Below are 113,780 nucleotides of genomic sequence, written 5' to 3' on the forward strand. Positions count from 1 at the left end.
CCGTCCGGCCGACGAGGAGACAGACCGATGCACCAGTCGGGCACGAGAACACCGCTCCGGATGGCGGCGGTCCTGATGTCGGCGGGAGCGCTCCTGCTCGGTGGCGCGGTCCAGCCCGCCGCCGCCGTGGACTCCATCCGTGCTGAGCAGTGGTACCTCGATGCGATGAAGGCCCCCGAGATGTGGAAGATCTCGACAGGCCGCGGAATCACGGTCGCCGTCATCGACTCCGGCTTCAAGACGGACCATCCGGATCTGGGCCCGAACATCCTTCCCGGTAAGGATTTCTCCGGGCTGCCTGGCGGTGTCTCCACCGACTCCGAAGGCCACGGCACAGGGATGGCCCAGATCATCGCCGGTAGCGGTAAGGGCCTCGGCGGCAAGGGAGCGTACGGACTGGCCCCGGGCGCCATGATCCTGCCGATCCGCGTGAACCTCGTGGACACCTCTCATAGTGAGAAGAATGCGGAGATCCTCGGACAGCTCAGCCGGGCCATCCGTTACGCCGCCGACAGCGATGCCAAGGTCATCAACATGTCGCTCGGTCTCCGCTCGAAAAGCGCAGCACTGCAAGCGGCAGTGGACTACGCACGCTCCAGGGGCAAACTCCTCGTTGCGTCAGCCGGGAACAGCGGCGACAGCGGCAATGCGGTGGAGTACCCGAGTTCCCTTCCCGGTGTGGTCGCGGTCTCCGCGGTCGGCCGTGACGGCGAGGTGACTGCCGAGTCGGAGCACGGCCCCCAGGTCGCCCTCGCCGCACCGGGCGAGGACATCTACCGGGCCTGCACCCGCCCCTCCGGATACTGCAAGGCCCACGGCACCAGTGACGCCGCCGCCCTCGTCTCCGCCTCGGCCGCGCTCGTGTGGTCCGAGCACCCGGACTGGACGGCGAACCAGGTCCTGCGGGTGCTGATCAACACGGCGGGCAAGGACGGCGAGGGCCGCAGCGACTACCTCGGGTACGGCGTCGTGCGGCCGCGGGTCGCGCTGACCGACCCCGGGGACCCGGGCCCGGCCGACGTGTACCCGCTGGCCGCCGCCGCGCCGTCCGCCGGGGCCTCCGCGCCCGCCGGGTCGCCGTCGGCCGGCGGGGCGTCGCAGCCCCCCGGGGACGCGGCGTCCCCCGCGCCGTCGTCCGCCGCCCCGGCGGCGGAGTCCGGCGGCGGCAGCGGCGCGGGGCTGTGGATCGGCGTGGGCGCGGCCGTCCTGGCGGTCGCGGCCGTGGTCGTGCTCCTGCTCGTCCGGCGCGGCCGGGGCGGCGGCTCCGGCCCGTCGTCCGGCGGGCCGGGAGGGCCCGGCGGCGGGTACGGGCAGCCGTACCCGGGGCCGCAGGCCCCGCCGTACCCCGCGCCGTCGTCACCGACCGCGCCGCCGCACCCGGGCCCGTACCCGAACCGGTACCAGGCGCCGCCCGCGGGCGGCTTCGGGCCGCCGCAGGGCGGCCCGTACGGGGGCGGGACGACGCCCCCGCAGTAGGGACGGCCGGGCGCCGGCCCCGCACGCACCGGCGTGCGGGGCCGCGCCGTCCTCCGCCCGGCCGGGTCCGCGGCGCCGATTTCGTGTTCCCGGCGATGACCATGTAATGTCTTCCTCGCTCGCCCCAATAGCTCAGTCGGCAGAGCGTCTCCATGGTAAGGAGAAGGTCTACGGTTCGATTCCGTATTGGGGCTCCACCAGGTCGAAGGCCCCCGCCACCGCGGCGGGGGCCTTCGGCGTTCCCGGGCGCCCGGCACGGCCGCGCCGGGCGGCGTGCCCCGGACTCCCGGCGCGGTCAGCCGAGCGGCGGGGCCAGCACGGTGCGGTCGCAGCGGGAGCGGGCGGCCTTGACCTGCTCGCCGTTGGGGCGGTCGTTGCCGGAGACGCGGGCCGCGGCGCGCTCGGGGGAGGAGCCGTTGCCCCGGTGGCGGGCGCGCAGGCGCTCCTCCCGCAGCCCGTCGGGCGCGTCGACGTACCAGAGGGCGTGCAGCAGGGCGCGGGCGTCGCGCCATCCCGGCCCGTCGAGGGCGAGGTAGTTCCCCTCGGTGACGACGAGGCGGCAGTGGGGCTCGACGGTGTGCCGGGCGGCGACGGGCTCGTGGAGGGCGCGGTCGTAGTCGGGCACGTGGACGGTGTGCGGGGGAGCGCCGGCGATCCGCCGCAGCAGGGCGGCGTAGCCGTGGGCGTCGAAGCTGGGCGGGGACCCCTTGCGGTCCGTGAGGCCCAGCTGTTCCAGCCGGCTGGTGGAGAGGTGGAAGCCGTCCAGGGGCACGTAGGCGGCGGCGCCGTCGCCGAGCCGTTCGCAGGCGGCGGCGACGAGGGCGCGGGCGAGGACGGACTTGCCCGCGCCGGGCGGTCCGGCGAGGCCGAGGAGGGTGCGGGGGCCGGGGAGGGCGAGGGCGTCGTCGAGCAGGCCGGCGAGGGTGTCGGCGGTCTCCCGCGCGGGGGCGGCGTCCGGGCGGCCCTGCCCGGCCCTCCCGTTCCGGCCGTCCCGGCCGTCCTGCTCGGGGCGCTCGTGCCGCAGCCGGGGAGCGGCATGGTCGGGTCGTCGCTGCATGGGACCAGCATGGCCCCTGCGGGAGCCCGCTCCGCCCGCGGTGGCGTTTCGTGTTGCTTCTCGCCGCCGACCGCCCGTCGGCCGCCTCTCCAGGGCGGGAAAGGGGACGCGGCCGCCGCGTCCACCGCAACTTCACCCGCTTCCGCTGTTGACTGGTGGTGCCTTGTGTTTGATTATGTTTGCAGTCGGGGGTGCTGGGAGAGGCGGAGGCCGTGAAGAAGACAACGACCAAACTCGCGGACGGCCGCGAGCTGATCTACTACGACGCCGACGACTCCGCCGTGCGCGACGCCGCCGACACCCTGGACCCCAGACCCCTGGAGCACGTCGCCAGCCTCTCCGAGATCCGCCACGACCCCGTCCTCGACGAGTGGGTCGCCGTCGCCTCCCACCGGCAGGGCCGCATCTACCACCCGCCGGTCGACGAGTGCCCGCTGTGCCCGTCCCGCGACGGCCGGCACACCGAGATCCCCGCGGCCGACTACCAGGTGGCGGTCTTCGAGAACCGCTTCCCGTCCCTGGCCGCCGACGCCGCCGCCCACTACGAGGGCGACACCGGCCCCGGCACCGCCCGCACCACCGGCCCCCTGCCGTACCTGGGCCGCCCCGGCACCGGCCGCTGCGAGGTGGTCTGCTTCACCCAGGAGCACGACCTCTCCTTCGCGGACCTCACCCCCGCCCAGGCCCGCCTGGTCCTCGACGCCTGGACCGACCGCACCGCCGAGCTGTCCGCGATGCCCGGCGTCGAGCAGGTCTTCTGCTTCGAGAACCGCGGCGCCGAGATCGGCGTCACCCTCGGCCACCCCCACGGCCAGATCTACGCCTACCCCTTCACCACCCCCCGCACCGAGCGGATGCTCGCCTCGGCCGCCGCCCACCGCCGCCGCACCGGCCGCAACCTCTTCGAGGACCTCCTCGCCGCCGAGCGCGCCGCCCCCGAACGGGTCGTCGTCGCCGGCGAGCACTGGACGGCGTTCGTCCCCTACGCGGCCCACTGGCCCTACGAGGTGCACCTCTACCCCAACCGCCGGGTCTCCGACCTGACCGCCCTCGACGAGGACCAGCGGGCCGAGTTCCCCGGCATCTACCTCGACCTCCTGCGGCGCTTCGACCGCCTCTTCGTCGAGGACGGGCAGACCGCGCAGGCCTCGCCCACCCCGTACATCGCGGCCTGGCACCAGGCCCCCGTCCGGCAGTCCGCGGCCGCCGGGCGCCCGCCCGCGGCGACCGAGCTGGCCCTGCACCTGGAGCTGTTCACGATCCGGCGTACGGTGGGCAAGCTCAAGTTCCTCGCCGGCAGCGAGTCCGGCATGGACGTGTTCGTCAACGACGTGTCGCCCGAGCGGGCGGCGCAGCGCCTGCGGGAGGTCGCACCATGAGCCAGACGACGCGGAAGTACCTGGTCACCGGCGGGGCGGGATACGTCGGCGGGGTCGTCGCCGCCCACCTGCTGGAGGCCGGACACGCCGTCACCGTGCTGGACGACCTGTCCACCGGCTTCGCCGAGGGCGTCCCTGCGGGCGCCGACTTCGTGCGCGGCCGCATCCAGGACGCCGCCGACGTCCTCGACCCCTCCTACGACGGCGTGCTGCACTTCGCCGCCTCCTCCCAGGTCGGCGAGTCCGTCGCCGACCCCGAGAAGTACTGGCGCAACAACGTCGCCGGGTCGCTGGAACTGATCGCCGCCATGCGCAAGGCGGACGTGCGCACCCTCGTCTTCAGCTCCACCGCCGCCACCTACGGCGAGCCGGAGCAGGTCCCCATCGAGGAGACCGCCCGCACCGCCCCCACCAACCCCTACGGCGCCACCAAGCTCGCCGTCGACCACATGATCACCGGCGAGTGCGCCGCGCACGGCCTGGCCGCCGTCTCCCTGCGCTACTTCAACGTCGCCGGTGCCCACGGCCCGCACGGCGAGCGCCACGACCCCGAGTCGCACCTCATCCCGCTGGTCCTCCAGGTCGCCCTCGGCCGCCGCCCCCACATCTCCGTGTACGGCGACGACTACCCCACCCCCGACGGCACCTGCGTCCGCGACTACATCCACGTCGCCGACCTCGCCGAGGCCCACCTCCTCGCCCTCGACGCCGCCCGCCCGGGCGAGCACCTCATCTGCAACCTCGGCAACGGCAACGGCTTCTCCGTCCGCGAGGTCGTCGAGGCCGTCCGCCGCGTCACCGGCCGCGACATCCCCGCCGTCACCGCCGAGCGCCGCCCTGGCGACCCCGCCGTCCTCGTCGCCTCCGCCGAGCGCGCCAAGGCCGTCCTCGGCTGGCGGCCCAGCCGCACCGACCTCGACGGCATCGTCGCCGACGCCTGGGCCTTCGCCCGCTCCCTGGAGGAGAACCGACCGTGACCGCAGCCACCGACACCACTCCCGCGGCCGCCCACCAGGCGGCGGCCGCGGCCGCCGCGGGCTTCGCCGCCGTCCACGGCGGCGCGCCCGACGGCGTCTGGGCCGCCCCCGGGCGCGTCAACCTCATCGGCGAGCACACCGACTACAACGCCGGCTTCGTGCTGCCCCTCGCCCTCCCGCACACCACGCGGGCGGCCGTGCGGCGCCGCACCGACGGCCTGCTGCGCCTGCACAGCGCCCAGGCCCCCGGCGCCGTCGTCGAACTCCCCGTCGACGCCCTCGCCCCCGGCGCCGCCGAGGGCTGGGCCGCCTACCCCGCGGGCGTGGTGTGGGCGCTGCGCGAGGCCGGGTACGCCGTCGGCGGCGCCGACGTCCACGTCGACAGCGACGTGCCGGCCGGAGCCGGCCTGTCCTCCTCCGCCGCCCTGGAGTGCGCGGTCGCGGCGGCCTTCGCCGACCTCCACGACCTCGGCCCGGAACCCGCCGAGCTGGCCCTGCTCGCCCAGCGCGCCGAGAACGACTTCGTCGGCGTGCCCTGCGGCGTCATGGACCAGACCGCTTCCACCTGCTGCATCGCGGGCCACGCCCTCTTCCTGGACACCCGGGACCTGGCCCGCCGCCACGTCCCGCTCGACCTCGCCGCCGCCGGCCTGCGGCTGCTCGTCGTCGACACCCGCGTCAAGCACGACCTCGCCGACGGCGCCTACGCCGAGCGGCGCGCCGGCTGCGAGCGCGCCGCAGCCCTCCTCGGCGTCCCCGCCCTGCGGGACGTGCCCCTCGACGGGCTGGAGGAGGCCCTGGACCGGCTCACCGAGCCCGCCCTGCGGCCCCTGGTCCGGCACGTCGTCACCGAGGACGCCCGCGTGGAGCGGGTCGTCGCCCTCCTCGATGCGGGCGACCTGCGGGCGGTGGGGCCCGTCCTCACCGCCGGCCACGCCTCGCTGCGGGACGACTTCCGCGTCTCCTGCTTCGAGACCGACCTCGCGGTGGAGGCCGCCGTCACCGCCGGGGCCCTCGGCGCCCGCATGACCGGCGGCGGCTTCGGCGGCTCGGTCATCGCCCTGGTCGAGGAGGACGCCGTCGACCGCGTCGCCGCCGCCGTCGCCGACGCGTTCGCCGCCGCCGGCCGCACCGCCCCCCGCGCCTTCACCGCCGTACCGGCGCAGGGCGCCCGCCGCCTCGCCTGACCCGCGCCGGACCCCTCCCTGACCCCTCCCCGCCCGTGCCGCACACCGCCGCCCGCCCGCCCCGGCACCCGCCGGGACGGGCGGGCGTGTTCACGAAATCCCCACCACCGCCACACCCCGGCCCGTACCCTGAGGGGCGGTGCCGGTGGGGGCCGGCACCGGGGGGCGGTCCCGCCGCGCACGCGCTCTTCCGGCGGCGGCCGAGCCCCGAGTCAGGGGGGTTGGTGATGGGGCGCATCCGTGTCCTGGTGGCCGACGGCCACCGCGTCTTCGCAGAAGCAGTCGCCGCGGCGCTCGCCGCCGAACCGGACATCGACGTCGCGGCGGCGGACAGCACCAGGGCGGCCGAGCAGGCCCTGCGCCGGGCCGCCACCGACGGACGCGCCGTCCACGTCCTGCTCGTCGACGCGGACCTCGGCGCCACCCCGCCCGCCGCCCGCCCGCCGCCCGCACGCCCGCCGCCCGCACGCCGGGCGGCGCCGGACCCCGCGCCCGCACCCCGGCCGCCGACGGGCTCGCCCTCGCCGCCCGCAGCCGCACCGACCACCCCGGCCTCAGGGTCGTGGTCCTCGCGGCCGCCGACGACCCGCGGCGGGCCGTCCGGGCCCTCCAGGCCGGGGCCGGCGCCTGGCTCCCCAGGGACTGCCCCCGCGACCGCCTCACCGCCGTCGTCCGCGGCGTCCTCAGGGACGAGACCCACCTGCCCCCGGCGCTCCTCACCGGAGTCGTCCGCGAACTCGTCGCCACCCGCACCGACCGCGCCGAGAACCGCCGCCTCCTCGACACGCTCACCCCCCGGGAGCGGCAGGTCCTGCGCTGCATGGTCGACGGACTCGGCCGGCAGGCCGCCGCCGAACGCCTCCACCTCTCCCCCCACACCGTGCGCACCCACGTGCAGAACGTCCTGGGCAAGCTCGGCGTGCACTCCGCACTGGCAGCGGTCGCCCTGGCGCGCCGCGCCGGCATGAGCCCCGCGGAGACCGCCGCCGCCGGCGGCTGACCCAAGCCGCACACTCCGTCAGGTCAGGCAACCGGAGGACACATGTCGTCATCCACCAGCGGCCCCGCCGACCGGCACGCCGCCCCCGCCCCACCCGTCACCCCCGCCCCACCCGTCACCCCCGCCCCATCCGCCACCCCCGCCCCATCCGCCACCACCGCCCCATCCGCCACCACCGCCCCCCGCGGCGGCGCCGGCCCGCACCCGGTCCCCGCGCAGGCCGGGACGGGACAGGGCCTGCGCACCCTCGTCGTCGGCGCCGGCTCCGCGGGCTCCGCACTCGTCCGCGACCTCGTCCGCACCCCCGAGTTCGGCCTGCGCCCCGTCGGCGTCCTCGACGACGACCCCGCCAAGATCGGCACCGCCCTGCCCGCCGAGAACCACGCCGTCCCCGTCCTCGGCCCCCTCCGGGACCTCACCGACCTCGCCCTCGCCCACCGCGCCCAGGTCGTCGCCCTCGCCATCCCCGGACTGCCCCACCGCACCGTCCGCCGCCTCGCCACCGCCGCCGCGGCCGCCGGCGCCTCCGTCCGCTACCTGCCGTCCTTCCTCGCCGCCCTGCGCCGCGAGGTCGTCGGCTCCGACATGCGCACCCTGGACGTCAACAAGCTCATCGGCCGCCACGAGGTCCACGTCGCCTCACCCGACGTCCGGTCCGTCATCGCCGGCCGCCGCGTCCTGGTCACCGGCGCCGGCGGCTCCATCGGCGGCGAACTGTGCCGCCAGGTCCACGCCTTCGGCCCCAGCGCCCTCTACATGCTCGACCACGACGAGTCCAACCTCCACCGCCTCCAGCTGGAGATCTGGGGCGAGGCCCTCCTCACCGACGACTCCCTCGTCATCGCCGACATCCGCGACCGCCCCCGCATCCAGCAGATCTTCCGCGACCTGCGGCCCGAGGTCGTCTTCCACGCCGCCGCCCACAAGCACCTGCCGCTGCTGGAGCGCCACCCCTCCGAGGCCGTCAAGTCCAACGTGCTCGGCACCGACCGCCTTGTCGAGGCCGCCCTCGCCACCGGCGTCGAGCGGTTCGTCCTCATCTCCACCGACAAGGCCGCCGACCCCACCTCCGTCCTCGGCGCCAGCAAGCGCCTCGCCGAGCTCATCGTCCAGGCCAACGCCCGCGACGCCCGCAACCTCGGCACCGGCGTCTTCTCCGCCGTCCGCTTCGGCAACGTCCTCGGCTCCCGCGGCTCGCTGCTCTCCGTCCTCGCCGAGCAGATGCGCAGCGGCGGCCCCGTCACCGTCACCCACCCCGACGTCACCCGGTTCTTCATGACCATCGAGGAGGCCGTCGGCCTCGTCCTGGAGGCCGGCCGCATGGCCCGCGGCGGCGAGGTCTTCGTCCTCGACATGGGCGAGCCCGTCCGCATCGTCGACCTCGTCCGCAACTTCGCCCGCCAGGTCAGCCTCGACGTCGACGACGTCGAGATCCGCTTCACCGGCCTGCGCGCCGGCGAGAAGCTCAACGAGGCCCTCTTCTCCGAGGGCGAGGAGCGCCTGCCCACCGACCACCCGCGCATCTTCGCCACCGCCGCCGCCCGGGGCACCGGCCCCGACGACCTCGCCGGCGGCCTCACGGCCCTCTACCGGGCCGCCGACGGCAACGACGACGAGGAGGTCCGCCGCCGCCTCACCACCCTCCTCCCGGGCTACCGCACCCCCGAACCCGCCGTCCCGGCCCTCGCCGCCCCCTACCCCGACGGGTTCTGAACGCCCCGCGGGGCGGGGCCTGCCCGGCCCCCGTCCCGCGGAGCGCGCGGGGCCGCGGACCACCCGGCCCGCGGCCCCGCCCCCAGCGCTGTCAGCGCCCCCCGTGGTGCCGGTGCAGCGCCGCCGCGAACGCGTCCGCGATCACCTGGTGCCCCAGCGGGTTGGCGTGGATGTCCCGGTACGGCGTGCACTCCCAGGTCCACTGGCAGATGCGCGCCACGTTCAGCGGCACCCCGCCCGCACCCGGCAGCTGCACCGTCGTGGCGAAGTCGCCGCTGGAGAACGCCTGGTCCACCGCCGCCACCGCGAAGCCCGTCCCCCGGTACTCCGACGTCAGCAGCGAGGTGAGCCGGTCCTGCAGCGGGCCCGACTGCCGTGCCGTCGCCTGCCCGGCCGCACCGGTCAGCCACAGCGCCAGGTACGGGTTGTAGTACGACATGCCCGCGTAGCGCGGCGCGCCGCCGCCCGCCGCACGCAGCCCCAGCGTGATCCGCGGCAGGTTGCGGGCGACGGTGTCCAGGCCGCCGGAGACGCAGGCGGTGTCGATGGCGCCGCCCGCCAGGCAGCCGCCGATGTCGTTGGCGCCGATGTCCACCGTCAGGAAGCGGACACGCCCCCGGTGCTCGCCCAGGAACCGCGTGGCGGCGTCCAGCTGCGAGGACGCCCCCGGGTAGGAGCACCTCCCGCCGACGATCATCGACGTGGTCGTCTCCCCGCTGCAGCCCAGGCGGACGTGGACCAGCCGCGGGTCGTCCTTCTTCAGCCGCTCGTACAGCCGGTCGGTGTACGAGACGTCGGTGTCCCGGTGCACGTCCGGCTGGTAGCCGGCCGCCAGCGAGTCGCCCAGCGAGACGTAGTAGGTGGCGCGGTCGCCGCCGTGGCCTCCGTGGCGGCCCCCGTCGTGGGCGGACGCGGGCGCCGTCGCCCCCGCGGTGAGCACGACGGCACTGGCCGCCGCGGCCAGCAGCCGCACGGCGGACCGCCACGGGCTGCGGAGTGTTGCGGACACGGATGTGCCCCCCTTCTGCCCGCGCCAGGAGTGCCGGAGGTGGTCGGGCGTCGGCGGCGGGCAGACGGAGTATGCCTACTACCGACGGGTAGCGGGCAAGACCCGTGCACGGACCGGCCCGCGCCGGCGAGGGCCCCGGCGGGCGTCCCGGTTCAGTCCGGCACGTTGTCGAACGGCGCGACCAGCTCCCGCAGCAGCCCTGCCAGCTCCCGGCGCCGCCCCGGCGCCAGCTCCGCCAGCAGCGCCCGCTCGTGCCCCAGCAGCCCCGCCAGCGCCTCGTCCGCCCGGTCCCGCCCCGACGCCGTCAGCCGCACCAGCACCCCGCGCCGGTCGCCCGGGTCCGGCAGCCGCCGCACCAGGCCCTTCTCCGCCAGCCGGTCGATGCGGTTGGTCATGGTCCCCGAGGTCACCAGCGTCTGCGTCAGCAGCTGCCCGGGGGAGAGCTGGTACGGCTCACCCGCCCGCCGCAGCGCCGTCAGCACGTCGAACTCCCACGGCTCCAGGCCGTGCTCCGCGAAGGCCGCGCGGCGGGCCCGGTCCAGGTGGCGCGCCAGCCTGCTGACGCGGCTCAGCACCTCGAGCGGTTCCACGTCGAGGTCCGGGCGCTCACGGCGCCACGCTGCCACCAGGCGGTCGACCTCGTCCTCCATGGCGATCAGTGTAGTGGGCGGTGTGTCGATGTGAAGTCTCTTGACATCGAGACAGGTCGCGTGCACGCTGCATGTGTCTTGACGTCGAGATACTTTGCGGAGCGGACATGACCCGGTGGGACCCCGACCAGTACCTCCGCTACGACAACCACCGCACCCGCCCCCTCCACGACCTCCTCCACCGCATCCCCGCCGACACCCGCCCCCACCGCATCCTCGACCTCGGCTGCGGACCCGGGAACTCCACCGCACCCCTCCGCACCCGCTGGCCCGACGCCCGCATCACCGGCGTCGACACCTCCCCCGAGATGCTCGCCGCCGCCCGCACCCGCCCCACCGGCCCCGACCCCGGCGGCACCGGCACCACCGACTACGTCCTGGCCGACGCCGCCACCTGGGACCCCGCCCCCCACCACCCCGACCTCATCGTCACCAACGCCCTCCTCCAGTGGATCCCCGACCACCTCCCCCTCCTCGACCGCTGGACCCGCGCCCTCACCCCCGGCGGCACCCTCGCCCTCCAGCTCCCCGGCAACTTCGACGCCCCCAGCCACACCCTCCTCGCCGCCCTCCGCACCAGCCCCCGCTGGAAGGACCGCCTCGCCGACGGCGCCCGCCGCGACGCCGCCGCCCACGACCCCGCCGCCTACCTCGACCGCCTCACCGCCGCCCACTGCACCGCCGACGTCTGGGAGACCACCTACCACCAGCTCCTCCCCGGCCCCGACCCCGTCCTCGAATGGGCCAAGGGCACCGCCCTGCGCCCCGTCCTCACCCGCCTCGACCCGCCCGACCGGGCCGCCTTCCTCGACGAGTACGCCGCCCTCCTCCGCCAGGCGTACCCGCCCGGCCCCCACGGCACCGCCTTCCCCTTCCGCCGCATCTTCGCCGTCGCCCGGAGGAACCCGTGAGCGCAGAGGAACCCGTGAGCGCAGAGGAACCCGTGAGCGCAGAGGAACCGATGAGCGCGGACGAACCCGCGACCGCGGAGGAACCCGCGACCACGGAGCAGGGCGTGATCACCGCCCTCGACCACGTCCAGCTCGCCGCCCCGCCCGGCACCGAGGACGCCCTCCGCGCCTACTACACCGGCGCCCTCGGCATGACCGAGATCCCCAAGCCCCCCGCCCTCGCCGCCCGCGGCGGCTGCTGGTTCCAGGCCGGAACCGCCCAGCTCCACCTCGGCGCCGAAGAGGGCTTCACCCCCTCCCGCAAGGCCCACCCCGCCCTCCGCGTCACCGGCATCCACGCCTACGCGCAGCGGCTCACCGAACGCGGCGCCCCCGTCACCTGGGACCACGACCTCCCCGGCCACCACCGCTTCTACTCCCGCGACCCCGCCGGCAACCGCATCGAGTTCCTCGAACCCCACACCCCCGGCACCCCCTGAACCCCGCCCGCCCCGCCCCCCGGCGGAGCAGCCCTCCGCCGCCTCTTCCCCGACGCCCCGCCCGGCGACCCCGCCCAGGCACTCCTGCGGTGCACCGGCCGCACCGCACCCCCCGACCGCCCCCGCCGCACCGCCTGGACCTGGCAGGCCGCCCTCCCCGAACCACCCGCCCCCCGGTGACCCCGCCCCCCGGTGATGGAGACCCTCAGTCCTTCCGCTCCCCCATCAACCGCGGATGCCGCTCCATCCCCTCCAGGCCGTGCCACGCCAGGTTCACCAGGTGCGCCGCCACCTCCGCCTTCGCCGGACGCCGCACCTCCAGCCACCACTGCCCCGTCAGCGCCACCATCCCCACCAGCATCTGCGAGTACATCGGCGCCAGCCGCGGATCGAACCCACGCGACTTGAACTCCAACCCCAGGATGTCCTCCACCTGGGTGGCGATGTCGCTGATCAACGACGCGAACGTCCCCGTCGACTGCGCCACCGGCGAATCCCGCACCAGGATCCTGAACCCGTCCGTCGACGTCTCGATGTAGTCCAGCAGCGCGAACGCCGCCTCCTCCAGCAGCACCCGCGGATGCCCGCCCGTCAACGCCCCCGTCACCATGTCCAGCAGCAGCTGCATCTCCCGGTCCACCACGACCGCGTACAGCCCCTCCTTGCCCCCGAAGTGCTCGTACACCACCGGCTTCGACACCCCGGCCTTCGCCGCGATCTCCTCCACCGACGTCCCGTCGAACCCCCGCTCCGCGAACAGCGTCCGGCCGATCTCCAACAGCTGCTCCCGCCGCTGCTTCCCCGTCATCCGCACCCGGCTCCCCCGCCGGGCCGGCCGCCGCTCCCGACCCGCCGGGGCCGCCCCGGCCGGGGCCGCCCCCGCCGAAACCGCCTCCGACCGGCCGGCCGTACCACCGTCCGCGCTCCTGCCGCTGCTCCCGTTCACCCCCCCATTCTGGAGCAACCCCCCCGGCAGGCGGGCCGTCATTCCGCCCGGCGGGACTCCACCCGCTCCCGGCTCGGCCACCGCACGTCCCGCGCCCACCCCGCCAGCTCGAACCACCGGATCAGCCGCGCCGACGAGTCCACCTGCCCCCGCAGCACCCCGTGCCGCGCCGACGTCGGGTCCGCGTGGTGCAGGTTGTGCCACGACTCGCCGCACGACAGCACCGCCAGCCACCACACGTTCCCCGACCGGTCCCGCGACCGGAACGGACGCCGCCCCACCGCGTGGCAGATCGAGTTGATCGACCACGTCACGTGGTGCAGCAGCGCCACCCGCACCAGCGACCCCCAGAAGAACGCCGTCGCCGCACCCTGCCACGACCACGACAGCAGACCGCCCGCCAGCGGCGGCAGCAGCAGCGACACCGCCGTCCACAGCGGGAACTGCCGCGAGATCCGCCGCACGTCCCGGTCCTGCACCAGGTCCGGCGCGTACTTCCGCTGGTCCGTCTGCTCCTCGTTGAACATCCAGCCCAGGTGCGCCCAGAACAGGCCCTTCAGCAGCGCCGGGACCGTCTCCCCGTACCGCCACGGCGAGTGCGGGTCGCCGTCCTTGTCCGAGTACCGGTGGTGCTTGCGGTGGTCCGCCACCCAGCGCACCACCGGACCCTCCACCGCCATGCTCCCCGCGATCGCCAGCGCGATCCGCAGCCCCCGGTTCGCCTTGAACGAGCCGTGCGTGAAGTAGCGGTGGAAGCCCACCGTGATCCCGTGGCAGGTCGCGAAGTACATCACCGCCGCGATCACCAGGTCACGCACCCCCACCCCCCGGCCCCAGGCGACGGGCACCGCCGCCACCAGCGCCAGGAACGGCACCACGATGAACACGGCGAGCGTCACCCGCTCCACCGTGCCCTGCGTGTCGCCGCCGAGCGTCGCGCTCGGCAGCAGGTCGGGAGCGGCGGCCGTGGGCCGTACCTCGGTGGACTGGGCTGTCATGGGCGTCCCCTTGCTGGGTGTCGGTGGTGCGTGCCGGATGTCGGTGCCGGAGGCCGGCTCTGGACGCCGCCGTCGCGTGCCGGGCGCGGGGTGCCGGATCGGCGGTCCTCGGGTGCCGGACGTCGGCGGACGGGGGCGGAGGCGGCGGCGGGAGCGGAATGACGGGCTCGGGCCTTCGGGAAGGGCCACCTACGGATGCGTAACTTACGCCATCGTAGGTTGGTGCACCCCTCCAGGGGAAGCCCACAGGGCCGAAAGAACGACTTGAGCAGAATCACTCGAACGTGTGATCTATTCGGATATCCCGGACAGGCGCCCGCCCGACGCCCGACGCTGGATCCGTGACCAGCGACAACGCGCCCCACGGCGCCACCCCGACCATCCCCGCCCAGGCCGCACCCGCCGACCCCGTCCTCACCGGATCCACACCTCCGCCACCCGGTCCCGTTCCTGTCCCCGCCCCCCAGGCGGGCCCCGCCGAGACCGACCGCGCCGAGACCGACCTCCGCGAACGGGCCAGGGCCCTCCGCCGCGCCGGCCACAGCCGCCGCAGCATCCGCGAACAGCTCGGCATCCGCAGCGAGGACCGGCTCGGCCGCCTCCTCCAGGGCGAGCCCCCGCCCGAGTGGACCCGCCGCCCCCGCGCCAAGGACCACCTCCGCGCCCGCGCCCGCGAACTGCGCCTCGAAGGGAGGACCTACGACGAGATCAGCGCCGAGCTGGACGTCTCCAAGAGCTCCGTCTCCCTCTGGGTCCGCGACCTGCCGAGACCGGCCCCGCGCATGACGCCGGAGGAGAAGGCGCGCCACATGAACGAAGTGCGATGGGAACCGCTGCGGCGTGAGCGCGATGCGGAGCGGCGGGCGGTGAAGGCTGCGGCCCACGCCGAGATCGGACAGCTCTCCGAGCGGGAGCTCTTTATGATCGGTGTGGCCCTGTACTGGGCCGAGGGTGCCAAGGACAAGGCGTACGACCGCCGCGAGGCCGTCGGCTTCATCAACAGCGATCCTGGCGTCGTCCACGTCTACCTCGCCTGGCTGAGGCTCCTCGGCGTGGAGGAGTCCCGGTGGCGGCTGCGGGTCCACATCCATGAGACGGCGGACATCGAAGCGGCGGAGCGCTACTGGGCGGAACTGGCAGGATTCGACCCCGCGGCGCTGCAGCGGACGACAGTCAAGAGGCACAACCCTGCGACGAACCGCAGGAACACCGGCAGTGCCTACCGCGGATGCCTCTTCGTGAAGGTGCTGGACGCGGCTGACCTTTACCGTCGCATCGAGGGCTGGTGGTGCGGCATAGTGTCTGCTGTCGAAGGTCAGGACCTCGGTCCTGCCGAGTGACGAGCTTTCCGCCGTGGTGTAAGGGCAGCACAGGGTCTTTTGGTGGCCTTAGTCTGGGTTCGAATCCTAGCGGCGGAGCTCCTTTTCTGATCGTTTCCGATCGCTTGCGGGTGGCCGTTCCCCGCACCCCCGTTATTCTCAAGGCGTCCGGGTACGCCTGTGCGGATGTGCGTCCCGGCCCGTCCCCGCCCCCAGCAATGCCGAGGAGCCTCCCGCGTGAGTGCCAACTCCCCCGCCGCCGTCATCGTTCTCGCCGCGGGTGAGGGCACCCGCATGAAGTCGCCGTCGCTGCCGAAGGTGCTGCACCCCATGGCCGGGCGCACCCTGGTCGGGCACGCGGTGGCCGCGGGCCGTGAGCTGGAGCCGGAGCACCTGGTGGTCGTGGTGGGCCACATGCGGGAGAAGGTCGTGGCGCACCTGGCCGAGGTGGACCCGGGGGTCCGGACGGCGGTGCAGGAGGAGCAGAACGGCACCGGGCACGCGGTGCGGGTGGCGCTGGAGTCGCTGGCCGCGGACGGCGTGGCGGTGGACGGCACGGTGGTGGTGACGACGGGGGACGCCCCGCTGCTGACGGGGGAGACGCTGCGGGCGCTGGCGGAGGAGCACGCGTCGCGGGGGAACGGGGTGACGGTGCTCACGGCGGTGGTGCCGGACGCGTCGGGCTACGGGCGGATCCTGCGGGACGCGGACGGCGCGGTGTCGGCGATCGTGGAGCACAAGGACGCGTCGGAGGAGCAGCTGGCGGTGTCGGAGGTGAACTCGGGGGTGTTCGCGTTCGACGGGAAGCTGCTGGTGGAGGCGCTGGGGCAGCTGCGGACGGACAACAGTCAGGGGGAGGAGTACCTGACCGACGTGCTGGGGATCCTGCGGGAGGCGGGTCACCGGGTGGGTGCGGTGGTGGCGGGGGACTTCCGGGACATCCTGGGGATCAACGACCGGGTGCAGCTGGCGGAGGCGCGCCGGATCCTGAACGGTCGGCTGCTGGAGCGGGCGATGCGGGCGGGTGTGACGGTGGTGGATCCGGCGTCGGTGTGGATGGACGTGTCGGTGTCGTTCGAGCCGGACGCGGTGGTGCTGCCGAATGTGCAGCTGTACGGGGAGACGCATCTGGGGGCGGGTTCGGAGGTGGGTCCGAACTGTTCGCTGACGGACACGGTGGTGGGTGCGGGGGCGCGTGTGAGCAACGCCACTGCGGACCGTGCGGAGGTGGGTCCGGGGGCGTCGGTGGGGCCGTACGCGTACCTGCGTCCGGGGGCGCGGCTGGCTCGGGGGGCGAAGGTGGGGACGTACGTGGAGGTGAAGAACTCGTCGTTGGGTGAGGGGGCGAAGGTTCCGCACCTGTCGTACATCGGGGACGCGGAGATCGGTGAGGGGTCGAACATCGGGGCGGCGTCGGTGACGGTGAACTACGACGGCGTCAACAAGCACCGGACGGTGGTGGGTGCGCACTGCCGGACCGGTTCGGACACGATGTTCATCGCGCCGGTGACGGTGGGGGACGGGGCGTACACGGCGGCGGGTTCGGTGATCACGAAGGATGTGCCGGCGGGTGCGCTGGCGGTGGCGCGGGGGCAGCAGCGGAACATCGAGGGCTGGGTGGAGCGTCGTCGGGAGGGGTCGGCTGCGGCGCTTGCTGCTGCTGCGTCGCGGGGGGCGGGCGGGGTTGCGTCGGGGGAGGTTGCGGCTGCTCCCGGGGCGGACGGTTCGGTCGGGGGCGCGTAACCTGGTGGACATGCGTGCGCTGCGGGTCCGATGCCCGGCCTGTGGTGGCGTTTCCCTTTTTGAACGGCCAGTCGCCCGGTTCCGGAGCGCGGACCTGTGTGCGGCAGCAACCGAGGAGACGGTGCAGTGACCGGCATCACCACGTCCGGTGAGAAGAATCTTCGACTCTTCTCCGGCCGGGCCCACCCGGAGCTGGCGAAGGAGGTCGCCGAGCAGCTGGGGACCGAGCTGGTTCCGACCAAGGCGTTCGACTTCGCCAACGGCGAGATCTATGTGCGGTTCCTGGAGTCGGCGCGTGGTGCGGACTGCTTCGTCATGCAGAGCCACACGGCGCCGATCAACCAGTGGGTCATGGAGCAGTTGATCATGATCGATGCTCTGAAGCGGGCCTCCGCGCGGAGCATCACGGCGATCCTGCCGTTCTACGGGTACGCGCGTCAGGACAAGAAGCACCTGGGCCGTGAGCCGATCTCGGCGCGGCTGGTCGCGGACCTGCTGCGGACGGCGGGTGCGGACCGGCTGATGGCGGTGGACCTGCACACGGCGCAGATCCAGGGTTTCTTCGACGGGCCGGTGGACCACCTGTTCGCGCTGCCGATGCTGGCGGACTACGTGGCGACGCGGGTGGCGGCGGACCGGCTGACGGTGGTGTCGCCGGACGCGGGCCGGGTGCGGGTGGCGGACCAGTGGTCGGACCGGCTGGCTGCGCCGCTGGCGATCATCCACAAGCGGCGTGACCCGAACGTGGCGAACAAGGTGATGTCGGCCGAGGTGGTCGGTGATGTGCGCGGCCGGGTGTGCGTGCTGGTCGACGACATGATCGACACGGCGGGCACGATCTGTGCGGCCGCGGACGCGCTGTTCGAGAACGGTGCGGCGGACGTGATCGTGGCGGCGACGCACGGTGTGCTGTCGGGTCCGGCGGCGGACCGGCTGAAGAACTCGCGGGTGAGCGAGTTCGTCTTCACGAACACGCTGCCGACGCCTGCGTCGCTGGGGATGGACAAGGTGACGACGCTGTCGATCGCGCCGTCGATCGCGGCGGCGATCCGTGAGGTGTTCGAGGACGGTTCGGTGACGAGTCTGTTCGAGGGCGTGCACTGACGGTTCCGCCGTCCGTGTGATCGGCCCGCCGCCGGATTCGTCCGGCGGCGGGCCGATTTCGTTCCTGTGCGGGGGAGCGGGTAGGATCGGGGGGTTGCTCGGCGAGGGAGGCCGTACGGCTCGCGAGGGCTCGGCTTCCGTGATCGACGCGCTGCTGCGAGTTCCGTGCGTGCTGCCGCCGAGTGATCTGCCCCGAATTTCCGAGGGTGTGGTCCCGGCGGCTTTCTGTTGTTCCGTCCGCACCCCGCGTATGCCACGAGGAGTGCTGTCGTGTCCGAGGTCCGTCTTGCCGCTGAGCCCCGTACCGAGTTCGGCAAGGGCGCTGCCCGCCGTGCCCGCCGTGCCGGTCTGGTCCCGGGTGTGGTCTACGGCCACGGCCAGGAGCCGGTCCACCTGAACCTGCCCGGCCACGACCTGATGATGGCCCTGAAGACCCCGAACGTGCTGATCTCCCTGCCGATCGGCGGCAAGGACGAGTTCGTGCTGCCGAAGGCCGTGCAGCGGGACCCGATCAAGGGCTTCCTGGAGCACGTCGACCTGCTGCTGGTGAAGCGCGGCGAGAAGGTCACCGTCGAGATCCCGGTGCTGACCGAGGGCGAGCTGGCCCCGGGCGGCAACCTGCTGGAGCACGTCCTGAACGCGCTGCCGGTCGAGGCCGAGGCCACCCACCTGCCCGAGAACGTCACCGTGTCGGTGGAGGGCCTGGAGGCCGGCGCCTCGATCCACGCCAAGGACATCGAGCTGCCGAAGGGCACCACCCTGGCCGTCGAGGAGGACGCCGTGGTGCTGCACGTCGTCGCCGCGCAGGTCGAGCAGGCCCCGGCCGAGGAGGGCGCCGAGGCCGCCGAGGCCGCTCCGGCCGCCGAGGGCTCCGAGGCCTGATCCGGTCGCGGATCCGTTCGTCGCCGCTGCCCCGGCCCGCTCCGGCGGGTCGGGGCAGCGGTGCGTCCGGACCCGGCGGTCGGGGCGGGCGGCCGTGCGGGGTGGGGGTGTGCGGCGATGATGGTGGCCGCCGGCGGCGCGGGCCGGGCGGCCGCGGTGGTGTCGTGGTGGTGCCGTGGTGGTGCCGTGGTGGTGTGTGGTGTCGAGTTCGGGAGTGGAGCGGGCGATGAGCAGCGGTGACGGCGGTTACACGGGTCCGTGGCTGGTGGTGGGCCTGGGCAATCCGGGGGAGCAGTACGCGCGCAACCGGCACAACGTGGGCTGGATGGTGGCGGACCTGCTGGCGGAGCGGATGGGTGCGCGGTTCAAGGCGCACAAGAGCCGCAACCAGGTGGCGGACGGCCGGCTGTCGGGGCAGCGGGTGGTGCTGGCGAAGCCGATGTCGTACATGAACCTGTCGGGCGGTCCGGTGACGGCGCTGCGGGACTTCTACAAGGCCCCGGCGTCGGCGCTGGTGGTGGTCCACGACGAGCTGGACATCGACTTCGGGGTGCTGCGGCTGAAGCTGGGCGGGGGCGACAACGGCCACAACGGGCTGAAGTCGATCACGAAGTCGCTGGGGCCGGACTACCACCGGGTGCGGTTCGGGGTGGGGCGGCCGCCGGGGCGGATGCAGGTGGCGGACTTCGTGCTGAAGGACTTCTCCGCGGCGGAGCGCAAGGAGCTGGACTGGTTCGTGGACCGGGCGGCGGACGCGGTGGAGGCGCTGGTGTCGGAGGGGCTGGAGCGGGCGCAGCAGTCGTACAACACGTAGCGGCGCGGACCGGGTGGCCTGCCGTCTGCCGCCCAGTCGCCTGCCGAAGTGAGGCGGCGGGTCCGGTCGGCCCGTGTCCCGCTGGGCCGCCGGGAGGCCTGCGCCGGGGTGCCCGTGCTGCCGTTTGCGGGCGGGTGCGGAGACGGGTGCGCGGCCCCGGGTGCGGCGGTGCCCTGCGGGGTCCCGCGGAGTCCCCGGGCGTGGTCCGGCGGGCCGCCTTCCGTGCGGCCGGGTGCGGGGCTGCGGTCGGCCTGCCGCCGGTCGGCGCTGGTGCGGGGCGGGTCGCGGGGGGTAGCGTGCGGCGCCGACGGGCCGGAGGCGGGGGCGGTGGAAGGCCGGACCCCGTGTGTCGAGTCCCGGGAGTGCGTGGTGGCGGTGGCGAGGACGGCGGAGCGGAGGGCCGGGGCAGCCGGGTCCGCGGAGCGGACGGCGGCGGGGTCCGGGGCGCGGCGGCCGGAGGCGGCGCCGCGGTTCAAGGGGCGGCGCAGCCGGATACGCCGGGCCGGTGAGCGGGCGGTGGGGATGGCGCTGCTGCTGCGGCTGCTGGCGGTGTGGGCGGTGGTGCTGGTGCTGCTGGGGGCGGCGGCCTGGTCGAGCTGGCAGGGGTGCCGGGACGCGGTGCTGGGGGGCCGGGAGCGGGGGGTGCTGACGGTGCGGTCGTGCGATCCGGGGGTGTGCCGGGGGTCGTTCGTGCCGGACGGTGCGGACGGGTCGTCGCGGCTGGTGTCGGTGGCGCGGTCGGAGGTGCCGGCGGGGGGCCGTCCGGTGGCGGGGGGCCGTTCGGGGGTGCTGCACGCGTGGATCCCGTTCGGCGGTGCGCTGCTGCTGGGCGCGGCGCTGGTGGGGGCGGTGCTGCGGTGGCGGCGCACGGCGTGGGCGGGTGCGGTGCTGGGGGCGGCGGTGCTGGGCGGGGCGTTCGCGGTGTCGTCGTCCTGATCCGGGCGGCCGGCGCTGCGGTGGCGGGGTGCGGGGGTGCCGGGGTGCGGGTCGTGGCAGGTCGGTGCGGACCGTCGCAGGTCGGCGCAGGTCGGCGTGGGTCGGCGCTGGTCCGTGCGGACCGTCGCAGGTCGGCGCTGGTCCGTGCGGGCCGTCGCGGGTCGGCGGGGGTCGGCGGGGGTGTCCCGGTGGGGGCCCGGGTGCGGCCGGGTGCTCGGGTCTCCGCGGTCCTCCGGGGCCGCCCTTCCTGACGGTTGCTCAGTTCACCTCCTGGTGCCGGTGCTTGGAGGTGCAGGGCTTGTGAGGATGCGTGGCCGAAGTGTTACCCGCCGACCGGGGGGTGGGTTGTGTCCCGTTTCGGCGGGGTTCGTGGGTGGCGGGGTGTCCGATCCGGACAGTTTTGACGTGTATGCGGCGAATTGATTTCACCCCCGTGGCGGATGACGATGGGTGGTGTTCCTGGGCCCGGCGTGCTCAGTGCCTCCCCTCCTCCGGCCTCCTTGCTGCCGGACGCCGCCTGACCATCCCGTCCGGGCCCCGTGCGACCAGACCTAAGGGGTACGTGTGTCCTTCTCGCGACGCACCCGCGCGGCCCGGTTCCTCGGCGCCGCGGCACTGACGACCACCGCGGTGATGGGCGGCGCCGGCGCGGCGCACGCCGAGTCGGCCGGGGCCGCCGCCTCGCCGGGTCCGCGGGTGGCGCCCGCGTCAGCGCCGGTGGCGCCGCTGCTCGCGGACACCGGCAGTGAGGACACGGGCCTGCTGGTGGTGTACGCGGGGCTGCTGGTGGCGGCGGGCGGCGGCGCGCTGTGGGCGCTGCGCCGCCGTGAGGAGCCGGCCGTGCACTGACCGTGCACTGAGCCGCGGGCTCCGGCCGCGGGGGTGTCCCCGGCGCTTCGGACACGACGGAGGGCCCGTCCGCACCGCTTCGAGCGGGTGCGGGCGGGCCCTCCGTCGTGGCGCGGCCCTGCGGCCGGTCCGGGGCCCGGGCCCCGGACCGGCCGGTCCGGTCAGCCGGTGTTGCGCAGGCCGGCGGCGATGCCGTTGACGGTGAGCAGCAGGGCGCGGGAGACCAGCGGGTCCTCCTCGGCGCCGCGGGCGGCGTCCTCGCGCTGGCGGCGAAGCAGGGCGACCTGCAGGTAGGAGATGGGGTCGAGGTAGGCGTCGCGGACGGTGAAGGTCTGCTTGAGGACGGGGTTGTGCTCCAGCAGCTCGTTCTCGCCGGTGAGGCGCAGCACCTCCTTGAGGGTGAGGTGGTGTTCGGCCTCGATGGTCGCGAAGACGTGCTTGAGCTCGTCGGGGACGAGCTGCTCGACGTAGTGGCGGGCGATCCGCAGGTCGGTCTTGGCGAGGGTCATGGCGACGTTGGAGAGGAAGTTGCGGAAGAAGTGCCACTCGCCGTGCATCTCGTCGAGGACGTCGCCGAGGCCGGCGTCGCGGGCGGCGGCGAGGCCGGAGCCGACGCCGTACCAGCCGGGGACGATCTGCCGGGACTGGGTCCAGCCGAAGACCCAGGGGATGGCGCGCAGGCCGTCGAGTCCGGCGCCGGAGTCGGGGCGGCGGGAGGGGCGGGAGCCGAGGTGCAGGGAGGCGAGCTGGTCGACGGGGGTGGAGGCGAAGAAGTACTTGGGGAGGTCGGGGTCCTCGACGAGCCTGCGGTAGGCGGTGTGGGAGGCCTCGGAGACGGTGTCCATGCAGGCGTCCCAGCGGGCCAGGGCCTCGGCGGACTGGCGGGGGGATGTGTGGAGGGCGGAGGCCTGGAGGGTGGCGGAGACGGTGAGCTCCAGGTTCTCCCGGGCGAGGGAGGGGATGAGGTACTTGTCGGAGATCACCTCGCCCTGTTCGGTGACCTTCATCTCGCCGTCGAGGGTGCCCCAGGGCTGGGCGAGGATCGCCTCGTGGGAGGGGCCGCCGCCGCGGCCGACGGTGCCGCCGCGGCCGTGGAAGAGGCGCAGGCGGATGCCGTAGCGGCGGGCGACGTCGCGCAGGCGGCGCTGGGCGCGGTGGATCTCCCACTGGGAGGTGGTGATGCCGCCGAACTTGGAGGAGTCGGAGTAGCCGAGCATGACCTCCTGGACGTCGCCGCGCAGGGAGACGAGGAGGCGGTAGGAGGGGTCGGCGAGCATGTCGTCGAGGATGCGGTCGGCCTGCTGGAGTTCGTCGGTGGTCTCCAGCAGCGGCACGATGCCGATGCGGGCGACGCCGGCGTGGAGGTCGATGAGGCCGGCCTCGCGGGCGAGGACGGCGGCGGCGAAGACGTCGTCGGCGCCCTGGCACATGGAGATGATGTAGCTCTCGACGATCTCGTCGCCGAAGCGCTCGAAGCCCTCGCGGACGGTCTGGAAGACGCCGAGGGTCTTGGCCCCGGCGGCGTCGAGGGGGGCGGGGGTGGGGGCGAGGGGGCGGCGGGAGCGCAGTTCGCGGGCGAGGAGCTTCTGCCGGTACTCGCGGGGCATGTCCTCGTAGCGCCAGGCCTCCTCGCCGAGGCGGTCGAAGAGCTGGCCGAGGGCGTGGTGGTGGGCGTCGGCGTGCTCGCGGACGTCCATGGTGGCGAGCTGGAGGCCGAAGGCCTCGACGGTGCGGATGGCGCGGGCGAGGCGGCCGTCGGCGATGAGGCCGCCGCGGTGGGCGCGCAGGGAGTCCTGGATGAGCCTGAGGTCGGCGACGAGCTCGCGGGTGCCGCGGTAGTCGCGGCCGGGCTGGTGGGCGGTGCCGGCGGCGAGGCGGTCGCGGGTGTTGACGAGCTTCTCGCGGACGCAGGTGGCCTTGAGCCGGTAGGGCTCCTCGGCGTTCATGCGCTTGTAGCGGGGGCTCAGCTCGGGGAGGGCCTCGAGGTCGGCGGCGAGGGAGTCGAGGAGCTCCTGGGAGGCGCCGGCGAGGCGGACGGAGGTGGAGAGGGTGGCGCGCAGGTCGTCGACGGTCTCCAGGGCGTCCTTGATGCCGTACTCGTGCTGGAGGATGAGGACGTCGCGGGTGACGGCGGGGGTGACGTTGGGGTTGCCGTCGCGGTCGCCGCCGATCCAGGTGCCGAAGGTGAGGGGGCGGACGCCCTCGGGGAGGGCGAGGCCGACGCGGGCGAGCTCCTCGTGGAGCTCCTCCAGGACCTCGGGGACGGCCCCGCGGTACAGCTCGTCGAGGTAGTAGACGGCGTTGCGGGCCTCGTCGGTGGGCTCGGGACGGGCGATGCGCAGTTCGTCGGTCTGCCACAGCAGGTCGATGACCTCGGCGAGGCGCCGGTCGGCCTGGCGGCGGGCGGAGCTGTGGCGGTCGGGGTCGGCCTCGGCGAGTCCGGAGACGGTGTGCTCGCGGTGGGTCCGGTCGAGGAGTTCGGCGATGCGGCGCAGCTTGTTGAGGACGCTGCGGCGGGCGGCCTCGGTGGGGTGGGCGGTGAAGACGGGCCGCACGGCGAGGTGGGTGAGGGTGTCGGCGAGGTGCCGGGGGTCGGCGTCGGCGAGCCGGTCGGCGGTGCGGGCGATGGTGGAGCCCTCGCGGGCGCGCTGCACGGACAGTTCGCGGCCGCGGTGGACCTGCTCGGTGACGTTGGCGAGCTGGAAGTAGGTGGAGAAGGCACGGACCAGCTTGGCGGCCGTGTCGAGGTCGGTCTGCTCCAGCAGGCGGGCGGCAGCGGCGCCGTCGCTGCGGGTGAGGTGGCGGACCTCCTCGACGAGGTCGAGCAGCTCCTGGCCCTCCTGGCGGACGAGGGTCTCGCCGAGGAGGTCGCCCAGGCGGCGGATGTCGGCGCGCAGCGCGGCGTTGGCGGCGAGGGCGTCCGGGGCGGCGGTGTCGTGCTCTGCCGCGGGGCGGTCGGCCGGTGTGGGGACCGGTGCGGTCACGGCTGGCTCCCTTTGCTCACGGATACGGCTACGGGACGGTGGGGGGCTCGGCCGCCGTCCCGCGCGGAGGGCGGCGGGGCCGGCCCGGTGGGGGCGGCGCCCGCCCGGCGCGGGTTGTCCTCGGCGGTGCCCGGGGGGTGCGGGCTGGGCGGGAGCGGTGCTCCGCCGCAGCCGGTGCGGACCGCGCTGTCCGACGTGTCCCAGCATAGGTGTCCGAGTACCGGCGCAGGTCGAGGCGGCCGTATGGCGGACACGGCGTGCCGGGGCGGGGCATCGCGGCTGGTGCCCCGGCGGGGTGCCCCGGCGGGGTGCCCCGGCGGGGTGCCCGGGCGGGTGGGGCCGGGCGGGGGCGGCGGGCCCGGGTCCGCTTGCGGAAGGGGGGAGGGGCGGGCCGGGGGCGGCGCCTAGTCTGGTGCCCATGAGCATGGCGACGGGGGACGGGATACCGGGCGGCGGGGTGGCGGCGGGGGCGGCCGGTGCACCGCCGGGCGGGCGGCGGGCCGCGGGCGGCCCGTGGTGGTGGGCGCGGCCGCGCGGGCTGGTGCTGGACGTGCTGCTGGCCGTGGTGGCGGCGCTGGAGTGCGGGTGGGGGGCGGCGGGCTTCGCCGGGGACCGGCTGCACTGGCACGCCCCGGTGCCGGCGGTGGCGTTCGTGCTGGGGGCGCTGGCGGGGGCGTCGTTGGTGGTGCGGCGGCGGTGGCCGGTGGTGCCGGTGGCCGCGGCGCTGGTGTTCGTCCCCGGCATGGTGGGGGTGGTGCTGCTGGTGGTGTCGCTGTACACGCTGGCGGCGTGCCGGGACTGGCGGGCGCGCCGGTGGACGGTGGCGGCGCTGTCGGCGCTGGCGTTCGCGGAGACGCTGGGCATGGTGCTGGTGGCGTTCCTCTCCGACCCGCAGGCGCGGGGGGTGCCGCCGCGGTGGCTGCTGGTGGTGCTGGCGGTGCTGGTGTCGGTGGGGCTGACGGTGCCGCCGATGGTGCTGGGGCTGTACGTGGGGGCGCGGCGGCGGCTGGTGGAGTCGCTGCGGGACCGGGCGGAGGGCCTGGAGGCGGAGCTCGGGCTGCTGGCGGAGCAGGCGCGCGAGCGGGCGCGGCGGGCGCGGATGGAGGAGCGGACCCGGATCGCGCGGGAGATGCACGACGTGGTGGCGCACCGGGTGAGCCTGATGGTGGTGCACGCGGGGGCGCTGGAGCGGGTGGTGCCGCGGGATCCGCAGCGGGCGGCGGAGAGTGCCCGGCTGATGGGGGAGGTGGGCCGTCAGGCGCTGGACGAGCTGCGGCAGATCCTGGGAGTGCTGCGGATGGCCGAGGGCGAGGCGGCCGGGGCCGGGGCCGGGGCGCCGCCCGCGGCGGTCCGGGCCGGGGCGGCTGCGGGGGACGGCCCGGACGGCCCGGACGCCGGGGGCCGGGGCGGTGCGGACGCCTCCGGCGCGGGCGGTGCGGGTGCGGACGGTTCCGGTGGGTGCGGGTCCGGTGCGGACGGCGGTCCGGGGCTGGCGGACGTGCCGCGGCTGGTGGAGCAGTCCCGGGCGGCGGGGCTGCCGGCCCGGCTGGAGGTCGGCGGGGCCCGGCGGGCGTTCACGGCGGAGGCCGAGCGCACGGCGTACCGGGTGGTGCAGGAGGCGCTGACCAACGCGCACAAGCACGCCCGCGGGGCGGAGGCGCTCGTCACGGTGGCGTACGTGCCGAACGGGGTGCGGGTCGTGGTGGTGAACACCGCGCCCTGCGAGCAGGACGCGGCGGACGGCGGGCGTCCGCTGCCGAGCGGCGGCAACGGGCTGGTGGGGATGCGGGAGCGGGTCGCGGCGCTGGGCGGCAGCTTCGCGGCGGGGCCGGTGGACGGGGGCGGCTTCCGGGTCGAGGCGGTGCTGCCGTCGCGGCTCGCGGTGAGCGCGGTGCCCCTGCGGCGGGAGTCCGCCGGGCCGCCGCCCTAGGGCCGAGGGATCCGTCCGCGGGCCGGCGGCGGGGGAGCGGCCCGCGCGTACCGGACCGCCGCGGCCTGCGGGATCCGCGCGGGCGGCGGCGGGACGGGTGAGGGGTCCGTCCCGTCCCCCGCCGCCCGCGTGCGCGCCGTCAGGCGCTGGTGATGGTGCCGCCGACGGTCTGCTGCAGCGTCTGCAGGGTGGTGCCGTCGGCGCCGACCGCCCAGCGGTCGCCGACCAGGAAGCTGCCGCCGCCGAGGGTGGCCTGCAGCCACTGCTGCTGGTCGGACCGGTTGGCGAAGGAGGTGACCGCGAAGCGGGCGCCCTGCTTGTCGGTGCAGGTGGTCTGCTTGAGCTGCTGCCCGGCGTCGGGCGGGGTGAGGGAGCAGCCGGTGGCCGCGGCGAACGCGTTCAGCGCCATCGGGGGCCTGCCCGGCTGGGGCTGGGTGGCGGCCTGCTGCTGCCCGGCGGGCGCGCCGGGGGCGCCGGGGGCGCCGGCCATGGTCTGCATCCCGGCGGGGAACTGCTGGGCGGGCTCGGCCTGGGCGGCGCCCGGGTCGGCCTGGCTGGGGCTGCCCACGTGGTTGCTGGCGCTGCAGGCGACGGCGGAGCTGAGCAGGACGGCGACGGCGGCGACTGCACCGGCTGCGGCCCGCGGGTGGAGGGCGGGCGTGCGGCGCGAGGCGGTCGGATCGGTCATGGGGGTTCCCTCCCGGGGCGGTGTGCTGCGGGGCCGGTGCTGTCCGCCGGTCTGTACGCCGGGGCGCGCGGGGCGGTTCAGCGGCCCTGCCCGCCGGGCGCCCGCCGGACGCGGGGGCCGGGGACGGGGCCGCGGGCCGTGCGAGCCGGGGAGGGCAGGCCGGGGAGGGGCCCCGGGGACGGGGACGGGGACGGGGACGGGGCTGGGGCTGCGGGCCGTGCGGGCGGGGGAGGGCGGGCGCGGCTCAGAGCAGCTGGACGGCGGTCCGCAGCCGTTCGGGGAGGGCGCCGGTGACCAGGGTCGTCACCGCCCGGTCGACGGTGTCCCCCAGGTACCACTCGCCGGTGTGGTCGAGGCTGTAGACGCGCCCGGCTGCGTCGACGGCGAGGAGGCCGAGGCCGCCGTTCTCCTCGCCGAGGGGGGCGAGGGGGGTGTCCAGGGCCCGGCCGAGGTCGGCGAGGGTACGCGGCTGGTGGAGGCCGCGCAGCGGGTCGATCAGGAAGGGGGTGCGGGCGATCTGCTCGCCGGCGCCGGCCAGGTCGACGCCGATGCCGCCGAACTCCGCCCAGGCCTCCACGGCGGCGGGGAAGACGCTGTGGCGGTGGCCGTCGGGGGAGTCGTACGCCGTGAGGGCGTCCGCCCAGGCCTCGGCCTGGCGGATCTGCCAGCGGCCGGGGTGCCACCCGGCGTGCTTGAGCGCGGAGGCGACGTCGGCGGGGAATCGGGCGTTCAGGAGGGGGCTCCTCGGGTCGGGGGCCGGGGCGGGTGCGGCCGCGGCTCAGCCGGCGGCGGCCGGCGCCACCGCGACGCTGCGGACGCCGAAGTGCTCCAGCATCGGCGCGCAGGAGCGGCACGGCGGCTGGTGGGTGCCGTGGGCCGGGTCGCCCTCCTCGCGGATCCGCACCGTCGTCATGCGGGCCCCTTTGAGGGCTTTGCGGGCGTCGGAGAGGCCCAGCGGCTTGCGGGAGGCGCGCCGCGAGCGGTTGGCCTCGGCGGTCGCCAGGTACTGGGACAGCAGGATCGCCTCGGCGCAGCGGCCGGTGAACCGTTCGCGGCTCTCCGGCGGCAGGCCGGCGAGGAACGCGGCGACCAGCGGGTGCAGTGCGGGCGGGGCGTCGTCCCGGTGGCCGGGGTGGGTGCGGGTGCCGTCGCGCGCGGACAGGGCCGCGGCCACGGCGGGCAGCAGGCTGTCGCGGTGCTGGCGCAGGACCGGGGCGCCGGCGGGTGGCCGCGGAGCGGCGGGTGCGGCGTCGGGGCTGGGGCCGGGGCCGGGGCCTGACGGCTGCGGAGCTGACGGGGCGGGGGCCGCCGGGGGCGTGGCGGTGGCCGCTATTCGGTCGCCGATGGCCATGGCCGCTCCTCCCGTCCCTCCGTCCGGCCGACACGTTCGTCGGCGAAGTGCAGAGGGTCAGACTGCCAAATACTTCAGGTGATCACTAATCCGGGGCGTGTTCCGCGGGGTGTTTCGCCATCCTGTGTCCCGCTTTGCCGGTCGTGGCCTGCGTCTCCCGGCCGTCGGGGCGTGCGCGCGGGCGCGCGTTCGCGGGTCCGTGCGCCCCACCCGGATCATCACAGGTCGTCCACAACCCGCAGGCGGGGTTTGCGCATTCGGCCCCCTCGCGCCGGAGGGCGGCGGTAGCGTTCCTGCAGCGCAGCCGGAGGCGGTGTGCGCGGCTCCGGCACCGCAGGGGAGAGCGGCCGGGGCCGCCCCGGTGTCCGGCCGTGCGTCCGAGGGTGTCAGCCGCGCCGGCCGAGGCGCCGCGCGGCACGCAGGGGGGTCGATGCCATGACGCATTCGCAGCGGACGAGCGGCGCAACCGGGCCCGAGGAGGCCCACGAGGCACCCGGCGAGCACGTGCCCGCCCCCGGGCCGCCCGCGGCTCCGGAGGGCGGGCCGGTCGGCATCGCCGTCGTCGGCGCCGGCTACTGGGGGCCCAACCTGGTCCGCAACGCCCAGCAGACGCCCGGGCTGCGGCTGCGGTGGCTCTGCGACCTGGACGAGTCCCGCGCGCGGCGGGTGCTCGGCGGGTACAGCACGGTGCGCACCACCACGTCCTTCGAGGAGGTCCTCGCCGACGACCGGGTGCAGGCCGTCGCCGTCGCCACCCCCGCCGCCAGCCACTACCGGCTGGTGCGGGCGGCGCTGGAGGCGGGCAGGCACGTGCTGGTGGAGAAGCCGATCACCACCGACGCCGACGAGGCGGAGGAGCTGGTCGCGGTCGCCGAGCGGCACGGCCGGGTGCTGATGTGCGACCACACCTTCTGCTACACGCCGGTGGTGCGCCGCATCCGCGAGATGGTGCACCGCGGCGACCTGGGCGAGGTGCAGTTCTTCGACTCGGTGCGGATCAACCTCGGGCTGGTCCAGCCCGACGTCGACGTGCTGTGGGACCTCGCGCCGCACGACCTGTCCATCCTCGACTTCGTGCTGCCGCCGGGCGTCGAGCCGGTCGGGGTCTCCGCGCAGGGCGCCGACCCGATCGGCGCGGGCCGCGCCTGCGTGGCGTACCTGACGGTCCACCTCAGCAGCGGGGCGCTCGCCCACTGCCACGTCAACTGGCTGTCGCCGACCAAGGTCCGCACCACCATGATCGGCGGCTCGCGGCGCACCCTGGTCTGGGACGACCTCAACCCGCAGGCCCGCCTGTCGGTGTACGACCGCGGCGTGGACCTCACACCGCCCGACGAGCTCACCGACGCCATCCGCCACCAGGCGCTGATCTCCTACCGGGTGGGTGAGATGGTCGCCCCCGCGCTGGTGGAGCAGGAGGCCCTGCGCAACGTGATGGCGGAGTTCGCCGCCGCGGTCACCGAGGGGCGCGCCCCCCTCACCGACGGCCGTGCCGGGGTGCGGGTGCTGCGGCTGCTGCACGCCGCCTCCCGCAGCCTGGAGCTGGGCGGGGCCACCGTCCCGGTCGGCGCCGCGGGGGCGGGCCCGGCCGCGTCCGGCCTCGCCGCGGGCCCCCTCGCCGCCGACGCCCTCACCGACACGCTCACCGAAGGGGCCGCCGCCCGATGACCGCCACCACCCCGCCCGGCCCCACCCCGCCCGGAGCCGTCCCGCCCGGAGCCGTCCCGCCCGGGCCCGTGTGCGGCACCGCCCCGGCCGCCGCCAGGGCCGCCGGGACCGCCCGCACCGGTGCCGCCGTCGACCTGCACGGCGCCCGGTGCCTGGTCACCGGCGGGGCGGGCACCATCGGCTCCGCCGTCGTCGACCAGCTGCTGGAGGCCGGCGTCGGCGAGGTCGTCGTCCTCGACAACTTCGTCCGCGGCCGCGCCGCCAACCTCGCCCGCGCCCGCGGCCTCGCCGCCGCCGACCCCGCCCGGCTCCGCGTCGTCGACGGCGACATCCGCGACCGCGCCCTGCTGCGGGAGCTGCTGCGGCCCGCCACCGACATCGTCTTCCACCTCGCCGCCCTCCGCATCACCCAGTGCGCCACCGAGCCCCGGCTCGCCCTGGAGGTCCTGGTCGACGGCACCTTCGACGTGCTGGAGGCCGCCGCCGAGACCGGCGTGCGCAAGGTCGTCGCCTCCTCCTCGGCGTCGGTGTACGGCCTGGCCGACACCTTCCCCACGCCCGAGACCCAGCACCCCTACAACAACGACACCCTCTACGGCGCCGCCAAGGCCTTCAACGAGGGCCTGCTGCGCAGCTTCCACGCCATGTACGGCCTGGACTACGTGGCCCTGCGCTACTTCAACGTCTACGGGCCCCGGATGGACGTCCACGGCCGCTACACCGAGGTCTTCATCCGCTGGATGGAGCGGATCGCCGCCGGGCGCCCGCCGCTGATCTTCGGCGACGGCGCGCAGACCATGGACTTCGTCTACACCGAGGACATCGCCCGCGCCAACCTGCTCGCCGCGCGGGCGCCCGCCACCGACCGCGTCTACAACATCGCCTCCGCGAGCGAGGTCTCGCTGCGGGGCCTGGCCGAGGCGCTGCTCGCCGCGATGGACAGCCCCGGCCTCGGCGTGGAGCACGGACCGGCCCGCGACACCGCGGGCGGCGTGGTCCGCCGCCTCGCCGACATCTCCGCCGCCGAGCGCGACCTGGGCTGGAAGCCGGAGCTGGGCCTGGAGGAGGGCCTGCGCCGCCTGGTCGCCTGGTGGCGGGGGACCGCCGCCGAGGAGGCGTCCGAGGGCGCGTCCGAGGGCGCCGCCGCCCCCGGGGGCGTCGCGTGACCATCCCCGTCATGGTCCCCTGGCTCGGCGAGGAGGAGGCCGAGGCCGCCGCCGAGGCCGTCCGCTCCGGCTGGATCGCCCAGGGGCCGCGCACCGCGGCCTTCGAGCGGGCCTTCGCCGACCACCTCGGCGTGGAGCACGCCGTCGCCGTCTCCTCCTGCACCACGGCCCTGCACCTCGCCCTGATCGGCGCCGGGGTGGGCCCGGGGGACGAGGTCGTCGTCCCCTCCTTCTCCTTCGTCGCCACCGCCAACGCCGTCACCTACGTCGGCGCCGTGCCCGTCTTCGCCGACGTCGACCCCGCCACCGGCAACCTCACCCCCGCGACCGTGGAGCCGCTGCTCACCGCCCGCACCCGGGCCGTGGTCGCCGTCGACCAGGGCGGCGTCCCCGTCGACCTCGACGCCCTGCGCGCCCTGCTCGACCCGCGCGGGACCACCGTGGTCGAGGACGCGGCCTGCGCCGCGGGCAGCGTGTACCGGGGCGCCCCGGCGGGCCGCGGCGCCGAGCTGGCCGCCTTCTCCTTCCACCCCCGCAAGCTCCTCACCACCGGTGAGGGCGGCATGGTGACCTGCCGCGACGGGGCCGTCGCCGCCCGGCTGCGGCGGCTGCGCGAGCACGGCATGAGCGTCTCCGCCGCGGACCGGCACGCGGCGCCCGGCGGCGCCGCCCTGCTGGAGACGTACGACGAGATCGGCTTCAACCACCGGATGACCGACATCCAGGCCGCGGTCGGCCTGGTCCAGCTGGGCAGGCTGCCGGCCCTGGTGGAGCGCCGCCGCGCCCTCGCCGGGCGCTACCGCGCGCTGCTGGCGCCGCTGCTCGGCGAGGACGGCGGCGGGCGGCTGGTCGCCGACCCGCCCCACGGCACCACGAACTTCCAGTCCTGCTGGCTGCTGCTGCCCGACGCCTTCCCGGTCGGCCGCGACGACCTGCTGGGCCGGCTCGCCGCCGCCGGGATCTCCGCCCGGCGCGGCATCATGGCCGCCCACCTGGAGACCCCGTACGCGGGCACCGCCCGGGTGCCGCTGCCCGCCACCGAGCACCTCACCCGCAACTCCCTCGTCCTGCCGCTGCACCACTTCCTGACGGAGGAGCAGCAGGACCAGGTCGCCGCCGCCCTGCTGGCCGCGGCCGGCTGAGCACGCCCACACCCGGACCCAGGGGGACCGCACCATGACCGCGAGCACGGCCGCCGACGCCCCGACCCCGCCCGCCGGGGGCCCGGCCGCCCCGCCGGCCGCCGCCCCGCCGGTGCCGCTGGTGGACCTGCAGGCGGCCCACGCCGAGGTCGCCGACGAGGTCCGGGAGGGCTTCGACCGGGTCCTCGCCGCGGGCGCCTACGTCAAGGGCCCCGACGTCGCCGCCTTCGAGGAGGAGTACGCCGCCCTGTGCGGCACCCGCCACTGCGTGGGCACCGCCAACGGCACCGACGCCGTCGAACTGGCCCTGCGCGCGCTGGAGCTGCCCCCCGGGGGCGGCGTGGTGCTGCCCGCCAACACCTTCGTCGCCACCGCCGAGGCCGTGGTGCGCGCCGGACTGCGGCCCGTCCTCGTCGACGCCGACCCCGAGCACCTGCTCACCGACCCCGCCCGGGTCGCCGAGGTGCTGGAGGCCGACGGCGGTGCGGTGGCCGCCGCGGCCGCCGCGGGCACCGACCCCAGGCCCGGCCGGATCGCCGCCCTGCTGCCCGTCCACCTCAACGGCCAGCTCGCCCCGATGCGGCCGCTGCTCGACCTGGCCGCCGCCTACGGCCTGCCGGTGGCCGAGGACGCCGCCCAGGCGCAGGGCGCCGCCCAGGACGGCCGGCCCGCCGGCTCCTGGGGCCGGATCGCGGCGACCAGCTTCTACCCCGGCAAGAACCTCGGCGCCTACGGCGACGCGGGCGCCGTCACCACCTCCCACGACTCCCTCGCCGAGGCGGTGCGCCTGACCGGCGACCACGGCTCGTCCCGCAAGTACGTCCACGACCGCTTCGGCTTCACCTCCCGCCTGGACACCCTCCAGGCCGTGGTGCTGCGCGCCAAGCTCCGCCGCCTGCCCGCCTGGAACGCCGCCCGCCGCGCCGCCGCCGCCCGGTACGACGCCCTGCTCGCCGGCCTCGACGGTGTCTCCCTGCCGCGCACCGCGCCCGGCAACGTGCACGTCTGGCACCTGTACGCGGTCCGCGTCCTGCCCGGCCGCTCCCGCGACGCGGTGCTGGAGGCGCTGCACGCGGCGGGCATCGGCGCGGGCGTGCACTACCCGGTGCCGGTCCACCTCCAGCCCGCGTTCCGGTGGCTCGGCCACGGGGAGGGGTCCTTCCCCGTCGCCGAGCGGGCCGCCCGCGAACTGCTCACCCTGCCGCTCTTCCCCCAGATCACCGAGGCCCAGCAGGTCCGCGTCGCCGAGACGCTGGCCGGGGCCCTCGACCGGGCCTGACGCGCCGTCGCGGAGGGGGCGGCGGGTCAGCTCCCGTCGCGCAGGTCCTTCGGGGCCTCGCGCAGGAAGGAGATCCGGTCGAAGACGGCGGTGCAGCCCTCGCCGAGCGGCGACTGCGCCATGAACCCGATCCGCACCCGGCCCGCCGCCTCCGGCCCCAGCGTGAAGTAGCGCAGCAGCCGCCACCAGCGGCCGTCCGCGGAGGAGTGGAAGGCGAAGGCGCCGCCGGTGCGGGTGATCCGCAGCCACAGCCGCCCGCCCGCCGTCTCGTGCGCGTTGGCGTCGTCGGAGGTGCCGCGGGTCACCATCGTCACCGCGGTCGGCCGCGCCTGCGGGGAGTACTCGAGGCAGACCTTCGCCCACAGCCGCTCGCCGGCGTGCAGGAGCAGCACCCCGGCGTCGTAGCTGGAGCGGAAGCCCACCTCCACCCGCGCCGCGAACGTGAAGTCGCCCTCCGGCGGCACGCCCACCAGCCGTGCGGCGTCCGGCAGCTGCTCGCCCTCCCGGCCCGCCGGGTCCGCGAACAGGTCGCTGCGCGGCGCGGCCGTCATGGTGAGCGTCCCGCCGTCGATGCTCCAGGAGCCGCCCGGCGGCCCCTCCTCCGTGAGTGCGATCATCAGGCCCTGGATGGTGTGCCCCCCGGCGTCCGGCTCCGCAGGTCCCGCCACGGCGGCGTCACCTCCTCGACGGCCGCGCGGTGTCCGGGACCGGGCGGCCGCCCCCCATCCTTCCCGGCGGCGGCGCGGTGCGCCAGAGGGGCCCGCCACCGGGGGGGGCACCGCCGCCCGGCCACCCCCTACGCTGGGGGCGCAGACGTACGAGCCGAGCCAGTGGGGGACGAACTCGATGACGACAGGTCGGCCCGGCGCGCCCGCCGGACCCGGGAGAGCGCAGGCGCCCGGCGCCGCCTACGCGGGGCAGGCGGTGCGCTTCCCCGACCCGCTGCGCGCGGAGCGGTACCCCGCGGGGGTGCCGGTGGACGAGCGCGGGTACCCCGACCTCGGGGCGTTCGCCGCCGCGGCCGCCGAGGTCGCGGACCCGCCGGAGGGCTTCGGCGTCGACGAGCTGCGGCTCACCGACCACGTGTCGGCCAACGCCGCCCTCTACACCCAGGGCCACGAGCTCTGGGCCGACGTCGACTGCGCCGTCGCCACCCCCCACGGCTGGACCTGGCACCACGCCGTCGGCCCGGCGGCCCCCGGCAGCCGCCGCCTGGAGCTGGTCCCGGTGGAGGTGAAGGCGCTGCTGCGGCACCACGGCGGCCTCGCCCTGTCCACCGCCGACCACTCCCGCCGCGGCACCCGCCCCCTCCAGGAGCACCGCCCCGCGCACTTCTCCCTCGCGAAGGACGGCGGCGGCCCCCTCGCGGTGACGGAGGACCAGGTCCAGCGGGTGGAGGAGCGGCTCGGCTACCGGCTGCCCGGCGCCTACCGCGGCTTCCTCAAGCTCGCCGGCGGCCGCGCGCCCGTCGGGGTGGCCCTCGACCCCGGGCTGGGCCTGCTGCTCGACCAGCCGTTCCTCACCGTCCGCGACACGTACGCGCTGGACGACCTGGTCTACGTCAACAAGTGCGTCCGCGACCACCTCACCAAGGACTACCTGGCCGTCGCCTACGTCCAGGGCGGCCTGCTGGCGCTGAAGGTCCGCGGCCCGCGCACCGGTTCGGTCTGGTTCTGCCCGTACGACGACGCCCGCGACACCGGCGCCGAGGAGCCGCCGGACCTGCGGTGCGAGCGGCTGCTGCTGCCCTGCGGGGACGACTTCGACGCGTTCCTGCTGCGGCTGGCCGGCAGCCCGCCGGAGCTGGAGACGGTGGCCGAGCTGATGGTGGACGGCGGGTTCGCCCGCGCTGTCCCGGTGAAGGGGCAGGGGTGATCCGGCCGTGGTGACGTACGCGCAGGCCCAGGAGACCGCCGAGGACTGGGTCAACGGCGGGGTGCCGCACTTCCAGCGCCGCGAGGTGCGGGTGCGGGAGTTCGACCTGGGCTTCGTCTGCTGGGCCGCGGACCGGGCCGACGGGCCGACCTCGGACGGCGGCGAGGTGCGGCTGGTCATCGCCCGCGACAGCGGGGCGGCCACGCTGTGGCCGCCGCTGCCCGTCCACGAGGTGGTCCGCCGCTACGAGGAGGTCTACGGGCGGCCCGCGGGGGCCGCGCCCGCGGGCACCCCGGCGCCGCCCGCCCGCGACTCGGTGGAGGCCACCTCCTTCCTGCTCAGCCCGCCGCAGTGGCTGCAGGAGGCCGGCGCGGCCGCGATCGCCGCCGAGGCGGCGGCGCTCGGCACCTCCGGCACCTCCGGCGGCTCCGGCGGCCCTGGCGGCCCCGCCGGGCCCGCGCGGCCGGCTCCCGCGCCCGCCGACCCGCCGCCCGCCGTCCTGACCGCGCCGCCGGTGCCCGACGGGCCGCCGGGGGACGTGCCGACCATGCTCGCGCCGCCCGGGCACACGCCCCCGCCGCGGCCCGGCGGCACCGGCGGCGGCCCGACCCCGCCGCCGTCCGACCCCTTCGGCACCGGCGGGCCCGCCGTGCCTCCCGGCGGCCACGGCCACCCCGCGCCGCCGCCGGGTTGCCCGGCCTCCCCGCCGCCGCCGGCGTACCCCGCCGACGGCCTGCCGCGGGGCGTGTACCCGCCGCCGCCCGTGGCCCCGCCGCCCGCCCCCCTCGGGCCTCCGCCGCCCCCGCCGCCGGGCCTGCGCGCCGCGGCGCCGTCCGGTCCGGGCGCACGTCCCGGCGGCCCGGTGCCGCCGCCCCCCGAGCTCGACCACGCCCCGACGATGCTTGCGTCGCCGGGCGGCCCCGGCATGCCCGTCGTGCCCGGCCCGCCCGGAGGCCCGTCCGGCGCGGGCCGCGGCGCGGGCGGCACACCCCCGCCGCCGCCCCCCGGCCTGCTGGGCGGCGGCCCCGGCGCCCCCTCGGGCGGCGCCGGCCGTGCCGCGGGCAGTGCCCCGCCGCCCCCTCCGCCGCCCGGTCTGCTGGGCGGCGGAGGGCCGGGAGCGGGCGGCGCCCCGGCGTCCCCGTCCCCCGCCGCGGCCGACCTCGACCACGCGGCCACCCAGCTCTCCCCGGCCGTCGACCTGGGCCGCGGCCCCGGCCGGGACGCCGGACGGTCCGCCGTGCCGCCGCCCCCGCCCCCGCCCCCGCCGCCGGGGATGCCGGGTGCTCCGCTGCCCCCGCCGCCGGGGATGCCGGGTGCTCCGCTGCCGCCCCCGCCGGGCGCCGGTGCGGCCTACGGCTACCCCGCCGCCCCGCCGCCCCCGCCGCCCGGCCCGCTCGGCGGCCCCTTCCCGCAGCAGCCGCCGCCGCCCGCGCCGCCCGGCCCGGCCGGCGGACCGGGCGTGCCGCCCGTCCCCGGCATGCCCGGCATGCCGAGTGCCCTCGGCGTGCCCACGGTCGGCCCCGGCTACCTGGCGGTGCTCAGCTACCGCGGGCCCGACGGCTCCGAGCAGAAGGTGATGCACCGCAGCGAGCCGGGCACCCCGCACCCGGAGTGGAAGATCCTCCAGGAGCTGCGGCGGCTGAACGTGCCGCCGGACCAGGTCCTGGAGCTCCACACCGAGCTGGAGTGCTGCGACCTGCCGGCCGGCTACTGCGCCCGCATGGTCAAGGAGGCCTGGCCGAACGTCAGGATCAGCCACACCGCCGCCTACGGCCGCGACCACGCCGCGCGGCAGTCCGGCATGCGCCACCTGCTGGAGCACCTGGACGAGCTGCACGCCCTGGCGTCGGGCCCGGCCCGGCCCCGGCCGGTGCGGGTGCCGCTGCCCGACCCGGGCGCGGTGCCGAAGCTGCCGCCGCTCGCCCCGCAGCAGCTGGCGGGGGAGCTGGCGCAGGCCTTCGGCCCGGCGGTGTTCCGCTACGAGCAGCGCGCGGTGGCCCGGCAGGGCGTGCCGGAGGCGGTGGCGCAGACGCTGACCTGGGCGGGCCTGCCGGTGGAGTTCGGCCCGTTCTTCTGGGCGCAGGCGCAGCCGGGCCGGCCGATCCCGACGCTGGCGGAGCTGGCGGCCGAGCGCGGGCGTGCGGCGGCGCCGGACGCGGGCGGGTACCTCGTGCTGGGCAACGACTACGGCCGCCAGCTGTGCGTGCAGTACGGCACGGCCGCCGTGGTCGCGGTGGACCTGGAGGGCGGGCCCGAGCAGAACCGGCCGCGGTTCGTGAACTCCGGCGTCCCGGAGTTCGTGCGCTGCATGGCGCTCCTCGGCCGGATGTGGCGGCTGCGGTACGGCCTGACGCCCGAGCAGGCCGGGCGCTGGACCACGGACTTCCAGGCGCAGCTCGCCGCGGTCGACCCCGCGGCGCTGCAGTCGCCGGACACGTGGTGGGCGGTGGTCCTGGAGCAGTTCTGGGACGGCCTGCTGTAGGGCGGCGCGGTACGGCGGGAGGGGCGTTCCGGACATCCGGGGCGCCCCTCGCTGTCGTGTTTCCCACGTGTTCCCGCGCGGGTCGCGGGCGGTGGTTCGGGTACGAGTGCCTTCGGAGCAGGTAACTTGGGGGTCAAAACGGATCAAAAGTGATCAGGTTGCTTCCTGGTCGCTGGCGACGAGGGGAGCAGCACCGATGAGCGACGCCGTCTCTGCGTACGACTTCACCACGGCCCGGCGCGGCTACGCGCCGGAACAGGTGGCGCGTGCGGTCACGGCGCTGGTCACCCAGCGGGACGAGGCCTGGGAGCGCCTCAGCGTCCTGGGGGCCCGCATCCGCGAGATGGAGGCGGAGCTGGCCGCCGCGGTGCAGGCCGCCGAGGAGGCCCCGCCGCCCGACTTCTCGCAGCTGAGCGCGCGGGCCGCCGGCCTGCTCTCCGGTGCCGGGGCCGAGGCGGAGACCGTGGTGCAGGAGGCCGAGCGCGCCGCCGCCCAGCTGCACCGCCTCGCCGTCCAGGAGGCCCAGCGGCAGTCCGGCCACGCCGCCGAGGCGGCGGGCGCCGCCCGCGCCGGGGCGGACGCCGACGCCGAGCAGCTCCTGGAGCAGGCCCGCGCCGCCGCCGCGAAGCTCCGCGAGGAGGCCGCGCAGGAGAGCGCGGAGCTGCTCGCGGCCGCCGAGCGGGACGCCGCCGCGGTGCGCGGGCGCGCCGAGCAGGAGGCCGAGCGGTCCCGGTCCGAGCTCGCCGCCCGGCAGAAGGCCGCCGACGAGGAGGCCGCCGCCTCGCTCGCCCGCGAGGAGGAGCTGGAGGAGCGGATCAACGCCGTCGCCGAGCGCCGCGACCAGGAGTCCGCCCGCCACCGCCAGTCCGTCCTGGCCCGCGTCTCCGAGATCGACGAGGAGGCCCGGGTCCGCGCCGAGCGCATCCTGGACCGGGCCCGCCAGGAGGCCGAGCGGATCACCGCCGCCTCCGAGCGCGAGCAGCGGACGTACGAGGAGCGCCAGGAACTGGTGCAGGTGCACCTGGACCACATCCGGCAGACCCTGTCGGCGCTGACCAACATGCCCACCGCGGCGGGCGCGGGCACGGCTGCGTTCTCCGTCCCGGCGCCGGCCGCGGAGGCCCTGCCGGTCGCCGCCGCCGCCGTCCGGCCGGTGCGGAGCGTGGGCGCCGTCGACGGCGTGCCGCACGACCCCGCGCACGACCCCGACTCGGACACCGCCGAGATCCCGCTGCCGGCCGCCCCGCCGCCCCCGGCCCAGCGCACCGGCTCCACCGGGGAGGAGCGCCGGGCGGGCTGACCGCCGCCGCACCCCCGGCGGGGCCGGCGCGGCCCTAGAGGACCTCCACCGCCGCCCCGCTCAGGCGGCGGCGGCAGTCCAGCACGTAGCGGGCGTGCTGTGTGACGGCGGCGTAGTCGAACTCGTCGTGGTCCGCGAGCAGGACCACGGCGTCGGCCGCCGCCAGCTCCTCCGCCGTGGCCTCCACCCGCCGCACCGCGGCGAGCGCGTCCCCGTGCCCGGCGTCCGCCGCGGCGCGGGGGCCGGGCACCCGCGGCTCGCCGGGCAGGCGTGGCTCGTCGACGTGCACCCCGGCGACCACGTGCGGGTCGGCGGCGCGGACCTCGGCGCCCATCCGGGTCAGCAGTCCGGCGACCCGGGCGGCCGGGGTCTCCCGGGCGTCGCCGGTGTTCTTCTTGTAGGCCAGGCCCAGCAGCAGCACCCGGGAGCCCTTCACCGAGCGCTGCCGCTCGTTGAGGGCCTCCACCAGCCGCCGCACCACGTAGTCCGGCATGTGGCTGTTGACGTCGTTGGCCAGCTCCACGAACCGGAAGGGGTGCCCCAGCGCCCGCTCCACCCGCCACGACAGGTACGACGGGTCGATGGGCAGGCAGTGCCCGCCCACGCCCGGCCCCGGCGTGAACCGCAGGTAGCCGAAGGGCTTGGTGGAGGCGGCGTCGATGGCCTCCCACACGTCGATCCCCAGGTCGTGGGCGAACATCGCCAGCTCGTTGACCAGCGCGATGTTCACGTGGCGGAAGGTGTTCTCCAGCAGCTTGGTCAGCTCCGCCTCCTTGCAGGAGGAGACGGGCACCGTGCGCTCCACCAGCTGCCCGTAGAAGCCGTCGACCGCCGCCAGCGACGCCGCGTCCAGGCCGGAGACGACCTTCGGCGTGTTCTCCAGCCGCCACACCGGGTTGCCCGGGTCGATCCGCTCGGGGCTGTACCCGAGGTGGAAGTCGCGGCCCGCCGCGAGCCCGGAGCCCTCCTCCAGCAGCGGGGCCAGCAGCTCCTCCGTCGTCCCCGGGTACGTCGTCGACTCCAGCACCACCGTCGCCCCCGGCCGCAGGAAGCGGGCCAGCATCCGGGCGGAGGACTCGATGTACGACAGGTCCGGCGCGCCGTCGCGCAGCGGCGTCGGCACGGTGATCACCGCGACGTCGAACCCGGCCGCGTCCCGCGGGTCCGTGGACGGCAGGTACGAGCCCGCGTCCAGCAGGGGCCGCAGCCGCTCCGCCGGGATGTCCTCCACGTACGACTCGCCCACGGCGAGCCGCTTGACCCGCCGCTCGTCGACGTCGTAGCCGACGACCTCGTGCCCCACCTCGGCGGCCCGGACCGCCAGCGGCAGCCCCACGTACCCCTGGCCTGCGATCACGACGCGCATCGTGGAACAGCACCCCCCTCGTGACGGCGCCATCCCCACGCCGCCTTCACAGAATCAGCGTAGAGAGCGGCGCGGTCCGGCGGGGCCGTTTCCGGCGGAGCCGGGCCCGCCCCGCCCCCGCCGCACGGCGTGCCGCCCGCCCCGGGCGTACCCTGGGACCCCCGGCCCGCACCGCGTGCCGGGCGGTTCGCGTTGCGCGCCCCGGCGCCCCGCGGCGCCCGTCCCCACCCGGCCCGGGCCGCCGGGGCACCGGACCGCCGACGCCCCCGCACCCAGCACTCCGCACCCAGCCCCACCGCCCCAGACCGCCACTGACCGGAAGCACGGGACAAGAAGACCCCATGACCCTGACCGGACTGCTCGACGTCGTCGCCCAGGACGCCGCCCTCGCCGAGGCCGTCGAGGCCGCCGCCACCGGCGCCCGCCGGCACCTCGACCTGGTGGGGCCGCCCGCCGCCCGCCCGTTCGCGATCGCCGCCCTGGCCCGCTCGCTCGCCGCGCGCGCCGCCGGGGACCGGGGCCGGCCGGTGCTCGCCGTCACCGCGACCGGCCGCGAGGCCGAGGACCTCGCCGCCGCGCTGCGCTCGCTGCTGCCGCCCGACGCCGTCGCCGACTTCCCCGCGTGGGAGACCCTGCCGCACGAGCGGCTCTCCCCGCGCTCCGACACCGTCGGCCGCCGCCTCGCGGTGCTGCGCCGCATCGTGCACCCCCGCGCCGACGACCCGGCCGCCGGGCCGGTGCAGGTGGTCGTGGCGCCGGTCCGCTCCGTGCTCCAGCCGCAGGTCAGGGGCCTGGCGGACCTGGAGCCGGTGGCGCTGCGCCGCGGGGAGCAGCACGACCTGGAGGAGGTCGCCCGCCGCCTGGCCGCCGCCGCCTACCAGCGGGTCGAGCTGGTGGAGAAGCGCGGCGAGTTCGCCGTCCGCGGCGGCATCCTGGACGTCTTCCCGCCCACCGAGGAGCACCCGCTGCGGGTGGAGTTCTGGGGCGACGACGTCGAGGAGATCCGCTACTTCAAGGTCGCCGACCAGCGGTCCCTGGAGGTCGCCGAGCACGGCCTGTGGGCCCCGCCCTGCCGGGAGCTGCTGCTCACCGACGCCGTGCGGGCCCGCGCCGCCGAGCTGGCCGCCGCCCACCCCGAACTGGCCGAGATCCTCGACCGGATCGCCGAGGGCATCGCCGTGGAGGGCATGGAGTCGCTGGCCCCCGTGCTGGTGGACGACATGGAGCTGCTGCTGGACGTGCTGCCGCAGGGCAGCGTCGCCGTGGTCTGCGACCCCGAGCGGGTCCGCACCCGCGCCGCCGACCTGGTCGCCACCAGCCAGGAGTTCCTCCAGGCGTCGTGGGTGGCCGCGGCCTCCGGCGGCGACCGGCCCATCGACCTGGCCCCGATCGACGTCTCCGCCGCCTCCCTGTGGCCGCTGGCCGACGTCCGCGAGCACGCCGACGCGATCGGCCTGCCCTGGTGGTCCGTCAGCCCCTTCGCCACCAGCGACTCCGCCGACTCCTTCGAGGCCCGCCTCGACGCCGACCCCGACACCCTCACCCTCGGCATGCGCGCCGTGGAGGCGTACCGGGGCGACACCGCCCGCGCCATCGCCGACGCCAAGGAGCGCCTGGCCGACGGCTGGCGGGTCGTCATGGTCACCGAGGGCCACGGCCCGGCGAGCCGCATCGCCGAGATGCTCGGCGGCGAGGGCATCGGCGCCCGCCTGGTCGCCGACCTGGCCGCCGCCCCCGAGCCCGGCGTGGTGCACGTCTCCTGCGGCTCGATCGAGCACGGCCTGGTCGACGAGGCGCTGCGGCTGACCGTCGTCACCGAGACCGACCTGTCCGGCCAGAAGTCCTCCACCAAGGACATGCGGCGCATGCCGTCGCGCCGCCGCAACGCCATCGACCCGCTCGCCCTCCAGGCCGGCGACTTCGTCGTCCACGAGCAGCACGGCGTGGGCCGGTACGTGGAGATGGTGCAGCGCACGGTCCAGGGCGCCACCCGCGAGTACCTGGTGCTGGAGTACGCGCCCGCCAAGCGCGGCCTGCCCGGCGACCGGCTGTTCGTGCCCACCGACCAGCTCGACCAGGTCACCAAGTACGTCGGCGGCGAGGCGCCCTCGCTGCACCGGATCGGCGGCGCCGACTGGGCCAAGACCAAGTCGCGGGCGAAGAAGGCGGTCCGCGAGATCGCCGGCGACCTCATCCGGCTGTACTCGGCGCGGATGGCCGCCCCCGGCCACTCCTTCGGCGCCGACACCCCCTGGCAGCGGGAGCTGGAGGACGCCTTCCCGTACGCGGAGACCCCCGACCAGCTCACCACCATCGCCGAGGTCAAGGGCGACATGGAGAAGTCGGTCCCGATGGACCGGCTGATCTGCGGCGACGTCGGCTACGGCAAGACCGAGATCGCGGTGCGGGCCGCCTTCAAGGCGGTGCAGGACGGCAAGCAGGTCGCCGTGCTCGTCCCCACCACGCTGCTCGTGCAGCAGCACTTCTCGACCTTCTCCGAGCGGTACGCCAACTTCCCCGTCAGCGTCCGGGCCCTCTCCCGCTTCCAGACCGACACCGAGGCCAAGGCGGTGCTGGAGGGGCTGCGCGACGGCTCGGTGGACGTCGTCATCGGCACCCACCGCCTCTTCGCCTCCGAGACCCGCTTCAAGGACCTGGGCCTGGTCATCGTCGACGAGGAGCAGCGCTTCGGCGTGGAGCACAAGGAGCAGCTGAAGAAGCTCCGCGCCAACGTCGACGTGCTCACCATGTCCGCCACCCCCATCCCCCGCACCCTGGAGATGGCGGTCACCGGCATCCGCGAGATGTCCACCATCACCACCCCGCCGGAGGAGCGCCACCCGGTGCTGACCTTCGTCGGCCCCTACGACGACAAGCAGATCGCCGCCGCCGTGCGCCGCGAGCTGCTCCGCGAGGGCCAGGTCTTCTACATCCACAACCGGGTGGAGTCGATCGACAAGGCGGCGGCGCGGCTGAAGGACCTCGTCCCCGAGGCGCGGGTCGCCACCGCGCACGGGCAGATGGGGGAGACGCAGCTGGAGAAGGTCGTCGTCGACTTCTGGGAGAAGGAGTTCGACGTGCTGGTCTCCACCACCATCGTGGAGTCCGGCATCGACATCTCCAACGCCAACACCCTCATCGTGGAGCGCGGCGACACCTTCGGCCTCTCGCAGCTGCACCAGCTGCGCGGCCGCGTCGGCCGCGGCCGCGAGCGCGGGTACGCGTACTTCCTGTACCCGCCGGAGAAGCCGCTGACCGAGACCGCCCACGAGCGGCTCGCCACCATCGCCCAGCACACCGAGATGGGCGCCGGCATGTACGTCGCCATGAAGGACCTGGAGATCCGCGGCGCGGGCAACCTGCTGGGCGGCGAGCAGTCCGGCCACATCGCGGGCGTCGGCTTCGACCTCTACATGCGGATGGTGGGCGAGGCCGTCGCGGAGTTCCGCGAGCAGCTGGAGGGCGGCGGCGAGGCGGAGGAGGAGCCGCTGGAGGTCAAGATCGAGCTGCCCGTCGACGCGCACGTCCCGCATGACTACGCGCCCGGCGAGCGGCTGCGCCTCCAGGCGTACCGGTCCATTGCGGCGGTGAACTCCGAGGAGGACATCGCGCAGGTCCGCGAGGAGCTCACCGACCGCTACGGCCGCCTGCCGGAGCCGGTGGAGAACCTGCTGCTGGTGGCGGGCCTGCGGCTCTTCGCGCGGCGCTGCGGGATCAGCGACATCACCCTGCAGGGCTCCAACGTCCGCTTCGGGCCGGTGGAGCTGCGCGAGTCGCAGGAGCTGCGGCTGAACCGGCTCTACCCGCGCAGCCTCGTCAAGGGCGCGGCCCGGCAGCTGCTGGTGCCGCGGCCGACCACCGGGCGCATCGGCGGCAAGCCGGTCGTCGGGCGCGAACTGCTGGCCTGGTGCCGGGAGTTCCTCACCGCCATGTTCGACGAGCTGCCCGCGGCCCGCTGACGCCGCCGACTGCCGGCTGTCGTCCGTCGCCCCCGACCGGGCCCGCGATCCGCGGGTCCCGGTCCGGGGGCGCGGCCCGGGACGCGCAGCGGGAAGGATGGGGCCATGGACCCCACCGTGATCGGCACGACGACCGTGCCGTGGATCCGCCCGCCGCACCGGATGGACCTCCTCCTCTCCGGCGCCCTGCCCGCCGGGCACACCGTCACCACGGCCTTCGTCCTCGCCCTGGACGGCGCCGGCCGCACCCTGCTCACCCGGGTCGACCGGCCCGGCCGCTCCTGGGAGGTGCCCGGCGGCCACCTGGACCCGGGGGAGCCCCCGCACGCGGCGGCGGCCCGCGAACTCGCGGAGGAGACCGGCCTGGAGGCGGACCCGGGCCGGCTCGCCCTCCTCGGCGGCCAGCGCATCACCCTCCTCGGCACCCCGCCCGCCGACTACGCCTACCCGGCGCGGGCGTTCATGGCGTTCTACACGCTCCGCCTGGACGGGCCGGGCGCACCGACCCGCCCCCACCCCGCCTCCGAGTGCGCCGAGGCCGCCTGGGTCCCGCGCGCCGAGGTCCCGCTGCGCTGCCCGGACGCGGCCTGGCTCCCCCTCCACGCCGCCGCCTCCCGCTGACGGCGCACCGCCGCGGGCGGGGCACCCGCGGCCGGGCGGCCGGACGCAGGGCCGCGCGGACCGGGCGGGCGGCGCGGTCGCCTACGCTCTACGGGTGTTCACGGGTCTTGCGGCGGCGCCGGCCGCCGCGTTCTGCTTCGGGGTCGCGACGGTCCTCCAGGCGCTGGGCGCCCGCCGGGCGGCCACGGCCGGCACGGGGGCGGCCGGCGCCGGGGCGGCCGGCGCCGGGGCGGGCGGCACGGGCGTGGGCGGCACGGTGCGGGCGATGGCCAACGCGCCCTTCGCGGCCGGCCTGGCGCTCGACGGGCTCGGCTTCGTCGCGCAGCTGGTGGCGCTGCGGACGCTGCCGCTGTACCTGGTGCAGGCCGCCCTCGCGGGCTCGCTGGCGGTGACCGCCGCGGCGGGCGCGCTGCTGCTGGGCGTGCGGCCGGGCCGCGCGGAGTGGCTCGGGGTCGCGGGGGTCTGCGGCGGTCTGGCGCTGCTCGGCGCGACGGCCGGGGCGGAGGGCCACCGGCAGCCGGGCGGGGCGTTCCACTGGGTGCTGCTGGCGGCCGTGGCCGTGCCGGCCGCGCTGGGCGCCGCCGCCTGGCGGCTCCGGGGGCCGGTCCGGGCGGGGGCGCTGGGCGTGCTCTGCGGGTTCGGCTTCGGCCTGGTGGGCCTGGCGGTCCGGGTGCTGCCGGACGTCGCGCCGCCCGACGTGCTGCCGCTCCTGCGCGACCCGGCGCTGTACGCCCTCCTCGGCGGCGGCGCGGCGGCCTTCCTGCTGCTCACCGAGGCGGTGCGGGGCGGCTCGGTGACCGCGGCGACGGCGGGGATGGTGCTGGGCGAGACCGCCGTGCCGGCCCTGCTGGGCGTCCTGCTGCTGGGCGACACGACCCGCCACGGCATGGTGCCCCCCGCCGTGGCGGGCTTCGCCCTCGCCGTGGCGGGCGCGCTGGCGCTGGCCCGCTTCGGCGCGGTGGACGGCCCGGAGCCGTCCTCGGTCCCGGAGCCGTCCTGAGGGCCGTGCCGCGTCAGCGGACGTCCCACTGGCCGGTCTGGTCGGCGAAGCCGCTGTCCATGCCGAACTGGACCTTGTCGATCCGGGCGCCCTTCGGGACCTGGAAGGTGATGAAGCCCTTCGCGGTGCCGCCGGGGGCGAGGTGCACGTCGGCGGGGAAGCCCGGGCCGGCGGCGGTGTCGGCGATCCAGGAGTCGAAGCCCTGGCCCTCGGCGTCGACGACCTTCGCGCCGTTCGACGGGGAGTCGCTGTAGGCCTTGCGGCCGGTGTTCCTGATCCGGAACTGCACGGCGACGAAGCGCTTCCCGGCGTCGGGCGTGTTGAACTCGTCCGCCCCCTTCGCCCTGTCGACGACCTTGAGCACGGTGACGTCGGCCGTGGTCTCCATGCCCTTGAGGGAGATGGTGTCGCCGACCTTCGCGGCCTTCCTCGGGGCGGCCTTGCGGGAGGCGCCGTTGCCCTGGGCCTTGTCGGCGGCGGCCGCCTTGGGGGCGGTGGAGACGGACTCCCCGGTGTCCGCGTTGCACGCGGTCGCGCCGAGGGCGACGAGGGCGGCGGAGAGGACGACGGCGGCGCTGCGGGTGGTGCGGAGCATGGTGGGACCCCCGGTTCGAGTGAGGACTCTTCCGTTTGAGCGATGAGTCAATGACAGCAGAGCATGTGAACTTCGTCAACAGCATCTCAGGATTGAGGCGCGTACACGCGATTGCGGATCGGCCTCGGACCTCCGCGGAACCGCATCCGTGCGTGCCCGGAGCGGTACGGTTTCCCCGGCACCGCCCAGCCGCCCCGCCCGTCCCCGCCCAGGAGCAGCCATGTACGGCCCGCAGCCCGGCACGAGCGCGCCGTACCCGGCCCCGCCGGGGCCGTCCCGCCCCGCGGTCAGGGCGCTCTGGGCCCTCCTGCCGGTGCTCACCTGCGGCGTGCTGGCCTTCGGCCCCGCCCTGTACCTGGCCGTGCGGCGCGGCCGCCCCCGCGACTGGGCCGGGGCCGCCTTCTTCACGGCCACCGCCGTCACCCTCTGCCTGTGCGCGGTCCTCGGCGGCTCCAAGCCCAAGGGCGCCGCGTACGGCCCCGCCGACTACACCGGCATCACCATGATGGTCGTCGGACTCCTCCTGGCACCGGTGCACTTCCTCGTCATGGACCGGCCCCGGGAGTGGCAGGCCGCCGCCCCGCGCCCCGCCCCCTGGACGGGCGGTCCGGCGCCGTACCCGCTCCCGCCGCAGCCCGGCCACGGGTACCCGCAGGTCCCCCCGCCGTACACGCCCACCGCCCACCGGCCGCAGCCGCAGCCGTACTCCGGGCCCCTGCCGTACCCCGGCCCCGCCGCACCGCAGCCCCCGGCCCCACCCGCACCCGCACCCGGCCTCGCGCCCGCACCCGTCGCCGACGGCGGCGACGCGGCCGCCCGCGCCGAGCTGCGCGAACTGGGCGAGCTGCTGCGCCGCCAGGCCGCCGACGGCGACCCCGGGCCCGGCCCGGCCCCCGCCCCCTGGCGGGACGGCCCCCGGTGACCGCCCGCGACCGGCTGGTCGGCGGCCGCTACCGCCTCGCCGAGAAGATCGGCCACGGCGGGATGGGCCAGGTGTGGGCGGCCTACGACGAACAGCTCGACCGCCGGGTCGCGGTCAAGCTCCTCCGCACCGACCTCGTCCTCGCCGACGACGGCCGCGGCACCGGGACCGCCCGCACCGAGCTGCGCGAGCGGTTCCGCCGGGAGTGCCGGGTGACGGCCGGCCTCGACCACCCCGGCCTGGTCACCGTCTACGACGCCGGCGAGGATGGCGACGACCTCTACCTGGTCATGCAGCGGGTCCCCGGACTCAGCCTCGCCGACCTCGTCGCCGAGGACGGCCCGCTGCCCGTGGCGCGCGCGGTCGCCGTCGCCGCCCAGGTCTGCGCCGCGCTGGCCGCCGTGCACGCCGTGCCGGTGGTCCACCGCGACCTCAAGCCCAGCAACGTGATGGTCCGCGACGACGGCCGCGTCGTCGTGCTCGACCTGGGCATCGCCGCCGTCCTCGAACCGGACGCCACCCGCCTCACCCGCACCGGCGGCCTGGTCGGCAGCCCCCCGTACATGGCCCCCGAGCAGGCCCTGTCCGCCACCGCCGACCCGCGCAGCGACCTCTACGCCCTCGGCTGCATGCTGCACGAGATGCTCTGCGGCGAGCCGCCGTTCCGCGCGCCCACCGCGCTCGGGGTGCTCCACCGGCACGCCGACGACCCGCCCGTGCCGCTGCGCGAGCTCCGCCCCGAGGTCCCCGCCGCCCTGGAGGCGCTGGTGCTGGCGCTGCTCGCCAAGCAGCCCCGCGACCGGCCCGCCGACGCCCAGGAGGTCTACCGCCTGCTGCTGCCGCTGCTCCCGGCCGCCGAGGCCGACCCGGCGGCGGCGCTGCGCCCGTACGGGCCGCTCCCGGACCCCTGCCGCCCGTACCGCCACCCGCTGGCCCCCCAGCCGGTCGCCCCCCGGCCCGCAGCCCCGCAGCCCGCCGGGCCGCCCGCCGCCGGACCGTCCGCGCCGCGCCCCCCCGGGCCCGGCCGGCCCGCGCCCTCCCCGTACGCGGACGGCGCCGCGTCCCGCGACGGGACCGGCACGGGCCTCGCCGACGCCTGCCGCCGGGTGCCCGAACTGCTCGACGCCGGACGCCTCAGCGAGGTCATCGACCTGGCCGCCCGCGTCCTGCCCGCCGCCGGGGAGCGGCACGGCGACGAGGCGCCCCTGGTGCGCACGCTGCGCCGCGTGTACGCCCGCACCCTGCTGGTGGAGCGCCGGTACCGGACGGCGCTGCCCGAGTGGCGGCTGCTGGCCCGCGCGGCCGCCGCCGAGCGCGGGCCGGACGACGCCGAGGCGCTGGAGTGCCGCCGCCAGGCTGCGGTCTGCCTGGAGCAGCTGGGGGAGAACGCCGCGGCGCTGGCCGAGTACCGGGAGCTGCTGCCGCTCCTCCAGGCCCGGCTGGACCGCGGCCTCGACCACGACCCCGGCCGCGTCCTCGACCTGCGCGAGCGCGTCGGCAGGCTGCTCGCCGCCGAGGGGGACCCGCGCGGCGCCCGCGAGGTCCTGCTGCAGCTGCTGCTCGACGAGGAGCGCCGCCACGGCCCGCACCACCCCGGCGTGGTGCGGCTGCGCGAGGGGCTGGAGTGGGTGCAGCGCGGGCTGCGGGCCCCCGCGTCCGCCCCGCCGGTGCCCGACCCGCGCCCCGACCCGCGCAGCGGGTCCTGGCCCGCCGTGCGGCCGGGGCCCGTCCCCGGCAACCCGTACGCCTCCGACGGGGGCCGGTCCGGCCCGTGAGGCCGCGCGCCCCCGCCGTCCGGGGGCCGCGGCGCCGCGATCGGGTGAATGCATGGCCTTCGCACCCCGCCGTACCTATCCTTCCTCCCGGCGCCGTGCGCACCCCACGCCCCGCCGGTACGACCCGCCCCACCCGCACGACGACCGCACGACCGCCCCCGGACCGCCGCACGGGACCGCGCCGGACCGGGCGGACGGCCGCACCGCACCGCACCGCACCGCACAACCGCACGACCGCACCACGCGCACGCAGGACACGACCGCAGGACACACCGCACGCCACCGCCGGGAGGCTCCGTGATCCGCATCCCCGTCCCCGACCGCCCCGCGGCGCCCGCGCGCCGCCGGGCCACCGCCGTCGCCGGTGCGGTGCTCGCCGCCGCCGCGCTCACCGCCTGCGGCGGCACCGCGAACCCCGGCACGGCCGCCGTGGTCGGCGACCACCGGATCACCACCTCCGCCGTGCAGGCCCGGATCGTGCAGTGGCGGGACGCCGCCGCCCGGGAGAACCACGGCAGCGCCCAGGCCGAGAACGGCGGCCTGGCCCGCAACACCGTGAGCGACATGGTCCTCTCCGACCTGGTCGCCGCCGCCCTGGAGCGGCACGGGCTCACCGTCACCCCCGGCGAGGTCGAGCAGGCCCGCACCGCCGACGCCCGCCAGCTCGGCGGCGAGGCGGCCCTGCAGCGCGCCCTGCTGGAGCAGAAGGGCATCGCCCCGGAGGCGGCGGACGACTTCTACCGGCAGGTCCTCGGCATGCGGAAGCTCGCCGGCCTGTCCGGCCAGGACATCGGCACCCAGCAGGGCGCCGAGGCGGTCCGCCGGGAGCTGTCCGGCACCGCCCGCAGCCTCGGGGTGCGGGTCAACCCCCGCTACGGCGCCTGGGACCCGCGGAAGGCGGCTTTCACGGACGTCTCCGAGGACTGGATCCACGACCAGGGCTCCCTGCCCTCCTGACCCGGGCGGACCCGTGCGCATCGGGCGGGTTCGCCCCGTGTGCGCGGGTCCGCCCCGGGTAGGCGGGGATCATGCCGATGGAAGCAGCAGTGGTCAGCGACGTGAAGCCCGCGGTCGTGGTAATCATCGTGATTGGCGTCCTGATCGTCGTGGCCCTGGTCGCGGCCTTCATCGCCGGGTACCGCCGCAAGCAGGAGGAGCCCCCGCCGCCGGTCTCGCACGGGCCGGGCAGCGAGTCGTGGGAGACCCCGGAGGAGCACGAGCGGCACCGGCGCGGGGCGCAGCAGCCCGGCGCCCCCGCCGGCCGTGAGCAGGGCCGGGGACGCCACCGGGAGCACGACGGCCCGGCGCACTGACCCCGGTCGGCCGCGGGCCGCAGCGCCGTGCCCGGCGGCGCCTCGGCGCCGCCGGGCGGTAGGTTCGTGGGGTGGCCCAGACGAGCGACCAGACGAGCGACCAGGCGAGCGACCGGACCGATGCCCGGGCCGGCGGACGGCCCGGCGGCCCGCACCGGCCCGCCTCCGAGCACCCGGCCCCCTCCGCGCAGCCTCCCCGGCCCCCCGCGCCCGCGCCGAGGGCCCTCGACGTCCGCGACGGACCCGCGCCCGCTGCCGCAGGCCGGCTCGTCCTGCTGACCACCACCCACCGCGTCGCCCCCGGCCTGCTCTCCTGGCCGGCCTGGGAGGCCCTGCGCGGCGCCGACCTCGTCCTGGCCGGCGACCCCGCCCACCCCCAGCTCCCCGCCGTGCGGCAGGCGGGCGTGCGGGTCCGCCAGTACGCCCCCGCCTCCGTGCCCGCCCTCGCCCGCGGCCTCGCCGAGGCGGCCGCGGCGCCCGGCCGCACCGTCGTCTGGATCGGCGGCGCCGACGGCGACCCCGGCCTCACCGACGCCCTCGCCCGCCTCGCGGTCGAGGGCGGCCTCGACGCGGTGCCCGAGATCGAGCTCCTGCCCGGCTCCTACGACCTGCCCGGCGCCCGCCTGCTGGACCTGGTCGCGGTGATGGACCGGCTGCGCTCGCCCGGCGGCTGCCCCTGGGACGCCGGGCAGACCCACGGCTCGCTCGTGAGGTTCCTGGTCGAGGAGGCCTTCGAGCTCGTCGAGGCCATCGAGGAGGGCGACCGCGGACTGCTCCGCGAGGAGTTGGGCGACGTGCTCCTCCAGGTCCTCTTCCACGCCCGGATCGCCGAGGAGGACCCCGACGAGCCGTTCGGCATCGACGACGTCGCCGCCGGGCTGGTCGAGAAGATGATGTACCGGCACCCGCACGTCTTCGGGGGCGCCGACGCGGAGACGCCCGCCGAGGTCGAGGCCAACTGGGACCGGCTCAAGGCGGCCGAGAAGCAGCGCGACTCCGCCGTGGACGGCGTGCCGCTGGCCCAGCCCGCCCTCGCCCTCGCGGCCAAGCTGGTCTCCCGGGCCCGCAAGGCCGGTCTGGACGTGCCGGCGGGCTCCCCCGCCGCGCTCCCCGCGGGCGCGGCGGAGGAGGACCTCGGCGAGGCCCTGCTGGGCCTGGCCGCCCTGGCCCAGTCCGAGGGGGTCGACCCCGAGGCGGCGCTGCGCGCGGCGGCCCGCCGCTACCGCGACGCCGTGCGGGCGGCGGAGCGCCGGACCGGCTGAGCGCGGGACCGGCTGAGGGTCGGACCGGTTGAGGGTCCGGCCGCCGGGGAACCGCTGCCGGGCCGGGTGCCGGCCCGCCGGGCGCGGGGCCCGGCGGCCAGGCACGCCGGATCAGAGGACGGGCTCGGCCACGCCGTCGCGCCGCTCGGGGGCGGCCGCATCCCCGCCGGCCGGGGCCCTGCCCGCGGCGTCCGCCCCCGGACGCAGCACGACGCCGCCCACGGCCTCCCGCATGCCCGCCAGCCAGGCGTCGCGGTCCGCGACGCGGCCCTGCTCGTAGCGGGCCACCTCGGGGTGCGGCAGGATCAGGAACCGCTCCTCGGCCAGCCCGGCGACGACGGCCGCGGTCACGTCGTCCGGCTCCAGCATCGGGCCGAACGCCTTCAGCGCGGCCTCCACGCCGGGGTCGGCGGTCATCCCGGTCCGCACGCCCTGCGGGCACAGCACGCTCACCCCGACGCCCCGCGTGCCGTACGTCATCGACAGCCACTCGGCGAACGCCACCGCCGCGTGCTTGGTGACGCTGTACGGCGCGTCCCCCGGCATGGTCAGCAGGCCGGCCGCCGAGGCGGTGTTCAGCAGCCAGCCCCGGCCCCGGGCGAGCATGCCGGGGACGACGGCGCGCGCCGCGTACACGTGGGACATCACGTTGACGTCCCACGCGGCCTGCCAGAGGGCGTCGGGCGCGTCGATCCCGCGCGCGGTGCCGACGCCCGCGTTGCTGCAGAACAGGTCGATCGGCCCGAGGTGCTTCTCGGCCGTGTCCACGAGGGCCTTCACGTCGCTCTCGCGGGAGACGTCGCTGCCGACGCCGACCGCGCGGCAGCCGTCCCGGTCGAGCTCGCCGGCGAGGTCCTCCACCGCGTCCGCGTCCAGGTCGGCGAGCAGCAGCCCGGCCGCGCCCTCCGCCGCGAAGCGCCGCGCGAGCGCCGCGCCGATCCCGCCCGCCGCCCCGGTGACGACCGCCACCGCACCGCGTACCTGCATGGAACGCTCCTCCCTGCGGCCGGCGCCGCCCTGTCGCCCTGTCCGGCCGCTGCATCGCACTGCCGGGGATCGTAGGCGCACCACCACCCACCGCAACAGGCCCTTTCCGGCAGGTGACCAGGCTCACGCGCCCGCCGGAGGCGTGCGCCGCCACCCCGCCGGAGGCGTGCGGTCCGGCCCCGCCGGAGGCGTTAGGTTCGGGGGATGCCGGCACCGCACGCCCCCGCCCTGTTCACCTTCGAGTTCGCCGCCGACCCGTACCCCGCGTACGCGTGGCTGCGCGAGCACGCCCCGGTGCACCGCACCACCCTGCCCAGCGGGGTCGACGCCTGGCTCGTCACCCGGTACGCGGACGCCCGGCAGGCGCTCGCCGACGCCCGGCTCTCCAAGGACCCGGCGCACCACAGCGAGCAGGCCCACCGCTCCGGCCGGGTCGGCATCCCCGGCGAGCGCAGCGCGGACCTGATGACGCACCTGCTCAACATCGACCCGCCGGACCACACCCGGCTGCGGCGGCTGGTCTCCAAGGCGTTCACCCCGCGCCGGGTGGCCGAGTTCGAGCCGCGGGTGCAGCAGCTCACCGACCGGCTGATCGACTCCTTCGCGGCGCGCGGCAGCGCCGACCTCATCCACGAGTTCGCCTTCCCGCTGCCCATCTACGCCATCTGCGACCTGCTGGGCGTGCCGGCCGAGGACCAGGACGACTTCCGCGACTGGGCGGGCATGATGATCCGCCACGGCGGCGGCCCGCGCGGCGGCGTCGCCCGCGCCGTGAAGCGGATGCGGACCTACCTGGCGGAGCTCATCCACCGCAAGCGGGCCGCGCTGACCGCGGAGCCGCAGCCGGGCGAGGACCTGATCTCCGGCCTGATCCGGGCGAGCGACCACGGCGAGCACCTCACCGAGAACGAGGCCGCCGCCATGGCCTTCATCCTGCTCTTCGCCGGCTTCGAGACCACCGTCAACCTCATCGGCAACGGCACCTACGCCCTGCTGCGGAACCCGGGCCAGCGCGCCCTCCTCCAGGCGTCGCTCCGGGCGGGCGACACCGCCCTGCTGGCCGGCGCGGTGGAGGAGCTGCTGCGCTACGACGGCCCGGTGGAGCTGGCCACCTGGCGGTTCGCCACCGCACCGCTCACCATCGGCGGCACCGCGATCCCGGCGGGCGACCCGGTGCTGGTGGTCCTCGCCGCCGCCGACCGCGACCCGGCCCGCTTCGACGGCCCCGACACCCTGGACCTCGCCCGCCGCGACAACCCCCACCTCGGCTTCGGCCACGGCATCCACTACTGCCTGGGGGCGCCCCTGGCCCGCCTGGAGGCGCAGGCCGCCCTGGCGGCCCTGCTCACCCGCCTCCCCGATCTGGGGCTCGCCGCCGCACCGGACGACCTGCGCTGGCGCGGCGGCCTCATCATGCGCGGTCTGCGCGAGCTGCCGGTCCGCTTCACCCCGGAGTGACGGCCCGTCGGACCGGCCGGAGCGGCGGGCGGCGGTCTCGCCAAGAGGGCATCAAGTGCATTCCGGACATGGCTGATGAGCCGGGGCAAAGCGGCCGGCGGCCGGTCGCGAAGCGACCCGCAGTAAGCGCGTCGCGACCCTGGGTTTGTGCCTGTGTGATGTTTGTGATGCCGGGTTGTTATCGGTCCGATGATCTGTCTAGGCTCCGGGCGTCCGCTGCTGCGGACCCGACGCGCGGGACGCCGAGTCCTGTCCGCCGTGCGTCCGGACCGCCGAGACCGACCTTTGGCGACAGGAGCGGGGGAACCAGGTAGTCCGCCGCGCACCTCCCCGTGCGCGGCTCGGGGTGAAGCCGCCACGAGCGGCCGGGCCACCTCCCGGCCCGAACCCGACAGCTCACCTCGCAGGCGTCGGAGAGGGACCCCTTCATGCTGCTTTCCGGAAACGGCCGCCACCGCCGCATCCGCCCCAGCCAGACCAGGAAGTTCGTCGCCGCCGCCGGCGTCACCGGCGCCGGCATCGCGCTGCCGCTGATCACCTCGGGCAGCGCCTCCGCCGCCTCCGTCTCCACCTGGGACAAGGTCGCCCAGTGCGAGAGTGGCGGCGACTGGGCCGTCAACACCGGCAACGGCTTCTACGGCGGCCTGCAGTTCACCCAGAGCACCTGGGCGGCCTACGGCGGCACCGCCTACGCCGACCGCGCCGACCTGGCGACCAAGGGCCAGCAGATAGCGGTGGCCGAGCAGGTGCTGGACAGTCAGGGGCCCGGCGCCTGGCCGGTCTGCTCGGTGAAGGCCGGCCTCTCCTCGGGCGGCCCCGACGCCTCCGTGGACACCGGCGGCAGCACCTCGGTCTCCGACTCCGGCTCCGCGGCCTCGCGCGGCAGCGGCCGCGGCGACCTGCACGCCTCCGGCGGCAGCCCCGCGGGCGCCTCCGCCACCGAGCAGGAGCAGGGGCCCAGCTTCGACGGCCGGGCCGGCTGGGACGCCCAGGACGGCGTGTACTGGTTCCAGCAGGACGGCGCCTGGCACTGGACCAGCCACCGGAGCGTGTACGAGCAGCGCACCGCCGCCCACCCCTCGGCCCAGCAGGCCGTTCCCCAGCAGGCCGTTCCCCGGCACGCCGCCCCGCAGCAGGCGGCCCCCGCCGCGGCGGCGCCGCAGCGGCCCGCCGCCCCGGACGGCGACTACACGGTCCGCACGGGCGACAGCCTCTCCCGCATCGCGCAGGCCCACCACCTCGACGGCTGGAAGCAGCTGTACCAGGACAACCGCTCCACCGTGGGCGCCGACCCGGACCTCATCCTCCCCGGCCAGGTGCTCGACCTCGGCTGACCCCGGCCGCCGCGGCCCGGCCCGGCCCGGCACGGACGCCGCCGTGCCGGGCCGCCGGGCCGCATCCGGGGAACGCCCCGGGAACGCCCGGTGGACTACCGGCGGGTAGGGCTGTTCGACCGGCGAGACAGGGCCCGGCCGGGGGCGGCCCCGGCCACCCGTGCGGTTAGGCTCTGGACGTAACGCATCCATATCCGCCCTAAGGAGATGCCTCGTGCCGTCCATCGATGTCGTCGTAGCCCGGGAGATCCTCGACTCGCGCGGCAACCCCACGGTCGAGGTCGAGGTCGGCCTCGACGACGGCAGCACCGGCCGTGCGGCGGTGCCGTCGGGCGCCTCCACCGGCGCCTTCGAGGCGCTGGAGCTGCGCGACGGCGACAAGTCCCGCTACGGCGGCAAGGGCGTGGAGAAGGCCGTCCTCGCCGTCATCGAGCAGATCGGCCCCGAGCTCGTCGGCTACGACGCCACCGAGCAGCGCCTCATCGACCAGGCGATGCTGGACCTGGACGCCACCCCGGACAAGTCGTCCCTCGGCGCCAACGCCATCCTCGGCGTCTCCCTCGCCGTGGCGCACGCCGCCTCCGAGGCGTCGGACCTGCCGCTCTTCCGCTACATCGGCGGCCCCAACGCGCACGTGCTGCCCGTCCCCATGATGAACATCCTGAACGGCGGCTCGCACGCCGACTCCAACGTGGACATCCAGGAGTTCATGATCGCCCCGATCGGCGCGGAGTCCTTCTCCGAGGCCGTCCGCTGGGGCGTCGAGGTCTACCACACCCTCAAGGCGGTCCTGAAGGAGCGCGGCCTCTCCACCGGCCTGGGCGACGAGGGCGGCTTCGCGCCGAACCTCGACTCCAACCGCGAGGCCCTGGACCTCATCGTCGAGGCGATCAAGAAGGCCGGCTACACCCCGGGCAAGGACATCGCCCTCGCCCTGGACGTCGCCGCCACCGAGTTCCACAAGGACGGCGCCTACACCTTCGAGGGCAAGTCGCTCTCCGCGGGCGAGCTCGTCGACTACTACGCCGAGCTGGTCGCCGCGTACCCGCTGGTCTCCATCGAGGACCCGCTGAACGAGGAGGACTGGGACGGCTGGAAGGCCATCACCGAGCGCCTCGGCGACAAGGTCCAGCTCGTCGGCGACGACCTGTTCGTCACCAACCCGGAGCGCCTGGCCCGCGGCATCGAGTCCGGCACCGCCAACGCCCTGCTGGTGAAGGTCAACCAGATCGGCTCGCTCACCGAGACCCTGGACGCCGTCGAGCTCGCCCAGCGCAACGGCTACCGCTGCATGATGTCCCACCGCTCCGGCGAGACCGAGGACGTCACCATCGCCGACCTGGCCGTCGCCACCAACTGCGGCCAGATCAAGACCGGCGCCCCGGCCCGCTCCGAGCGCGTCGCCAAGTACAACCAGCTGCTGCGCATCGAGGAGATCCTCGACGACGCCGCCGAGTACGCCGGCCGCGGCGCCTTCCCGCGGTTCCGCTACGAGGGCTGACACCCCGCCGCGTTCCCGGTGCCCCGCCGTTCACCCTCTAGGGTGGGCGGCGGGGCACCCGCACGACCACGGAGGGGACGGACCACATGGCGATCCGGAAGGCGGCCGCACCCGGACGCGGCCCCGGCGCGGCCGGGGCCCGGCCCCGCTTCACCGGCCGGGCCGCGGTGCTGGCGCTGGTCCTCTGCTCGCTGGTCGCGATCCTGGCCTACCCCACCCGGCAGTTCATCGCCCAGCGCGCCGACATCGCCGCCCGGCGGGCCGCCGCCGCGCAGGCCCGCGAGCGGGTCGACGAACTGCGCCGCGAGAAGGCCCGCTGGCAGGACCCGGCGTACGTCCGGGCGCAGGCCCGCGCCCGGCTGCACTACGCGCTGCCGGGGGAGACCCCGTACGTCTCCGTGGACCCGGACGCGGGCGGGACCGCCGGGGCGGGGGAGGACCCCGTCGGTGCGGCGTCCTCGCGCGGCGCCGCCCGGCCGCCCTGGTACACCGGAGTCTGGGACTCCGTGGACGCCGCCGACCACCCCGACCGCCCCGCACCCCGCCCCTGACCCGGGCCGCCCCTCCCGGTCCCCGCGCGCCGCACCCCGGCCGCCGCACCCCCCGCCCACCGCCCCCGCACGAGACAGCGCATCCCATGACCTCTCCCGAGAACCCCGCCGACTCCGCCGCCCCGGCCTCCCCCTCCGGGGCCGCCGGGGCCGCGGAGCCCGTCGACTCCGTCGCCCCCGCCGACGTCGCCGCCGTCGCCGCCCAGCTCGGCCGCGTGCCGCGCGGCCTGCGCGCCGTCGCCCACCGCTGCCCCTGCGGCCTGCCCGACGTGGTGGAGACCGCGCCGCGGCTGGAGGACGGCACGCCGTTCCCCACCCTGTACTACCTGACCTGCCCCCGGGCCGCCTCGCTGATCGGCACCCTGGAGGCCGACGGCGTGATGAAGGAGATGACGGCGCGCCTCGGCGAGGACGAGGGGCTCGCCGCCGGCTACCGCGCCGCCCACGAGGACTACCTCGCCCGCCGCGACGCCGTGGAGGTCCTGGAGGGCTTCCCCAGCGCGGGCGGCATGCCGGACCGGGTGAAGTGCCTCCACGTGCTGGTCGGCCACTCGCTGGCGGCCGGCCGCGGCGTCAACCCGCTCGGCGACGAGGCGCTGGACATGCTGCCCGAGTGGTGGCGCAAGGGCCCCTGCGTCTGCGCCGACGGCGGGGACGCCGAGGGCGCCGGGAAGAGCTCCGAGGAAGGGGAGGACCAGTGACCGGGACGCGCGTCGCCGCCGTCGACTGCGGCACCAACTCCATCCGCCTGCTGGTCGCCGACCTCGACCCGGAGACCGGCGAGCTGAAGGACCTCGACCGCCGGATGACCATCGTCCGGCTCGGCCAGGGCGTCGACCGCACCGGCCGGCTCGCCCCGGAGGCGCTGGAGCGGACCTTCGCCGCCTGCCGGGAGTACGCGGAGGCCGTCCGGGGCCTCGGCGTCGACCCGGCGCACACCCGGTTCGTGGCCACCAGCGCCTCCCGCGACGCGGAGAACCGCGACGACTTCGTCCGCGGCGTGGTGGACATCCTGGGCGTGCGGCCCGAGGTGGTCACCGGCGACGAGGAGGCCCAGCTCTCCTTCACCGGAGCCACCCGCGAGCTGGCCGCGGCCGGGCTGCGGCTGGCGGAGCCGTACCTGGTGGTGGACATCGGCGGGGGGTCGACCGAGTTCGTGCTGGGCGACGCGTCGGTGCGCGCCGCCCGCTCGGTGGACGTGGGCTGCGTGCGGATGACGGAGCGTCACTTCGCCGGGGCGGACCCGGTCACCCCGGCGCAGGTGGCGGCCGCCCGCGCGGACATCGGGCGGGCCCTGGACCTGGCGGCCGAGGAGGTGCCGCTGGGCGAGGCCCGCACCCTGGTCGGGCTGGCCGGCTCGGTCACCACCGTCGCGGCCGTGGCGCTGGGGCTGACCGCGTACGACTCGGCGCGCATCCACCACGCGCGCATCCCGGCGGCGCAGGTCCACGCGGTCGCGGAGCGGCTGCTGGGGGCGACCCACGAGGAGCGCGCCGCGATCCCGGTGATCCACCCCGGCCGGGTGGACGTGATCGGCGCCGGCGCCCTGGTGCTGCAGGCCCTGGTGGAGCGGACGGGCGCCGCCGAGGTGGTCGTCAGCGAGCACGACATCCTGGACGGCATCGCCTGGAGCGTCGCCGAGCGCTGAGGGGTGCCGCGGGGGCGTGCGGAGGCGCTCCGGCCGCCGTGCCGGGGCGCCTCCGCGCCCCTCTGTCCCGAGGGGCCGCGGCGGCACCGCCCGGGGCCGCCGCAGGGTCCGGGCGGGGTCGCCGCGGGGCCGTCCGGGCCCCCGGGAAGGGCGCTCCGGCCCCCTGGGAGGGCCCGTCCGGCGTCTGGCGGCGGAGCTCCGCGACGAACTTCGTGAATTTCTTCACATGGAGTTCCTGGCCTGCTTACCTCCTTCCGGGGCGCGCTGTCCGCCATGTGGGACGAAGGCGCCCGGACGCCTCGGCGTGGGGATCGCAGGCGCGGCCGCGGATTCGCGCGCAGTTTCGAAAGGCGGGGCCGGGAACTGTGCGCCGTCGGCGATCGTTGCTGCTCACGGCCGTGGTCCCGCCGCCGCTCCGCCGGAGCCCCCGCGCGGCCGGCCGGCGCCCCTCCCGGGCGTCCGGGCGGCCCCGGAGAGAGGGCCGCGAAATATAGCACACCGTGTCCAGGGGTGTGTGACCGGGCTCACGAGGGGCCCCTCGGGGCGTGCTGGATACTTTCCGATATGAGCACCACGGAGCGTCCTCGCATCCTCATCGTCGGCGGTGGTTACGTCGGCCTGTATGCCGCGATGCGCATCCTCAAGAAGATGCGCTATGGCGAGGCGACCGTCACGGTCGTCGACCCGCGGTCGTACATGACGTACCTGCCCTTCCTCCCGGAGGCCGCGGGCGGCAACGTCGCCCCCCGCAACCTCGTCGCGCCGCTGCGCCGCGTCCTGAAGAAGGCCGAGGTGCTGACCGGTCACGTCACCGGGATCGACCACGGCCGCAAGGTCGCCACGGTCACCCCGCTGGCCGGCGACGCGTACGAGCTGCCCTTCGACTACCTGGTGGTGGCGGCCGGCTCGGTCTCCCGCACCTTCCCGATCCCCGGTCTGGCCGAGCACGGCATCGGCATGAAGACCGTGGAGGAGGCCATCGGCCTGCGCAACCACGTGATGGCGCAGCTCGACAAGGCCGAGTCGACCACGGACAAGGACGTCCGCCGCCAGGCCCTCACCTTCGTCTTCGTCGGCGGCGGCTTCGCCGGCGTCGAGACCATCGCCGAGGTCGAGGACATGGCCCGCGACGCGGCGAAGATCTACAACACCGTCAGCCGCGAGGACATGCGCTTCATCCTCGTCGAGGCGGCCAACCGCATCCTCCCCGAGATGGGCCCGGACCTCGGCGTCTGGACCAAGGAGAAGCTCGAGGAGCGCGGCATCGAGGTCTTCCTGGAGACCTCCATGGAGTCGTGCGTCGACAAGCACGTCGTGCTGAAGAACGGCGTCGAGGTCGACGCCTCCACCATCGTGTGGACCGCCGGCGTCAAGCCCAACCCGGTGCTCTCCGCGTTCGGCCTGCCGCTGGGCCCGCGCGGCCACGTCGACACCGCCCCCACCCTCCAGGTCAAGGGCTTCGACTACGTCTGGGCCGCCGGCGACAACGCCCAGGTGCCGGACCTCGCCGTCGGCGAGGGCGCCTGGTGCCCGCCGAACGCCCAGCACGCCGTCCGCCAGGCGCTCGTCCTCGGCGACAACGTCGTGTCCGGCATGCGCGGCTTCCCGCAGGCCGAGTACAAGCACAAGAACCTCGGTGCGGTCGCCGGCCTCGGCCTGCACAAGGGCGTGGCGATCCTCTTCGGCAAGTACAAGCTGAAGGGCCGTCCGGCCTGGTGGTTCCACCGCCTGTACCACGGCAGCCGGGTGCCGACCATGAACCGCAAGGTCCGGGTCTTCACCGACTGGACGCTGGCGATGTTCCTCAAGCGCGAGACCGTGGGCCTCTCCGAGATGGAGAAGCCGCGCGAGGCGTTCTTCGAGGCGGCCGCCCCCGTCCCCGCCCCCCGCAGCGAGAAGGCCCTCGCCCAGAAGGCGTCCTGACCTCGCGGTAGTCCGGAGGCCCTCCGCCCGGCAGCGTCGCCGGACCACGACCTCCGTGGTGCTCAGCCGGCGCCGGTGCCGGGCGGAGCCGCACCGCGCATCGCAGGTGTGACGCAGGCCCCCCGGTCGACATCCGTCGACCGGGGGGCCTGCGCGTTGCCGCCCCGCGAGGGGGGTGCCGCCGTCATGCGGCCTTGATCGACTCCAGCACGTCCAGCCGGGAGGCGCGGCGGGCCGGCCAGAGGGCGGCCAGCAGGCCGATCACCGCGGCGCCCGCCAGCAGGTACCCCACCGTGGCCGGCGGGACGACGGTGGTCAGCCCGTCCAGCTCCGTCCTCAGGGTCCCGTTGACCGCCCAGGCGAGGAAGGTGCCGAGGCCGATGCCCAGCACCGCGCCGAAGAGCGAGATCACCAGCGACTCCAGCCGCACCATCCGCTTCACCCCGGACCGGTCCAGGCCCACCGCGCGCAGCATCCCGATCTCGCGGCGGCGCTCGAAGACCGACATCGCCAGGGTGTTGACCACGCCGAGCACGGCGATCAGCACGGCCATGGCCAGCAGCCCGTACAGCAGGTTCAGCAGGAAGCCGATCTTCCCGCTGAAGGAGGCGCGGACGCCGTCCCGGTCCTCCACCTTGATCAGCGGGTTGTCGCCGGTGGCGTCCCGCAGGGCGCGCTGCAGGGCGGGGCCCGCCCCGTCCGCGCCCTTCACCAGGACCTGCCTGACGTAGGGCTGCCGCACGTGCCGGTCGAGCACCCGGCCGGCGAGGACCGCCTCCGAGAGCAGGGCGTTCTCCTCGAAGACGCCGCCGACCACCAGCCGGGCCCGGCTGCCGTCGGGGTACGCCGCCCGCACCGCCGAGCCGGTGCGCCAGCCCCGCTCCCGTGCCACGTCGGCCCGCACCAGCAGCCGGCCCTGCGCCAGGGACCCCGCGGAGCCGCTCCGCATCCGCACCTCGACCAGCTCGCCCAGGGCCGCGGCGTCCACGCCGGAGACCTCCTGGCTGCGGCCGCCCAGACGCAGGGGGACGGACTCCACGGGGCTGACCGCGGAGACGCCCGGCACCTTCGCGATCCCGCGGGCGACCTCGGGGGAGAGCGAGGCGTAGTTGGCCATCGAGACCATGTAGTCGGCCTTCATGCCGTCGGTGACGGCCCGGTCCACCGCCGCGCCCACCGAGGCGCCGATCACCGACAGCGCACTGATCAGGGTCACGCCGACGGTGAGCGCGGAGGCGGTGGCGGCGGTGCGGCGCGGGTTGCGCACCGCGTTCCGCCGGGCGAGCCGCCCGGAGACGCCGAAGGCGCCGCCCAGCGGCGGGCCCGCCAGCGCGATCACCGGCCGGGAGAGGAGCGGGGTGAGGACGAAGACGCCCACCAGGACGAGGACGGCGCCGGCGGCGACCGGTGTCCGGCCGGCGCTGCCGCCCGTGGACGCCCCGTACACGACGGCGGCGGCGCCCAGCACGGCCAGGGCCGCACCGAGGGAGTTCCGCACCCGCAGGCTCCGCTGCGACGCGGGCAGCTCGGCGCTGCTCATCGCCGCGACCGGCGGGATCGTCGCGGCGCGGCGCGCCGGCAGCCAGGCGGCGAGCACGGTCACCAGGGTGCCGACGGCCAGCGAGACCAGCACCGTGGACGGGGTGACGACCAGCGGCCCGTCCGGCAGGTCCACGCCCGTCGCGCCCATGACCGCCCGCATGCCGACCGCGATGCCGACGCCCGCGGCCAGGCCCCCCAGCGAGGCGGCGACGCCCACGGCGAGGGCCTCGGCCAGCACGGAACGGGTCACCTGGCGGCGGCTCGCGCCGACCGCCCGCAGCAGCGCCAGCTCCCGGGTGCGCTGGGCGACCAGCATGGTGAAGGTGTTGGCGATGAGGAAGACGCCGACGAAGAGGGCGATCCCGGCGAAGGCCAGCAGGGCGGTGGACAGGTTGTCGGTGGCGCGGGCGATCTGCGCGGCCTGGTCGTCGGCGAGCCGGCGCCCGGTCTCGGCCTTGAGCGCGCCGCCCTTCGGCAGCAGTCCCTCGATCCGCCCGAGCAGCGCCGTCTCGGAGGTGCCGGGCGCGGCGGCGGCGTCGATCTCGCTGTACCGGCCGGGGGAGAGGTAGAGCCGCTGGGCGGTGGCGGTGTCGAAGAGGACGAGGGAGCCGCCGGAGGAGACCCGGGGGTCGTCCGTGCGGAAGACGCCGGTCAGCCGCAGCCGCATCACCGGGCCGTTGACGGCCACCCGCACGGTGTCGCCGACCCGGAGGCCGCCCTTGGCGGCGGTCGCCGCGTCCAGGGCGGCCTCGCCCGGCCCGGACGGGCCGCGGCCCTCGGCCATCGGGTAGCGCGGGTCGCGTCCGCCCGCGCCGGGGGCGAAGTTGGTGCCGGTGGTGGACCAGCCGTCGCCGATCAGCGCGCCCGCGCGGTCGGCGACGCCGGCGAAGCCGGTCACGACGCCGCGGGCCCCGGCGACACCGTCGGCCGCGGAGATCCGGCGCAGGACGTCCTCGGTGAGGGCGGGGCCGCGGCGGTTGCGCTGCGCGGCGCCCGCGTAGGCGTCGGCGGCCGGGTCGGTGACGGCGACGGAGATGTCGGAGAAGGACCGGGCGGAGCTGTTCTTCAGGGCCTCGCCGAGGGTGTCGGTGAAGACCAGGGTGCCGGCGACGAAGGCGGTGCCGAGGAGGACGGCGAGCGTCGTCATCAGCAGCCGGGCCTTGTGCGCGAGGACGTTGCGCAGGGCGGTGCGGAACATGGGTGGGGTGTCCTGGGATCGGTGCGGAACGGGTGGCGGGGGCCGCCGCGCCGGTCGGCGGCGCGGCCCGGGAGTGCGGGCGTACGGGGCGTGCGGGGGGCTGGGGTGCGGGCCCGGGACGCGGGGGCCGGGCGCGTGCACGGCCCGGGTGGCGTCCGGTCAGCTGGTGCGGCCCTTGGCGTCGAACCGCCGCATGCGGTCGAGCACCCCGTCGGCCGTGGGGCCGTGCAGCTCGTCGACGATCCGGCCGTCGGCGAGGAAGACGACCCGGTCCGCGTAGGAGGCGGCGACCGGGTCGTGCGTCACCATGACCACGGTCTGGCCCAGTTCGCGCACCGAGTTCCGCAGGAAGGAGAGGATCTCCGCGCCGGACCGGGAGTCCAGGTTGCCGGTCGGCTCGTCGGCGAAGACGATCTCGGGCCGCCCGGCCAGGGCGCGGGCGCAGGCCACCCGCTGCTGCTGGCCGCCGGAGAGCTGGGCGGGGCGGTGGGAGAGCCGCCCGGACAGGCCGACCGTGGCGATGACCCGGTCCAGCCACTCCCGGTCGGCCTTCCGGCCGGCGATGTCCATGGGGAGGGTGATGTTCTCCAGGGCGGTGAGCGTGGGCAGCAGGTTGAAGGCCTGGAAGACGAAGCCGACGTGGTCGCGGCGCAGCCGGGTCAGCTCCTTGTCCTTCAGCCCGACCAGCTCGGTGGCGCCGATGGTGGCGGAGCCCGAGCTCACCGTGTCCAGCCCGGCCATGCAGTGCATCAGCGTGGACTTGCCCGAGCCGGAGGGGCCCATGATCGCGGTGAACTCGCCGCGGCGGAACTCCACGCTCACCCGGTCCAGGGCGACGACGCGGGTCTCGCCCTCGCCGTACACCTTGCTGAGGTCGGTGGCGCGTGCGGCGGCGCGGCCGGTGAGGACGGGGTCGGCGGTCGTGGTCACGGGGGCTCCTGGGGGCCGGGTCTGCGGGGTCACTCCATGCTCGGCCACGCGGTGGCGGCGGACCGTCGGCCCGGCGGACGGTTGGGCGTACCGCCGCGGGTCGTACGAGGAGGACGCCGTCTCCTCCCGGGGTATGACGGGGCCCCTGAGACGGCGGACGGGCGGTCTCCGGGTCAAGGGAGGCTCAAGAGAACCTCATGACGCGTCAGATCACATGAAAACAAGACAACTTCCCCGGCCGGGGGCATGCAGGCCGTGCCGTCCGCCACTAGGCTCGGGGCTGACCCCGCGAGGGGGAGTGGGGTGCGCGCCCGGATGGTGGAATGCAGACACGGGCAGCTTAAAACTGCTTGGCCGTGAGGCCGTGCCGGTTCGAATCCGGCTCCGGGCACTCCCCCTCCGCCGGACTCCCCGGCCCGGCCGCCGCAGCGGCGTCCGCCCCGCCGTCCCTGCAGCTCCTCCCGCCGCCCCGCCGCCCCGCCCCGCGGCGCCTTCCGCCCCGCCGGTGCCGCCGGCGCCGCCGTTCCCCCGCTGCCGCCGCCCGCGGCTCCGGTCGGCGCGCCCCGGGACGCATGGCTTTCCTTTACCCGGGCATTACCATTGGCGTGAGGGCTGCACCGTGCGGCCCCGGGAGGAAGCACATGAGGAGCAGCAACCCGGTCTTCTCGCGGCAGGGAGCCTTCACCCGCGACACCGGTTACGCGGGGTTCGGTCCGTCGCAGTCCGCCGGGCCGCACGCGCCGCAGTCCCCGCCGCCCGGCGGCCCCTACGCGGGCGGCCCGTACGCGAACAACCCGTACGACCAGCAGCCCCTCTCCGCCGAGCAGCTGCAGCAGATGTACGGTGCGCCCGCGGCCGGACCGCTCGACACCGGCCGGATGACCATGGACGACGTGGTCGCCCGCACCGCCATGACGCTGCTGACCCTGGTGGCGGCCGGTGCCCTCGCCTGGTTCGCCGTCCCGGCGGGCGCCTTCGGCATCCCCATGGTCGCCGCCCTGGCGGCCTTCGTCATCGCCATGGTCGTGAGCTTCCGCCGCACCGTCAGCCCCGCCCTGGTGCTGGCCTACGCGGCGCTGGAGGGCGTCTTCCTCGGCGCGATCAGCAAGGCGCTCGACGTCTACTTCTCCGGCATCGCCGTCCAGGCCGTGCTGGGCACCGCGGCGGTCTTCGCCGGCATGCTCGTGGCCTACCGCTCCGGACGCATCCGGGTGACCGCCCGCTACCAGCGGATCGGCCTGGCCGTCGCCATGGGCTTCGTGCTGCTGCTGGTGGTCAACATGGTCGCCGCGCTCTTCGGTGCCGACCTGGGCCTGCGCTCCGGTCCCGTGGGCATCCTGGTGGGCGTCCTCGGCATCTGCCTCGGCGCCTTCTTCCTCTCGCTGGACTTCCACGAGATCGAGCAGGGCGTCCGGGGCGGCGCCCCGGAGCGCGAGGCGTGGCGGGCCGCCTTCGGCCTGACCCTCTCGCTGGTCTGGATCTACCTGGAGATGCTGCGCCTGATCGCCATCCTGCGCGGCGACGACTGATCCGCCCCGGCCCCGGACCCCGTCGCGGGGTCCGGGCGGTGCCGGACACCTCGGAGGGCCTGGGAGCCGTCGGCTCCCGGGCCCTCGGGCGTATGGGGGAGGGTGGGTCGGAGGGGGGTCGGGACTCGGACGGGGGCGCCGCTCAGGCGAGCTTGCGCGCGGCCCTCCGCAGGTCGTGCTCGTGCACGATGGCCTTGGCGTAGCCGTACGAGATGTCGTACTCGCGGCGGAGCCAGTCGATCTTCTCCTCGCACCGTGTGAGGCCGGGCCCGTCGTCGACGGCCTTGAGCCAGTCGCTGATCTCGCGGCCGGTGACGGCCGGGATCCTGGAGAGGAGGTTCTGGTGGGTCGCTGCGGAGTACATCAGGGACATGGGCGCCTCCGGTTGAGCGGTCCGTCCTCCCACCGTGCCTGAGGTCGTAACCGTTGGCAACACCCGCCACGGGGGCGGTGCGAGGTGGGGACGGTCGGTCCTCGTTGCCGCCTCCTTACCCACCCTCCACCCCGTTGACGCCTGCCGGTCGCACGGTCACCCGTCCGCGCCCGGATACGCTCGCCCCATGCCCGATCCCGCCCCGCTGCTCACCGCCGTCGACCGCCTGGCCGACCGCTTCCGCTCGATGCCGCAGAGCAGGCTCACCGCCCCCGTGCCCGGCCACCCCTCCCGCGCGGCGGCCGCCCTCGCCCTCGCCCGCCGGCTTGCCGCGGACGCCCTCGCGGCGGAGGGCGCGGCGGCCCCCGGCGGCGCCCCGGGGGGGATGCCGGACGCGGGCCCCTTCGCCGCCGGCGACCAGCTCGCCGTGGCCGGCCACGACCTCGCCGCGGCGCTGGCGCCGCTGGCGCCGGACGCCCCCGTCGCCACGCGCGACGGCGCCCGGTCCGCGGCGGACGCGGTCCTCGCGGACGCGGTCGCGGCGGTGGGCGCCGTGGCGGAGCTGGTGGGCGGGTAGGCGGCGGGCCCGGTCCCGGGAGGCCCGGGAGGGCCTCGGCGGGCCCGCGGGTCAGAGGCTGGCGACCACCCGGTCGGCGAGCACGTACACCGTGCCCTCGCCGGTGGCGAAGGTCAGCGAGTAGGAGCCGGAGAAGCGCGAGCCGCCCAGCAGCCGCACCGCGTCGCCGCAGCGGACCGCCTCGATCAGCCGCTCCGCCGCCTCCCGGTCGCCCGGGGCGACGCACAGCGTGGTGCCGTCGGCGAAGGCGTACACGTCCAGGGTGCCCAGCGGGCCGGGGCGGACGTCGGTGAGGGCCGTGCCGTCGTCGGCGAGGCGGTTGAGGGTGGAGTCCGTCCACTCCCGGGACGGTGCCTGGGCCGGCACGAAGTCCGGGTGGGAGGGGTGGCGGCGGGGGTCGGGGCCGGCGGCCGGCCCCGCCTGCACCTCCACGTCGGCCTGCACCCCGTTGTCGGCCTGGACGGCCGGGGACCCGGCGCCGCCCTGCACCGGGTGGCCGGACCGCAGCCCGTTGCCCTCGGCGATCAGCTCCTCCAGGGCCGTGCGCAGCGCGTCCGTGAACTCCGGGTCCATCCGTCCGCCCGCCGGGCGCGGGAAGTCCTCGGCGCTCTCCGCGGCCTCCTGCGGGCCGGTGGGCCGGGGGAAGTACAGCGGCCAGCCGTCCACCGGGTCGGCGCCGTCGAACGGGGTGTCGAAGAGCGGGGCGTCCTCCGCCGACCGGGCCTCCTGCTCCGCCCAGAACGCGCGCGCCTCCGCGACCTCCCGCTCGCGATCCTCGGCCAGGGCGGCGGCGACCGCCCGGCGTATCGCCGCGTCGTCCGGGGCCGTGGCCGCAGCCGCCTCCAGGCGGCGCGACAGCCCGCGCACGTGGACCAGCACCCCTGCCGTGAGGACGAGCAGGAGCAGCAGAAGAACGGTGTACACGGCGTTCACGGAACGTACTCCTTGCGCGGAGCTGAACGGGGGATCACCCCCACAGTGCCGTATGTCCGCGCGCGGCGTCAGGGGAAGGGGCTCCCTTCGTGAGTGAGCTGTGACCTTGCCCACGTCGGTGCAGGTGGGCGTGGTATACGCGGGGGAGTCGGCCGGTTGCGGACCGTCGACCGCGGGGCCCTCCGGGGGTGTGCGGAGGGCCGGATCACCTTCTCCATGTGATCCGGCCCTCAAACACGAAGGGTCACTCCGAACGGGTGATTCCGGCCACCGTGCCGCGACCGGAGCCCGCCCCCCGCCGCGGGCGGGTGCCGCCTCCCCGGTCCCCCGGCCGGCGGCCCCGCCCTCCGCCGCGGCCCGGCCCGGCTCAGCTCAGCTCAGCTCAGCCGCTCGATCACCATCGCCATGCCCTGCCCGCCGCCCACGCACATGGTCTCCAGGCCGAACTGCTTGTCGTGCCACTGCAGCGAGTTGATCAGCGTGGTGGTGATGCGGGCGCCGGTCATGCCGAACGGGTGTCCGACGGCGATGGCGCCGCCGTTGACGTTGAGGCGGTCCAGGTCGATCCCCAGGTCGCGGTAGGAGGGGATCACCTGGGCGGCGAAGGCCTCGTTGATCTCGACCAGGTCGATGTCGCCGATGGTGAGCCCGGCCCGCTGCAGGGCCTGCCTGGAGGCCTCGACCGGGCCGTAGCCCATGATCTCGGGGGAGAGGCCGGAGACGCCGGTGGAGACCACCCGGGCCAGCGGGGTGATGCCCAGTTCGCGCGCCTTCGTGTCGGACATGACGACCAGCGCGGCGGCCCCGTCGTTCAGCGGGCAGCAGTTGCCGGCGGTGACGGTGCCGTCGGGGCGGAAGACGGGCTTGAGGCCGGAGACGCCCTCCAGGGTGACGCCGGCGCGCGGGCCGTCGTCGGTGGAGACCACGGTGCCGTCGGGCGTGGTGACCGGGGTGATCTCGCGGGCCCAGAAGCCGTCCTTGATCGCCTTCTCGGCGAGGTTCTGCGAGCGCACGCCGAACTCGTCCTGCTCGGCGCGGGTGACCCCCTTGAGCCGGGCCAGGTTCTCGGCGGTCTGGCCCATCGCGATGTAGGCGTCGGGCAGCAGGCCGTCCTCGCGCGGGTCGTGCCACTCGTCGCCGCCCTCGGCGGCGCGCTTCGCGGTGCGGGCCTTGGCCTCGTCGAAGATCGGGTTCTCGGTGCCGGGCATGCCGTCCGAGGTGCCCTTGACGCTGCGCGAGACGGTCTCGACGCCGGCCGAGATGAAGACGTCGCCCTCGCCGGCCCTGATGGCGTGCAGCGCCATGCGGGTGGTCTGCAGCGAGGAGGAGCAGTACCGGGTGATCGTGCAGCCGGGCAGGTGGTCCATGCCCATCTGCACGGCGACGACGCGGCCGAGGTTGTGGCCCTGCTCGCCGCCGGGCAGTCCGCAGCCCAGCATCAGGTCGTCGATCTCGCGCGGGTCGAGCTGGGGCACCTTGTCGAGGGCGGCACGGATGACGTGGGCGGTGAGGTCGTCCGGGCGGACGTCCTTGAGCGAGCCCTTGAAGGCCCGGCCGATCGGCGAACGGGCGGCGCTGACGATGACGGCTTCGGGCACGGTGACTCCTCGACGTAAGGGTGGGCGGCTACGGCCGTAAGCTACCGCTTAGTACCGCGGCCGTCACCCAGGGCTGCGTGTGAGCTGGACGACGTTCCCCCGGACTGCTCCCCGGGCCGTTCCCCGGCCGTTCCCCCGCTCCTCCCGCCCGACCCCTCCTCACGGGCGCCGCCGCCCCCGCCGGACCCCGGCTCCCCGCCCCCGCCGGACCCCGGCTCCCCGTCCCCCACCGCGGGCAGCCTGCGCCGCCGCCGGTACCGGACCAGCGCCCAGCGGCCCGGCGAGCCGCCCGGCGCGGCCGCCGCGACCTCCGTGCCGGACCGCCCGGCGGCCTCGGCGGCGGCCACCGCCACCGGCAGCACGGCCTCCCCGCGGGCCGCGTCGGGCCGGTCCTCCGGCCACAGGCCCAGGGCCGCGCAGAGCGACGGCAGCACGGCCATCGCGGCGGTGCCGTACCCCTGCGCCGACGGGTGGTAGCGGTCGGCGGCGAACAGCTCCCGGCGCATGGCGAACTCCGGGCCCAGCAGCGACCCCAGCGACACGGTCCGCCCGCCCGCCTCCACGACCGCGATGGTCTGCGCGGCCGCCAGCTGCCGGCTCAGCCGCCGCGCCACCCAGCGCAGCGGCGGGCGCACCGGCTCGATGGTCCCGAGGTCCGGGCAGGTGCCCACGACGACCTCGCAGCCCGCCGACCGCAGCCGCCGCACCGCGTCGCCCAGCAGCCGCACCGACTCCACCGCCGGCACCCGGTGCGTCACGTCGTTGGCGCCCACGATGACCACGGCCACGTCCGGGACGGCCTCCAGCACCAGGTCCACCTGGTGGTCCAGGTCGGCGGAGCGGGCCCCGGACAGCGCGGCGTTCACCAGCCGCACCCGCCGCTCGGCGACCGACGCCAGCCCGGCGGCCAGCAGCGCGCCCGGCGTCTCGTGCCCGCGCAGCACCCCGAGCCCGGCCGCCGTCGAGTCGCCCAGGAACGCCAGCACCAGCGGCGGCGCCGCGGCCTGCGGGCCGTCGGCGAAGGCGCCCCCGTACACCCCGTCCGCCCGGGGCGGCTCGCTCCCCAGCGCGCCCACCGCGCGCTCCGCGAACTTGGCCTCGGTGACCAGCAGCCCCAGGACGCCGACCCCGAGCAGCCCGATGCCTCCGCCGCCGTACGCGGCGGCCGCCGCGATCCGGCGCGCCACCCGTGCCCGCGACATCCGCGACCCCCTCACCCGGTCCGTTCCCGACTCATGGGAGCCCGATCCAGCGGGCCCCGCGGTCCGGGGCCCTGCTCCGCGGCCCCGCTCGTGGCGGCACCGCCTCTCAGAGCCTCCATACCCCGGGGCCCCCGCCGCCTACCGCCCGTCCGACCGTGCACGATCACCGCCCCGGCGGGCCGGGCATCCGCGCGCCGGGGCCCGGACCTCTACCCTGACCGGTACAGACACTCCTGCGGCACTCATCCGTGCGCACCTGTTCCACGTTCTCGGGAGGACCCCCGTGCGGTACCACGATTCGATCATCGAGCTGGTCGGCGACACGCCCCTGGTGAAGCTCAACAAGGTCACCGAGGGGATCGAGGCCACCGTCCTCGCCAAGGTGGAGTACTTCAACCCCGGCGGCTCGGTGAAGGACCGCATCGCGATGCGGATGATCGAGGCCGCCGAGAAGTCCGGGGCGCTCAAGCCGGGCGGCACCATCGTGGAGCCCACCTCCGGCAACACCGGCGTCGGCCTGGCGATCGTGGCGCAGCAGAAGGGCTACCGCTGCATCTTCGTCTGCCCGGACAAGGTCTCCACCGACAAGATCAACACGCTGCGGGCGTACGGCGCCGAGGTCGTGGTCTGCCCGACCGCGGTCGCCCCCGAGCACCCCGACTCCTACTACAACGTCTCCGACCGCCTGGTCCGCGAGACCCCCGGCGCGTGGAAGCCCGACCAGTACTCCAACCCGGAGAACCCGGCCTCCCACTACCACTCCACCGGCCCCGAGCTGTGGAAGCAGACCGACGGCCGGATCACCCACTTCGTCGCGGGCGTCGGCACCGGCGGCACCATCTCCGGCACCGGCCGCTACCTCAAGGACGTCTCCGAGGGCCGGGTCCAGGTCATCGGCGCCGACCCCGAGGGCTCCGTCTACTCCGGCGGCACCGGCCGCCCGTACCTGGTCGAGGGCGTCGGCGAGGACTTCTGGCCCACCGCCTACGACCGCACGGTGGCCGACGGGATCGTGGCCGTCTCCGACAAGGACTCCTTCCAGATGACCCGCCGCCTCGCCAAGGAGGAGGGCCTGCTCGTCGGCGGCTCCTGCGGCATGGCCGTGGTCGCCGCCCTGGAGGTCGCCCGCAAGGCCGGACCGGACGACGTCGTCGTCGTGCTGCTGCCGGACGGCGGCCGGGGGTACCTCTCGAAGATCTTCAACGACGAATGGATGGCGGACTACGGCTTCCTCTCGTCGCCCACCGACGAGGCCACCGTCGGCGACGTGCTCGGCCGCAAGGACGCCGTCGAGCACGGCGGCATCCCGCAGTTCGTCCACATGCACCCGGGCGAGACCGTCGGGGAGGCCGTCCACGTGCTGCGCGAGTACGGCGTCTCCCAGATGCCCGTCGTCTCGCCCGGCGCCGGCCACCCCGACGTCATGGCGGGCGAGGTCATCGGCTCCGTCGTCGAGCGGGAGCTGCTGGACGGCCTCTTCGCGCGGCGCGTGCAGCTCGACGACCCGCTGGACAAGCACATGTCGGCGCCGCTGCCCGTGGTCGGCTCCGGCGAGTCCGTCACCCGCCTGATGGGGGTGCTGGAGCGGGCCGACGCCGTGGTGGTGCTGGTCGACGGCAAGCCGCAGGGCATCGTCACCCGCCAGGACCTGCTGTCCTTCCTGGCCCAGCGGACGCACTGACCCGTCCCGCGGATGCCCGGGGCCCGTCCCGCGGGCGCCCCGGGCCCCGGACGGCCCGCCCGCCCCGCGCCCCCCGGTGCCCGCGCGGGGCTCACCCGTCCGCCGCCGAAGTGGTACACCGGTGTCACGTCCGCGCAGCACGGGCTTAACACGGGAACGGCATCGTAGGGGTCACGGCAAGACGCCGAACGTGGTGGCAGCGGAAACCGGGAGCGGCTCCCCGGCTCCGAGGCCACCAGGAGGACGCGTCGGTCGGCCCTGACCCGGCCGGCCGCGTCCCGTCCGCAGGGGGCGCCGTCGTCCCGCCCCTGGTGGCCCCGACCGGCCACCAGGGTGCGGCGGCCCCTGCGGCACCCCTCGCGCCGCAAGGCGCGCACTCCGTGCTCCCGGGTGGGGGAGCGATACGGAGACGGCAGGGCCGGTCCTGGCATCCAGGACCGGCCCTCGCCGTGTGCGCCGCCGGGCGCCGGGGCGCTCCGATGCGCGTCGTGGTGTTCCGGTGCGGTGGTGCGACGGTGCCGTGGTCCTCCCGGGCCGTCGTGCCGAACCGGAATCCGTCCGCTCCCGCACCCGGCCCCCGCCGCGCGGCAGCCCCGCCGCGGCCACCGCCGTACGGTCCGGCGCCCGAACCGGCGCCCGGACCGGCGCCCGGACCGGTGCCCGGACCGGTGTCCGGCTCCGTGCACGGCCGCGGACGGGCCCCGCGTCAGCCCGCCTGTACCGGAGCCCCCCTGCGCCGCGCCGCCACCAGCAGCCCGGCCCCGAGCCCCAGGAACGCCGTCCCGCCGAGCAGGTAGGGGGTGGTGTCCACGCCGCCCGTGTCGGCCAGCCGCACCCCGGCCGCCGCCTGCGCCCGCGCCGTGCGCGCCGCCGACCGCACCGCGGCGGACCGCTCCGCCGCCTGCGCCGCCGCCACCGAGGCCCTGCCCTGCCGGGCGGCCGCCACCTCCGCCGAGGCGTCCGCGGACGCGGCCGACGCCACCGGGCCCAGGACCAGCGCGAGCGCCGCGGCGCCGCCGGCCGCGGCCGCCGTGATCGCCAGCGGGCTGCGCTGGGCCGCCTTCCGCTTGCCCACCGGACCTCCTCGTGCCGTACCCGGTCCCCGCACCGGACCCGGCCGGGACCCCGCTGCGGGGGCTCCTCCGGCGGGGCCGTCCGGACGATCGTAGTGAGCGGGGCTCCGCTTGGGTAGCGCCCGCCGGGGCCGGTACCGCGCCGGGAGCCCCCGCTGCCCTACGCTCGCAGGCATGACCAGCACCGACACCAAGGACGGCGGCGAGCCCCGCTACGTCCGCCTGCACATCGAACTCGTCGCCGAGATCACCGACGAGGCCGCCCTCAAGGCCGCCGCGCTGGAGCAGGTGAAGCACGACACGTACATGGACGACGACGAGCGGGCCCAGGCGGTGGAGGCCATCGAGCTCGACCCGTCCGGTTCGCTCGCCCACTTCGTGGACCCGCTGCAGCTGCTCGGCGAGGTCCCCGGTGTGGAGCTCGCCCAGGCCACCTGGGAGTCCGCGCACACCGAGTTCGAGCCCGAGAACGAGGACTGGGACCTCTACGACACCGGCGACGGAGCCGCCCGGGAGTGACCCCTCCCGTCCCCGAGTGACCCCTCCCGTCGGGAAGGCCCCGCCGGGCGGGGCCTTCCCGACGGGCATATGTTGGACGGTACGCCCCCCATCACCGGCAGCACGCGCGAGGAGCGGCAGGCGCGAGGAGCAGCAAGGGAGACGGCGACGTGACGGCACCCGACAGGCAGCCCCCGGAAACCCCGCGGCGTCCGGAACCCCCGCAGCCGCCGGACGCCGGACGTCCCCCCGGCCGCCCCGCCGGCCCGCCGGACACGGCTCCGCCCGGCACGGCTCCGCCGGACGGGCCGCCCGCCGCCGCGGGCCCGCTGCCGCCCGCCGCCCCGCCCGCCCCCCGCGACTGGACGCGCCGCAGCGTCCTGGCCGGCCTCGCGGTGGCCCCCGCCGCCCTGGCCGCCGCGTGCAGCAACGGCCCGGACGGGGCCAAGGGCGGGCAGAGCCCCGGCGCCTCCGGCTCGGCCGGCTCCCCCCGGGGTTCCGCCGCCCCCGCCGGGACCCCGTCCGCCTCCCCGAGCAGCAGCACCCCCAGGGTCTCCACCGCCCGGATCGCCGTCGACCCGCCGGACGGCACCCGCAACGCCGACTCCGAGCAGGGCGTCACCGTCACCGCCTCCGGCGGCCGCCTCACCTCCGTCCGGGTCGCCGACGAGGCCGGCCGGCAGGTGGCGGGCACCATGGAGGCCGGCTCCACCCGCTGGCGGTCCACCGCCCCCCTGCACCTCTCCACCCGCTACACCGTGTCGGCGACCGCCGTCGACGCCGCGAAACTCCAGGCGGTGTCCAACACCTCCTTCGCCACCAAGGCCCCCGACCACACCTTCGTGGGGTTCTTCACCCCCGAGGACGGCTCCGTCTCGGGCGTCGGCATGCCGGTCTCGATCGTCTTCAACACGCCGATCACCGACCGCAGGGCCGTGCAGCAGGCCGTCACCGTGGAGGCCGACCCGCCGGTGGAGGTCGTCGGCCACTGGTTCGACGCCACCCGGCTCGACTTCCGCCCCCGGCACTACTGGGCGGCCGGCACCCGCATCACCCTGCGGCTGCGGCTCAGGGACGTCCGGGGCGCGAAGGGCGTGTACGGGGTCCAGTCCAAGGACGTGCACTTCACCATCGGCCGCAGCCAGGTCAGCACCGTCGACCTCGCCACCGGGCGGATGACCGTCCGCCGCGACGGACGGACGAGCGCGGTCTACGAGGTCACCGGCGGCAGCCCGCAGCACCCCACCTGGGAGGGGGTGATGGTGGTCTCCGAGCGGTACCCGCAGACCCGGATGAACTCCCGCACTGTCGGCCTCGGCGGCGAGTACGACATCCCCGACGTCCCCCACGCGCAGCGGCTCACCACCTCCGGCACCTTCATCCACGGCAACTACTGGTCCCCGCCCTCCGTCTTCGGCCACGAGAACGTCAGCCACGGCTGCATCGGCCTGCGCGACACCAAGGGCGGCAGGGACCCGAACACCCCCGGCGCCGAGTTCTACGGCAGCTCGATGGTCGGCGACGTGGTCGAGGTGGTCCGCTCCGGGGACCGCACCGTCGCGCCCGCCAACGGCCTCAACGGCTGGAACCTCTCCTGGGCGGACTGGAAGGCCGGCAGCTCGCTCTGAGCCCCGCCCGGTCCGGGACCCGCGCGTGCACGGCCCGGTCCGCCCCCCCGCCCACGGCGGCCCTCCCGGGCGCGGACCGGCCCCCGCGGAAACCGCCCGGACCGGCGGAACCCGGACTAACGTGCGACCCATGGCCTCGCAACCGCCCGCCCCCGTCGTCCTGGACGGCCGCCACCTGCGGCTGGAGCCGCTCGTCCCGGCGCACGTGCCCGACCTGCACCTGGCCGGCGGCAGCGACGACGAGGTGTGGCGCTGGCTCCCCGCCCTCACCCCCCGCTCCGAGGCGGAGATGCACCGCGTCGTCGAGCAGCGCCTCGCCCAGCAGGCGGCCGGCGAGGCCGTGCTCTTCGCCGTGGTCCCCCGCGGCACCTTCCGGCCCGTCGGCTGGACCGCCTACCTCGACATCTCCGTGCCCGACGAGCGCCTCGGCATCGGCTGGAACTGGGTCGCCCGCCCCTACCGCGGGACCGCCCTCGACGTCGAGGCCCACCTCCTCCTGCTCTACCACGCCTTCGAGGTCCTCGGCTTCGGCCGCGTGCAGTGGCAGACCGACCACCAGGACTACACCGCCCAGGGCGTCCTGGCCCGCATCGGGGGCCTGCGCGAGGGGCCGCTGCGCCGCCATGTCCGCCGTCTCGACGGCACCTGGCGCGACACCGTCGTCCACTCGCTGCTCGCCCCCGAGTGGCCCGCCGTCAAGGAGCGCATCCGGGCGGGCCTCCTGCCCTGACCCCGCCCGCGGGCGCCGGGGGACGGGTGCACCGGCAGGCGGGCGCACGGGCGGGCGGGCGCACGGGCGGGTGTGTGCACGGGCGGATGGACGGCCGATGGCAGGAACTCACCGCAACCTGGCCGTCCCGCCCCTGGAGCCGGTCCCGCCGCCCCGCCATCCTCGACCCATGATCACGCCCGACACCAAGGACTGGACCTGGGTGCTGAGCCGCCCCTGCCCCGACTGCGGCCTCGACGCCTCCTCCGTCCCCCGCGAGGCCGTCGCCGGCCTCCTCCGCGCCAACGCCGCCGCCTGGACCGGCCTCCTGGCGGGCGGCTCCGCCGACGGCGGAGAGCTGCGCCGCCGCCCGGACCCCGGCACGTGGTCGCCCCTGGAGTACGCCTGCCACGTCCGGGACGTCTTCCGCCTCTTCGCCGTCCGCCTCGACCTGATGCTCACCCGGGAGCGGCCGCTCTTCCCGAACTGGGACCAGGACGCCACCGCCGAGGCCGAGCGCTACGGCGAGCAGGACCCCGCCGCGGTCGCCGCCGGCCTCGCCGCCGCCGCGGAGTCCCTCGCCGCCGCCTTCGACCGCGTCGGCGGCGACCGGTGGCGGCGCACCGGCGACCGCAGCGACGGCGCCTCCTTCACCGTGGAGTCCTTCGCCCGCTACCTCCTCCACGACCCCGTCCACCACCTGTGGGACGTCACCGGAACGCCCGCCGCGCGCCCTTCCTGACCTGCCGTCACCTCCTGTCCGGCGGCGCCCGCTGCCCGCGGCGCCGCCCGGCCGGTACGGGACCCCGGACCGCCCGTCGACGACCCGAAAGGCCGTGGACGCCCCCCGGTCCGGACGGCATGATCGGGGCAGTCCGTCCGGCACGTTCCACGACCAGGAGGCGCCGTGACCGCCTACGCCCTCGCCCACCTCCGCAATCCCAGCCCCCGCGAGCCCGACGTCCTCGACTACCTGGACCGCGTCGACGCCACCCTCGCCCCCTTCTCCGGCCGCTTCCTCGTCCACGGCCCCGACGTCGAGGTCCTGGAGGGGGAGTGGCCCGGGACGGTCGTGGTCATCGAGTTCCCCGACCTCGCCACCGCCCGCGCCTGGTACGCGTCCCCCGCCTACCAGGAGATCCTCCTGCTGCGGACCGGCCACATCAGCGGCGACGTGATCCTCTTCGAGGGCGTCGCCCCGGGCCACACCGCCGCCGCCATGGCCGCCGCCGTCCGGGGCCTCCCGGCCCCGTCCGCCGCCGGCTGAGACGCCGGCGGCCGCGCCGGACCTCGTCCGTACGGCCCGCCCGGCAGGCGGACCCTCCCCTCCCCGGGCACGGTGTGAGGGGACGGGCGGCCGCCGCCCGCGGCCGCGGCTGCCACGCCGTCCCGCGGCCGGCGGCCGGCGCCGTCCGGCGACGAGGACCAGGAGGACGGGCCATGGGCTGTGCGTCGAGGGGCAGGGCGGCCGCGGTGCTCGCGGCGGCGGCGGGGACGCTCCTCGCGGGCTGCGGCGGCCCCGCCGGACCGGCACCGGGCCCGTCCCCGAGAGCCGTCCGGCAGGTCCTGGACCCGTCCGCCCCCGCACCGCCCGCCGCGCCCGGCCCCTGCCGGTACGACCGGCTCACCGCCCCCGCAGCCCGGCGGCTCACGTCGGGCACCCCGGAGGGCACCTGGTCGGCGCGGGTCCCCCTCGTCAACAAGGGGCCCGGGCCGTGCGTCCTGAAGGGCTTCCCCGCCCTCGTGGCCCTGGCCGGCCAGGGGTCGCCGCAGCGCAACCGGCCGCTGAGGGCCACCCCCGAGGGCACGGCCCGGCCGGTCCTGCTGGCCGTCGGCGGCCGGGCCTGGGTCCGGCTCACCTTCCACCAGGTCCTGGGGGAGGGCGACGGCTACTGCCCCTCCGGCGCGACCCCGCGCACCGCCCCGTCGCTCGTGCTGGGCGTCGCGGGCGGCAGGCTGCAGGTCGGCATGGAGGACGGCAGCGACATCGCGGAGTGCGACGACACCGTCCGCACCACCGCCTTCCTCGCCGTCAGCCCGTAGCGGCCGCCCGCGGGGCGCCTCTCCCGCCGCACGTCCGGTCGCGGCCGGGGACTCGGCGGGCGGCCGCGACCGGACGTGCGGGCGCGGCACCGCCGCACGGACTCCCCGACCGCACCGCGGCGGCCCCGCCGCACCGCCGGCCGCACCGGGGCCCCGTCCCCGCCGGCAGGTGCCCGCCCCCTCGGCGGGGGGAGACCCGAGGAGGTCCGGGCGCGGGCCCGGGCCCCGGCCGCCGAGGACCGCCGCTCCGGAGCGCCGGCCGGGCGGCCTCAGGGGGTGAGGGGGGAGGCGTGCACGAGGTAGCCGCCGCCCCGCAACCAACGGCCCCGCGCGGCCTGTTCGCCCCCGGCCCTGCAGAGGTCGCCGTTCGGCGGACGCTCGTCGGCCCGGCGGGCGCCGACGACCCTGCCGGGCAGGAAAGGCGCGCGGGTCCCGGCCCGTCCGGTGCGTTCCGGAGGCGGTCAGGGGAAGGGGCGTCAGGGGTTGCCGCGGCTCCTCAGGGGGTCCGCCGGAGCCTCCCGGCGTCGGCCCGGCGAACGGCGTCCAGGAGTTCCCCGCCGGCCACCAGGCGGATCATCGCGTCGAGGTCCGGGGACATCCACCGGTCGTCCCCCAGGGGAGGGATGCGGCGGCGGATCGCGCGCCACAGGAGCGCCGTCCCCGCCCCCAGGGGGAGCCCGTCCATCCTCGCGCGGATCAGGTCGATGCCCTGCGCGGACATCAGCATCTCCACGGCGATGACGACCTCCAGGCGGTCCAGGTTCTCCTGCAGTGCCCGGACGGAGGCCATGGCCATGGTGTTGTGGTCCTCCTGCCCGGTCTTCGCGGGGCGTGACAGCACACTCGGCGGGTACGCCCTCACCTGCATCTCCGGCACCAGTGCGGTCGCCACCGTCTGCACCTGGACCATGCCGGAGTTGAGCCCGACCTTGCCGCCCGCGAGGCTCGCGGGAAGGCCGTAGCTCCACACCGGGGACAGCAGGCGGGCCGAGAGCTGCTCGTACAGCACGCCGACGTCGGCGATGTGGCCGTTCAGCCGGTCGATCTCGTGGGCGAGCAGGTCGCCGTCGTAGTTGCCGCCCATCAGGAACTCGTCCGGTCCGCCGAGCACGGGGAAGACCAGGGGGTTGGACGTGGACGAGCCGGCCTCGCGTTCGAGGACGGTGCGGTCGTCGGCCAGCGCCTCGCGGAGCGCTCCCAGGATGTGGGGTGCCGCCCGCACGGACACCGCGTCCTGCACCCGGTCGTGGGTCTCCCCGCGCCGACGGCGCCCGGCGTCGGTCATCCAGCCGCTGCCCGCCACGAGGGCCCGCATCCGGGCCGCGACACCGGTCTCGCCGGGGATGTGGCGCTCGGCGTGGGTCCGGGCGTCCAGGGCGGCGGCCTCGGCCCCCGTGGCGTCCATGAACAGCGCCAGGCCGCCCTCGGCCAGGCCGGCGAGCCGCTCGGCCCGCCGGAGGGCGTGGACGAAGTCGGCGGCGACCACGGTGCTGCCGCTGATCACCGCCAGCGCCTCCCCCTGCTCCAGGGTGAAGGACCGCGCCAGGCCCGCTCTGGGCAGGACCCGCGAAGCCGGGCCGACCACGCCGCGGTACCGGGCGGGCGCCTCCTCGCCGATTGCGACCAGGCCGGCCTCGGCCATGGGCTGGAGGTCGCCGATCCCCAACGAGCCGATCTGCGGCATCTCGGGCGTGACCCCGGCGTTCACCAGGTCCAGCAGCCGCTCCGCCAGCTGGGGGCGCACCCCCATCCGGCCGCGCGCCATCTGGTTGGCGCGGAGCACCAGCGCCAGCCGCGCCACCTGCGGCGGGAAGGGCGCACCGGTGCCCGCCGCGTTCGACAGCAGGATGTTGCGCTGGAACCGGCGCTGCTCGGCCTGGGTGAGCTCGCGGTCCTTGAGCGGGCCGAGCGCCTGGTTCCAGCCGTAGACGCGCGCCCCGGAGCGCAGGGCCCCGAGCGCCCCGGCCCGGTTCCGCCGCATCCTCGCGCGCGCCCCTTCGGTGAGCCGTACCGAGACGCGGGAGGCGTCCAGGACCGCGAACATCTGGCCGAGCGTCAACGAGTCCCCGTCCAGCAGCAGGTCCGCCTTCCCGGCGCGAGGCCCCGGCACGCCCGCGGCGGGCGCGGCGGCCGGACGGGCCGGCGCCCCCGCGACGGACGACGACACCAGCGCGGCGACGACCGCCACGGCGGCCCACGTCCGGGGATCCGCCGGCCGGCCGGACCGGCGGGCGCCGCGGCCGGTCCGCCGGGCCCCGGGGGCCGGCCGCATCCTGAACCTCACCATGCGCACCACCCCCCTCCGGGACTCCCCGGACGGCACGGGGCCGCGGAGGACTCGGGGACACCCGTGCCGGGGGTGCCGACGACGTCCCCAGCATCGGCGGGGTGCCGGGCCGCCGCGATCCGGGCTGGTCCGTTCGCGCGTCCCCCGAGGCGGGTCCGTGCGCCTCCGGCGGGAGGGCCAGCGGCCGGCGGTCCCCGCTCCGCGCCGGGCCGTCCCGGCCGGGCGGTCCGCCTAGCCGCCTGCCCGGTGCGACGCGGAGCGCGGGTCGACGAGGCCGTGCAGCAGGGCGGCGATGGCGGGGGCGGGGGTGAAGTCGTCCTCCGGGTCGACCAGCTGGCCGGCGAGCAGCCCGTCCACCAGCGCGAGCAGCCGGCGCAGGTCGCCTGCGGGGTCGCGCGAGCCGAGGTCGGCGAGGAGCGGGGCCAGCCAGGCCGCCAGCCGGCGGCGGGCGGCCTGCAGGGCCGTGCGCAGCGCCGGCTGCTGGGCCGCCTCGGCGAACACGGCGTGCCGCGCGAGCGTGAGCTCCCGGTCGGTGCCGCCCAGCGCCTCCACCACGCCGCCCAGCCGCACGGCGAACCCGTCGATGCCGCCCGCCCCCGTCCGCACGTCCGGGCTCGTCCACAGCGCCGTCTCCCGCTCCAGCAGCCGCCCCAGCACCCCGGTCAGCAGGGCCTCGCGGGTGCGGAACCGGTTCGACGTGGACCCGGTCGGCACGCCCGCCCGGGCGTCCACCGCCCGGTGGGTCAGCCGGCGGATCCCGCCGTGGGCGAGGACGCCGATCGCGGCGTCGAGGAGGAGCAGTTCGCGGTCCGACACGGAGGAAGACTACACCGGTAGTCACGTCGACTACCGGTGTAGTACGTTGACGGCACCCCGCCTGCCGCGGCCCCGCACCGCCCGCCCCGGGCGGCAGGGCCGCAACCCCCGGAGGAGCCGCCGTGCCAATCGGCTACCTGGCCACCGTGGGGGTGGTGGTCGTGGGCACGCTCCTGGCCCTGGCGCCGCTGCGCCGCCCCCGTCCGCTCGGGACGCTCAGCTGGTTCCTCAGCGCCGTCGTCAACGAGTCGCCGTTCGCCGGGCTCTCCTGGGTGCTCGCGGCGACGCTGCTCGCCTGCACGCAGGGCGACTTCCACGGGCCCGCCGTCCTGGCCGCCGCGGGCGCGGTCTGCACCGTCGTCGCCGCGACCCCCGTCCTGGCCCGGCGGGCCCTGCGCGCGGGAGCGGCCGTGGACCGTGCGCTCGACGAGGGCCTCGGCCCGGGGTTCCGCGCCGCCGGCGGCACCGGCGACGGGTCGCCGGCGGGCCGCGTCCGCCGGCTGCCCTGGGTCCGGATCCTCCTCGCCCCGCTGCCGCTGTCCCGCCGGGGCGTCCGGCGGACCGCGAACCTCCCGTACGGCCCCCACGGCAGGCGCAACCGTCTGGACGTCCACCGCGGCCGGGACCGCTCCCCCGGCGCGCCGATCCTGATCCACCTCCACGGCGGCGGCTTCCGGACGGGCCGCAAGAGCTTCTACGCCCGTGCCCTGCTCCACGGTTTCGCCCGGCAGGGCTGGGTGTGCATCAGCGCCAACTACCGGCTGCGCCCGGGCGCCGCGTTCCACGACTTCGTGGTCGACGTCAAACGGGTGATCGTCTGGGCCCGGGAGCACGCACCGGAGCACGGCGCGGATCCGGCCTGCATCGTCCTCGCGGGGAGCTCCGCGGGCGCCCACCTCGCCGTCACCGCGGCGTTCACCGCCGGCGACCCGGCGTTCCAGCCGGGTTTCGAGGACGAGGACACGTCGGTGGCCGCAGCGATCGGGCTCTACGGCTACTACGGCCGCATCGAGCCCGGGCCGCAGCCCTCGTCCCCGGCCGACCACGTCCGCCCCGGGGTGCCGCCCCTGCTGATCGCACACGGCGACCAGGACACCTTCGTGCCGCCCGGGCACGCGCGGCGGTTCGTCGCGGACGTGCGCGCCGTCTCGGCCGGCCCCGTCGTCCACGTCGAACTGCCCGGCGCGCAGCACTCGTTCGACCTGTTCCACTCGATCCGGTTCGCGATCCTCATCGACGGCCTGCAGACGTTCACGTCGTGGGTCCGTTCGCCCGGGCGGGCGGCCGGGCCGGGGGCGCCGCCGCGGACGTGACCGGGCCGGTCGCCCCCGGGCCGCGGCGGTGGGGCGCCCGACCCGTCCCCGCCGTCCGCCGGCCGGGCGGCCGCGGAATCGCCCGGAACCCCCGCGCGTTGGAACGGGAGGCCAGGGAGGCCGGCGGTGTGCGAGCCGGGCGGCCCGGGTGACCGATCAGACCGACAGTGGAGGGGCCGTAATGGCAACGCAGACGCAGAGGGCCGTGCTGGCGGGGGGATGCTTCTGGGGGATGCAGGACCTGATCCGACGGCTCCCCGGCGTGACGGCGACCCGGGTCGGGTACACCGGCGGTGACGTGCCGAACGCGACGTACCGCAACCACGGCACCCACGCGGAGGCCATCGAGATCCTCTACGACCCCGAGAGGACCGACTACCGCACGCTCCTGGAGTTCTTCTTCCAGATCCACGACCCGAGCACCAGGAACCGCCAGGGCAACGACATCGGCCTCAGCTACCGCTCGGCGATCTACTACGTGGACGACGAGCAGAAGCGGATCGCCGAGGACACCATCGCGGACGTGGACGCCTCCGGACTGTGGCCGGGCAAGGTCGTCACGGAGGTCGAGCCGGTCGGCCCCTTCTGGGAGGCCGAGCCCGAGCACCAGGACTACCTGGAGCGCTACCCGGACGGCTACACCTGCCACTTCCCGCGCCCGGGATGGCGGCTGCCCGTCCGCGGGGAGGGCTGACCGCCCGCAGGGGAGGGCCGGCCGCGCGGTGCGGCCCTGCCCCGCAGGCGGAGGCCGGCCGGACCCGGGGCCGCGCCGCCGGGCCGGGCCTGCGCCCCGCAGGCCCGGCGGTGCCCCGCCGCGGGCCGTACGGTGCGCTGGCGGCCCCGCGCGCGGGCTACGCTCGGACACCATGAGCGACCAGCACGGGCAGCACTACGCCTTCGAGACCCTTGCCATCCACGCGGGCCAGGAGGCCGACCCGCAGACGGGGGCGGTGGTCCCGCCCATCTACCAGGTCTCCACCTACAAGCAGGACGGCGTCGGCGGCCTGCGCGGCGGCTACGAGTACAGCCGCTCGGCCAACCCGACCCGCACCGCGCTGGAGGAGAACCTCGCGGCGCTGGAGGGCGGCCGGCGCGGCCTGGCGTTCGCCTCCGGCCTGGCGGCCGAGGACTGCCTGCTGCGCACGGTCCTCAAGCCGGGCGACCACATCCTGATCCCGAACGACGCCTACGGCGGCACCTTCCGCCTCTTCTCCAAGGTGCTCCAGCGCTGGGGCGTGGAGTGGTCGGTGGCCAACATGCACGACCCGGAGTCGGTCCGGGCCGGGGTGCGCACCACCACGAAGGTGCTGTGGGTGGAGACGCCGAGCAACCCCCTGCTGGGCATCGCCGACATCGCCGCGCTGGCCCAGATCTCGCGGGAGGCGGGCGCGCTGCTGGTCGTGGACAACACCTTCGCCAGCCCGTACCTGCAGCAGCCGCTGGCCCTGGGCGCGGACGTGGTGGTCCACTCCACCACCAAGTACATGGGCGGCCACTCGGACGTGGTCGGCGGCGCGCTGGTGACGGCCGACGCCGAGCTGGGCGAGCAGCTGGCCTACCACCAGAACGCGATGGGCGGCGTGGCCGGCCCGTTCGACTCCTGGCTGGTGCTGCGCGGCATCAAGACCCTCGGCGTGCGCATGGACCGGCACTGCGAGAACGCGGTGCGGATCGCCGACATGCTCACCGGCCACCCGAAGGTGGTGCAGGTCCTCTACCCCGGCCTGCCGGAGCACGCGGGGCACGAGGTGGCGGCCAAGCAGATGAGGGCGTTCGGCGGCATGGTGTCGTTCCGCGTGGCGGGCGGCGAGCAGGCGGCCGTGGACGTGTGCAACCGGGCGCGGCTGTTCACGCTGGGCGAGTCGCTGGGCGGTGTGGAGTCGCTGATCGAGCACCCGGGCCGGATGACGCACGCGTCGGCGGCGGGTTCGGCGCTGGAGGTCCCGGCGGACCTGGTGCGGCTGTCGGTCGGCATCGAGTCCGCCGACGACCTGCTGGCGGACCTCACCGAGGCGCTGGGCTGAGACGGCCCGCCCGGGACGGCCGTCCCGGGACGCCGGGCCGGGGCGCCGCCCCCGGCCCGGCCCCGCCGCCGGGGCGCGCGGTCAGCGGCTCGGCACCGCCGCCGGGTCCTGGGCGCCGCCCCCGGCGGCGTAGGACTCCATGGAGAGGTTGAAGCGGGCCAGCAGCTCGCAGAAGGCCTCCCGGTCCTCCTGCGGCCAGTCGGCGACGAGCCGCCTGACCAGCTCCTGGCGGCTGCTGCGGACCTCCTCCAGCCGTGCGCTCCCCAGCGGGGAGAGGCCGAGGAAGACGGCCCGCTTGTCGTCGGGGTTCTGGACCCGCTCGACGAGCCCGGCGTCGACCAGGGGCGCGACCTGCCGGGTGACGGTCGAGGAGTCGATGCCCAGGGCGTCCGCGAGGGCCTTGACGCCCATGGGCCCCTGCCAGTCCAGCCGGTTGAGCAGCAGGAACGCTGCGCGGTCCATCGAGTTGCGCTGGCTGCCGACACCGCCGATGCGGACCTGCTCGACCCGGCGGGCGAAGATCGCCACCTGGTACTGCAGGCGGTCGTGGAGGACGTGGTCCGAGGTCATGGCGGCTCGCGGTGTTCGATCGGTGCTGTGCGCCGCGGCCCTCCGGGTGCCGGGCCCGGCGCCTCCGAGGGTACGCGGACCGGGCCCTCGCACGTAACGCCCCGAACCGCGCGAACTTTCGGCTCGGCCGTGCCCTCCGCGCCCCTGCCGCGCCTCCTTCCGCGCCCGCGCCGCGCTCCTGCCGGCCCCCCTCCCGGGCGCCCGCCGGAACGTCCTCCGGTGCGCCGCCGCCCGCAGGCCCGGTCCGGGGCGCCGCGCCGTCCTACGCTGGCACCATGCACAGCTGGACGGTCACCGTCGACGACGTGCGCGGCGCGCACAAGATGCTCGCGGGCGTGGCCCGGGTGACCCCCATGGAGGGCAGCCGCCACCTCTCCTCCCTGACGGGCTTCCCGGTCCACCTCAAGTGCGAGAACCTGCAGCGCACGGGCTCGTTCAAGCTGCGCGGCGCGTACGTGCGGATCGCCGGCCTCTCGCCGGTGGAGCGCGCCGCGGGGGTGGTGGCGGCGAGCGCCGGCAACCACGCGCAGGGGGTGGCGCTGGCGGCGTCGCTGCTGGGGGTGCGCTCCACCGTCTTCATGCCGTCGGCCGCGCCGCTGCCGAAGGTGGAGGCCACCCGCGGCTACGGCGCCGAGGTGCGGCTGCACGGGCTGAACGTCGACGAGGCCCTGACGGCGGCCCGGGAGTTCGCGGAGGCCGCGGGCGCGGTCCTCGTCCACCCCTTCGACCACCCGGACGTGGTGGCCGGCCAGGGCACGGTGGGGCTGGAGATCCTGGAGCAGTGCCCCGAGGTCCGCACGATCCTGGTGGGGACGGGCGGCGGCGGGCTGCTGGCGGGGATCGCGGCGGCGGTGAAGCCGCTGCGGCCGGACGTGCGGGTGGTCGGGGTGCAGGCGGCCGGCGCGGCCGCGTACCCGCCGTCGCTGGCGGCGGGGCGGCCGGTGGCGCTGGAGTCGTTCGCGACGATGGCCGACGGGATCATGGTGGGGATGCCCGGCGACGTGCCGTTCGCCGTGGTGGAGGCCCTGGCGGACGGGGTGCGCACGGTCTCCGAGGATTCCCTCTCCCGGGCGCTGCTGCTCTGCCTGGAGCGGATGAAGCTGGTGGTGGAGCCGGCCGGGGCGAGCCCGGTGGCCCTGCTGCTCCAGGAGCCGCAGGCGGTCGAGGGGCCGGTGGTGGCGGTGCTCTCCGGCGGGAACGTCGACCCGCTGCTGATGCAGCGGGTGCTGCGGCACGGCATGGCGGCGGCGGGCCGGTACCTGTCGCTGCGCCTGCTGCTGGTCGACCGGCCGGGGGCGCTGGCGACCCTGCTCGGCGTGCTCTCCCGCGCGGACGCCAACGTGGTGGACGTGGCGCACGTGCGGACCGCGCCGCAGATCGGCCTCGCGGAGGCCGAGGTGGACCTGCACCTGGAGACCAAGGGGCCGGACCACTGCGCCGCGGTCCTGGCGGAGCTGCGCGAGGCGGGTTACACGGTGCTGCGGCAGGGCTGAGGCCGGGCCGTCGGCCCGACCCGTCCCGGCCTGCGGGAACGTCAAATCGGTGGGCCGTTGTCAGTGGCACCCGCCATGCTGGTACCCGCCCCGCGACGCCGTCGCGGGGCCGGACGGCGTGCGAGGGGTCCCTGCACCCCCTTCACACCTTGACGCGATACATCGCGTTCTGCCATCGTCGTCGCAACACGCGATGTATCGCCTTTGGTGCATCCGCGTGGGCACGGCCCGGCACACACCGCTGTGCACACCGCACCGGCCGGCCACGGGAGAAGAGAGAGGCACATGGCGGCAGCCATCACCGCCGAAGGACTGGTGAAGACCTTCGGCGACGTACGAGCCCTGGACGGGGTCGACCTGGAGGTGCCCGAGGGCACCGTGCTCGGTCTCCTCGGTCCCAACGGCGCGGGCAAGACCACCACGGTCCGGGTGCTCACCACCCTGCTGCGCCCCGACGCCGGCCGCGCCGTCGTCGCCGGCGTGGACGTGCTGAAGGAGCCCAACCGGGTCCGCAGCCTGATCGGGCTCTCCGGCCAGTACGCGGCCGTGGACGAGTACCTCACCGGCCGCGAGAACCTCCAGATGGTCGGCGAGCTCTACCAGATGAAGCCCCGGGAGGCGAAGGCCCGCGCCCTGGAGCTGCTGGAGTGGTTCAACCTCTCCGAGGCGGCCGACCGCACGGCCAAGACCTACTCCGGCGGCATGCGCCGCCGCCTCGACCTCGCGGCGGCCCTGGTGGTCCGCCCGCCGGTGATGTTCCTCGACGAGCCGACCACGGGCCTGGACCCGCGCAACCGGCTCGCCCTGTGGGAGGTCATCGAGACCCTGGTCGCGCAGGGCACCACCCTGCTGCTCACCACGCAGTACCTGGAGGAGGCCGACCGCCTCGCCCACGACATCGCCGTGGTCGACCACGGGCAGGTCATCGCCCGCGGCTCCGCCGACGAGCTCAAGGCGCAGATCGGCGGCGAGCGGGTGGAGGTCGTGGTCCACAACCGCGAGCTCATCCCGACCGCGCTGGAGGCGCTCACCCCCTACGCCAAGGGCGAGCCCGCCGTCGAACAGCACACCCGCCGGATCACCGTGCCCGTCAGCGGCGGCGCCCGGGTGCTCGCCGACGTCATCCGCGAGCTCGACGGCCGGAACATCATCATCGACGACATCGGCCTGCGCCGCCCGACCCTGGACGACGTCTTCCTCTCCCTCACCGGCCACGCCGCCGAGGACTCCGAGGAGGGCGCCGCCAAGGGCGCCGACGGCAGCGGCACCACCACCGGAAAGGACGCATGACATGGCGGCGACCACCCCTGCGGCGATCGGGCACGCGGTGCCGCAGCCGCGCGGCGGCGCGGTGCAGGTGCTGCGCGACTCCTGGGTCGTGGCCAAGCGGAACCTGCGCCGCATGACCCGCATCCCGGAGATCGTCGTCTTCGGACTGATGCAGCCCGTGATGTTCGTCCTGCTCTTCTCGTACGTCATGGGCGGTGCGATCAAGGTCCCCGGCTCCGGCGGGGAGAGCGCCTACCGCGAGTTCCTGATGGCGGGCATCTTCGCCCAGACCGTGACCTTCGCGGTCGCGGGCGCCTCGGCCGGCGTCGCGGAGGACATGACCAAGGGCCTGGTGGACCGGTTCCGGTCGCTGCCCATGGCCCGCTCCGCCGTCCTGGTCGGCCGCACCATCGCCGACGTCGTGCAGACGGCCTTCACCGTGCTGGTGCTGGCGGCCGTGGCGCTGCTGGTCGGCTGGCGGATCCACGAGGGCGTGCTCAAGGCCCTCGGCGCCTTCCTCCTGCTGCTCATGCTCGGCTACGCCTTCTCCTGGATCGGCGCGCTGATCGGCCTGTCGGTCCGCAGCCCGGAGGCGGCCACCTCGGCCGGCCTGATCTGGCTCTTCCCGCTGACGTTCCTGTCCAACGCGTTCGTCCCGGTCTCCACCATGCCGGGCTGGCTGCAGGCCATCGCGTACTGGAACCCCTTCAGCGCCACCGTCCAGGCCTGCCGCAAGCTCTTCGGCAACCCCGGTGTGGACCCCGCCCACGTGTGGCCGATGGAGCACCCGGTGGAGGCGTCGCTGGCCTGGTCCCTGCTGATCCTGGCGCTCTTCTCCTGGCTGGCGGTGCGCAAGTACCGCAACGCCGTGGGCTGAGCCCCGCCGTCGGGGCCCGTCGGGGCCCGACCGGCCCGGGCGCGCCGCAACAGGCCCGGACGCGCCGGAGGGCGGCCGCCGGAACCCCGTGGTCCGAGACCCGGGGCCGGCGGCCGCCCTCCGTGCGTCCTGGGACGGCTCAGCCGCTGTAGGGCTTGGCCCCGGTGATCCTCACGGTGGCCTTCTTGCCGTTCGGCAGCTCGTAGGTGGCGTCCTCGCCGACCTTCTTGCCGTTGATCGCGGTGCCCAGCGGCGACTGGGGGGAGTAGATCTCCAGGTCGTCGCCGGCGACCTCGCGGGAGCCGAGCAGGAACGTCATGGTGTCGTCGGGGTCGCCGTCGAAGGCGACGGTGACGACCATGCCGGGGGCGACCACGCCGGAGTCCGACGGCGCCTCTCCGACCTGGGCCTTCTCCAGGAGCTGGGTGAGCTGGCGGATGCGCAGCTCCTGCTTGCCCTGCTCCTCCTTGGCCGCGTGGTATCCGCCGTTCTCGCGCAGGTCACCCTCCTCGCGGGCCGCCTCGATCTTCTTGGCGATCTCCACGCGTGCGGGACCCGACAGATAGTCCAGCTCGGCCTTGAGCTGGTCATACGCCGCCTGGGTCAGCCAGGTGACGTTATCGCTGGTCTGGGTCACAGGTGCTCCTCGTCGGTACTCGGCTTACTACAAAGCAACGCCCGCTCCCGGGCCGTCTGGGCTCGGAAGGGGCGAAACCACGAGGGTAACAATTCCTCGGGGCAGAGGGGGAGTGGCTTGCGGCGCACCGCAGCCTGCCTGCCCCGGGACGCGTGCCCGCCCTCGTCTTCGACTATGCCTCACGGGTACGACAGCCGGGGGCGTGGCCTGGGCGGCCGCGCGCTCCCCCGGGGCGGCCGCACGCCGGGGCGGGGGACCTCCGCGCCTCCCGGGGGCCTTCCGGGGCCGCGGGGGGCTGCAGGTGGCCTCCTGGCGGCGGCGGGCAGGTCCGGGCACGGCGGCGGCTACGGGCGGGGGGTGCAGCCCAGCAGCTCGGCGGTGGTGCCGCGGCGGACGGTGCGCAGCACGACGTCCTCCTCCAGGGCGGTGCCCCTCGCGGGGATCGCGACGTCCGCCTGTCCCACCGTCTCCTTCTCCGCCGACTGGGACCGGATCGTGCACACCCCGCCCACGCCCTCCTGCTTGCGCACCGAGACGTGCGCCCGCACCTGCGTGTCGGAGACCACGGTGAAGGACGTCACCTCGCCGTGCAGCCGGCTCTCCCGCATCAGGTAGGAGGTGCCCAGCCAGACGACCAGCGCCGCGAAGAGCACGCCGCAGACCACGGCCGCGGCCCGGAGCCGCCGGTCCGCCCTCGCGTCGTCCCCGCCGAAGCGGCCTGACCGTCCGTACCGGCCCTCGGGGACCCTGGGCGCTGTGGTGCTCATCCGATCGTTCCTTCCCCGGCAAGGCCGCGGAATGCACGGGCCCTCCAGTCCGTCACTATAGGAGTGGCCGACCCCGGCCGGACGCGCCGGGGCGGCGCGGTACGCATGCGGAAGGAATTGTGGCGTTGACTGAGCAGCTGCGACTGATGGCGGTGCACGCCCACCCGGACGACGAGTCCAGCAAGGGCGCCGCCAGCATGGCCATGTACGTCGCCCGCGGCGTGGACGTGCTGGTGGCCACCTGCACGGGGGGAGAGCGCGGCTCCATCCTCAACCCCAAGCTCCAGGGCGACCCGTGGGTGGAGGAGAACATCCACGAGGTGCGCCGCAAGGAGATGGACGCGGCCCGGGAGATCCTGGGGGTGAAGCAGGCCTGGCTGGGCTTCGTCGACTCCGGGCTGCCCGAGGGCGACCCGCTGCCCCCGCTCCCGGACGGCTGCTTCGGCCTCCAGGAGGTCGAGAAGGCCGCGGAGCCGCTGGTGCGGCTGATCCGCGAGTTCCGTCCCCACGTGATCACCACGTACGACGAGAACGGGGGCTACCCGCACCCCGACCACATCATGACCCACAAGATCACCATCGCGGCCTTCGACGCCGCCGGCGACCCGGACGCCTACCCGGGGTCGGGCGAGCCCTGGCAGCCGCTGAAGCTGTACTACAACCACGGCTTCCCCATGGGCCGCATCCGCGCCCTGCACGCCTACCTCACCGAGCACGGCCTGGACTCCCCGTACGGCGAGTGGATCGAGGGCTGGGAGAAGAGCGGCCGCAAGGAGCGGGAGATCACCACCCGCGTGGACTGCGCCGACTACTTCGAGGTCCGCGACCGGGCCCTGATCGCCCACGCCACCCAGATCGACCCGGACGGCCCGTGGTTCCGCGTGCCGCGCGAGGTCCAGCGCGAGGTCTGGCCCACCGAGGACTTCGAACTGGCCCGCTCGCTGGTCGACACCTCCCTGCCGGAGGACGACCTGTTCGCGGGCATCACGGCCGACGTCACCGTCTGACCGCAGCCCCGCCCCGCCCCGCCGCCCGCCCCGGCCGGTCCCGCCGTCCGACCGGCACCCCGGTGGCCCGGTCCGCGCCGGGCCGGGCCACCATGGAGATGTGAGCACCCCCATGACCGACCCCGCCGTCCTCGCCCACCTCACCTCGCTCGCCGTCGACGAGGACAAGGTGACCCCCGGCCTGCTGGGCTTCGTGGTCTTCGCCGTCCTCGGCGCCGCGACCTGGTTCCTGCTGAAGAACATGAACAAGCAGTTCAAGAAGGTCGACTTCGTCGAGGAGCCGGAGCAGGACGACGCCCCGGCCGCCCCGGGCGGCCGCCCCGAGGACTCCCGGACCGCCTGACCGGCCGGCCCGGCCCGCCCGGCCCGGTGCACCCCGGCCCGCCCGCGCCCCGGGGCCCTCAGCCATGTCCGCCGCCGCCCGCCCGCGCCGGGCGGGGGGCGTCCTCCCCGCACCGGGCGGGCGGATGGGCGAGGATGGTCGCATGCCGAACCGCCTCGCCGACGCCACCTCCCCGTACCTGCTCCAGCACGCCGGCAACCCCGTCGACTGGTGGCCCTGGTCGGCGGAGGCGTTCGACGAGGCCCGGCGGCGCGGCGTGCCCGTGCTGCTCAGCGTCGGGTACGCCGCCTGCCACTGGTGCCACGTGATGGCCCACGAGTCCTTCGAGGACGAGGCCGTGGCCGCCTACCTCAACGAGCACTTCGTCGCCGTCAAGGTCGACCGCGAGGAGCGCCCCGACGTCGACGCCGTCTACATGGAGGCCGTGCAGGCCGCCACCGGCCAGGGCGGCTGGCCGATGACGGTCTTCCTCACCCCCGACGCGGAGCCCTTCTACTTCGGCACCTACTTCCCGCCCGGCCCCCGCCACGGCATGCCCTCCTTCGGCCAGGTGCTCCAGGGCGTCGCCGCCGCCTGGCAGGAACGCCGCGAGGAGGTCGGCGAGGTCGCCGGCCGCATCGCCGCCGACCTGGCCGAGCGGACCTCCGGCTTCGGCGCCGCCGGGCACGCGGCCCCCGGCGAGGACGGCCTCCACCAGGCGCTGCTGGGCCTGGCCCGCCACTTCGACGGCAGGCACGGGGGCTTCGGCGGCGCGCCGAAGTTCCCGCCGTCGATGGTGCTGGAGTTCCTGCTGCGCCACCACGCCCGCACCGGCTCGGACGCTGCCCTGGAGATGGCCGAGCGCACCTGCGACGCGATGGCCCGCGGCGGCATCCACGACCAGCTCGGCGGCGGGTTCGCCCGGTACGCCGTGGACGCCGCCTGGGTGGTGCCGCACTTCGAGAAGATGCTCTACGACAACGCGCTGCTGCTCCGCGCCTACCTGCACCTGTGGCGGGCCACCGGCTCCCCGCAGGCCCGCCGGACCGCCCTGGACACCGCCGCGTTCCTGCTGGCGGAGCTGCGCACCCCCGAGGGCGGCTTCGCCTCCGCCCTGGACGCCGACAGCCCCGACCCGGCCACCGGCGAGCCCGCCGAGGGCGCCTACTACGTCTGGACGCCCGCCCAGCTCGCCGCCGAGCTCGGCGAGGAGGACGGCCGCCGCGCCGCCGCGCTCTTCGCCGTCACCGAGGAGGGCACCTTCGAGCACGGCGCCTCCGTCCTGCAGCTGCCCGAGGACCCGGACGACCTGCCCTGGTACGAGTCGGTCCGCGCCCGCCTGCTGGCGGCCCGCGCCCGCCGCACCCCGCCCGCCCGCGACGACAAGGTCGTCGCCGCCTGGAACGGCCTGGCGGTCGCGGCCCTCGCCGAGGCCGGCGCCCTGCTGGAGCGCCCGGACCTGCTGGAGGCCGCCCTCGCCGCCGCCGACCTGCTGCTCTCCGTGCACCTCACCCCCGAGGGGCGCCTGCTGCGCACCTCCCGCGACGGCCGGCCCGGCCCGAACGCCGGGGTGCTGGAGGACTACGCGGACGTCGCCGAGGGGTTCCTCGCCCTGCACGCGGTCACCGGCGGCCCCGAGTGGCTGCAGCTGGCGGGCGGCCTGCTGGACACCGTCCTCGTCCACTTCGCGGACCCGGACACCGGGGCGCTGTACGACACCGCGGACGACGCCGAGCAGCTCATCCGCCGTCCCCAGGACCCCACCGACAACGCCGCGCCCTCCGGCTGGACCGCCGCCGCCGCGGCCCTGCTGTCCTACGCCGCCCACACCGGCTCCGAGCGCCACCGCACCGCCGCCGAGCGGGCGCTGGGCGTCGTCGGGGCGCTGGCCTCGCGCGCCCCGCGGTTCATCGGCTGGGGGCTCGCGGCGGCGGAGGCGCACGCCGACGGGCCGCGCGAGATCGCGGTGGTGGGGCCGGCCGGCGACGACGCCACCGCCCTGCTCCACCGCACCGCCCTGCTCGCCACCGCGCCCGGGGCCGTCGTCACGGTCGGTGCGCCGGGCGGTACGGAGCCGGACGGCACGGAACCGGACGGCGGGGACACGGGCGGCGGGGAGGCGGACGGGACCGGCGGCGAGGTGCCGCTGCTGCGCGGCCGGCCGCTGCTCGGCGGACGCCCGGCGGCCTACGTCTGCCGCCGCTTCACCTGCGACGCCCCGACCGCCGACGCGGCCGAGCTCGCGGCCGCCGTCGGGGCCCGCGTGCAGTAGTGTCCCGGGGCCCGCGCGGCCGCGGCCCCCGGGAACGGCCCCGGCCCGGGGCGCCCGCGTGCCCGGGCGCCCGCGTGCCGGGGTGTCCGGGCGGCGGGGCGCCGTCCGCGAACCGCTCGCGCCCCGGCCGTCCGGTCCCCCAGGATGTCCGCCATGGGCTGGCGGCTGACCGACGACGTGGAGGAGTTCCTGGGCGAGGCGGGCGGCTTCCTGGCCGCCCACCCGGCGGAGAACTCCGTGCTCCTCACCGTGACCGACGCCGTGCGCGGCCGCGGGCCGCAGGCGTTCGGCGGCGGGCGGCCCCGGTACGGCTGGTGGCGTGCCGGGCCGGGGGAGGAGGTCGCCGGGGCCTGCCTGCGGACGCCGCCCTTCCCGCTGGTGCTCGGACGGATGCCCGCGGCCGCCGCCGCCGGGCTCGCGCCCGCCCTCGCGGTGAGCGACGGGGACCTCCCCGGGGCCGGCGGGGACCGCCCGGCCGCGGAGGCGTTCGCCGCCGCATGGCGGGACGCGACCGGGGCCGCGGTCTCCGTGCGGCGCGAGGAGCTCCTGCACCGCCTCGCCGCCCTCGCCGCCCCGGACCCCGCGCCGTCCGGCGCCGCCCGGGAGGCCCGCCCGGACGACCGCGACCTGGTCGTCGGCTGGTTCGAGGAGTTCAGCCGCGAGACGGGTGAGCGGCTGCGGGACTTCACGGCCGACGTCGAGGCCCGCATCGCGCGCGGCGGGGTCGTGCTGTGGGAGGACGCCGGATGTCCGGGCTCGATGGCCTGCGTGAGCGCGGAGGCCGCCGGGACGGTGCGGATCGGCCCCGTCCACACCCCGCCGGGGCTGCGCCGCCGCGGCTACGCGGCGGGCGCCACCCACGCCGTCGCCGCCCGCGCCCTGGCGCAGGGCGTCCGCGAGGTGCTGCTCATCACCGACCTGGCCAACCCCACCAGCAACGCCCTCTACCGCCGGCTGGGCTTCCGGCCGGTCGCCGACCGCCTGGTCCTGGCGTTCGGCCCCGGGGACGCGTGACGCCCGGGCCGTGCGGCGGCGCCCGGCGGGGCGCGGCGCCCTGCCCGGGGCGGCGGCGGGCCCTCCGCCGCCGGGGCCCCGGGGCCGCCCTGGCGGGAGCGTCCGGTGTGCCGCGCCGTGCAGTCCTCCATGCCGAATTGCCCGGAAGTTGACGTCCTGTTCGCCTCCCCGCATCTCCGCACTGTCACCGTGGGTAGGTAGGGTGTCCCGGTCCGGTCACCTTCGGTCGGCTGAGGGAGAAGGTGTGGACGGTCGGATCCTGGGCGGAGCGGCGGCGGTCGGCGCGGCCGGCGTGGTCGTGGGCGCCTACCTGCTCGGCGGGCGGCTGCTGGTGCTGGCCGTGGCCGGGGCGGGCGCGGGCTGGGCGATGGGGTCCGTGGCCCGGACCTGGTCGCAGCGGCTGCGGTGGCGTACGGGCCCGGCCGGGCGCGGGCCGGCCGCGGGGGCGCCCCGGCGCGGAGCCGCGGCGGGTGACCACTGCGAGCGCTGCCGCCGCGCACGGGAGGCGCGCGAGGCCCGCGGGGGTCCGGCCCCGGGTGCCGCGCCCGGGGCCGGACCCCCGCGGGCCGGCCTTCCGCTCCTGTCAGCGGCCCGCCGAGTACGCCACCATCGACACGCCCACGTACTGCACGATGAAGGCGGCCAGGGTGAACGAGTGGAAGACCTCATGGAAGCCGAACCAGCGCGGTGACGGGTTCGGGCGCTTGAGGCCGTAGATCACGCCGCCGGCGCTGTAGAGCAGGCCGCCGACCACGATCAGGGTGAGCACGGTGGCGCCGCCGTGGTGCAGGAAGTCCGGCAGGAAGAAGACCGCGGCCCAGCCCAGCGCCAGGTAGCAGGGCGTGTACAGCCAGCGCGGGGCCCCCACCCAGAAGACCCGGAAGCCGATCCCGGCGAGTGCGCCCGCCCACACCAGCCACAGCAGCACCCGCTGCCGCCCGCCGTCCACCAGGAGCAGGGTGAAGGGCGTGTAGGTCCCTGCGATTATCAGGAAGATGTTGGCGTGGTCGAGCCGGCGCAGCACCGCCTCGCCGCGCGGGCCCCAGGTGAAGCGGTGGTAGACCGCGCTCACGCCGAAGAGCAGCCACGCCGAGACCGAGTACACGGTGCAGGCGACGCGGGCCTGGGGGGAGCCGGCGAGGCAGATCAGCACGATGCCGGCCGCCACCGAGGCGGGGAACATGCCCGCGTGCAGCCAGCCGCGCAGTCTGGGTTTCACGGGGCGCACCGCCTCGGCCACGTGGTCGGCCACGCGGTCGGCGGCGCGTTCGAGGGAGGCCAGGGGGCCGTCGGGCGTGCCGGAGCCGGTGCCGCCGGGCGTCCGCGCCGGTGCGGGAGCGGGTGCGGTCTTCGCGTGGTCCGGGATGTCCTCCGCAGTCATGGCCACATGCTACCTACGCACCCGTAGGTTACCGAGGGGTATGACGTGGCGCTCGTCACTCGGTCGGGCGCGCATGAGTGCAACCAGTGCGCCCTTGTGCCTTCGATGCGACGGATTTTCCGGTTCGTCGCCCGTTTGATCACTGGAAAGTCACGGAAGAAGCCCCTTCGACGTGAGGGGCGCTATGTCGTTAAAAGCCCCACGGGGATACCCTGCCGACAACCCTCAACCCCGACGCCGGCTCAAGGACGAACCGGCGTGAAACGGAGCGATCGTGTCGTACGAGAACTCTGCCCTCGGCAACTCCGCCCCCACCAAGCACAAACGACTTCTGGCCTGGGTGAACGAGATCGCGGAGCTCACCCAGCCCGACCGCGTCGAGTGGTGCGACGGCTCGGAGGAGGAGTACCAGCGGCTGTGCGAGCTGCTGGTCGAGAAGGGCACCTTCACCCGGCTCAACCCGGAGAAGCGCCCCAACTCCTACTACGCCGCCTCTGACCCCAGCGACGTCGCCCGCGTCGAGGACCGCACGTTCATCTGCTCCGAGAAGGAGGAGGACGCGGGCCCGACCAACCACTGGAAGCACCCCGACGAGATGCGCGGCATCTTCGCCGACGTCTTCCGGGGCTCCATGCGCGGCCGCACCATGTACGTCGTGCCCTTCTCCATGGGCCCGGTCGGCTCCCCGCTGGCCGCCTACGGCGTCGAGATCACCGACTCCGCCTACGTCGCCGTCTCGATGCGCGTCATGACCCGCATGGGCCGCGCCGTGCTCGACCACCTCGGCGAGGACGGCGACTTCGTCCGCGCCGTCCACAGCGTCGGCGCCCCGCTGGAGCCCGGCCAGGACGACGTCGCGTGGCCCTGCAACACCACCAAGTACATCTCGCACTTCCCGGAGACCCGCGAGATCTGGTCCTTCGGCTCCGGCTACGGCGGCAACGCCCTCCTCGGCAAGAAGTGCTACGCGCTGCGGATCGCCTCGACCATGGCCCGCGACGAGGGCTGGCTGGCCGAGCACATGCTCGTGCTCAAGCTCACCCCGCCGACCGGCGCCCCGAAGTACGTCGCGGCGGCCTTCCCGTCCGCGTGCGGCAAGACCAACCTCGCCATGCTCCAGCCGACCATCCCGGGCTGGAAGGTCGAGACCATCGGTGACGACATCGCCTGGATGCGCTTCGGCGAGGACGGCACGCTGCGGGCCATCAACCCCGAGGCGGGCTTCTTCGGCGTCGCCCCCGGCACCGGCACGGCCACCAACGCCAACGCCATCGACACCCTGTGGGGCAACACCGTCTTCACCAACGTCGCGCTGACCGACGACGGCGACGTCTGGTGGGAGGGCCTCACCGACGAGCCCCCGGCGCACCTCACCGACTGGCGCGGCAACGACTGGACGCCGGAGAGCGGCAACCCCGCCGCCCACCCCAACGCCCGGTTCGCCGTCCCGGCCGCGCAGTGCCCGACCATCGCCCCCGAGTGGGAGGACCCGGCCGGCGTCCCGATCTCGGCCATCCTCTTCGGCGGCCGCCGGGCGAGCGCCGTCCCGCTGGTCACCGAGTCCTTCGACTGGCAGCACGGCGTCTTCCTGGGCGCCAACGTCGCCAGCGAGAAGACCGCGGCGGCCGAGGGCACCGTGGGCGAGCTGCGCCGCGACCCGTTCGCGATGCTGCCGTTCTGCGGCTACAACATGGGCGACTACTTCGGCCACTGGATCAAGCTGGGCAAGCAGGCCGACCCGGCCGGGCTGCCGAAGATCTACTACGTGAACTGGTTCCGCAAGAACGCCGACGGCAAGTTCGTCTGGCCGGGCTTCGGCGAGAACAGCCGCGTGCTCAAGTGGATCGTCGAGCGCCTGGAGGGCACCGTCGAGGGCGTGGAGACCCCGATCGGCATCCTGCCGACCGAGGACACCCTCGACCTCAAGGGCCTGGACCTCACCCAGGACGACATCGAGCTGCTGCTCTCCGTCGACCGCGAGATCTGGAAGCAGGAGGCCGCGCTCATCCCGGAGCACCTGGAGCTCTTCGGGGACCACACCCCGCGCGAGCTGTGGGACGAGTACGAGAAGCTCGTCGAGCGCCTGGGCTGACGGGCCCTCGGCAGCACTCCACCGCACGGCCGGAGCCCCGGCCAGGCGATCGCCCCGACCACCGATCGCCTGGACCGGGACTCCGGCCGTCGGCGTTCCCGGGCCCGGTGCCGCGCCCGGTCCCCGGTGCGGCCGGGCCGGGGCGCGGCCGGGCCGCCGCGGTTCAGGCCGCGGGGGCGGTGCCCGGGGCGCGGCGGGCGGCGTCGTGGGCGTCCATGCGGAGGCAGGCGAGCATGGCGGTGGCCGTGTCCTGCTGCGCGGCGGCCACGACGAGGACCCGGCCGGCCAGGGCGTGGGCCCGGGCGTGCAGGGCGGCGAGGCCGCGCCCGGCCGGGGCGGGCGCGGGGGAGGGGCGGCCGCCGGGCGGCGGCCCGCCCGCGGGGGCGAGCTCCGCGATCCGTGCCGCGATACGCCGGGCGGCGTCGTCCAGGTCGGCGCGGTGCGCGGCGAGCGCCGGGTCGGCCGCGCCGCCGGCGGCGTCGGTGGCGCGCCGCAGGTCGGTGGTGGCGTCGAGCAGGGCGCCGAGGTGCCGGGCGAGCTGCTGCCGCAGGTGGGCGGGCCGGGCGGACGGCGCCGGCACGCGGTCGCTGCTGTTGTGGCGGACGGCGTGCGGGTGCGCGGGGGCGGGTTCCCGGAGCGTGTGCACGGACCTGTGCCGTATCGGCTCGTACATGGGCGCTCCCTGCGGTGAGGTCATCCGGAACTGGACTTGGACCAAGTCTAAATCCGGAGCGGCCGGGACGCGGGGGCGGCCCGCCCGGGCCGGAGCGGCGGTTCGGGCCGCGGGACGGCACGTGCCGCGGAAGGGGAGCGGAAGGGGGCGAGGGGCGGGGCCGGGAGTGCCGCGGCGGCCAGTCAGGGCTGCGCGTAGCCCTGCAGGAAGTCGCCGATCCGGGTCACCGCGTCGGTGACGTCCTCCGGCCGCGGCAGGGTCACCAGCCGGAAGTGGTCGGGCTCGGGCCAGTTGAAGCCGGTGCCCTGCACCACCAGGATGTGCTGGGACCGCAGCAGGTCCAGCACCATCTGGGCGTCGTCCTTCACCTTGTGGACCTTGGGGTCCAGCCGCGGGAACGCGTACAGCGCGCCCTTCGGCTTGACGCAGCTGACCCCGGGGATGTCGTTGAGCAGCCGCCACGCCGCGTCCCGCGACTCCAGCAGCCGCCCGCCGGGCAGGACCAGGTCCTTGATCGACTGCCGGCCGCCGAGCGCCGCCGCCACCGCGTGCTGGGCCGGCATGTTGGCGCACAGCCGCATGTTGGCCAGGACCGACAGCCCCTCGATGTAGCTGGAGGCGTGCTCCTTGGGGCCGGACAGCGCCATCCACCCCGAGCGGAAGCCCGCCACCCGGTACGCCTTCGACAGGCCGTTGAAGGTGACGCAGAGCAGGTCCGGGGCGAGCGAGGCGGTGGGGGTGTGGGTGGTGCCGTCGTAGAGGATCTTGTCGTAGATCTCGTCCGAGTAGACCAGCAGCCGGTGCCGCCGGGCGATCTCCACCAGGCCCTCCAGCACCTCCACGGGGTAGACCGCGCCGGTCGGGTTGTTCGGGTTGATCACCACGATCGCCCGGGTGCGGTCGGTGACCTTCGCCTCGATGTCGGCCAGGTCCGGGTACCAGTCCGCCTGCTCGTCGCAGCGGTAGTGCACCGCCGTGCCGCCGGCCAGGCTCACCGACGCCGTCCACAGCGGGTAGTCCGGCGCCGGGACCAGCACCTCGTCGCCGTCGTCCAGCAGGGCCTGCATCGACATCTGGATCAGCTCGGAGACGCCGTTGCCCAGGTAGACGTCGTCCACGGTGAGGCCGTGCAGCCCGCGCTCCTCGTAGTGCATGACCACGGCGCGGCGGGCGGCGAGCAGGCCCTTGGAGTCGCCGTAGCCGTGGGCCGTGGCGAGGTTCCGGAGGATGTCCTGCAGGATCTCCGGGGGCGCCTCGAAGCCGAAGGTCGCCGGGTTCCCGGTGTTGAGCTTCAGGACGCGGTGGCCCTCGTCCTCCAGCCGCATGGCCTCGTCGAGCACCGGCCCGCGGATGTCGTAGCAGACATTGGCGAGTTTGCTGGACTGGATCACCTGCATGCCGGCCACTCTACGGGTCGGCCCCGCCCGCCGCCCCGTGTTGTCCGCCACGCGAATCAAAACCCGCCCGCACGCCCACGGCGCTTCCCGCCGCCCGCGCGCCCCCTGTGCCCGGCCGTCCCCGGGTGCCGCCGGAGGGGCCGCGTCCGGGAGCGGCGCCGCCTAGACTCGCGCGCGGCGGCCCGCGCCCGCCCGCCGCCGGGCCCGGACGCGGAGGACCGCGCACCGGGAGGCCGCACAGCCGGGCCCGCGCAGCCGGGCCCGCACGGCCGGGCCCGTCCGCAGAGCCCGCACAGCCGGGCCCGTCCACAGGGGGAGGACGCCGTGCCGCATCCGGACACCGCCGGCGCACTGGCCGGGGCAGCGCTCGGACTGGCCGCCGGGCCCTGGCTGCGCGCCGCCGCCGCCCGCCACACCGGCGCTCCCCGGCTGCCCGCCGTGCAGGCCGCCGCCGCGGCCGCCCTGGCCCTGCTCGGCGCCGCCGTCGGCCTCGCGCCCGTCGCGGCCCCGCTCTGCTGGGCGGCGCTGCTCGGGGTGCCCCTCGCCTTCGTGGACGCCGCCGAGCACCGGCTCCCCGACGCGCTGACCCTCCCCGCCTTCGCCGGCACCGCGGTCCTGCTCGTCGCCGCGGCCCTCGGCTCGGGGCGGCCCGGCGTCCTGCCGCGCTGCCTGCTCGCCGCCCTCGCCCTGGGCGCGCTCTACGGCGCGACGGCGCTGGTCGCCCCGATGGGCCTCGGCGACGCCAAGCTCGCCCCCACGCTCGGCGCGCTGCTCGGCTGGTACGGGTGGGGCGCCGTCCTCGCGGGCGTCTTCGCGGGCTTCCTGCTCGCCGGGCTCCACGGCGCGGTGCTGCTCGCCACCGGCCGGGCCCGCGGCGCCGACCCGCTGCCCTTCGGCCCGTTCATGCTGGGGGGCGCCCTGGCGGCGGTGCTGCTGGCGGCCTGAGCCGCTCCGGCGCCGCCCCCCGGAGAGCCGGGTCCCGGAGAGCCGGGTCCCGGTCCCGGACGTGCGGCGGCCCCGGCGCGTGCGGTGCGCCGGGGCCGACCGCCGTGGGGCCGCCGTCTACGGCAGGGCGTGGACGTGGGCGCCCACCGTGTCCGAGAAGGCGTTGCCGTTCGCCGCGTCCCAGTTGGCCGACCAGGCCATCGCGCCCCTGATGCCGGGCCACTTCGCCGGCGGCACGAAGGAGCCGCAGTGCTCGCCGGCCGTCAGGCAGTCCAGGGCGTCGTCCACCACGGACGGCTGCACGTAGCCGCTGCCCGCCGCGCTCGCGGAGGCGGGGACGCCGATGCCGATCTGGGAGGGGTCGAGGCCCCCCTGGACCTGGGTGCAGACCTGGGAGGTGATGAAGTCGACCGTGCCCTGGGGGTGGACCCTGCCGTCGCAGCCGTTCATCGGACCCGAGTTGTAGAACTGGGTGTTGACGACGGTCAGGACGTCCTTCACCGCCAGCGCCAGCCGGAAGTAGGCGCTGTCGGTGCTGTCCATCCCGAGGGTCTCGGGCGCCATGGTGAGCACGAAGCCCGGTCCGGCCTCGGACGCCAGGGTGTGCAGCGCCTGGGCCATGGACGTGGCGTCGACGCCGTTCTCCAGGTCGATGTCGATCCCGTCGAAGCCGTACTGCCGCATCAGCGCGTACGCGCTGTCGGCGAAGTTCGCCGCCGCGGCGGAGTCGGTGACCGGGACGGCGCCGTTCTGCCCGCCGACCGAGAGCACGACCTTCTTGCCGGCCGCGTGCTTCGCGGCGATGTCGGCCTTGAAGTCGTCGTCCGTGTAGCCGCCCAGCTTCGAGGAGAGCGCCGGGTCGAGGGCGAAGGTGATGCCGCCGGGCCGGGACGGGTCGGCGTCGGCGAAGGCGACGGCGACGATGTCGTACGCGTCCTGGACGTCGCGGAGCCGCTGCACCGCCGCGCCGTTGTCGAAGTCCTGCCAGTAGCCGGTCACGAGGTGCCCCGGCAGGCCGCCGGACGGGGGCTGCGAGGCCGACGGCGGCGGGGCGGAGGCGGGGGACTGCGAGGCCGGCGACGGGGAGGTCGCGGGCTGCGAGGCCGGCGACGCGGACGGCTGCGCCGTGGGGGACTGCGAGGGCTGCGCGGCCGGGGACGCCGGCGGGGAGGGGCTCGCCGCGCCGCCGGGGCCGGTCAGCACGACGTCGTCCGCGCCGAAGGCGCCCTGCGCGTACCAGCCGTGCACGTAGACGGTGACGCTGGTGGTGGAGGCGCCGGTGCGGAAGGTGGTGCTCAGCTGGCTCCAGGACGACGAGGTCGTCCAGGTGGAGACGTCGGTGGTCCCGTTCCCCTTCGTCCCCAGGTACACGAAGGGGCCCTGCACCCAGGCGCTCAGCGTGTAGGCGGTGTTCGGCCGCACGGACACCTTCTGCTGGCACTGCCCGGTGTCGGTGGCGCTCGGCGTGGACTTCAGGGCGTACGTGCCCGCGTGCACGGACGCCGTGGTGACGGACGCCTTCCCGGAGCAGGTCCAGTTCGCCTCGGAGCCGGCCTCGAAACCGCCGTTGACGACCTGGTTGCCGTCGGCAGCGCTGGCACCGCCCGGTGCGAGGGCCGTCGCGGCCGCGGCCGCGGCGAGTGCGGCGGCGCCGGCGGCGAGGGCTCCGACGGCGCGCCTGCGCCGTCTGTGGGCAGCACGTCCCATGGATGCGGGTCTCCTTGCGTGCGGGCGGCCGCCGCGACCGGGGGAGGACGCGAGGGCCCGGTGGGGAGGAAGGGAAGGGGGCGCGGCGCGACCCGTCCCGTGCACCCGGGGCGCGCCGGAACCGCGCCCCACACCGTGGGCTGGACCCCTACCGGGCGTCAAGGCCGGTGCATCCCCTTACGGCTCCCTTAAGGAAGGCATCAGGAAGGCTGAAGGCCCGCCCCCGCCGGCCGCGGTGACGGGCCTTCCTGCAGTGCCCCGGGGAGCGCTCCCCGGTCCCCGGGCGCCCTCTCAGGCCTCCGTGGAGCGCGCCCAGAGGTTGAGGTCCGCGTCGGTGGCGTACCGGTCGATCTCCGCCAGCTCCTCGTCGGTCAGGCGCGGCCCGTGGACCGCCGCCACGTTCGCCTCCAGCTGGGCCACCGACGAGGCGCCGATCAGCGCCGAGGTCACCCGCTCGTCGCGCAGCAGCCAGGTCAGCGCCAGCTGGGCCAGCGTCTGGCCGCGGCGCTCCGCGATGCCGTTGAGGGCGCGCAGCTTGCCCAGCGTCTCCTCGGTGAGGGAGGACGGGTCCAGCGACTTGCCCTGGGTCGCGCGGGAGCCCTCGGGGACGCCGCGCAGGTACTTGTCGGTGAGCAGCCCCTGCGCCAGCGGCGCGAAGCCGATGCAGCCGGCGCCCGCCTCCTCCAGCACGTCCAGCAGGCCGTCCTCCTCCAGCCAGCGGTTGAGCATGGAGTAGGAGGGCTGGTGGATCAGCAGCGGCACGCCCAGGTCGGCGAGGATCGCCGCGGCCTCGCGGGTCCGCTCCGCGTTGTAGGAGGAGATGCCGACGTACAGCGCCTTGCCCTGCTGCACCGCGGAGGCCAGGGCGCCCATGGTCTCCTCCAGGGGCGTCTCCGGGTCGAAGCGGTGCGAGTAGAAGATGTCGACGTGGTCCAGGCCCATGCGGGTCAGCGACTGGTCGAGGCTGGACAGCAGGTACTTGCGCGAGCCCCACTCGCCGTACGGGCCGGGCCACATGTCGTACCCGGCCTTGGTGGAGATCACCAGCTCGTCGCGGTACGGGCGGAAGTCGGCGGCGAGGTGGCGGCCGAAGTTCGCCTCGGCCGAGCCGTAGGGCGGGCCGTAGTTGTTCGCCAGGTCGAAGTGGGTGACGCCCAGATCGAAGGCGCGGCGCAGGATGGCGCGCTGGGTCTCCATCGGCCGGTCGTCGCCGAAGTTGTGCCACAGGCCGAGCGAGACGGCCGGCAGCTTCAGCCCGCTCCGGCCGGTGCGGCGGTACTCCATGCGGCCGTCGTAGCGGTCCTCGGCGGCCCGGTGGGGGGAAGGGATCATCAGGTCGGGGCCTTTCGAGTTTGTTGTTCGTGTAAACAATAACGGCCCCGGGCCGCCCGTCCACCAGGGGGTTTCGTCTGCGTACGGCCGACCGGAGTACCCTGCTCGCGGGCAAGCGCACGGAGGGGCTGAGCACCATGGGTCTGCGGGACCTGGTCTATCGCACGCCGGGTCTGCGGAACCTGGTCTACGGGGTGTACGGGCGCCGCGTCGAGGCGCACCTCGACCCTGCCCGGACGCCGCGGCACGTGGGCGTCATGCTCGACGGCAACCGCCGCTGGGCCCGGGCCGCCGGCATCAGCACGGCCGACGGGCACCGCCGGGGCGCCGACAAGATCCAGGAGTTCCTGGGCTGGTGCGACGAGACCGGCGTCGAGGTCGTCACCCTCTGGCTGCTCTCCACCGACAACCTCGGCCGCCCGGCCGAGGAGCTGGTCCCGCTGCTGGGGATCATCGAGGACGCGGTGCGGGGCATGGCGGAGGCCCGCCGCTGGCGCGTGCACCCGGTGGGCGCCCTCGACCTGCTCCCGGAGAGCACCTCCCGGGTCCTCAAGGACGCCGAGCAGGCCACCCACGGCGTGGACGGCATCCTCGTCAACGTCGCCGTCGGCTACGGCGGCCGGCACGAGATCGCCGACGCGGTGCGGTCGCTGCTCCAGGAGCACGCGGCCCTCGGCACCTCCCTCGACGACCTGGCCGACACCCTCGACACCGAGTCCATCGCCGCCCACCTCTACACCCGCGGCCAGCCCGACCCCGACCTGGTGATCCGCACCTCGGGCGAGCAGCGGCTGTCGGGCTTCCTCCTCTGGCAGAGCGCCCACAGCGAGTTCTACTTCTGCGAGGCGTACTGGCCGGCGTTCCGGAAGGTGGACTTCCTGCGGGCGCTGCGGGACTACGCGGTGCGCAACCGGCGCTTCGGGGGCTGAGGCCCCCGCCCGCCCTCCTCGCCCGCCCCGCCCGTCCTCCTCGGCGGCAGGCCCTCCCCGGCGGCAGGCCCTTCCCGTCCGGCGCGGCGGGCGGGCGCCGCCCGGGCGAACGCCGTGTGAACGGGACCGGACGGGACCGCCCGCAGGGCACCCGGTCCTCCCGCTCCCGCCGCAACGGGTGCGGAAAGAGTCCGATACCCCCCTCCCACAAGGGCAAACGCCCCCGGCGGATGATCCGTCAGTTGCCCTTCGGCCGCATGCACCGGCCACCGCGAGGGAATACTCCCGCCAGACCGGGACCTCGCCCATCGGGGCCGCGGGGACCGGTGAGCCGCGGATGACGAAGGGTCATCCGCCCGGGAGGCCTTGTGGTCAGTTCCAAGAGCCGCCGGACGCACGACCGGCGCACGTACGTTCTCGACACCAGCGTGCTCCTGGCCGACCCGATGGCCATGACCCGTTTCGAGGAGCACGAGGTCGTGCTCCCGGTGGTCGTGGTCACCGAGCTCGAGGCCAAGCGGCACCACCCGGAGCTGGGCTACTTCGCCCGCCAGGCGCTGCGGCTCCTGGACGACTACCGGGTCCGGTTCGGGCGGCTGGACGAGCCGATCCCGGTCGGCGAGATCGGCGGCACCATCAGGGTGGAGCTCAACCACTCCGACCCCTCCGTGCTCCCGGCCGGCTACCGGCTCGGCGACAGCGACACCCGCATCCTCGCGGTCGCCCGCAACCTCCAGGCCGAGGGGTACGACGTCACCGTCGTCTCCAAGGACCTGCCGATGCGCATCAAGGCGAGCTCGGTCGGCCTCCTCGCGGAGGAGTACCGGGCGGAGCTGGCCATCACCTCCGGCTGGACCGGCATGTCCGAGCTCCAGGTCTCCGGCGAGGAGGTGGACGCGCTCTTCGCCCAGGACGGGGTGGACATCGAGCAGGCCCGCGACCTGCCCGTGCACACCGGCCTGGTGCTGACCTCCGAGCGCGGGCGCGCGCTGGGGCGGGTCGCCGGGGACGGCCGGGTGCGGCTGGTCCGCGGCGACCGGGAGGCGTTCGGACTGCGCGGCCGCAGCGCCGAGCAGCGGGTCGCCCTCGACCTGCTGCTCGACCCCGAGGTGGGCATCGTGTCGATGGGCGGGCGGGCCGGCACCGGCAAGTCCGCGCTGGCGCTCTGCGCGGGGCTGGAAGCCGTGCTCGAGCGCCGGCAGCACCGCAAGGTGATGGTGTTCCGGCCGCTGTACGCGGTCGGCGGCCAGGAGCTCGGCTACCTGCCGGGCAGCGAGGCCGAGAAGATGAGCCCCTGGGCGCAGGCGGTCTTCGACACCCTCTCGGCGGTGACCACCGCGGACGTCATCGAGGAGGTCGTCGGGCGCGGGATGCTGGAGGTGCTGCCGCTGACCCACATCCGGGGCCGGTCGCTGCACGACGCGTTCGTGATCGTCGACGAGGCGCAGTCGCTGGAGCGGAACGTGCTGCTCACGGTCCTCTCCCGGATCGGCCAGGGCTCCCGGGTGGTGCTGACCCACGACGTGGCCCAGCGCGACAACCTGAGGGTGGGCCGGTACGACGGGGTGGTCGCGGTGGTGGAGAAGCTGAAGGGGCACCCGCTCTTCGCCCACATCACGCTGACCCGTTCGGAGCGGTCGCCGATCGCGGCCCTCGTCACCGAGATGCTGGAGGACGTGCAGCCGTAGCAGCCGTAGCGGCCCCGGCGGCCGCGGCGCCAAAAAGGACAGAAAAGAATAATTGGCGTCAAAAGGGGTCGGGCCTTCGCCCGGCCCCTTCCTCCTTTCCGCGCCCCTTCCGCTCCCCTTCCCGGCCGCCGCCCCTTTCGTCCGCTTTCCGGCCCCGCCGGTCGGCGTCCCCGGCGGCGCGGGGTCCGCCCCGTCGCGCCCCCGGCGCGCCCCCAACTCCCCTGCTCCGCCCGGCGGAGGGCCCGAAAGATTAACGCCGCCTCAAGGCCTGCGGGGGGAGAACCCCGAAGTCCCAGGTGGATGAGGCGTGTGAATTTCGACACGCAACCGGGAATTGCGTGGACACGTCTCCGTCGGGCATGGTGTGGGTTCTGTCAGGCCCCGCGTACGGCGTGACAAGCCGCCTCCGGGCGGCGGCGTCGCCACTTCACGGTGACGGTGTGTGCGAACAACTGAAGACCGGTGAAGCCGTACGCCGCCCGAGATCCACGTCCCGTCCCACCGGGGCAGCGGGCCAGCGCCTCCCGTGACCGGCACCGGTGGAGGCCAGCGACAGGGGCTAGGTCGCGTCCGCACGGTCACGCGCGGTCGATGCTGGAAGGAAACCATGTGACTCGGATCTCGGTCCGGGGAGTCGCCGTGGCCTCCGCCACCGCCGTCACCGCAGTCGGTGCCGTCGTGGGCGTTGCGTCGGGCAGCGAGGGCAAGACCACGCAGACGGTCGATGTCGCCGGCGCCACCCTGCTCGCGGACATCCCCTCCGGCGCCCAGGCGCAGACCATCAGCGACAACATCGGCCGACAGGCCGACGCACAGGCCAGCGCCGCCGACGCCGCCGCCAAGAAGGCCGCCGAGGAGGCGGCCCGCAAGCGCGTCGCCGAGGTCGCCAAGGCCAAGGCGGAGGCCGAGCGGAAGGCCAAGGCCGCCGCCGAGGCGGAGGCCAAGCGCAAGGCCGAGGCCGCCAGCCGCGCCAAGGCGCGCGCGCTCCTCGCCGCGCCCGTCGTCGACGTGTCCCCCGGATCGGTCCAGGCGCTGGCCCGCTCCATCATCGGCAACGACACACAGTTCCAGTGCTTCTCGAACATCGTGGAGCGCGAGAGCGGCTGGAACTACCAGGCCACCAACGCCAGCTCCGGCGCCTACGGCCTCGTCCAGGCGCTGCCCGGCTCCAAGATGGCCTCGGCCGGCGCGGACTGGCGCACCAACCCCGCCACCCAGATCAAGTGGGGCCTGAACTACATGAACTCCCGGTACGGCAGCCCCTGCGGCGCCTGGAGCTTCTGGCAGGCGCACAACTGGTACTGAGCCGGACGGCACCGGGCGACCGGTTCCGGGAGGGGCCCACCCGTCCCGGCGCCGCCCCCCGCGCGCCCCGGCCCCGTGCAGCACGGCCGGCCGACGCCCCCGACCCTCCCGGGTCGGGGGCGTCCCCGTCCGCACGGCCGCCGCCGCGGCTGCCGGAAGGGGTCGCCCCGCCGGCGGACCGCCCGGGCGGGGTGTGTGCGGCCCGCCCGCACCGGCTCCCGTTCCCGGGCCCGGTGCGCCGGAAACCGCCGTGATCGCCGTCTTTGACCCGGAATCATCTCCGACTCCCCGGACCCTCCCGCGTCCTGCACGAATTGGACACCCGGACAGCGGGTACGGTCGAGCACACATCCGGTGTGCGCGCCGGGACTCACCGCAGGCCGCAGCCCGGCCGCGCAGAGCCAGGGGAGAGGGACGGTGTCGCCAGTGTCGCGGGCCGACAGACGCAGCGTGGTGGCGTGGGGGAGGTCCGCCGCGGCCCGGCTGGAGGAGCGCCGCCGTGAGGCCGAGCGGAGGGACCCGTACGGGGACGAGCCGTCGCCCGCCGGACCGGCGCAGGCCGCCCCGGCCGGACCCCCCGCCTACGAGCGGGACCTCCACCCGGGCCGGGCGGCCACCCCGGCGGAGGCGGTGCCCTGGGGTGTCCGGGTCGCCGCCGAGGGCGCCTGGCGGCTGCTGCTGCTGGGCGCGGCGCTGTACGTCGTCTTCCGGGTGGTCACCACCCTGCGGCTGGTGGCGCTCGCGTTCATCGCCGCGATCCTCATCACGGCCCTGCTGCAGCCCACCGTCGCCTGGCTGCGCCGGCAGGGGCTGCCGAAGTCGCTGGCGGCGGCGGGCACCTTCCTCAGCGGACTGGTGGGCATCGGGCTGGTCGGCTGGTTCGTGGTGTGGCAGGTGTCCACCAACCTGGGGTCGGTCACCAGCCGCGTCCAGGAGGGCGTCGACAAGCTGCGCGGCTGGCTGGTCAAGGGGCCGCTGCACCTGACGGACAAGCAGATCGGCGACTTCGCCAAGCAGATCTCGAAGGCGATAGGGACCAACTCCGAGGCCATCACCTCGGCCGGCTTCACCGGCGTCACCATCGCGGTGGAGGTGCTGACCGGCGTCGTGCTGGCGGCCTTCTGCACCTTCTTCCTGCTCTACGACGGCGAGCGGATCTGGCAGTGGACGCTGCGCGGCCTGCCCCGCCACTCCCGGTACGCCATGGCCGGGGCGGGCCCGCGGGCGTGGGCGACGCTCACCAGCTACGTGCGGGGCACCGTGCTGGTGGCCTTCATCGACTCGGTCTGCATCGGCATCGGCCTGGCGTTCCTGCACGTCCCGCTCGCCGTGCCGCTCGCAGTGATCATCTTCCTGGGGGCGTTCGTCCCCCTGGTCGGTGCGCTGGTCACCGGCACCATCGCCGTGCTGATCGCGATCGTCACCCAGGGCGTCTTCACGGCCGTGATGGTGCTGGTGGTGCTGGTGCTGGTCCAGCAGATCGAGGGGCACCTGCTCCAGCCGCTGATCCTCGGCCGGGCCGTGCGGGTCCACCCGCTGGCCGTGGTGCTGGCGGTCGCGGCCGGGTCCATCCTCGCCGGCATCGGCGGGGCGGTCGTCGCGGTGCCGCTGGTGGCGGTCACCAACACCGTGGTCGGGTACCTGCGCCGCCGCAACGCGGCGGGGAACGAGGTCTTCACGGCTCTGGAGGCGGCCAAGGAGGAGCACGCCCTGGAGGCGGCCAAGGAGGACCGCACCCGCGAGGCGGCCGGGCCGGACGCCGCCGCGGAGGCCGCCGCCCCGCCGCTGCCGGACGCCGCGGCGCCCGCGCCGCCGGAGCGGCCCCTGGCGGCGGACGGCGGGAGCGCGCCGGTCGGGGACTCCTGAGCACCTCCGGGCCCCCGGCCGTCCCCGGGACCCCGCAACGCCGGGACCCCGCAACGCCGGGAGCCGAAGGCCGCCCCGGGCAGGAGCCCGGGGCGGCCTTCGGCGTGCTGTCACGCGGGGGTGCCGCGCGGGGGTGCCGTCACACGGAGGCGAGGACGCCCTCGGCGTCCAGGGTGGTGGCGACCGCGGCGACGACCGCTGCGATCCTCGTCGCCTCCTGGACGGTCTCGCGGGGCACGCCCGCCTTGCGGAGCACCTGCTCGTGCGAGTCCAGGCACATGCCGCACCCGTTGATCGCGGAGACGGCGAACGACCACAGCTCGAAGTCGACCTTGTCCACGCCCGGGTTGCCGATGACGTTCATCCGCAGGCCGGCCCGCATCGTCCCGTACTCCTTGTCGGAGAGCAGGTGCAGCGTCCGGTAGTAGACGTTGTTCATCGCCATGATCGCGGCGGCGGACTTGGCGGCGGTGTACGCCTGCTCCGACAGGTGCTCGCGGGCCTGCGGCTCCAGCTCGGCCAGCACGCGCGCGCTGCGCGAGGCGATCGCGCAGGCCAGCACGGTGCCCCAGAGCTGCTGCTCGGACAGGTCGGAGTTGCCGACGACCGAGCCCAGGTTGAGCCTGAGGTCCTTGGCGTAGTCGGGGAGGGCGGCCTTCAGCTCGTCAAGGGCCATGGTCACTCACCCGCGAGGAGCGCGACGGGGTCCAGGGTGGTCTCGCCCTTGTTCCAGTTGCAGGGGCACAGCTCGTCGGTCTGCAGGGCGTCGAGCACCCGCAGGACCTCCTTGGGGTTCCGGCCGACGGAGCCCGCGGTGACCATGGTGAACTGGATCTCGTTGTTCGGGTCCACGATGAAGACGGCGCGCTGGGCGTAGCCGTCCTCGCCCTCGACGCCGCAGGCCCGCATCAGCTCGTGCTTGGGGTCGGCCAGCATCGGGAAGGGCAGGTCGCGCAGGTCGGGGTGGTCCTTGCGCCAGGCGTGGTGCACGAACTCGGAGTCGCCGGAGACGCCGAGGACCTGGGCGTCGCGGTCCGCGAACTCCTCGTTGAGCTTGCCGAAGGCGGCGATCTCGGTCGGGCAGACGAAGGTGAAGTCCTTGGGCCAGAAGAAGACGACCCGCCACTTGCCCTCGTAGGTCTTCTGGTCGATCTGCGCGAACGCCTTCTCCGGGTCGAGGTCGACGCAGGCGGTCAGGTCGTACTCGGGGAACTTGTCACCGATGGTGAGCACGTTCGCTCCTCCTTGAGATCATCGAGGGTGTTCCGTCCCGGTTGCGTATGGTTCCGCACCGCAGGGACGTGATCCACACTGGCACGCGATCCTTTGATCCGTGAAATAGCTAGAATCGAGACTTCTGATCGGAGGTCGTTATCAGTAGTCGCAAGACCCCGTCGGTCGCCCAGCTCCGCGCCTTCGCGGCGGTCGCCGACCACCTGCACTTCCGCGACGCCGCCGCGGCCATCGGCACCAGCCAGCCCGCGCTCTCCGGAGCCGTCGCCGCCCTGGAGGAGACGCTGGACGCCCAGCTCGTCGAGCGGACCACCCGCAGGGTCCTCATCACCCCGCTGGGCGAGCGCGTCGCCGACCACGCGCGCCGGGTGCTCGCCTCCCTGCACGCTCTCACGGAGGAGGTCGAGGCCGCACGCCGCCCCTTCACCGGACCGCTCCACCTCGGCGTCATCCCCACGGTCGCCCCCTACCTGCTGCCCGCCGTGCTCCGCCTCGTCCGCCGCGGCTACCCGGACCTGGAACTGCACGTCCACGAGGAGCGCACCTCCTCGCTGCTGGAGGGCCTCGGCAGCGGCCGGCTCGACCTGCTGCTGCTCGCGCTGCCCGCCGGGGGCACGCTGCCGGTCCGCGAGATCCCCCTCTTCGACGAGGACTTCGTGCTCGTCGTCCCGCCCGGCCACCCGCTGGCGGGCCGCACCGACGTGCCGCGCGACGTGCTGCCCGACCTCGACGTGCTGCTGCTGGAGGAGGGCCACTGCCTGCGCGACCAGGCCCTGGACATCTGCCGCGACGTCGGCGCCGACCCGGCCGCCGCCACCACCCGCGCCGCCGGGCTCTCCACCCTCGTCCAGCTCGTCGCCGGCGGACTCGGCGTCACCCTGCTGCCCGCCACCGCCCTCGACGTGGAGGCCGGGCGGGGCGGCGGGCTCGCCGCCGTCCGCTTCGCCGACCCGGCCCCCGGGCGCCGCGTCGGCCTGGCCTTCCGGGCCGGCTCCGCCCGGTCCGCCGAGTACGAGCGCTTCGCGGCCTCGCTGCGGCAGGCGCTGCGGCCGCTGCCGGTCCGCATCGTCGACTGACCCGGGCTGCGCGCCGTACGGCCGGCCGTGCCGCCGGCCGTACGGGCCCGCCGCGCCGCCGCCTGCCGCCCGCGCCGCCGTCAGCGGCCGGCCGGCGCCGCCTCGTCCGCAGCCCGCGGCGCGGAGCGGGCCACCAGCCGCGAGCCGCCGCGCCCGCCGCGGTCCGCGGCCCAGGAGACGACCGCGAGCAGCGCGCCCACCCCCGCCAGGGCGGCCCCCACCAGCGTCGGCGAGGTCCAGCCGAACCCGGCGGACAGCGCCGCCCCGCCCAGCCAGGCACCCTGCGCGTTGGCCAGGTTGAACGCGCCCTGCACGGTGGCTGAGGCCAGCGTCGGGGCGTGCCGCGCCTTCTCCATCACCAGCGTCTGCACCGCCGGCACGATGGCGAAGCCGAAGAGGCCCACCAGCACCACGGTGACCGCTGCCGACCACTGCGCGTGCGCCGTGGCCGCGAACGCCGCCAGG

General features: G+C 75.9%; 97 protein-coding genes, 3 tRNA genes and 1 riboswitch (1 of these 101 running past the window's edge). Of the genes, 67 read left to right on the forward strand and 33 right to left on the reverse strand.

The window, feature by feature from the left end; genetic code table 11:
• The first annotated feature begins 27 nt into the window (after positions 1 to 27).
• Both mycP and ACFY07_RS14850 read left to right on the forward strand, forming a co-directional pair.
• Positions 28 to 1,476, forward strand: coding sequence for a type VII secretion-associated serine protease mycosin (mycP, locus tag ACFY07_RS14845; RefSeq protein ID WP_390869012.1), 1,449 nt, complete (start codon positions 28 to 30; stop codon positions 1,474 to 1,476).
• A 121-nt stretch (positions 1,477 to 1,597) separates the two neighbouring features.
• Positions 1,598 to 1,673 (forward strand) — tRNA-Thr (locus ACFY07_RS14850).
• A 98-nt stretch (positions 1,674 to 1,771) separates the two neighbouring features.
• Here the strand turns inward: ACFY07_RS14850 and ACFY07_RS14855 are convergent.
• A complete protein-coding gene (locus tag ACFY07_RS14855) occupies positions 1,772 to 2,533 on the reverse strand; it encodes a nucleoside/nucleotide kinase family protein (RefSeq protein ID WP_390869013.1) in 762 nt (253 codons plus the stop codon).
• 212 nt (positions 2,534 to 2,745) lie between these two features.
• Here ACFY07_RS14855 and galT point away from each other — a divergent pair, with 212 nt between their 5' ends.
• The 5 genes from galT (at position 2,746) to ACFY07_RS14880 (ending at position 8,789) form a co-directional block, all read left to right on the forward strand.
• On the forward strand, positions 2,746 to 3,912 hold the full coding sequence (gene galT, locus ACFY07_RS14860) for a galactose-1-phosphate uridylyltransferase (RefSeq protein WP_390869014.1): 1,167 nt from the start codon (positions 2,746 to 2,748) through the stop codon (positions 3,910 to 3,912).
• Positions 3,909 to 4,889 (forward strand): UDP-glucose 4-epimerase GalE, encoded by a 981-nt coding sequence (gene galE, locus ACFY07_RS14865; RefSeq protein WP_390869015.1) that lies wholly within the window; start codon positions 3,909 to 3,911, stop codon positions 4,887 to 4,889. Before galT ends, galE begins: the two co-directional genes overlap by 4 nt.
• Positions 4,886 to 6,076, forward strand: a complete 1,191-nt coding sequence (gene galK, locus ACFY07_RS14870) for a galactokinase (protein WP_390869016.1) — start codon at positions 4,886 to 4,888, stop codon at positions 6,074 to 6,076. Before galE ends, galK begins: the two co-directional genes overlap by 4 nt.
• Positions 6,077 to 6,638: 562 nt before the next feature.
• On the forward strand, positions 6,639 to 7,076 hold the full coding sequence (locus tag ACFY07_RS14875; protein WP_390869017.1) for a LuxR C-terminal-related transcriptional regulator: 438 nt from the start codon (positions 6,639 to 6,641) through the stop codon (positions 7,074 to 7,076).
• Positions 7,077 to 7,118: 42 nt separating this feature from the next.
• A complete protein-coding gene (locus tag ACFY07_RS14880; protein ID WP_390869019.1) occupies positions 7,119 to 8,789 on the forward strand; it encodes a polysaccharide biosynthesis protein in 1,671 nt (556 codons plus the stop codon).
• A 91-nt stretch (positions 8,790 to 8,880) separates the two neighbouring features.
• Here the strand turns inward: ACFY07_RS14880 and ACFY07_RS14885 are convergent, their stop codons facing one another.
• Together ACFY07_RS14885 and ACFY07_RS14890 are read right to left on the reverse strand one after the other, a co-directional pair.
• Positions 8,881 to 9,798 carry an SGNH/GDSL hydrolase family protein gene (locus ACFY07_RS14885; protein WP_390869020.1) on the reverse strand — a complete coding sequence of 306 codons (918 nt, stop codon included), beginning with the start codon at positions 9,796 to 9,798 and terminating at the stop codon, positions 8,881 to 8,883.
• Between the two features lie 152 nt (positions 9,799 to 9,950).
• Positions 9,951 to 10,448: a MarR family winged helix-turn-helix transcriptional regulator gene (locus ACFY07_RS14890; protein ID WP_230653049.1), complete on the reverse strand. Its 498-nt coding sequence runs from the start codon at positions 10,446 to 10,448 to the stop codon at positions 9,951 to 9,953.
• Between the two features lie 107 nt (positions 10,449 to 10,555).
• Between ACFY07_RS14890 and ACFY07_RS14895 the strand changes: the two genes are divergently transcribed.
• Positions 10,556 to 11,359 carry a trans-aconitate 2-methyltransferase gene (locus ACFY07_RS14895; protein WP_390869021.1) on the forward strand — a complete coding sequence of 268 codons (804 nt, stop codon included), beginning with the start codon at positions 10,556 to 10,558 and terminating at the stop codon, positions 11,357 to 11,359.
• Between the two features lie 104 nt (positions 11,360 to 11,463).
• Positions 11,464 to 11,838 carry a VOC family protein gene (locus ACFY07_RS14900; RefSeq protein WP_390869112.1) on the forward strand — a complete coding sequence of 125 codons (375 nt, stop codon included), beginning with the start codon at positions 11,464 to 11,466 and terminating at the stop codon, positions 11,836 to 11,838.
• Between the two features lie 205 nt (positions 11,839 to 12,043).
• Here the strand turns inward: ACFY07_RS14900 and ACFY07_RS14905 are convergent, their stop codons facing one another.
• Together ACFY07_RS14905 and ACFY07_RS14910 are read right to left on the reverse strand one after the other, a co-directional pair.
• Positions 12,044 to 12,646 carry a TetR/AcrR family transcriptional regulator gene (locus tag ACFY07_RS14905; protein ID WP_230653043.1) on the reverse strand — a complete coding sequence of 201 codons (603 nt, stop codon included), beginning with the start codon at positions 12,644 to 12,646 and terminating at the stop codon, positions 12,044 to 12,046.
• A 176-nt stretch (positions 12,647 to 12,822) separates the two neighbouring features.
• Complete coding sequence (locus ACFY07_RS14910; protein WP_390869022.1) at positions 12,823 to 13,782, reverse strand: acyl-CoA desaturase; 960 nt, start codon at positions 13,780 to 13,782, stop codon at positions 12,823 to 12,825.
• Positions 13,783 to 14,123: 341 nt separating this feature from the next.
• Between ACFY07_RS14910 and ACFY07_RS14915 the strand changes: the two genes are divergently transcribed.
• The 8 genes from ACFY07_RS14915 to ACFY07_RS14950 all read left to right on the forward strand — a co-directional run bounded on the left by ACFY07_RS14915 (position 14,124) and on the right by ACFY07_RS14950 (position 21,429).
• A complete protein-coding gene (locus ACFY07_RS14915; protein WP_390869023.1) occupies positions 14,124 to 15,122 on the forward strand; it encodes a hypothetical protein in 999 nt (332 codons plus the stop codon).
• A 7-nt stretch (positions 15,123 to 15,129) separates the two neighbouring features.
• Positions 15,130 to 15,200: transfer RNA gene (locus ACFY07_RS14920), tRNA-Gln, on the forward strand.
• Between the two features lie 138 nt (positions 15,201 to 15,338).
• A complete protein-coding gene (gene glmU / locus ACFY07_RS14925) occupies positions 15,339 to 16,844 on the forward strand; it encodes a bifunctional UDP-N-acetylglucosamine diphosphorylase/glucosamine-1-phosphate N-acetyltransferase GlmU (RefSeq protein WP_390869024.1) in 1,506 nt (501 codons plus the stop codon).
• 126 nt (positions 16,845 to 16,970) lie between these two features.
• Positions 16,971 to 17,948: a ribose-phosphate diphosphokinase gene (locus tag ACFY07_RS14930; RefSeq protein ID WP_230653035.1), complete on the forward strand. Its 978-nt coding sequence runs from the start codon at positions 16,971 to 16,973 to the stop codon at positions 17,946 to 17,948.
• Between the two features lie 270 nt (positions 17,949 to 18,218).
• The gene (locus tag ACFY07_RS14935; protein ID WP_390869025.1) at positions 18,219 to 18,830 is read left to right on the forward strand and encodes a 50S ribosomal protein L25/general stress protein Ctc; all 612 of its coding nucleotides are present in this window, start codon (positions 18,219 to 18,221) and stop codon (positions 18,828 to 18,830) included.
• Between the two features lie 226 nt (positions 18,831 to 19,056).
• On the forward strand, positions 19,057 to 19,644 hold the full coding sequence (pth, locus tag ACFY07_RS14940) for an aminoacyl-tRNA hydrolase (protein WP_390869026.1): 588 nt from the start codon (positions 19,057 to 19,059) through the stop codon (positions 19,642 to 19,644).
• A gap of 516 nt (positions 19,645 to 20,160) precedes the next feature.
• Positions 20,161 to 20,580 (forward strand): hypothetical protein, encoded by a 420-nt coding sequence (locus ACFY07_RS14945; RefSeq protein ID WP_390869027.1) that lies wholly within the window; start codon positions 20,161 to 20,163, stop codon positions 20,578 to 20,580.
• 564 nt (positions 20,581 to 21,144) lie between these two features.
• On the forward strand, positions 21,145 to 21,429 hold the full coding sequence (locus ACFY07_RS14950; RefSeq protein WP_230653027.1) for an LPXTG cell wall anchor domain-containing protein: 285 nt from the start codon (positions 21,145 to 21,147) through the stop codon (positions 21,427 to 21,429).
• Positions 21,430 to 21,590: 161 nt separating this feature from the next.
• Here the strand turns inward: ACFY07_RS14950 and ppc are convergent, their stop codons facing one another.
• Positions 21,591 to 24,326 carry a phosphoenolpyruvate carboxylase gene (ppc, locus tag ACFY07_RS14955; RefSeq protein ID WP_390869113.1) on the reverse strand — a complete coding sequence of 912 codons (2,736 nt, stop codon included), beginning with the start codon at positions 24,324 to 24,326 and terminating at the stop codon, positions 21,591 to 21,593.
• A 505-nt stretch (positions 24,327 to 24,831) separates the two neighbouring features.
• Here ppc and ACFY07_RS14960 point away from each other — a divergent pair.
• Positions 24,832 to 26,343, forward strand: a complete 1,512-nt coding sequence (locus ACFY07_RS14960; protein ID WP_390869028.1) for a sensor histidine kinase — start codon at positions 24,832 to 24,834, stop codon at positions 26,341 to 26,343.
• 139 nt (positions 26,344 to 26,482) lie between these two features.
• Here the strand turns inward: ACFY07_RS14960 and ACFY07_RS14965 are convergent, their stop codons facing one another.
• The 3 genes from ACFY07_RS14965 to ACFY07_RS14975 all read right to left on the reverse strand — a co-directional run bounded on the left by ACFY07_RS14965 (position 26,483) and on the right by ACFY07_RS14975 (position 28,382).
• Positions 26,483 to 27,031 carry a hypothetical protein gene (locus ACFY07_RS14965; RefSeq protein ID WP_390869029.1) on the reverse strand — a complete coding sequence of 183 codons (549 nt, stop codon included), beginning with the start codon at positions 27,029 to 27,031 and terminating at the stop codon, positions 26,483 to 26,485.
• Positions 27,032 to 27,275: 244 nt separating this feature from the next.
• Positions 27,276 to 27,764, reverse strand: coding sequence for an SUKH-3 domain-containing protein (locus ACFY07_RS14970; protein ID WP_390869114.1), 489 nt, complete (start codon positions 27,762 to 27,764; stop codon positions 27,276 to 27,278).
• A gap of 45 nt (positions 27,765 to 27,809) precedes the next feature.
• Positions 27,810 to 28,382 (reverse strand): YwqJ-related putative deaminase, encoded by a 573-nt coding sequence (locus tag ACFY07_RS14975; RefSeq protein ID WP_390869030.1) that lies wholly within the window; start codon positions 28,380 to 28,382, stop codon positions 27,810 to 27,812.
• Positions 28,383 to 28,817: 435 nt separating this feature from the next.
• Between ACFY07_RS14975 and ACFY07_RS14980 the strand changes: the two genes are divergently transcribed.
• From ACFY07_RS14980 to ACFY07_RS14995, 4 genes are read left to right on the forward strand one after another with little or no spacing between them, the layout of a single operon-like run.
• Positions 28,818 to 30,050 carry a Gfo/Idh/MocA family protein gene (locus ACFY07_RS14980; RefSeq protein WP_390869031.1) on the forward strand — a complete coding sequence of 411 codons (1,233 nt, stop codon included), beginning with the start codon at positions 28,818 to 28,820 and terminating at the stop codon, positions 30,048 to 30,050.
• Positions 30,047 to 31,216, forward strand: a complete 1,170-nt coding sequence (locus tag ACFY07_RS14985) for an NAD-dependent epimerase/dehydratase family protein (protein WP_390869032.1) — start codon at positions 30,047 to 30,049, stop codon at positions 31,214 to 31,216. The genes ACFY07_RS14980 and ACFY07_RS14985 overlap by 4 nt, the downstream gene beginning before the upstream one ends.
• Entirely contained in the window at positions 31,213 to 32,358 is a 1,146-nt protein-coding gene (locus ACFY07_RS14990) for a DegT/DnrJ/EryC1/StrS family aminotransferase (protein ID WP_390869034.1), read from the forward strand. The genes ACFY07_RS14985 and ACFY07_RS14990 overlap by 4 nt, the downstream gene beginning before the upstream one ends.
• Before the next feature lie 34 nt (positions 32,359 to 32,392).
• Positions 32,393 to 33,637, forward strand: coding sequence for a DegT/DnrJ/EryC1/StrS family aminotransferase (locus tag ACFY07_RS14995; protein ID WP_390869035.1), 1,245 nt, complete (start codon positions 32,393 to 32,395; stop codon positions 33,635 to 33,637).
• A gap of 26 nt (positions 33,638 to 33,663) precedes the next feature.
• Here ACFY07_RS14995 and ACFY07_RS15000 read toward each other — a convergent pair whose 3' ends face one another.
• On the reverse strand, positions 33,664 to 34,254 hold the full coding sequence (locus ACFY07_RS15000) for a DUF1349 domain-containing protein (RefSeq protein ID WP_390869036.1): 591 nt from the start codon (positions 34,252 to 34,254) through the stop codon (positions 33,664 to 33,666).
• Positions 34,255 to 34,483: 229 nt separating this feature from the next.
• Here ACFY07_RS15000 and ACFY07_RS15005 point away from each other — a divergent pair, with 229 nt between their 5' ends.
• From ACFY07_RS15005 to ACFY07_RS15015, 3 genes are all read left to right on the forward strand, one after another.
• Complete coding sequence (locus ACFY07_RS15005; RefSeq protein WP_390869037.1) at positions 34,484 to 35,512, forward strand: SMI1/KNR4 family protein; 1,029 nt, start codon at positions 34,484 to 34,486, stop codon at positions 35,510 to 35,512.
• Between the two features lie 7 nt (positions 35,513 to 35,519).
• Entirely contained in the window at positions 35,520 to 37,994 is a 2,475-nt protein-coding gene (locus tag ACFY07_RS15010; RefSeq protein WP_390869038.1) for an SUKH-4 family immunity protein, read from the forward strand.
• Between the two features lie 196 nt (positions 37,995 to 38,190).
• The gene (locus tag ACFY07_RS15015; RefSeq protein WP_390869039.1) at positions 38,191 to 39,294 is read left to right on the forward strand and encodes a hypothetical protein; all 1,104 of its coding nucleotides are present in this window, start codon (positions 38,191 to 38,193) and stop codon (positions 39,292 to 39,294) included.
• Between the two features lie 34 nt (positions 39,295 to 39,328).
• Here the strand turns inward: ACFY07_RS15015 and ACFY07_RS15020 are convergent, their stop codons facing one another.
• A complete protein-coding gene (locus ACFY07_RS15020; RefSeq protein WP_390869040.1) occupies positions 39,329 to 40,660 on the reverse strand; it encodes a nucleotide sugar dehydrogenase in 1,332 nt (443 codons plus the stop codon).
• Positions 40,661 to 41,001: 341 nt separating this feature from the next.
• Here ACFY07_RS15020 and mfd point away from each other — a divergent pair, with 341 nt between their 5' ends.
• From mfd to ACFY07_RS15035, 3 genes are all read left to right on the forward strand, one after another.
• Positions 41,002 to 44,619, forward strand: coding sequence for a transcription-repair coupling factor (gene mfd, locus ACFY07_RS15025; protein ID WP_390869041.1), 3,618 nt, complete (start codon positions 41,002 to 41,004; stop codon positions 44,617 to 44,619).
• A 105-nt stretch (positions 44,620 to 44,724) separates the two neighbouring features.
• Positions 44,725 to 45,240, forward strand: coding sequence for an NUDIX hydrolase (locus ACFY07_RS15030; protein WP_390869042.1), 516 nt, complete (start codon positions 44,725 to 44,727; stop codon positions 45,238 to 45,240).
• Positions 45,241 to 45,334: 94 nt separating this feature from the next.
• Positions 45,335 to 46,240, forward strand: coding sequence for a hypothetical protein (locus ACFY07_RS15035; protein ID WP_390869043.1), 906 nt, complete (start codon positions 45,335 to 45,337; stop codon positions 46,238 to 46,240).
• 13 nt (positions 46,241 to 46,253) lie between these two features.
• On the opposite strand, the gene ACFY07_RS15040 is transcribed toward ACFY07_RS15035, so the two are convergent.
• Positions 46,254 to 46,835 (reverse strand): DUF4352 domain-containing protein, encoded by a 582-nt coding sequence (locus ACFY07_RS15040; protein WP_390869044.1) that lies wholly within the window; start codon positions 46,833 to 46,835, stop codon positions 46,254 to 46,256.
• A 220-nt stretch (positions 46,836 to 47,055) separates the two neighbouring features.
• Here ACFY07_RS15040 and ACFY07_RS15045 point away from each other — a divergent pair, with 220 nt between their 5' ends.
• From ACFY07_RS15045 to ACFY07_RS15065, 5 genes are all read left to right on the forward strand, one after another.
• On the forward strand, positions 47,056 to 47,757 hold the full coding sequence (locus ACFY07_RS15045; protein ID WP_390869045.1) for a hypothetical protein: 702 nt from the start codon (positions 47,056 to 47,058) through the stop codon (positions 47,755 to 47,757).
• The gene (locus tag ACFY07_RS15050; RefSeq protein ID WP_390869046.1) at positions 47,754 to 49,532 is read left to right on the forward strand and encodes a protein kinase; all 1,779 of its coding nucleotides are present in this window, start codon (positions 47,754 to 47,756) and stop codon (positions 49,530 to 49,532) included. The genes ACFY07_RS15045 and ACFY07_RS15050 overlap by 4 nt, the downstream gene beginning before the upstream one ends.
• A gap of 297 nt (positions 49,533 to 49,829) precedes the next feature.
• Positions 49,830 to 50,489, forward strand: coding sequence for a SurA N-terminal domain-containing protein (locus ACFY07_RS15055; protein WP_230653001.1), 660 nt, complete (start codon positions 49,830 to 49,832; stop codon positions 50,487 to 50,489).
• A 77-nt stretch (positions 50,490 to 50,566) separates the two neighbouring features.
• Positions 50,567 to 50,845 carry a DUF6479 family protein gene (locus tag ACFY07_RS15060; RefSeq protein ID WP_390869047.1) on the forward strand — a complete coding sequence of 93 codons (279 nt, stop codon included), beginning with the start codon at positions 50,567 to 50,569 and terminating at the stop codon, positions 50,843 to 50,845.
• A gap of 272 nt (positions 50,846 to 51,117) precedes the next feature.
• On the forward strand, positions 51,118 to 52,107 hold the full coding sequence (locus ACFY07_RS15065; RefSeq protein ID WP_390869115.1) for a MazG family protein: 990 nt from the start codon (positions 51,118 to 51,120) through the stop codon (positions 52,105 to 52,107).
• Positions 52,108 to 52,218: 111 nt separating this feature from the next.
• Here the strand turns inward: ACFY07_RS15065 and ACFY07_RS15070 are convergent, their stop codons facing one another.
• On the reverse strand, positions 52,219 to 53,094 hold the full coding sequence (locus ACFY07_RS15070; RefSeq protein WP_390869048.1) for an SDR family oxidoreductase: 876 nt from the start codon (positions 53,092 to 53,094) through the stop codon (positions 52,219 to 52,221).
• Positions 53,095 to 53,298: 204 nt separating this feature from the next.
• Here ACFY07_RS15070 and ACFY07_RS15075 point away from each other — a divergent pair, with 204 nt between their 5' ends.
• The 7 genes from ACFY07_RS15075 (at position 53,299) to ACFY07_RS15105 (ending at position 61,509) form a co-directional block, all read left to right on the forward strand.
• The gene (locus ACFY07_RS15075) at positions 53,299 to 54,552 is read left to right on the forward strand and encodes a cytochrome P450 (RefSeq protein ID WP_390869049.1); all 1,254 of its coding nucleotides are present in this window, start codon (positions 53,299 to 53,301) and stop codon (positions 54,550 to 54,552) included.
• A gap of 270 nt (positions 54,553 to 54,822) precedes the next feature.
• Positions 54,823 to 54,973, forward strand: a riboswitch (cyclic di-AMP (ydaO/yuaA leader).
• A 7-nt stretch (positions 54,974 to 54,980) separates the two neighbouring features.
• Positions 54,981 to 55,886, forward strand: a complete 906-nt coding sequence (locus ACFY07_RS15080) for a transglycosylase family protein (RefSeq protein WP_390869051.1) — start codon at positions 54,981 to 54,983, stop codon at positions 55,884 to 55,886.
• A 214-nt stretch (positions 55,887 to 56,100) separates the two neighbouring features.
• Complete coding sequence (gene eno / locus ACFY07_RS15085; protein WP_230652993.1) at positions 56,101 to 57,387, forward strand: phosphopyruvate hydratase; 1,287 nt, start codon at positions 56,101 to 56,103, stop codon at positions 57,385 to 57,387.
• Between the two features lie 86 nt (positions 57,388 to 57,473).
• Positions 57,474 to 57,938, forward strand: coding sequence for a septum formation initiator family protein (locus ACFY07_RS15090; RefSeq protein WP_390869052.1), 465 nt, complete (start codon positions 57,474 to 57,476; stop codon positions 57,936 to 57,938).
• 86 nt (positions 57,939 to 58,024) lie between these two features.
• The gene (locus ACFY07_RS15095) at positions 58,025 to 58,639 is read left to right on the forward strand and encodes a DUF501 domain-containing protein (RefSeq protein WP_390869053.1); all 615 of its coding nucleotides are present in this window, start codon (positions 58,025 to 58,027) and stop codon (positions 58,637 to 58,639) included.
• Positions 58,636 to 59,586: an exopolyphosphatase gene (locus tag ACFY07_RS15100; RefSeq protein ID WP_390869054.1), complete on the forward strand. Its 951-nt coding sequence runs from the start codon at positions 58,636 to 58,638 to the stop codon at positions 59,584 to 59,586. The genes ACFY07_RS15095 and ACFY07_RS15100 overlap by 4 nt, the downstream gene beginning before the upstream one ends.
• Positions 59,587 to 60,150: 564 nt before the next feature.
• Positions 60,151 to 61,509, forward strand: a complete 1,359-nt coding sequence (locus tag ACFY07_RS15105; RefSeq protein ID WP_390869055.1) for an NAD(P)/FAD-dependent oxidoreductase — start codon at positions 60,151 to 60,153, stop codon at positions 61,507 to 61,509.
• Positions 61,510 to 61,693: 184 nt separating this feature from the next.
• Here ACFY07_RS15105 and ACFY07_RS15110 read toward each other — a convergent pair whose 3' ends face one another.
• A complete protein-coding gene (locus ACFY07_RS15110; RefSeq protein ID WP_390869056.1) occupies positions 61,694 to 64,249 on the reverse strand; it encodes an ABC transporter permease in 2,556 nt (851 codons plus the stop codon).
• 159 nt (positions 64,250 to 64,408) lie between these two features.
• On the reverse strand, positions 64,409 to 65,179 hold the full coding sequence (locus ACFY07_RS15115; RefSeq protein WP_390869057.1) for an ABC transporter ATP-binding protein: 771 nt from the start codon (positions 65,177 to 65,179) through the stop codon (positions 64,409 to 64,411).
• 309 nt (positions 65,180 to 65,488) lie between these two features.
• On the opposite strand from ACFY07_RS15115, the gene ACFY07_RS15120 reads away from it, so the two are divergent.
• A tRNA-Leu gene (locus tag ACFY07_RS15120) sits at positions 65,489 to 65,570 on the forward strand.
• A 250-nt stretch (positions 65,571 to 65,820) separates the two neighbouring features.
• The gene (locus ACFY07_RS15125) at positions 65,821 to 66,708 is read left to right on the forward strand and encodes a Bax inhibitor-1/YccA family protein (RefSeq protein ID WP_390869058.1); all 888 of its coding nucleotides are present in this window, start codon (positions 65,821 to 65,823) and stop codon (positions 66,706 to 66,708) included.
• A gap of 142 nt (positions 66,709 to 66,850) precedes the next feature.
• On the opposite strand, the gene ACFY07_RS15130 is transcribed toward ACFY07_RS15125, so the two are convergent.
• Positions 66,851 to 67,081 carry a DUF4287 domain-containing protein gene (locus tag ACFY07_RS15130; RefSeq protein WP_055585760.1) on the reverse strand — a complete coding sequence of 77 codons (231 nt, stop codon included), beginning with the start codon at positions 67,079 to 67,081 and terminating at the stop codon, positions 66,851 to 66,853.
• A 187-nt stretch (positions 67,082 to 67,268) separates the two neighbouring features.
• On the opposite strand from ACFY07_RS15130, the gene ACFY07_RS15135 reads away from it, so the two are divergent.
• A complete protein-coding gene (locus ACFY07_RS15135; protein ID WP_390869059.1) occupies positions 67,269 to 67,658 on the forward strand; it encodes a hypothetical protein in 390 nt (129 codons plus the stop codon).
• 51 nt (positions 67,659 to 67,709) lie between these two features.
• On the opposite strand, the gene ACFY07_RS15140 is transcribed toward ACFY07_RS15135, so the two are convergent.
• The 3 genes from ACFY07_RS15140 to ACFY07_RS15150 all read right to left on the reverse strand — a co-directional run bounded on the left by ACFY07_RS15140 (position 67,710) and on the right by ACFY07_RS15150 (position 71,391).
• Positions 67,710 to 68,591, reverse strand: a complete 882-nt coding sequence (locus ACFY07_RS15140; RefSeq protein ID WP_308188922.1) for a hypothetical protein — start codon at positions 68,589 to 68,591, stop codon at positions 67,710 to 67,712.
• 377 nt (positions 68,592 to 68,968) lie between these two features.
• Positions 68,969 to 70,189, reverse strand: coding sequence for an acetyl-CoA C-acetyltransferase (locus ACFY07_RS15145; RefSeq protein WP_390869060.1), 1,221 nt, complete (start codon positions 70,187 to 70,189; stop codon positions 68,969 to 68,971).
• Positions 70,190 to 70,230: 41 nt separating this feature from the next.
• Entirely contained in the window at positions 70,231 to 71,391 is a 1,161-nt protein-coding gene (locus ACFY07_RS15150) for an SGNH/GDSL hydrolase family protein (RefSeq protein WP_390869061.1), read from the reverse strand.
• 283 nt (positions 71,392 to 71,674) lie between these two features.
• On the opposite strand from ACFY07_RS15150, the gene ACFY07_RS15155 reads away from it, so the two are divergent.
• Positions 71,675 to 73,072, forward strand: coding sequence for a cystathionine beta-synthase (locus ACFY07_RS15155; protein ID WP_230652977.1), 1,398 nt, complete (start codon positions 71,675 to 71,677; stop codon positions 73,070 to 73,072).
• A gap of 706 nt (positions 73,073 to 73,778) precedes the next feature.
• On the opposite strand, the gene ACFY07_RS15160 is transcribed toward ACFY07_RS15155, so the two are convergent.
• Positions 73,779 to 74,147 carry an LPXTG cell wall anchor domain-containing protein gene (locus ACFY07_RS15160; RefSeq protein WP_390869062.1) on the reverse strand — a complete coding sequence of 123 codons (369 nt, stop codon included), beginning with the start codon at positions 74,145 to 74,147 and terminating at the stop codon, positions 73,779 to 73,781.
• 172 nt (positions 74,148 to 74,319) lie between these two features.
• On the opposite strand from ACFY07_RS15160, the gene ACFY07_RS15165 reads away from it, so the two are divergent.
• From ACFY07_RS15165 to ACFY07_RS15190, 6 genes are all read left to right on the forward strand, one after another.
• Entirely contained in the window at positions 74,320 to 74,664 is a 345-nt protein-coding gene (locus ACFY07_RS15165; RefSeq protein ID WP_230652973.1) for a hypothetical protein, read from the forward strand.
• 308 nt (positions 74,665 to 74,972) lie between these two features.
• A complete protein-coding gene (locus ACFY07_RS15170; protein ID WP_390869116.1) occupies positions 74,973 to 76,271 on the forward strand; it encodes an Ig-like domain-containing protein in 1,299 nt (432 codons plus the stop codon).
• A 130-nt stretch (positions 76,272 to 76,401) separates the two neighbouring features.
• Entirely contained in the window at positions 76,402 to 77,001 is a 600-nt protein-coding gene (locus ACFY07_RS15175; protein ID WP_390869064.1) for a GNAT family N-acetyltransferase, read from the forward strand.
• A 169-nt stretch (positions 77,002 to 77,170) separates the two neighbouring features.
• Positions 77,171 to 77,722 (forward strand): DinB family protein, encoded by a 552-nt coding sequence (locus ACFY07_RS15180; protein ID WP_390869065.1) that lies wholly within the window; start codon positions 77,171 to 77,173, stop codon positions 77,720 to 77,722.
• 165 nt (positions 77,723 to 77,887) lie between these two features.
• Positions 77,888 to 78,247 (forward strand): DUF1330 domain-containing protein, encoded by a 360-nt coding sequence (locus ACFY07_RS15185; RefSeq protein WP_390869066.1) that lies wholly within the window; start codon positions 77,888 to 77,890, stop codon positions 78,245 to 78,247.
• A 173-nt stretch (positions 78,248 to 78,420) separates the two neighbouring features.
• A complete protein-coding gene (locus ACFY07_RS15190) occupies positions 78,421 to 79,023 on the forward strand; it encodes a DUF4232 domain-containing protein (protein ID WP_390869067.1) in 603 nt (200 codons plus the stop codon).
• A gap of 496 nt (positions 79,024 to 79,519) precedes the next feature.
• Here ACFY07_RS15190 and hutH read toward each other — a convergent pair whose 3' ends face one another.
• Positions 79,520 to 81,211: a histidine ammonia-lyase gene (gene hutH / locus ACFY07_RS15195; RefSeq protein WP_390869068.1), complete on the reverse strand. Its 1,692-nt coding sequence runs from the start codon at positions 81,209 to 81,211 to the stop codon at positions 79,520 to 79,522.
• A 330-nt stretch (positions 81,212 to 81,541) separates the two neighbouring features.
• Positions 81,542 to 82,126, reverse strand: a complete 585-nt coding sequence (locus ACFY07_RS15200) for a TetR/AcrR family transcriptional regulator (protein WP_390869069.1) — start codon at positions 82,124 to 82,126, stop codon at positions 81,542 to 81,544.
• Between the two features lie 122 nt (positions 82,127 to 82,248).
• On the opposite strand from ACFY07_RS15200, the gene ACFY07_RS15205 reads away from it, so the two are divergent.
• The 3 genes from ACFY07_RS15205 to ACFY07_RS15215 all read left to right on the forward strand — a co-directional run bounded on the left by ACFY07_RS15205 (position 82,249) and on the right by ACFY07_RS15215 (position 85,463).
• Entirely contained in the window at positions 82,249 to 83,439 is a 1,191-nt protein-coding gene (locus ACFY07_RS15205) for an alpha/beta hydrolase (protein ID WP_390869070.1), read from the forward strand.
• Between the two features lie 181 nt (positions 83,440 to 83,620).
• Positions 83,621 to 84,133 (forward strand): peptide-methionine (S)-S-oxide reductase MsrA, encoded by a 513-nt coding sequence (gene msrA / locus ACFY07_RS15210; RefSeq protein ID WP_230747041.1) that lies wholly within the window; start codon positions 83,621 to 83,623, stop codon positions 84,131 to 84,133.
• Positions 84,134 to 84,305: 172 nt separating this feature from the next.
• Complete coding sequence (locus ACFY07_RS15215; RefSeq protein ID WP_230747043.1) at positions 84,306 to 85,463, forward strand: cystathionine gamma-synthase; 1,158 nt, start codon at positions 84,306 to 84,308, stop codon at positions 85,461 to 85,463.
• An 81-nt stretch (positions 85,464 to 85,544) separates the two neighbouring features.
• Here ACFY07_RS15215 and ACFY07_RS15220 read toward each other — a convergent pair whose 3' ends face one another.
• Entirely contained in the window at positions 85,545 to 86,033 is a 489-nt protein-coding gene (locus tag ACFY07_RS15220; RefSeq protein WP_390869071.1) for a MarR family winged helix-turn-helix transcriptional regulator, read from the reverse strand.
• A 275-nt stretch (positions 86,034 to 86,308) separates the two neighbouring features.
• Between ACFY07_RS15220 and ilvA the strand changes: the two genes are divergently transcribed.
• The 3 genes from ilvA to ACFY07_RS15235 all read left to right on the forward strand — a co-directional run bounded on the left by ilvA (position 86,309) and on the right by ACFY07_RS15235 (position 89,672).
• Positions 86,309 to 87,526 carry a threonine ammonia-lyase gene (gene ilvA, locus ACFY07_RS15225; protein ID WP_390869072.1) on the forward strand — a complete coding sequence of 406 codons (1,218 nt, stop codon included), beginning with the start codon at positions 86,309 to 86,311 and terminating at the stop codon, positions 87,524 to 87,526.
• Positions 87,527 to 87,811: 285 nt separating this feature from the next.
• A complete protein-coding gene (locus ACFY07_RS15230) occupies positions 87,812 to 88,816 on the forward strand; it encodes an ATP-binding cassette domain-containing protein (protein ID WP_390869073.1) in 1,005 nt (334 codons plus the stop codon).
• A gap of 1 nt (position 88,817) precedes the next feature.
• A complete protein-coding gene (locus ACFY07_RS15235) occupies positions 88,818 to 89,672 on the forward strand; it encodes an ABC transporter permease (RefSeq protein ID WP_230747050.1) in 855 nt (284 codons plus the stop codon).
• 139 nt (positions 89,673 to 89,811) lie between these two features.
• Here the strand turns inward: ACFY07_RS15235 and greA are convergent, their stop codons facing one another.
• Both greA and ACFY07_RS15245 read right to left on the reverse strand, forming a co-directional pair.
• Complete coding sequence (gene greA / locus ACFY07_RS15240; RefSeq protein ID WP_230747052.1) at positions 89,812 to 90,309, reverse strand: transcription elongation factor GreA; 498 nt, start codon at positions 90,307 to 90,309, stop codon at positions 89,812 to 89,814.
• A gap of 344 nt (positions 90,310 to 90,653) precedes the next feature.
• On the reverse strand, positions 90,654 to 91,076 hold the full coding sequence (locus tag ACFY07_RS15245) for a DUF4307 domain-containing protein (protein WP_390869074.1): 423 nt from the start codon (positions 91,074 to 91,076) through the stop codon (positions 90,654 to 90,656).
• A gap of 125 nt (positions 91,077 to 91,201) precedes the next feature.
• Between ACFY07_RS15245 and mca the strand changes: the two genes are divergently transcribed.
• From mca to ACFY07_RS15265, 4 genes are all read left to right on the forward strand, one after another.
• The gene (gene mca / locus ACFY07_RS15250; RefSeq protein WP_390869075.1) at positions 91,202 to 92,083 is read left to right on the forward strand and encodes a mycothiol conjugate amidase Mca; all 882 of its coding nucleotides are present in this window, start codon (positions 91,202 to 91,204) and stop codon (positions 92,081 to 92,083) included.
• Between the two features lie 100 nt (positions 92,084 to 92,183).
• Positions 92,184 to 92,426, forward strand: coding sequence for a hypothetical protein (locus ACFY07_RS15255; protein ID WP_374228251.1), 243 nt, complete (start codon positions 92,184 to 92,186; stop codon positions 92,424 to 92,426).
• Positions 92,427 to 92,568: 142 nt separating this feature from the next.
• Entirely contained in the window at positions 92,569 to 94,677 is a 2,109-nt protein-coding gene (locus ACFY07_RS15260) for a thioredoxin domain-containing protein (protein ID WP_390869076.1), read from the forward strand.
• Between the two features lie 153 nt (positions 94,678 to 94,830).
• Positions 94,831 to 95,691, forward strand: coding sequence for a GNAT family N-acetyltransferase (locus ACFY07_RS15265; protein WP_390869077.1), 861 nt, complete (start codon positions 94,831 to 94,833; stop codon positions 95,689 to 95,691).
• A 583-nt stretch (positions 95,692 to 96,274) separates the two neighbouring features.
• Here ACFY07_RS15265 and ACFY07_RS15270 read toward each other — a convergent pair.
• Positions 96,275 to 97,072, reverse strand: a complete 798-nt coding sequence (locus ACFY07_RS15270) for a hemolysin III family protein (protein WP_390869078.1) — start codon at positions 97,070 to 97,072, stop codon at positions 96,275 to 96,277.
• 274 nt (positions 97,073 to 97,346) lie between these two features.
• On the opposite strand from ACFY07_RS15270, the gene ACFY07_RS15275 reads away from it, so the two are divergent.
• The gene (locus ACFY07_RS15275; protein WP_390869079.1) at positions 97,347 to 99,164 is read left to right on the forward strand and encodes a phosphoenolpyruvate carboxykinase (GTP); all 1,818 of its coding nucleotides are present in this window, start codon (positions 97,347 to 97,349) and stop codon (positions 99,162 to 99,164) included.
• 163 nt (positions 99,165 to 99,327) lie between these two features.
• On the opposite strand, the gene ACFY07_RS15280 is transcribed toward ACFY07_RS15275, so the two are convergent.
• Positions 99,328 to 99,837, reverse strand: coding sequence for a hypothetical protein (locus ACFY07_RS15280; protein WP_390869080.1), 510 nt, complete (start codon positions 99,835 to 99,837; stop codon positions 99,328 to 99,330).
• Positions 99,838 to 100,019: 182 nt separating this feature from the next.
• On the reverse strand, positions 100,020 to 101,234 hold the full coding sequence (locus ACFY07_RS15285; protein WP_390869081.1) for a pyridoxal phosphate-dependent aminotransferase: 1,215 nt from the start codon (positions 101,232 to 101,234) through the stop codon (positions 100,020 to 100,022).
• Between the two features lie 324 nt (positions 101,235 to 101,558).
• Between ACFY07_RS15285 and ACFY07_RS15290 the strand changes: the two genes are divergently transcribed.
• Entirely contained in the window at positions 101,559 to 102,179 is a 621-nt protein-coding gene (locus tag ACFY07_RS15290; RefSeq protein ID WP_390869082.1) for a prepilin peptidase, read from the forward strand.
• A 117-nt stretch (positions 102,180 to 102,296) separates the two neighbouring features.
• Here the strand turns inward: ACFY07_RS15290 and ACFY07_RS15295 are convergent, their stop codons facing one another.
• Together ACFY07_RS15295 and mgrA are read right to left on the reverse strand one after the other, a co-directional pair.
• Entirely contained in the window at positions 102,297 to 103,886 is a 1,590-nt protein-coding gene (locus tag ACFY07_RS15295; RefSeq protein ID WP_390869083.1) for a chitinase, read from the reverse strand.
• A 291-nt stretch (positions 103,887 to 104,177) separates the two neighbouring features.
• Positions 104,178 to 105,218 carry an L-glyceraldehyde 3-phosphate reductase gene (mgrA, locus tag ACFY07_RS15300; RefSeq protein ID WP_230747071.1) on the reverse strand — a complete coding sequence of 347 codons (1,041 nt, stop codon included), beginning with the start codon at positions 105,216 to 105,218 and terminating at the stop codon, positions 104,178 to 104,180.
• 137 nt (positions 105,219 to 105,355) lie between these two features.
• Here mgrA and ACFY07_RS15305 point away from each other — a divergent pair, with 137 nt between their 5' ends.
• From ACFY07_RS15305 to ACFY07_RS15320, 4 genes are all read left to right on the forward strand, one after another.
• Complete coding sequence (locus tag ACFY07_RS15305; protein ID WP_390869084.1) at positions 105,356 to 106,147, forward strand: isoprenyl transferase; 792 nt, start codon at positions 105,356 to 105,358, stop codon at positions 106,145 to 106,147.
• Positions 106,148 to 106,515: 368 nt separating this feature from the next.
• Positions 106,516 to 107,835, forward strand: coding sequence for a PhoH family protein (locus ACFY07_RS15310; RefSeq protein WP_230747076.1), 1,320 nt, complete (start codon positions 106,516 to 106,518; stop codon positions 107,833 to 107,835).
• Positions 107,836 to 108,444: 609 nt separating this feature from the next.
• Entirely contained in the window at positions 108,445 to 109,140 is a 696-nt protein-coding gene (locus ACFY07_RS15315; RefSeq protein WP_390869085.1) for a transglycosylase SLT domain-containing protein, read from the forward strand.
• A gap of 426 nt (positions 109,141 to 109,566) precedes the next feature.
• A complete protein-coding gene (locus tag ACFY07_RS15320) occupies positions 109,567 to 111,006 on the forward strand; it encodes an AI-2E family transporter (protein WP_390869117.1) in 1,440 nt (479 codons plus the stop codon).
• Positions 111,007 to 111,145: 139 nt separating this feature from the next.
• Here ACFY07_RS15320 and ACFY07_RS15325 read toward each other — a convergent pair whose 3' ends face one another.
• Both ACFY07_RS15325 and ACFY07_RS15330 read right to left on the reverse strand, forming a co-directional pair.
• Positions 111,146 to 111,682 (reverse strand): alkyl hydroperoxide reductase, encoded by a 537-nt coding sequence (locus ACFY07_RS15325; protein ID WP_390869086.1) that lies wholly within the window; start codon positions 111,680 to 111,682, stop codon positions 111,146 to 111,148.
• Positions 111,683 to 111,684: 2 nt separating this feature from the next.
• Complete coding sequence (locus tag ACFY07_RS15330) at positions 111,685 to 112,239, reverse strand: peroxiredoxin (protein ID WP_230747079.1); 555 nt, start codon at positions 112,237 to 112,239, stop codon at positions 111,685 to 111,687.
• Positions 112,240 to 112,379: 140 nt separating this feature from the next.
• Between ACFY07_RS15330 and ACFY07_RS15335 the strand changes: the two genes are divergently transcribed.
• Positions 112,380 to 113,315 carry a LysR substrate-binding domain-containing protein gene (locus ACFY07_RS15335; RefSeq protein WP_390869118.1) on the forward strand — a complete coding sequence of 312 codons (936 nt, stop codon included), beginning with the start codon at positions 112,380 to 112,382 and terminating at the stop codon, positions 113,313 to 113,315.
• 80 nt (positions 113,316 to 113,395) lie between these two features.
• On the opposite strand, the gene ACFY07_RS15340 is transcribed toward ACFY07_RS15335, so the two are convergent.
• A protein-coding gene (locus tag ACFY07_RS15340) for an MFS transporter (protein WP_390869087.1) crosses the window boundary here: on the reverse strand, positions 113,396 to 113,780 show its 3' end. 830 nt of this gene lie beyond the right edge of the window; only the last 385 of its 1,215 coding nucleotides appear in the window; its start codon lies off the right edge, out of view — the gene reads right to left on this strand; the stop codon is at positions 113,396 to 113,398.

Source organism: Streptomyces sp. NPDC001380 (genome assembly GCF_042895785.1).
In the GTDB taxonomy this organism is placed as follows: Bacteria; Actinomycetota; Actinomycetes; order Streptomycetales; family Streptomycetaceae; genus Peterkaempfera.

Excerpts from the sequence above, each read along its gene's own strand:
- mycP (WP_390869012.1), top strand. The coding sequence starts at position 28 with ATGCACCAGTCGGGCACGAGAACACCGCTCCGGATGGCGGCGGTCCTG.
- ACFY07_RS14855 (WP_390869013.1), bottom strand. The coding sequence starts at position 2,533 with ATGCAGCGACGACCCGACCATGCCGCTCCCCGGCTGCGGCACGAGCGC.
- galE (WP_390869015.1), top strand. The coding sequence starts at position 3,909 with ATGAGCCAGACGACGCGGAAGTACCTGGTCACCGGCGGGGCGGGATAC.
- ACFY07_RS14880 (WP_390869019.1), top strand. The coding sequence starts at position 7,119 with ATGTCGTCATCCACCAGCGGCCCCGCCGACCGGCACGCCGCCCCCGCC.
- ACFY07_RS14890 (WP_230653049.1), bottom strand. The coding sequence starts at position 10,448 with ATGGAGGACGAGGTCGACCGCCTGGTGGCAGCGTGGCGCCGTGAGCGC.
- ACFY07_RS14895 (WP_390869021.1), top strand. The coding sequence starts at position 10,556 with ATGACCCGGTGGGACCCCGACCAGTACCTCCGCTACGACAACCACCGC.
- ACFY07_RS14905 (WP_230653043.1), bottom strand. The coding sequence starts at position 12,646 with ATGACGGGGAAGCAGCGGCGGGAGCAGCTGTTGGAGATCGGCCGGACG.
- ACFY07_RS14910 (WP_390869022.1), bottom strand. The coding sequence starts at position 13,782 with ATGACAGCCCAGTCCACCGAGGTACGGCCCACGGCCGCCGCTCCCGAC.
- pth (WP_390869026.1), top strand. The coding sequence starts at position 19,057 with ATGAGCAGCGGTGACGGCGGTTACACGGGTCCGTGGCTGGTGGTGGGC.
- ACFY07_RS14960 (WP_390869028.1), top strand. The coding sequence starts at position 24,832 with ATGAGCATGGCGACGGGGGACGGGATACCGGGCGGCGGGGTGGCGGCG.
- ACFY07_RS14965 (WP_390869029.1), bottom strand. The coding sequence starts at position 27,031 with ATGACCGATCCGACCGCCTCGCGCCGCACGCCCGCCCTCCACCCGCGG.
- ACFY07_RS14975 (WP_390869030.1), bottom strand. The coding sequence starts at position 28,382 with ATGGCCATCGGCGACCGAATAGCGGCCACCGCCACGCCCCCGGCGGCC.
- ACFY07_RS14980 (WP_390869031.1), top strand. The coding sequence starts at position 28,818 with ATGACGCATTCGCAGCGGACGAGCGGCGCAACCGGGCCCGAGGAGGCC.
- ACFY07_RS14985 (WP_390869032.1), top strand. The coding sequence starts at position 30,047 with ATGACCGCCACCACCCCGCCCGGCCCCACCCCGCCCGGAGCCGTCCCG.
- ACFY07_RS14995 (WP_390869035.1), top strand. The coding sequence starts at position 32,393 with ATGACCGCGAGCACGGCCGCCGACGCCCCGACCCCGCCCGCCGGGGGC.
- ACFY07_RS15000 (WP_390869036.1), bottom strand. The coding sequence starts at position 34,254 with ATGATCGCACTCACGGAGGAGGGGCCGCCGGGCGGCTCCTGGAGCATC.
- ACFY07_RS15005 (WP_390869037.1), top strand. The coding sequence starts at position 34,484 with ATGACGACAGGTCGGCCCGGCGCGCCCGCCGGACCCGGGAGAGCGCAG.
- ACFY07_RS15015 (WP_390869039.1), top strand. The coding sequence starts at position 38,191 with ATGAGCGACGCCGTCTCTGCGTACGACTTCACCACGGCCCGGCGCGGC.
- ACFY07_RS15020 (WP_390869040.1), bottom strand. The coding sequence starts at position 40,660 with ATGCGCGTCGTGATCGCAGGCCAGGGGTACGTGGGGCTGCCGCTGGCG.
- mfd (WP_390869041.1), top strand. The coding sequence starts at position 41,002 with ATGACCCTGACCGGACTGCTCGACGTCGTCGCCCAGGACGCCGCCCTC.
- ACFY07_RS15030 (WP_390869042.1), top strand. The coding sequence starts at position 44,725 with ATGGACCCCACCGTGATCGGCACGACGACCGTGCCGTGGATCCGCCCG.
- ACFY07_RS15040 (WP_390869044.1), bottom strand. The coding sequence starts at position 46,835 with ATGCTCCGCACCACCCGCAGCGCCGCCGTCGTCCTCTCCGCCGCCCTC.
- ACFY07_RS15045 (WP_390869045.1), top strand. The coding sequence starts at position 47,056 with ATGTACGGCCCGCAGCCCGGCACGAGCGCGCCGTACCCGGCCCCGCCG.
- ACFY07_RS15060 (WP_390869047.1), top strand. The coding sequence starts at position 50,567 with ATGGAAGCAGCAGTGGTCAGCGACGTGAAGCCCGCGGTCGTGGTAATC.
- ACFY07_RS15070 (WP_390869048.1), bottom strand. The coding sequence starts at position 53,094 with ATGCAGGTACGCGGTGCGGTGGCGGTCGTCACCGGGGCGGCGGGCGGG.
- ACFY07_RS15075 (WP_390869049.1), top strand. The coding sequence starts at position 53,299 with ATGCCGGCACCGCACGCCCCCGCCCTGTTCACCTTCGAGTTCGCCGCC.
- ACFY07_RS15080 (WP_390869051.1), top strand. The coding sequence starts at position 54,981 with ATGCTGCTTTCCGGAAACGGCCGCCACCGCCGCATCCGCCCCAGCCAG.
- ACFY07_RS15090 (WP_390869052.1), top strand. The coding sequence starts at position 57,474 with ATGGCGATCCGGAAGGCGGCCGCACCCGGACGCGGCCCCGGCGCGGCC.
- ACFY07_RS15095 (WP_390869053.1), top strand. The coding sequence starts at position 58,025 with ATGACCTCTCCCGAGAACCCCGCCGACTCCGCCGCCCCGGCCTCCCCC.
- ACFY07_RS15105 (WP_390869055.1), top strand. The coding sequence starts at position 60,151 with ATGAGCACCACGGAGCGTCCTCGCATCCTCATCGTCGGCGGTGGTTAC.
- ACFY07_RS15110 (WP_390869056.1), bottom strand. The coding sequence starts at position 64,249 with ATGTTCCGCACCGCCCTGCGCAACGTCCTCGCGCACAAGGCCCGGCTG.
- ACFY07_RS15125 (WP_390869058.1), top strand. The coding sequence starts at position 65,821 with ATGAGGAGCAGCAACCCGGTCTTCTCGCGGCAGGGAGCCTTCACCCGC.
- ACFY07_RS15130 (WP_055585760.1), bottom strand. The coding sequence starts at position 67,081 with ATGTCCCTGATGTACTCCGCAGCGACCCACCAGAACCTCCTCTCCAGG.
- ACFY07_RS15135 (WP_390869059.1), top strand. The coding sequence starts at position 67,269 with ATGCCCGATCCCGCCCCGCTGCTCACCGCCGTCGACCGCCTGGCCGAC.
- ACFY07_RS15150 (WP_390869061.1), bottom strand. The coding sequence starts at position 71,391 with ATGTCGCGGGCACGGGTGGCGCGCCGGATCGCGGCGGCCGCCGCGTAC.
- ACFY07_RS15165 (WP_230652973.1), top strand. The coding sequence starts at position 74,320 with ATGACCAGCACCGACACCAAGGACGGCGGCGAGCCCCGCTACGTCCGC.
- ACFY07_RS15175 (WP_390869064.1), top strand. The coding sequence starts at position 76,402 with ATGGCCTCGCAACCGCCCGCCCCCGTCGTCCTGGACGGCCGCCACCTG.
- ACFY07_RS15180 (WP_390869065.1), top strand. The coding sequence starts at position 77,171 with ATGATCACGCCCGACACCAAGGACTGGACCTGGGTGCTGAGCCGCCCC.
- ACFY07_RS15190 (WP_390869067.1), top strand. The coding sequence starts at position 78,421 with ATGGGCTGTGCGTCGAGGGGCAGGGCGGCCGCGGTGCTCGCGGCGGCG.
- msrA (WP_230747041.1), top strand. The coding sequence starts at position 83,621 with ATGGCAACGCAGACGCAGAGGGCCGTGCTGGCGGGGGGATGCTTCTGG.
- ACFY07_RS15215 (WP_230747043.1), top strand. The coding sequence starts at position 84,306 with ATGAGCGACCAGCACGGGCAGCACTACGCCTTCGAGACCCTTGCCATC.
- ACFY07_RS15220 (WP_390869071.1), bottom strand. The coding sequence starts at position 86,033 with ATGACCTCGGACCACGTCCTCCACGACCGCCTGCAGTACCAGGTGGCG.
- ilvA (WP_390869072.1), top strand. The coding sequence starts at position 86,309 with ATGCACAGCTGGACGGTCACCGTCGACGACGTGCGCGGCGCGCACAAG.
- ACFY07_RS15230 (WP_390869073.1), top strand. The coding sequence starts at position 87,812 with ATGGCGGCAGCCATCACCGCCGAAGGACTGGTGAAGACCTTCGGCGAC.
- ACFY07_RS15235 (WP_230747050.1), top strand. The coding sequence starts at position 88,818 with ATGGCGGCGACCACCCCTGCGGCGATCGGGCACGCGGTGCCGCAGCCG.
- ACFY07_RS15245 (WP_390869074.1), bottom strand. The coding sequence starts at position 91,076 with ATGAGCACCACAGCGCCCAGGGTCCCCGAGGGCCGGTACGGACGGTCA.
- ACFY07_RS15260 (WP_390869076.1), top strand. The coding sequence starts at position 92,569 with ATGCCGAACCGCCTCGCCGACGCCACCTCCCCGTACCTGCTCCAGCAC.
- ACFY07_RS15265 (WP_390869077.1), top strand. The coding sequence starts at position 94,831 with ATGGGCTGGCGGCTGACCGACGACGTGGAGGAGTTCCTGGGCGAGGCG.
- ACFY07_RS15270 (WP_390869078.1), bottom strand. The coding sequence starts at position 97,072 with ATGACTGCGGAGGACATCCCGGACCACGCGAAGACCGCACCCGCTCCC.
- ACFY07_RS15280 (WP_390869080.1), bottom strand. The coding sequence starts at position 99,837 with ATGTACGAGCCGATACGGCACAGGTCCGTGCACACGCTCCGGGAACCC.
- ACFY07_RS15285 (WP_390869081.1), bottom strand. The coding sequence starts at position 101,234 with ATGCAGGTGATCCAGTCCAGCAAACTCGCCAATGTCTGCTACGACATC.
- ACFY07_RS15295 (WP_390869083.1), bottom strand. The coding sequence starts at position 103,886 with ATGGGACGTGCTGCCCACAGACGGCGCAGGCGCGCCGTCGGAGCCCTC.
- mgrA (WP_230747071.1), bottom strand. The coding sequence starts at position 105,218 with ATGATCCCTTCCCCCCACCGGGCCGCCGAGGACCGCTACGACGGCCGC.
- ACFY07_RS15305 (WP_390869084.1), top strand. The coding sequence starts at position 105,356 with ATGGGTCTGCGGGACCTGGTCTATCGCACGCCGGGTCTGCGGAACCTG.
- ACFY07_RS15325 (WP_390869086.1), bottom strand. The coding sequence starts at position 111,682 with ATGGCCCTTGACGAGCTGAAGGCCGCCCTCCCCGACTACGCCAAGGAC.